Origin of the sequence: Klebsiella sp. C349492 (assembly GCF_042055345.1) — a bacterium.
GTDB lineage: Bacteria > Pseudomonadota > Gammaproteobacteria > Enterobacterales > Enterobacteriaceae > Klebsiella > Klebsiella scottii.
This window is the reverse complement of sequence record NZ_JANQCE010000003.1, coordinates 172840-288182: the sequence shown is the minus strand read 5'-3', so window position 1 is coordinate 288182 and position 115343 is coordinate 172840. Positions and strand designations below refer to the sequence as shown.

99 protein-coding genes, 1 tRNA gene, 1 pseudogene and 1 riboswitch (1 of these 102 running past the window's edge) are annotated in these 115343 nt (G+C 58.5%); of the genes and pseudogenes, 54 read left to right on the top strand and 47 right to left on the bottom strand.

The window, feature by feature from the left end:
* The first annotated feature begins 671 nt into the window (after positions 1–671).
* The 6 genes from NWP14_RS13950 (at position 672) to mgtE (ending at position 8012) form a co-directional block, all read left to right on the top strand.
* On the top strand, positions 672–1766 hold the full coding sequence (locus NWP14_RS13950) for a porin OmpC (RefSeq protein ID WP_095100639.1): 1095 nt from the start codon (positions 672–674) through the stop codon (positions 1764–1766).
* A gap of 103 nt (positions 1767–1869) precedes the next feature.
* Positions 1870–2922: an FAD:protein FMN transferase ApbE gene (apbE, locus tag NWP14_RS13945; RefSeq protein WP_095100641.1), complete on the top strand. Its 1053-nt coding sequence runs from the start codon at positions 1870–1872 to the stop codon at positions 2920–2922.
* Positions 2923–2994: 72 nt separating this feature from the next.
* The gene (gene ada / locus NWP14_RS13940; protein WP_375215524.1) at positions 2995–4056 is read left to right on the top strand and encodes a bifunctional DNA-binding transcriptional regulator/O6-methylguanine-DNA methyltransferase Ada; all 1062 of its coding nucleotides are present in this window, start codon (positions 2995–2997) and stop codon (positions 4054–4056) included.
* Entirely contained in the window at positions 4056–4706 is a 651-nt protein-coding gene (alkB, locus tag NWP14_RS13935; RefSeq protein ID WP_375215523.1) for a DNA oxidative demethylase AlkB, read from the top strand. The genes ada and alkB overlap by 1 nt, the downstream gene beginning before the upstream one ends.
* A 75-nt stretch (positions 4707–4781) precedes the next feature.
* Positions 4782–6425 (top strand): multidrug ABC transporter permease/ATP-binding protein, encoded by a 1644-nt coding sequence (locus tag NWP14_RS13930; RefSeq protein ID WP_375215522.1) that lies wholly within the window; start codon positions 4782–4784, stop codon positions 6423–6425.
* Between the two features lie 150 nt (positions 6426–6575).
* A complete protein-coding gene (gene mgtE, locus NWP14_RS13925; RefSeq protein ID WP_095100649.1) occupies positions 6576–8012 on the top strand; it encodes a magnesium transporter in 1437 nt (478 codons plus the stop codon).
* Here mgtE and NWP14_RS13920 read toward each other — a convergent pair.
* Positions 7975–9222 (bottom strand): SulP family inorganic anion transporter, encoded by a 1248-nt coding sequence (locus tag NWP14_RS13920; protein WP_375215521.1) that lies wholly within the window; start codon positions 9220–9222, stop codon positions 7975–7977. The genes mgtE and NWP14_RS13920 overlap by 38 nt on opposite strands.
* Positions 9223–9496: 274 nt before the next feature.
* Between NWP14_RS13920 and mqo the strand changes: the two genes are divergently transcribed.
* On the top strand, positions 9497–11128 hold the full coding sequence (gene mqo / locus NWP14_RS13915; RefSeq protein ID WP_375215520.1) for a malate dehydrogenase (quinone): 1632 nt from the start codon (positions 9497–9499) through the stop codon (positions 11126–11128).
* Positions 11129–11174: 46 nt separating this feature from the next.
* Here the strand turns inward: mqo and eco are convergent, their stop codons facing one another.
* The 5 genes from eco to NWP14_RS13890 form a co-directional block, all read right to left on the bottom strand.
* Complete coding sequence (gene eco, locus NWP14_RS13910) at positions 11175–11666, bottom strand: serine protease inhibitor ecotin (protein ID WP_095100655.1); 492 nt, start codon at positions 11664–11666, stop codon at positions 11175–11177.
* A 232-nt stretch (positions 11667–11898) separates the two neighbouring features.
* Positions 11899–13008: an AI-2E family transporter gene (locus NWP14_RS13905; protein WP_095100657.1), complete on the bottom strand. Its 1110-nt coding sequence runs from the start codon at positions 13006–13008 to the stop codon at positions 11899–11901.
* 291 nt (positions 13009–13299) lie between these two features.
* Positions 13300–13376, bottom strand: a tRNA-Pro gene (locus tag NWP14_RS13900).
* Positions 13377–13453: 77 nt separating this feature from the next.
* Positions 13454–15214: an LPS biosynthesis-modulating metalloenzyme YejM gene (gene yejM / locus NWP14_RS13895; protein WP_095100659.1), complete on the bottom strand. Its 1761-nt coding sequence runs from the start codon at positions 15212–15214 to the stop codon at positions 13454–13456.
* Positions 15215–15233: 19 nt separating this feature from the next.
* A complete protein-coding gene (locus tag NWP14_RS13890; RefSeq protein ID WP_015583825.1) occupies positions 15234–15461 on the bottom strand; it encodes a YejL family protein in 228 nt (75 codons plus the stop codon).
* Between the two features lie 190 nt (positions 15462–15651).
* Here NWP14_RS13890 and yejK point away from each other — a divergent pair, with 190 nt between their 5' ends.
* A complete protein-coding gene (gene yejK, locus NWP14_RS13885; RefSeq protein ID WP_095100661.1) occupies positions 15652–16659 on the top strand; it encodes a nucleoid-associated protein YejK in 1008 nt (335 codons plus the stop codon).
* Positions 16660–16700: 41 nt separating this feature from the next.
* Here yejK and NWP14_RS13880 read toward each other — a convergent pair whose 3' ends face one another.
* The gene (locus NWP14_RS13880) at positions 16701–17465 is read right to left on the bottom strand and encodes a DeoR/GlpR family DNA-binding transcription regulator (protein WP_375215519.1); all 765 of its coding nucleotides are present in this window, start codon (positions 17463–17465) and stop codon (positions 16701–16703) included.
* An 81-nt stretch (positions 17466–17546) separates the two neighbouring features.
* Here NWP14_RS13880 and NWP14_RS13875 point away from each other — a divergent pair, with 81 nt between their 5' ends.
* Positions 17547–18167 (top strand): NUDIX domain-containing protein, encoded by a 621-nt coding sequence (locus NWP14_RS13875; RefSeq protein WP_095100665.1) that lies wholly within the window; start codon positions 17547–17549, stop codon positions 18165–18167.
* Here NWP14_RS13875 and NWP14_RS13870 read toward each other — a convergent pair.
* A complete protein-coding gene (locus NWP14_RS13870) occupies positions 18164–19477 on the bottom strand; it encodes a serine hydrolase domain-containing protein (RefSeq protein WP_375215518.1) in 1314 nt (437 codons plus the stop codon). The genes NWP14_RS13875 and NWP14_RS13870 overlap by 4 nt on opposite strands.
* A 106-nt stretch (positions 19478–19583) precedes the next feature.
* On the opposite strand from NWP14_RS13870, the gene NWP14_RS13865 reads away from it, so the two are divergent.
* Entirely contained in the window at positions 19584–20474 is an 891-nt protein-coding gene (locus NWP14_RS13865; protein WP_331834722.1) for a LysR family transcriptional regulator, read from the top strand.
* Positions 20475–20531: 57 nt separating this feature from the next.
* Here the strand turns inward: NWP14_RS13865 and rplY are convergent, their stop codons facing one another.
* Positions 20532–20816, bottom strand: a complete 285-nt coding sequence (gene rplY / locus NWP14_RS13860) for a 50S ribosomal protein L25 (protein ID WP_095100671.1) — start codon at positions 20814–20816, stop codon at positions 20532–20534.
* A 137-nt stretch (positions 20817–20953) separates the two neighbouring features.
* Positions 20954–22711 carry a DEAD/DEAH box helicase gene (locus NWP14_RS13855; protein ID WP_331834721.1) on the bottom strand — a complete coding sequence of 586 codons (1758 nt, stop codon included), beginning with the start codon at positions 22709–22711 and terminating at the stop codon, positions 20954–20956.
* 147 nt (positions 22712–22858) lie between these two features.
* Between NWP14_RS13855 and rsuA the strand changes: the two genes are divergently transcribed.
* The 3 genes from rsuA (at position 22859) to NWP14_RS13840 (ending at position 25444) form a co-directional block, all read left to right on the top strand.
* The gene (gene rsuA / locus NWP14_RS13850) at positions 22859–23578 is read left to right on the top strand and encodes a 16S rRNA pseudouridine(516) synthase RsuA (RefSeq protein ID WP_095100675.1); all 720 of its coding nucleotides are present in this window, start codon (positions 22859–22861) and stop codon (positions 23576–23578) included.
* Positions 23575–24771, top strand: a complete 1197-nt coding sequence (locus NWP14_RS13845) for a Bcr/CflA family multidrug efflux MFS transporter (protein WP_095100677.1) — start codon at positions 23575–23577, stop codon at positions 24769–24771. The genes rsuA and NWP14_RS13845 overlap by 4 nt, the downstream gene beginning before the upstream one ends.
* A 328-nt stretch (positions 24772–25099) precedes the next feature.
* Positions 25100–25444 (top strand): YejG family protein, encoded by a 345-nt coding sequence (locus NWP14_RS13840; RefSeq protein WP_095100681.1) that lies wholly within the window; start codon positions 25100–25102, stop codon positions 25442–25444.
* 3 nt (positions 25445–25447) lie between these two features.
* On the opposite strand, the gene yejF is transcribed toward NWP14_RS13840, so the two are convergent.
* The 9 genes from yejF to NWP14_RS13795 all read right to left on the bottom strand — a co-directional run bounded on the left by yejF (position 25448) and on the right by NWP14_RS13795 (position 37102).
* Positions 25448–27037, bottom strand: coding sequence for a microcin C ABC transporter ATP-binding protein YejF (yejF, locus tag NWP14_RS13835; RefSeq protein WP_095100683.1), 1590 nt, complete (start codon positions 27035–27037; stop codon positions 25448–25450).
* Between the two features lies 1 nt (position 27038).
* Positions 27039–28064: a microcin C ABC transporter permease gene (locus NWP14_RS13830; RefSeq protein ID WP_375215517.1), complete on the bottom strand. Its 1026-nt coding sequence runs from the start codon at positions 28062–28064 to the stop codon at positions 27039–27041.
* A complete protein-coding gene (locus NWP14_RS13825) occupies positions 28064–29158 on the bottom strand; it encodes a microcin C ABC transporter permease YejB (protein ID WP_331834718.1) in 1095 nt (364 codons plus the stop codon). The genes NWP14_RS13830 and NWP14_RS13825 overlap by 1 nt, the downstream gene beginning before the upstream one ends.
* A gap of 9 nt (positions 29159–29167) precedes the next feature.
* The gene (locus NWP14_RS13820; protein ID WP_375215516.1) at positions 29168–30973 is read right to left on the bottom strand and encodes an extracellular solute-binding protein; all 1806 of its coding nucleotides are present in this window, start codon (positions 30971–30973) and stop codon (positions 29168–29170) included.
* A gap of 59 nt (positions 30974–31032) precedes the next feature.
* Positions 31033–32604 carry a cyclic di-GMP phosphodiesterase gene (locus NWP14_RS13815; RefSeq protein WP_095100689.1) on the bottom strand — a complete coding sequence of 524 codons (1572 nt, stop codon included), beginning with the start codon at positions 32602–32604 and terminating at the stop codon, positions 31033–31035.
* Between the two features lie 185 nt (positions 32605–32789).
* The gene (gene mepS, locus NWP14_RS13810) at positions 32790–33362 is read right to left on the bottom strand and encodes a bifunctional murein DD-endopeptidase/murein LD-carboxypeptidase (RefSeq protein WP_095100691.1); all 573 of its coding nucleotides are present in this window, start codon (positions 33360–33362) and stop codon (positions 32790–32792) included.
* Between the two features lie 424 nt (positions 33363–33786).
* The gene (locus NWP14_RS13805) at positions 33787–34494 is read right to left on the bottom strand and encodes a phosphatase PAP2 family protein (RefSeq protein WP_346431006.1); all 708 of its coding nucleotides are present in this window, start codon (positions 34492–34494) and stop codon (positions 33787–33789) included.
* A 42-nt stretch (positions 34495–34536) separates the two neighbouring features.
* The gene (locus tag NWP14_RS13800; RefSeq protein ID WP_375215515.1) at positions 34537–35514 is read right to left on the bottom strand and encodes a CobW family GTP-binding protein; all 978 of its coding nucleotides are present in this window, start codon (positions 35512–35514) and stop codon (positions 34537–34539) included.
* 121 nt (positions 35515–35635) lie between these two features.
* Positions 35636–37102: a mannitol dehydrogenase family protein gene (locus NWP14_RS13795; RefSeq protein WP_375215514.1), complete on the bottom strand. Its 1467-nt coding sequence runs from the start codon at positions 37100–37102 to the stop codon at positions 35636–35638.
* Positions 37103–37308: 206 nt separating this feature from the next.
* Here NWP14_RS13795 and uxuA point away from each other — a divergent pair, with 206 nt between their 5' ends.
* Positions 37309–38499 carry a mannonate dehydratase gene (uxuA, locus tag NWP14_RS13790; RefSeq protein WP_095100699.1) on the top strand — a complete coding sequence of 397 codons (1191 nt, stop codon included), beginning with the start codon at positions 37309–37311 and terminating at the stop codon, positions 38497–38499.
* A gap of 89 nt (positions 38500–38588) precedes the next feature.
* Here the strand turns inward: uxuA and yeiP are convergent, their stop codons facing one another.
* Positions 38589–39161, bottom strand: a complete 573-nt coding sequence (gene yeiP, locus NWP14_RS13785; protein WP_041146493.1) for an elongation factor P-like protein YeiP — start codon at positions 39159–39161, stop codon at positions 38589–38591.
* Between the two features lie 148 nt (positions 39162–39309).
* Between yeiP and NWP14_RS13780 the strand changes: the two genes are divergently transcribed.
* Positions 39310–39564, top strand: coding sequence for a YkgJ family cysteine cluster protein (locus NWP14_RS13780; protein WP_375215513.1), 255 nt, complete (start codon positions 39310–39312; stop codon positions 39562–39564).
* Between the two features lie 25 nt (positions 39565–39589).
* Here NWP14_RS13780 and setB read toward each other — a convergent pair whose 3' ends face one another.
* Positions 39590–40771, bottom strand: coding sequence for a sugar efflux transporter SetB (setB, locus tag NWP14_RS13775; RefSeq protein ID WP_375215512.1), 1182 nt, complete (start codon positions 40769–40771; stop codon positions 39590–39592).
* Between the two features lie 332 nt (positions 40772–41103).
* Here setB and fruB point away from each other — a divergent pair, with 332 nt between their 5' ends.
* The 3 genes from fruB to fruA are packed head-to-tail and all read left to right on the top strand — an operon-like array spanning position 41104 to position 44875.
* Complete coding sequence (fruB, locus tag NWP14_RS13770) at positions 41104–42234, top strand: fused PTS fructose transporter subunit IIA/HPr protein (protein WP_095100704.1); 1131 nt, start codon at positions 41104–41106, stop codon at positions 42232–42234.
* Positions 42235–43173 (top strand): 1-phosphofructokinase, encoded by a 939-nt coding sequence (fruK, locus tag NWP14_RS13765; RefSeq protein WP_095100706.1) that lies wholly within the window; start codon positions 42235–42237, stop codon positions 43171–43173.
* A 16-nt stretch (positions 43174–43189) separates the two neighbouring features.
* Positions 43190–44875 carry a PTS fructose transporter subunit IIBC gene (gene fruA / locus NWP14_RS13760; protein ID WP_375215511.1) on the top strand — a complete coding sequence of 562 codons (1686 nt, stop codon included), beginning with the start codon at positions 43190–43192 and terminating at the stop codon, positions 44873–44875.
* Between the two features lie 79 nt (positions 44876–44954).
* Here fruA and nfo read toward each other — a convergent pair whose 3' ends face one another.
* Complete coding sequence (gene nfo, locus NWP14_RS13755; protein WP_095100710.1) at positions 44955–45812, bottom strand: deoxyribonuclease IV; 858 nt, start codon at positions 45810–45812, stop codon at positions 44955–44957.
* A 93-nt stretch (positions 45813–45905) separates the two neighbouring features.
* On the bottom strand, positions 45906–46955 hold the full coding sequence (locus tag NWP14_RS13750) for a YeiH family protein (protein WP_095100712.1): 1050 nt from the start codon (positions 46953–46955) through the stop codon (positions 45906–45908).
* A gap of 179 nt (positions 46956–47134) precedes the next feature.
* On the opposite strand from NWP14_RS13750, the gene yieE reads away from it, so the two are divergent.
* Both yieE and NWP14_RS13740 read left to right on the top strand, forming a co-directional pair.
* Complete coding sequence (yieE, locus tag NWP14_RS13745) at positions 47135–48001, top strand: DNA-binding transcriptional regulator YeiE (protein ID WP_095100714.1); 867 nt, start codon at positions 47135–47137, stop codon at positions 47999–48001.
* A gap of 189 nt (positions 48002–48190) precedes the next feature.
* Positions 48191–49660: an amino acid permease gene (locus NWP14_RS13740; RefSeq protein ID WP_095100716.1), complete on the top strand. Its 1470-nt coding sequence runs from the start codon at positions 48191–48193 to the stop codon at positions 49658–49660.
* Positions 49661–49730: 70 nt separating this feature from the next.
* Here NWP14_RS13740 and NWP14_RS13735 read toward each other — a convergent pair whose 3' ends face one another.
* Positions 49731–51716 (bottom strand): ligand-gated channel protein, encoded by a 1986-nt coding sequence (locus NWP14_RS13735; RefSeq protein ID WP_095100718.1) that lies wholly within the window; start codon positions 51714–51716, stop codon positions 49731–49733.
* A 238-nt stretch (positions 51717–51954) separates the two neighbouring features.
* A complete protein-coding gene (gene fghA, locus NWP14_RS13730) occupies positions 51955–52791 on the bottom strand; it encodes an S-formylglutathione hydrolase (RefSeq protein WP_346431010.1) in 837 nt (278 codons plus the stop codon).
* Between the two features lie 448 nt (positions 52792–53239).
* On the opposite strand from fghA, the gene folE reads away from it, so the two are divergent.
* The 6 genes from folE to mglC all read left to right on the top strand — a co-directional run bounded on the left by folE (position 53240) and on the right by mglC (position 60349).
* The gene (gene folE / locus NWP14_RS13725; protein ID WP_095100722.1) at positions 53240–53908 is read left to right on the top strand and encodes a GTP cyclohydrolase I FolE; all 669 of its coding nucleotides are present in this window, start codon (positions 53240–53242) and stop codon (positions 53906–53908) included.
* Positions 53909–53924: 16 nt separating this feature from the next.
* The gene (gene yeiB / locus NWP14_RS13720; RefSeq protein WP_095100724.1) at positions 53925–55082 is read left to right on the top strand and encodes a DUF418 domain-containing protein YeiB; all 1158 of its coding nucleotides are present in this window, start codon (positions 53925–53927) and stop codon (positions 55080–55082) included.
* 155 nt (positions 55083–55237) lie between these two features.
* Complete coding sequence (gene galS / locus NWP14_RS13715) at positions 55238–56260, top strand: HTH-type transcriptional regulator GalS (RefSeq protein WP_095101343.1); 1023 nt, start codon at positions 55238–55240, stop codon at positions 56258–56260.
* A gap of 294 nt (positions 56261–56554) precedes the next feature.
* Positions 56555–57553: a galactose/glucose ABC transporter substrate-binding protein MglB gene (gene mglB / locus NWP14_RS13710; protein WP_095100726.1), complete on the top strand. Its 999-nt coding sequence runs from the start codon at positions 56555–56557 to the stop codon at positions 57551–57553.
* A 249-nt stretch (positions 57554–57802) separates the two neighbouring features.
* Positions 57803–59323: a galactose/methyl galactoside ABC transporter ATP-binding protein MglA gene (gene mglA / locus NWP14_RS13705; protein WP_095100728.1), complete on the top strand. Its 1521-nt coding sequence runs from the start codon at positions 57803–57805 to the stop codon at positions 59321–59323.
* Between the two features lie 15 nt (positions 59324–59338).
* Positions 59339–60349 carry a galactose/methyl galactoside ABC transporter permease MglC gene (gene mglC, locus NWP14_RS13700; protein WP_095100730.1) on the top strand — a complete coding sequence of 337 codons (1011 nt, stop codon included), beginning with the start codon at positions 59339–59341 and terminating at the stop codon, positions 60347–60349.
* Positions 60350–60615: 266 nt separating this feature from the next.
* On the opposite strand, the gene sanA is transcribed toward mglC, so the two are convergent.
* The 5 genes from sanA to NWP14_RS13675 all read right to left on the bottom strand — a co-directional run bounded on the left by sanA (position 60616) and on the right by NWP14_RS13675 (position 64596).
* Complete coding sequence (gene sanA, locus NWP14_RS13695) at positions 60616–61326, bottom strand: outer membrane permeability protein SanA (protein WP_095100732.1); 711 nt, start codon at positions 61324–61326, stop codon at positions 60616–60618.
* A 127-nt stretch (positions 61327–61453) separates the two neighbouring features.
* Positions 61454–62338, bottom strand: coding sequence for a cytidine deaminase (cdd, locus tag NWP14_RS13690; RefSeq protein ID WP_095100734.1), 885 nt, complete (start codon positions 62336–62338; stop codon positions 61454–61456).
* 128 nt (positions 62339–62466) lie between these two features.
* Positions 62467–63162, bottom strand: a complete 696-nt coding sequence (locus NWP14_RS13685; RefSeq protein WP_095100735.1) for a CidB/LrgB family autolysis modulator — start codon at positions 63160–63162, stop codon at positions 62467–62469.
* Positions 63159–63557, bottom strand: coding sequence for a CidA/LrgA family protein (locus NWP14_RS13680; protein ID WP_095100737.1), 399 nt, complete (start codon positions 63555–63557; stop codon positions 63159–63161). The genes NWP14_RS13685 and NWP14_RS13680 overlap by 4 nt, the downstream gene beginning before the upstream one ends.
* 127 nt (positions 63558–63684) lie before the next feature.
* Entirely contained in the window at positions 63685–64596 is a 912-nt protein-coding gene (locus tag NWP14_RS13675; protein ID WP_095100739.1) for a LysR substrate-binding domain-containing protein, read from the bottom strand.
* A gap of 126 nt (positions 64597–64722) precedes the next feature.
* On the opposite strand from NWP14_RS13675, the gene NWP14_RS13670 reads away from it, so the two are divergent.
* The 10 genes and pseudogenes from NWP14_RS13670 to NWP14_RS13625 all read left to right on the top strand — a co-directional run bounded on the left by NWP14_RS13670 (position 64723) and on the right by NWP14_RS13625 (position 76902).
* Positions 64723–66081, top strand: coding sequence for an MFS transporter (locus NWP14_RS13670; protein WP_375215510.1), 1359 nt, complete (start codon positions 64723–64725; stop codon positions 66079–66081).
* Positions 66082–66092: 11 nt separating this feature from the next.
* Positions 66093–67130, top strand: a complete 1038-nt coding sequence (gtdA, locus tag NWP14_RS13665) for a gentisate 1,2-dioxygenase (RefSeq protein WP_095100743.1) — start codon at positions 66093–66095, stop codon at positions 67128–67130.
* Between the two features lie 16 nt (positions 67131–67146).
* A complete protein-coding gene (locus NWP14_RS13660) occupies positions 67147–67845 on the top strand; it encodes a fumarylacetoacetate hydrolase family protein (protein WP_095100745.1) in 699 nt (232 codons plus the stop codon).
* Positions 67846–67853: 8 nt separating this feature from the next.
* Positions 67854–68498: a maleylacetoacetate isomerase gene (gene maiA, locus NWP14_RS13655; RefSeq protein WP_375215509.1), complete on the top strand. Its 645-nt coding sequence runs from the start codon at positions 67854–67856 to the stop codon at positions 68496–68498.
* A 10-nt stretch (positions 68499–68508) separates the two neighbouring features.
* On the top strand, positions 68509–69702 hold the full coding sequence (locus NWP14_RS13650) for a 3-hydroxybenzoate 6-monooxygenase (protein WP_331834705.1): 1194 nt from the start codon (positions 68509–68511) through the stop codon (positions 69700–69702).
* 120 nt (positions 69703–69822) lie between these two features.
* Positions 69823–70755, top strand: a complete 933-nt coding sequence (dusC, locus tag NWP14_RS13645) for a tRNA dihydrouridine(16) synthase DusC (RefSeq protein WP_095101345.1) — start codon at positions 69823–69825, stop codon at positions 70753–70755.
* Positions 70756–71112: 357 nt separating this feature from the next.
* Complete coding sequence (locus tag NWP14_RS13640; protein ID WP_375215508.1) at positions 71113–72477, top strand: carbohydrate porin; 1365 nt, start codon at positions 71113–71115, stop codon at positions 72475–72477.
* A gap of 177 nt (positions 72478–72654) precedes the next feature.
* Positions 72655–73488, top strand: a complete 834-nt coding sequence (gene bglG / locus NWP14_RS13635; RefSeq protein ID WP_375215507.1) for a transcriptional antiterminator BglG — start codon at positions 72655–72657, stop codon at positions 73486–73488.
* A gap of 32 nt (positions 73489–73520) precedes the next feature.
* Positions 73521–75492 (top strand): annotated as a pseudogene (bglF, locus tag NWP14_RS13630) (PTS beta-glucoside transporter subunit IIABC).
* A 15-nt stretch (positions 75493–75507) separates the two neighbouring features.
* Entirely contained in the window at positions 75508–76902 is a 1395-nt protein-coding gene (locus NWP14_RS13625; protein WP_346431015.1) for a 6-phospho-beta-glucosidase, read from the top strand.
* A gap of 37 nt (positions 76903–76939) precedes the next feature.
* Here the strand turns inward: NWP14_RS13625 and NWP14_RS13620 are convergent, their stop codons facing one another.
* Positions 76940–77674 (bottom strand): class I SAM-dependent methyltransferase, encoded by a 735-nt coding sequence (locus NWP14_RS13620; protein WP_375215506.1) that lies wholly within the window; start codon positions 77672–77674, stop codon positions 76940–76942.
* A gap of 125 nt (positions 77675–77799) precedes the next feature.
* Here NWP14_RS13620 and mdtQ point away from each other — a divergent pair, with 125 nt between their 5' ends.
* Positions 77800–79239 (top strand): multidrug resistance outer membrane protein MdtQ, encoded by a 1440-nt coding sequence (mdtQ, locus tag NWP14_RS13615; protein WP_375215505.1) that lies wholly within the window; start codon positions 77800–77802, stop codon positions 79237–79239.
* Between the two features lie 40 nt (positions 79240–79279).
* Here the strand turns inward: mdtQ and NWP14_RS13610 are convergent, their stop codons facing one another.
* Complete coding sequence (locus NWP14_RS13610) at positions 79280–79849, bottom strand: DedA family protein (protein WP_095100766.1); 570 nt, start codon at positions 79847–79849, stop codon at positions 79280–79282.
* Between the two features lie 239 nt (positions 79850–80088).
* On the opposite strand from NWP14_RS13610, the gene NWP14_RS13605 reads away from it, so the two are divergent.
* Both NWP14_RS13605 and pbpG read left to right on the top strand, forming a co-directional pair.
* Positions 80089–80676 (top strand): Yip1 family protein, encoded by a 588-nt coding sequence (locus NWP14_RS13605; RefSeq protein WP_045855849.1) that lies wholly within the window; start codon positions 80089–80091, stop codon positions 80674–80676.
* A 176-nt stretch (positions 80677–80852) separates the two neighbouring features.
* Positions 80853–81800, top strand: coding sequence for a D-alanyl-D-alanine endopeptidase (gene pbpG, locus NWP14_RS13600; RefSeq protein WP_095100767.1), 948 nt, complete (start codon positions 80853–80855; stop codon positions 81798–81800).
* Between the two features lie 104 nt (positions 81801–81904).
* Here the strand turns inward: pbpG and NWP14_RS13595 are convergent, their stop codons facing one another.
* Together NWP14_RS13595 and dld are read right to left on the bottom strand one after the other, a co-directional pair.
* Positions 81905–82459 (bottom strand): GNAT family N-acetyltransferase, encoded by a 555-nt coding sequence (locus NWP14_RS13595; protein ID WP_041146457.1) that lies wholly within the window; start codon positions 82457–82459, stop codon positions 81905–81907.
* Positions 82460–82612: 153 nt separating this feature from the next.
* Positions 82613–84349 (bottom strand): D-lactate dehydrogenase, encoded by a 1737-nt coding sequence (gene dld / locus NWP14_RS13590; protein ID WP_375215504.1) that lies wholly within the window; start codon positions 84347–84349, stop codon positions 82613–82615.
* Between the two features lie 293 nt (positions 84350–84642).
* On the opposite strand from dld, the gene bglX reads away from it, so the two are divergent.
* From bglX to NWP14_RS13565, 5 genes are all read left to right on the top strand, one after another.
* A complete protein-coding gene (gene bglX / locus NWP14_RS13585) occupies positions 84643–86940 on the top strand; it encodes a beta-glucosidase BglX (protein ID WP_095100773.1) in 2298 nt (765 codons plus the stop codon).
* Positions 86941–87080: 140 nt separating this feature from the next.
* Positions 87081–87998: an ABC transporter substrate-binding protein gene (locus NWP14_RS13580; RefSeq protein WP_375215503.1), complete on the top strand. Its 918-nt coding sequence runs from the start codon at positions 87081–87083 to the stop codon at positions 87996–87998.
* A 6-nt stretch (positions 87999–88004) separates the two neighbouring features.
* Positions 88005–89162: an ABC transporter permease gene (locus tag NWP14_RS13575; RefSeq protein ID WP_375215502.1), complete on the top strand. Its 1158-nt coding sequence runs from the start codon at positions 88005–88007 to the stop codon at positions 89160–89162.
* Positions 89155–90102, top strand: coding sequence for an ABC transporter ATP-binding protein (locus NWP14_RS13570; RefSeq protein ID WP_095100777.1), 948 nt, complete (start codon positions 89155–89157; stop codon positions 90100–90102). Before NWP14_RS13575 ends, NWP14_RS13570 begins: the two co-directional genes overlap by 8 nt.
* Complete coding sequence (locus NWP14_RS13565) at positions 90086–90823, top strand: ABC transporter permease (protein WP_375215501.1); 738 nt, start codon at positions 90086–90088, stop codon at positions 90821–90823. Before NWP14_RS13570 ends, NWP14_RS13565 begins: the two co-directional genes overlap by 17 nt.
* Here the strand turns inward: NWP14_RS13565 and NWP14_RS13560 are convergent.
* Positions 90798–90911 carry a protein YohO gene (locus NWP14_RS13560; protein ID WP_071844955.1) on the bottom strand — a complete coding sequence of 38 codons (114 nt, stop codon included), beginning with the start codon at positions 90909–90911 and terminating at the stop codon, positions 90798–90800. The genes NWP14_RS13565 and NWP14_RS13560 overlap by 26 nt on opposite strands.
* Before the next feature lie 59 nt (positions 90912–90970).
* The gene (locus NWP14_RS13555) at positions 90971–91702 is read right to left on the bottom strand and encodes a MerR family transcriptional regulator (RefSeq protein ID WP_095100781.1); all 732 of its coding nucleotides are present in this window, start codon (positions 91700–91702) and stop codon (positions 90971–90973) included.
* Positions 91703–91915: 213 nt separating this feature from the next.
* Here NWP14_RS13555 and NWP14_RS13550 point away from each other — a divergent pair, with 213 nt between their 5' ends.
* The 3 genes from NWP14_RS13550 to NWP14_RS13540 are packed head-to-tail and all read left to right on the top strand — an operon-like array spanning position 91916 to position 94841.
* Positions 91916–93604 (top strand): sensor histidine kinase, encoded by a 1689-nt coding sequence (locus NWP14_RS13550; RefSeq protein WP_095100783.1) that lies wholly within the window; start codon positions 91916–91918, stop codon positions 93602–93604.
* Positions 93598–94317, top strand: coding sequence for a two-component system response regulator BtsR (gene btsR / locus NWP14_RS13545; protein WP_095100785.1), 720 nt, complete (start codon positions 93598–93600; stop codon positions 94315–94317). The genes NWP14_RS13550 and btsR overlap by 7 nt, the downstream gene beginning before the upstream one ends.
* 53 nt (positions 94318–94370) lie before the next feature.
* Positions 94371–94841 carry a DUF1456 family protein gene (locus NWP14_RS13540; RefSeq protein ID WP_375215500.1) on the top strand — a complete coding sequence of 157 codons (471 nt, stop codon included), beginning with the start codon at positions 94371–94373 and terminating at the stop codon, positions 94839–94841.
* 50 nt (positions 94842–94891) lie between these two features.
* On the opposite strand, the gene NWP14_RS13535 is transcribed toward NWP14_RS13540, so the two are convergent.
* The gene (locus tag NWP14_RS13535) at positions 94892–95353 is read right to left on the bottom strand and encodes a YehR family lipoprotein (protein ID WP_331834696.1); all 462 of its coding nucleotides are present in this window, start codon (positions 95351–95353) and stop codon (positions 94892–94894) included.
* 151 nt (positions 95354–95504) lie between these two features.
* The gene (gene metG / locus NWP14_RS13530; RefSeq protein WP_095100791.1) at positions 95505–97538 is read right to left on the bottom strand and encodes a methionine--tRNA ligase; all 2034 of its coding nucleotides are present in this window, start codon (positions 97536–97538) and stop codon (positions 95505–95507) included.
* Between the two features lie 153 nt (positions 97539–97691).
* On the opposite strand from metG, the gene apbC reads away from it, so the two are divergent.
* On the top strand, positions 97692–98801 hold the full coding sequence (apbC, locus tag NWP14_RS13525) for an iron-sulfur cluster carrier protein ApbC (RefSeq protein WP_095100793.1): 1110 nt from the start codon (positions 97692–97694) through the stop codon (positions 98799–98801).
* Positions 98802–98914: 113 nt separating this feature from the next.
* Here the strand turns inward: apbC and NWP14_RS13520 are convergent, their stop codons facing one another.
* The gene (locus tag NWP14_RS13520; protein ID WP_331834695.1) at positions 98915–99232 is read right to left on the bottom strand and encodes an RcnB family protein; all 318 of its coding nucleotides are present in this window, start codon (positions 99230–99232) and stop codon (positions 98915–98917) included.
* Positions 99233–99408: 176 nt separating this feature from the next.
* Between NWP14_RS13520 and NWP14_RS13515 the strand changes: the two genes are divergently transcribed.
* Positions 99409–100323, top strand: coding sequence for a LysR substrate-binding domain-containing protein (locus tag NWP14_RS13515; protein WP_331834694.1), 915 nt, complete (start codon positions 99409–99411; stop codon positions 100321–100323).
* Here the strand turns inward: NWP14_RS13515 and NWP14_RS13510 are convergent.
* Positions 100320–101663: an NCS2 family permease gene (locus tag NWP14_RS13510; protein WP_375215499.1), complete on the bottom strand. Its 1344-nt coding sequence runs from the start codon at positions 101661–101663 to the stop codon at positions 100320–100322. The two genes, NWP14_RS13515 and NWP14_RS13510, sit on opposite strands and share 4 nt — an antisense overlap.
* Positions 101664–101665: 2 nt before the next feature.
* Positions 101666–103474: an adenine deaminase gene (locus NWP14_RS13505; protein WP_375215498.1), complete on the bottom strand. Its 1809-nt coding sequence runs from the start codon at positions 103472–103474 to the stop codon at positions 101666–101668.
* A 124-nt stretch (positions 103475–103598) separates the two neighbouring features.
* On the opposite strand from NWP14_RS13505, the gene NWP14_RS13500 reads away from it, so the two are divergent.
* Positions 103599–104522 carry a LysR family transcriptional regulator gene (locus tag NWP14_RS13500; protein WP_346431023.1) on the top strand — a complete coding sequence of 308 codons (924 nt, stop codon included), beginning with the start codon at positions 103599–103601 and terminating at the stop codon, positions 104520–104522.
* Between the two features lie 37 nt (positions 104523–104559).
* Here NWP14_RS13500 and NWP14_RS13495 read toward each other — a convergent pair whose 3' ends face one another.
* Entirely contained in the window at positions 104560–104982 is a 423-nt protein-coding gene (locus NWP14_RS13495; RefSeq protein WP_375215497.1) for a universal stress protein, read from the bottom strand.
* A gap of 870 nt (positions 104983–105852) precedes the next feature.
* A riboswitch (TPP riboswitch) is annotated at positions 105853–105949 on the top strand.
* A 34-nt stretch (positions 105950–105983) separates the two neighbouring features.
* On the opposite strand from NWP14_RS13495, the gene thiM reads away from it, so the two are divergent.
* Genes thiM through NWP14_RS13480 form a run of 3 tightly spaced genes read left to right on the top strand, consistent with a single transcriptional unit; the run spans position 105984 to position 108345 of the window.
* Positions 105984–106760, top strand: coding sequence for a hydroxyethylthiazole kinase (thiM, locus tag NWP14_RS13490; protein ID WP_346431026.1), 777 nt, complete (start codon positions 105984–105986; stop codon positions 106758–106760).
* Positions 106757–107557 carry a bifunctional hydroxymethylpyrimidine kinase/phosphomethylpyrimidine kinase gene (thiD, locus tag NWP14_RS13485; RefSeq protein ID WP_375215496.1) on the top strand — a complete coding sequence of 267 codons (801 nt, stop codon included), beginning with the start codon at positions 106757–106759 and terminating at the stop codon, positions 107555–107557. Before thiM ends, thiD begins: the two co-directional genes overlap by 4 nt.
* A 41-nt stretch (positions 107558–107598) precedes the next feature.
* Positions 107599–108345, top strand: coding sequence for a GntR family transcriptional regulator (locus NWP14_RS13480; RefSeq protein WP_375215495.1), 747 nt, complete (start codon positions 107599–107601; stop codon positions 108343–108345).
* Here NWP14_RS13480 and NWP14_RS13475 read toward each other — a convergent pair.
* Genes NWP14_RS13475 through NWP14_RS13465 form a run of 3 tightly spaced genes read right to left on the bottom strand, consistent with a single transcriptional unit; the run spans position 108319 to position 111559 of the window.
* A complete protein-coding gene (locus NWP14_RS13475) occupies positions 108319–109284 on the bottom strand; it encodes a PfkB family carbohydrate kinase (protein WP_375215494.1) in 966 nt (321 codons plus the stop codon). The two genes, NWP14_RS13480 and NWP14_RS13475, sit on opposite strands and share 27 nt — an antisense overlap.
* Positions 109281–110285 carry an ADP-ribosylglycohydrolase family protein gene (locus NWP14_RS13470; RefSeq protein WP_375215493.1) on the bottom strand — a complete coding sequence of 335 codons (1005 nt, stop codon included), beginning with the start codon at positions 110283–110285 and terminating at the stop codon, positions 109281–109283. The genes NWP14_RS13475 and NWP14_RS13470 overlap by 4 nt, the downstream gene beginning before the upstream one ends.
* A complete protein-coding gene (locus NWP14_RS13465) occupies positions 110282–111559 on the bottom strand; it encodes a nucleoside permease (protein WP_375215492.1) in 1278 nt (425 codons plus the stop codon). The genes NWP14_RS13470 and NWP14_RS13465 overlap by 4 nt, the downstream gene beginning before the upstream one ends.
* Before the next feature lie 250 nt (positions 111560–111809).
* Between NWP14_RS13465 and fbaB the strand changes: the two genes are divergently transcribed.
* Positions 111810–112862, top strand: coding sequence for a class I fructose-bisphosphate aldolase (gene fbaB / locus NWP14_RS13460; RefSeq protein WP_095101355.1), 1053 nt, complete (start codon positions 111810–111812; stop codon positions 112860–112862).
* A 432-nt stretch (positions 112863–113294) separates the two neighbouring features.
* Here the strand turns inward: fbaB and NWP14_RS13455 are convergent, their stop codons facing one another.
* Positions 113295–114902: an FGGY-family carbohydrate kinase gene (locus tag NWP14_RS13455; RefSeq protein WP_375215491.1), complete on the bottom strand. Its 1608-nt coding sequence runs from the start codon at positions 114900–114902 to the stop codon at positions 113295–113297.
* Between the two features lie 32 nt (positions 114903–114934).
* A protein-coding gene (locus NWP14_RS13450) for an SDR family oxidoreductase (protein ID WP_241782311.1) crosses the window boundary here: on the bottom strand, positions 114935–115343 show its 3' portion. 341 nt of this gene lie beyond the right edge of the window; the window shows 409 of its 750 coding nt (coding positions 342–750); the start codon falls outside the window, past its right edge; its stop codon occupies positions 114935–114937.

Genomic DNA, 115343 nt, shown 5'->3' with positions numbered 1-115343 from the left:
CAAATCCATACTACAGAATGGCCTTCGGCGCTTTTTAGCTTTGGGATTTATCTCAAAGGAGCGGTAACAATAAAAATGTACAGCAAGATTGATTCTGTACAGTTATTTATCGATCGTCTGCAGGAAATAGCACGAAATAACAAGAAATTACCCGGATAAGCGCTTTCTCATACGCCGAGTGTTTGATTAATAACCATTATTTTTATCGCGGCTAGCACAGGTATAATTAAAGTTATGTAAAGAAGGGTAAAAAAAACCGGATGCGAAACATCCGGTCGAAATAGGGGTAAACAGACATTCAGAACTGAATGACGGTAATAAATAAAGTTAATGATGATAGCGAGAGTTATTCTAGTCGCAGGTGACCATTTTGTTTTGTCATTCAGTGCTATACCTGGACCATCATGTAACTGCTTGATGCTAATTGAAAAAAATTATTTTCTTGATTATTGGTGCTTATTTTTAAGTTTTTCATCGTTGTGAAAAGTTCCCTTGCGTTTACAAATTGAAACATCTTGTGCGCATTTTGAAACACCTTAGAAGTTTTCGTATCATATTCTTGTTGGATTATTCTGCATTTTACAGCACAATGAATATAGCCGACTGATTAGAAGGGTAATCAGTAAGCAGTGGCATAATAAAAGGCATATAACAAACAGAGGGTTAATAACATGAAAGTTAAAGTACTGTCCCTCCTGGTACCGGCTCTGCTGGTAGCAGGCGCAGCAAATGCGGCTGAAATTTATAACAAAGATGGCAACAAATTAGACCTGTACGGTAAAGTCGACGGCCTGCACTATTTCTCTGACGACAAGAGCGCTGACGGCGACCAGACCTACATTCGTCTTGGCGTAAAAGGCGAAACCCAGATCAACGACCAGCTGACCGGTTACGGCCAGTGGGAATACAACGTTCAGGCGAACAACACTGAAAGCTCCAGCGATCAGGCATGGACTCGTCTGGCATTCGCCGGTCTGAAATTCGGCGACGCGGGTTCTTTCGACTACGGTCGTAACTACGGCGTTGTTTACGACGTAACTTCCTGGACCGACGTTCTGCCGGAATTCGGCGGCGACACCTATGGTTCTGACAACTTCCTGCAGTCCCGTGCTAATGGCGTTGCAACCTACCGTAACTCTGACTTCTTCGGCCTGGTTGACGGCCTGAACTTTGCTCTGCAGTATCAGGGTAAAAACGGTAGCGTCAGCGGCGAAGGCCAGACCAACAACGGTCGTGACTGGAACAAACAGAACGGCGACGGTTTCGGCACCTCCGTTACTTATGATATCTGGGACGGCATCAGCGCTGGTTTCGCATACGGTCACTCTAAACGTACCGACGCTCAGAACGCAGTTGGCCTGCTGGGCGACGGCAAATATGCTGAAACCTACACCGGTGGTCTGAAATACGACGCGAACAACATCTACCTGGCTACTCAGTACACCCAGACCTACAACGCAACCCGCGCTGGCTCCCTGGGCTTTGCTAACAAAGCACAGAACTTCGAAGTGGCTGCACAGTACCAGTTCGATTTCGGTCTGCGTCCGTCCGTTGCTTACCTGCAGTCTAAAGGTAAGGATCTGGAAGGCTACGGCGACCAGGATATCCTGAAATATGTTGACGTGGGCGCGACCTACTACTTCAACAAAAACATGTCCACCTATGTTGACTACAAAATCAACCTGCTGGACGAAAACAACTTCACTCGTAACGCCGGTATCTCTACCGACGATATCGTCGCTCTGGGCCTGGTTTACCAGTTCTAAGCACGCTGAAGTCTCGAAAAAGGCGCCTTTTGGCGCCTTTTTTTATGCCTCGTTTAAGCAGGCTGGTGTACTCTTGCAGCCTTAGCAAGAGGAACCCAATTTTATGGATATCACTTTTTTCCGCGCCGCGCTGCTCGGCGCTTGCGTACTCCTTTCCGGCTGTGATTCAGCTACTTCTCCTGCACCGCAAAAGAGCGCCGCTACCGTGCTGGATGGCAAAACGATGGGCACATTCTGGCGGGTCAGCATCATTAACGTTGATGAAGCTAAAGCCCAGGCGCTGCGTCAGAAAATAGAGGCCCAGCTGGACGCGGACGACCGTCTGCTCTCAACCTGGAAAGATGACTCGGCGCTAATGCGCTTTAACCACTCTCCCGGGACTGAACCGTGGCCGGTAAGCGAAGCGATGGCTGATATTGTCACCGGCGCGCTGCGGATCGGCGCTAAAACGCACGGTGCGATGGATATTACCGTCGGACCTTTGGTCAATCTGTGGGGCTTTGGCCCGGATAAGCAGCCGGTAAAAACGCCGGATCCTCAGCAGATCGCGGCGGCAAAAGCGCGGACGGGGCTGCAGCATCTGACGGTGATTAACCGCGCGGATCGCCAGTATTTACAGAAGGATATCGCGGATCTGTTTGTCGATCTTTCTACCGTGGGCGAGGGCTATGCCGCCGATCATCTGGCGCGCCTGATGGAGCAGGAGGGCATTTCTCGCTATCTGGTTTCCGTCGGCGGCGCGCTGGTCAGCCGAGGGATGAACGCCGACGGGCAGCCGTGGCGGGTGGCGATCCAAAAGCCGACCGATCGCGAAAATGCCGTCCAGGCCATCGTCGATATTAACGGCCACGGTATCAGCACCTCCGGCAGCTACCGCAACTATTACGAGCTGGATGGCAAACGGATCTCGCACGTGATCGACCCGCAAACCGGAAGGCCAATCGACCATAAGCTGGTCTCGGTGACGGTGATTGCGCCGACGGCGCTGGAAGCCGACGGTTGGGATACCGGGCTGATGGTGCTCGGTACGGAGAAGGCGCAGGAGGTGGTGAAAGAGCAGGGGCTGGCGGTCTATATGATTGTCAAAGAGGGGGAGGGGTTTAAAACCTGGATGTCGCCGCAGTTCCGCACCTTCCTGGTTGGCGAAAAGAATTAAACAGCAAGATTTCGGGTTTTATTCGGCGGGCGATGAAGCAGACTGGCTATACACTTAAAGCAGGAGCCGATGATGAAACCGATTATTGCTGATACCGATGACCGCCGCTGGCAGGCGGTATGCGATCGTGATGCCCGCGCCGATGGTCAGTTCGTGTTTGCCGTGCTGACCACCGGCGTTTGCTGTCGCCCCTCCTGCCGCTCGCGGCGGGCGCTGCGGGAAAACGTCTGCTTTTACCCCGATGTGGTAAGCGCCATCGCCGACGGGTTTCGCCCCTGCAAGCGCTGCCAGCCGGACAAAAGCGACCCGCAGCGGCAGAAGGCCGAGAAAGTCGCCAGGGCCTGCCGCCTGCTTGAGCAGGAAACGCCGATAACCCTTGAAGCGCTGGCCCATGAGCTGGCGGTCAGCCCGTACCATTTCCACCGTTTATTCAAATCCGTTACCGGAATGACGCCGAAAGCCTGGCAGCAGGCGTGGCGCGCGCGGCGTTTACGGGAGTCGCTGGCGCAAGGGGGAAAAGTTACCTCAGCGGTGCTGGCTGCGGGTTTTCCCGACGGCAGCAGCTATTACCGTCAGGCCGACGCCGTGCTTGGCATGACCGCCAGCCAGTTTCGCCGCGGCGGCGATAATACGGATATCATCTATACGCTCGGCGACTGCGCGATTGGCCGCTGCCTGGTGGCGGAAAGCGAGCGCGGGGTGTGCGCCGTATTGCCCGGAGAGGGCGATGCGCCGCTGGACGAGCTGCGCCGCCTGTTTCCTAACGCCCGGCTTCTGCCCGGCGACGCGCATTTTTCCCGGCGGGTGGCGCAGATTTTTGCCCATATTGACGATAGCCGCCTGGCGGTCGATCTGCCGCTGGATATTCGCGGCACCGCCTTTCAGCAGAGGGTCTGGCAGGCTCTGCGTCAGATCCCGGCGGGCGAAACGCGCAGCTATCGCCAGGTTGCGCAAAGTATCGGCCAGCCGGGCGCCGTCCGGGCGGTGGCGGGAGCCTGCGCCGCCAACCGGCTGGCTATCATCATTCCGTGCCACCGGGTGGTCCGCGAAGGCGGGGCGCTGTCCGGCTATCGCTGGGGAACCGCCCGCAAAGCGCAGCTGCTGGCACGGGAAGCTCAAACCGAGGAGTCGTGATGCTCGATCTCTTTGCCGATACGCCCCCGTGGCAGGAGCCGCTGGCGCCCGGGGCCGTCATTCTGCGGCGCTTCGCCCGCCAGCGCGCCCCGGCTCTGCTGCAGGCGCTCCTGCGCGTTGCCGACGTTTCGCCGTTTCGTCAGATGGTCACGCCCGGCGGCTATACCATGTCGGTGGCGATGACTAACTGCGGACCGCTGGGCTGGACGACCAATATGCACGGCTATCTGTATGCTCCCGGCGATCCGCTAACGGGACGAGACTGGCCGCCGATGCCGACGATATTTTCCCGGCTGGCCGCAGAGGCTGCGCTCGCCTGCGGTTACGCAGGCTTTGTGCCCGACGCCTGTTTAATAAACCGCTATCAGCCCGGGGCGAAGCTCTCGCTGCATCAGGATAAGGATGAGCGCGATCTGCGTGCGCCCATCGTTTCCGTATCGCTGGGGCTGCCGGCGGTGTTTCAGTTTGGCGGCCTGCAGCGTAGCGACCCGCTGCGCAGAGTGCTGCTGGAGCACGGGGACGTGGTGGTCTGGGGCGGCGAGTCGCGGCTGTTTTATCACGGCGTTCAGCCGCTGAAAGAGGGTGACCATCCGGACACCGGCGCCTGTCGGTACAACCTCACCTTTCGGCTGGCAGGCGATAAAGAATAAAAATAAGAATTATTCTTGATGTCATCGGCAAGCAGTTTACACTGCTGGCTGTTTTGCTTGCCCGGATTGCGTGTTATGGAACTTCTTCTTCTCGTTTGGCGCCAGTATCGCTGGCCGTTTATTTCCGTCATTGCCTTGAGCCTGCTCAGCGCGGCGCTGGGAATCGGGCTTATTGCCTTTATCAATCTGCGCCTGATGACCGTTGTCGATACCTCGCTGACGGTGCTGCCGGAATTTCTCGGCCTGCTGCTGCTGCTGATGGCGGTGACGCTGGGATCGCAGCTGGCCCTGACGACCCTTGGGCACCATTTCGTCTTCCGCCTGCGCGGTGAGTTCATTAAACGCATCCTCGACACTCCAATCGAGAAAGTTGAGAAGATCGGCAGCGCCTCGCTGCTTGCTGGCTTAACCAGCGACGTACGCAACATTACCATTGCCTTCGTGCGCCTGCCTGAGCTGGTGCAGGGCATTATCCTGACCTTCGGGTCCGCCGCCTATCTGGCGTGGCTATCGGGAAAAATGATGATGGTGACCGCCCTGTGGATGGCGATAACCATCTGGGGAGGATTTGTGCTGGTGGCGCGCGTCTATAAGCATATGGCGACGCTGCGGGAAACCGAAGATAAGCTGTACCATGACTACCAGACGGTGCTGGAAGGGCGTAAAGAGCTGACGCTCAACCGCGAGCGCGCCGAATACGTGTTTAATCATCTTTATCTGCCGGATGCGCGCGAATACCGGCACCATATTATCCGCGCCGACACCTTCCACCTCAGCGCGGTGAACTGGTCGAACATTATGATGCTCGGCGCCATCGGCCTGGTGTTCTGGATGGCTAACGGCCTGGGCTGGGCGGATACCGCCGTGGCGGCGACCTACTCTCTGACCCTGTTGTTCCTGCGCACGCCGCTGCTTTCGGCCGTTGGCGCGCTGCCGACGCTGCTCAGCGCCCAGGTCGCTTTCAATAAGCTGCACAAATTCTCTCTGGCGCCGTATCGTGCCGAATTCCCGCAGCCGCAGGCGCATCCGCACTGGCAAACGCTGGAGCTGCGCGACGTCAGCTTCCATTATCCGGACAACAGCTTCGCCGTCGGGCCCATTAATATGACCCTGAAACGCGGCGAGCTGGTGTTCCTGATTGGCGGCAACGGCAGCGGCAAGTCGACGCTGGCGATGCTGCTGACCGGGCTGTATCAGCCGGCCTCCGGCGAAATCCTGCTGGACGGCGAGGCGCTGGCGGTAGACAAACCGGAAGACTACCGTAAGCTGTTCTCGGCGGTATTCACCGATGTCTGGCTGTTTGACCAGCTGCTGGGGCCGGAGGGGAAAGAGGCCGATCCCGCGCGGGTGAACCAGTGGATGGATCACCTGAAAATGACGCACAAGCTGCGGCTGGATAACGGCAAGATCCTCGATCTGAAGCTATCGAAGGGGCAGAAAAAGCGCGTGGCGCTGCTGCTGGCCCTGGCTGAAGACCGCGATATCATCCTGCTGGATGAATGGGCGGCGGATCAGGACCCGCACTTCCGCCGCGAGTTTTATCAGGTGCTGCTGCCGCTGATGCAGCAGATGGGTAAAACTATTTTCGCCATCAGCCACGACGATCACTATTTCCAGCATGCCGATCGCCTGCTGGAGATGCGCGCCGGTCAGCTGGCGGAGCTAACGGGCGAAGAGCGCGAGCTGGCGACCCGCGATGCGGTCTCCCGCACCGCCTGAAAACCGCGTCTGCTGACCAAAGGCGGGCGCTATTGCTGATTTTTCCGCCGGACGAACCTGCCGGCGGTTATTATTTCCCCCTCCTCGCGCTATGCTTATGGCTCCTGGCCTGCTGGTCGGCCAACTATTCTCACAAGGATTGCCTGACCGATGTCCGTTTTGCATAAAAAAAGCGCCAGACTGCGCGACGAAGAGCGCGCCCGCCTCATTTGGCTGCTGAGCACCGATAAAGCCGTTACTTCCTCATTATTGGGCAAATTAACGCTGGCCGAACGCTATGACGACGGCACCCTTGCCGACGATCTGGCGGAAGTGGAAGTGCTGGTTTCCCACCTGCCGCCGCCGGACCTCGCGGATGCGCTGGAAGCGCTGCCTTACGACGCGCGTAACGCGCTCTGGCGGCTGGTTGCCGACGATAAACGCGGCGAAGTGCTGCTTGAAGCGTCGGAAAGCGTCTGGGGCGACCTCATCGACAAGATGAGCGATCACGAGCTGCTTTTTGCGCTACAGAATCTGGATATTGATGAGCAGGTCTATCTCCTGCAACACCTGCCGCGCGACCTGACCGGACGCCTGCTGGCGACGCTGCCGGCGGATAAGCGCGCGCGTATTCGCCAGATGATGCGCTACGCCGACAATACCGTCGGCGCGATCATGGAATTCGAGGTTATCACCGTCCGTCCGGAGGCGACGCTCGCCGCGGTGCAGCGCTACCTGCGGCGGTTAGGCAAAATGCCGGAAAACACCGATAAGCTGTTTGTTACCACCCGCAATAAGCTGCTGCTTGGCGAGCTGGAGCTGCAAACCATTCTGCTCAACGATGCGCAGAAGCGGGTAGGGGAAGTTATGGAAGGCGATCCGGTCACCTTTCAGCCGCATGAAGATGCGGAAAAGGTCGCGCGCACCTTCGAACGTGATGACTTACTCAGCGCCGCGGTGATTGATGCCGACGGCAAGCTGATGGGGCGTCTGACCATCGACGAAATCGTGGACGTGGTCTACGAAGAGACCGATAACGACTTACGCCGGATGGGGGGCCTGAGCAACGATGACGACGTCTTCGCCCCGGTAAGCAAAGCGGTGAAAACGCGCTGGGCCTGGCTGGCGGTCAATCTGTGCACCGCGTTTATCGCCTCGCGGGTAATCGACGGCTTTGAGCACACCATTTCGCAGCTGGTGGCGCTGGCTTCGCTGATGCCGATCGTCGCCGGGATCGGCGGTAATACCGGAAATCAAACCATCACCATGATCGTACGGGCGATGGCGCTGCAGCATATTCAGCCGGGAAGCTTCTCGTTCCTGATCCTGCGCGAAATGGGGGTGGCGGTGATTAACGGACTGGTGTGGGGCGGGATTATGGGCGCGGTGACCTGGTGGCTCTATAGCGACCCGCAGCTCGGCGCCGTGATGACGCTGGCGATGATGCTGAACCTGCTGATGGCGGCGATGATGGGGGTGATTATCCCGATGGTGATGGTGAAGCTGGGACGCGACCCGGCGGTCGGCTCCAGCGTGATGATCACCGCCATCACCGATACCGGCGGCTTCTTTATTTTTCTCGGCCTGGCGACGATTTTCCTGATGTAGCCGGCGCTCCGCTGCGCAGCCTGCGTGGGATCAGGGCCATCGCCACCAGGCCTGCCAGCACGCCAATCGCCAGATTGCTGGTACCCACCGTTGCGGCGACGGTTACCAGCATAACCAGCGTTTCCGGCCACGGATTACGCTTTAGCTCGGCCGGGCGAAGGCTGTGCCAGCTGAAGGTTTTTGCCGCCACAATGACCATCACTCCGGCCAGTACCGCCATCGGAATTTTTGCCATTACTTCGCTCAGCACGGTGACCAGCAGCAGCAGCACCGCGCCGGCGGCGAGGGTGGAGACGCGGCTGCGGCCTTTCCCCATTTCAACGTTAACAATGGTCTGACCAATCATCGCGCAGCCGGCGATCCCGCCGTAGAACCCGGCGAGAATATTGGCGATTCCCAGCCCGGCGCTCTCGCGCGCTTTGCTGGACGGCGTCTGGGTCAGGTCATCGACTAATTTAGCGGTCAGCAGCGACTCCATCAGGCCGACAAAGGCAATGCTCAGGGCACAGGGCCAGATAATTTGCAGGGTAGCGAGATTGAGCGGCACCAGCAGGGCGGTGAACCCCGGAAGCCCGCCGCTCATCGAGCCTTCATCGCCCACGGTAGGCAGCAGCTGCCCGGTGGTGACGGTAAACAGGGTTAATACCACAATGGCAATCAGCGGCGCGGGGACCGCTTTAATATAGCGCGGCGCCCAGAGAACAATCAGCAGCGTCAGCACGAACAGGCCGAGGATCAGCGGCTGCTTACTCCAGAAATGGGGGACCTGGGCGAAGAAGATCAAAATCCCCAGCGCGTTGACGAAGCCGGTCATCACCGCCTGCGGAATAAAGCGCATCAGCCGGGCCATTCCGCCCAAACCAAACAAAATTTGAATAATACCGGCCAAAATGACGGCAGGCAGGATGTAGCCAACGCCGTATTGATGAACCATCGGCCCAATCACCAGCGCTACCGATCCGGCGGCGGCGGTAACCATCGCGGGTCTGCCGCCGAGTACCGACATCGCGAGGCACAGCACAACGGAAGCAATCAGGCTGACCTTCGGGTCAACGCCGGCAATTACTGAGAAGGAGAACACCTCTGGAATCAGGGCCAGGGCGGTGATAACGCCAGCCAGAGCCTCTCGGGTGAGCAGCGACGGCGAACGGAGTACGTGGCGAATGGCGCCTGTTGAAGCGGGCGTAGCGTGGTCTGGAGCCTGAGGCATAAGAATTTCGCTGTTAATATAAGCCGGAATGGATAAGCCTGAGCTTGCGTGCGGTCTGTCACAAAACGGAGGATGATAGCGCGGTCTCGCCGCTTATACCAGTACAAAATGTGATTTGTGGTACACATTTATTAAACATTTTTATAACAGATCTCAAAACTCAACTTAAATTTTAAACAATATTTAATTTTTTTATCTTCAGTGTTACTTTGATTCCTGATAATCGTGTCACCTGCGCTAAATAAAAAAGCGAGTAAAGTAAGGCTCAAATTCGATGAAGAAAAAGATGGCCGTACCCAGCTCACCGGCGGTTGGTTCAAGTACACCTCGGACCAACACCCGCCATGAGCAAGAGACGGATGTACTGTTGATTGGCGGCGGCATCATGAGCGCCACGTTGGGAACCTGGCTGCAGGAACTGGAGCCGGATTGGTCTATTACCATGGTCGAGCAGATGTCCAGCGTTGCGGAGGAGAGCTCGAACGGCTGGAATAATGCGGGTACCGGGCATGCGGCGCTGATGGAGCTGAACTATACGCCCCAGACCGCCAGCGGGATCAACATCGACAAAGCGGTCGATATCAACGAATCCTTCCATATCTCTCGTCAATTTTGGGCCCACCAGGTCACGCGCGGCATTCTGAGTAAGCCGAAATCATTTATCAACAGCGTACCGCACATGAGCTTTGTGTGGGGCGAAGATAACGTTAATTTCCTGCGCGCGCGCTACGCCGCTCTGCAGCAGAGCGAACTGTTCCGCGGTATTCGCTATTCCGAAGATCATCAGCAAATTAAAGAGTGGGCTCCGCTGGTGATGGAAGGGCGCGACCCGCAGCAAAAGGTTGCCGCGACCCGCACCGAGGTCGGCACCGACGTCAACTACGGCGAAATTACGCGTCAGCTGATTGCCGGGCTGGAGACCCACGCTAATTTCTCCTTACAGCTTGGCACCGTTGTGCGTCGCTTTAAGCGCAACGCCGACAAGAGCTGGACGGTCACCCTGGCGGATGCCAACAACCGTCGCCAGAAGCGGGTGATCAAGGCCAAATTTATCTTTATTGGCGCCGGCGGCGCGGCGCTGACGCTGCTGCAGGAAACCGGCATTCCTCAGGCTAAAGAGTACGCGGGCTTCCCGGTTGGCGGCCAGTTCCTGGTGTGTGAAAACCCTGAAGTCGTTAACCACCATCTGGCAAAAGTTTACGGTCAGGCCGAGGTGGGGGCGCCGCCGATGTCGGTGCCGCATATCGATACGCGTATTATTGACGGTAAGCGAGTGGTGCTGTTCGGGCCATTTGCCACCTTCTCCACCCGCTTCCTGAAAAACGGCTCTTTGTGGGATCTGCTGGCCTCGACCAACACGTCAAATATTCTGCCTATGCTCAACGTGGGTCTGGATAATTTCGATCTGGTGAAATACCTGATTAGCCAGGTGATGCAGAAAGATAAAGATCGCCACGAGGCGCTGCGCGAATACTATCCGGAAGCGAATAAAGGCGACTGGCGCCTGTGGCAGGCCGGCCAGCGCGTGCAGATCATTAAGCGTAACGGCAAGAAGGGCGTGCTGCGTCTGGGAACGGAAGTGGTCAGCGATGATGACGGTACCGTTGCGGCGCTGCTCGGCGCTTCACCTGGCGCCTCGACCGCCGCGCCGATTATGCTGCAGCTGATGGAAACGGTCTTTAAGGATAAGGTGCATTCAGCCGCCTGGCAGGCGAAGCTAAAAGAGATCGTTCCCTCCTACGGCCTGCGTCTTGACGGCAACTCCGCGGCGATTGAGCAGGCGCTGGCGTGGACCAGCGAGGTTCTGCAGCTGCGCTATGAGCCGGTTTCAGTCGCGGATAAAGCTCCTCAGGCAGAGCTGAAACCGCTGACGGAGAGTAAACCGATAGCGGATATCGCGCTGTAGAAGACAACTCCGGCGGCCAGCGCCGCCGGTTTCTTATTGCCTGCGGTTAGCGCTCGACGGCATTACCGATAGTTTCGTCTGCTTTCCAGATACGGTACTTCACTTCAACGTTATCCGGCGTGTAAACCACTACCGGCAGCCTGCTGTTGTAACGCAGCATGCCGGCATCACCCAGGCCTGCGGTAACAAACTTCTGCACTTTCTTCCCGTCCGGGCAGGCCATCATGGTCGAAACCGGCGAGGTCACTTTATCAAAGACGTAATAATCGTAGCCCCAGCCTTCGAGGGTTTTGCTCTCCAGCTGACCGCCAAGGCGATGGTGGTTACAGTCGACTTCCAGCGTCTGGCCAATCAGCAGCTCAACTTTATAGGCCGATTCGTCCTTCTGCGGCGGCAGCTGGATCACCTGACGCTTCATGCCTTTCTCCGCTTTTGGATAGGGCGCAATCTTTTCCAGAGGCTGTTCGGCGGCCAGTGCGCTGGCGGAGACACAGGCAACGGTCAGCAGGGAAACAGCAAACGTAGCGATTTTGTTCACGATCGATCATCCTTTGTTATCGTTTTTCAACGCTAAAAGACTATCATCTTTCGCCCCATTGGTAAGATTTATTTACCAATGTTTGCATATAAAGCAGCGTGATATGCTGTTTTGTTGTTGTGGAGTATAGGAGTTTGCTGAAAATATGCTTAACTGAAGAGGTATTATCTTGCTGGTTTTTGTCAGCTGCCGCCTGCGGCAGCTGACGTCACGGCGCTAGCGCGCGAGTGGCTTACTCATCGCGGTTTAGCTTGCCTTCCTCAATAAACTCTTCATCAATTTCATCGGTATTGCCGGCGTGTTCGCGGCCTGAGAGCAGATTCCAGCAGGCGATAAACAGCGCGGCGATCAGCGGACCGATCACAAAGCCGTTAATACCGTAAATCTCCATACCCCCCAGGGTGGCTATCAGAATCATGTAGTCCGGCATTTTGGTATCTTTACCCACCAGCAGCGGACGCAGAATATTGTCCACCAGCCCGATAACAATCACGAAGAAGCCGACGACAAACGCCCCTTGCCATAGCTGATCGGTGGCGAAGAGGAAGATGGCTGCGGGAACCCAGACAATGGCTGAACCTACCGCCGGGATCAGCGACAGAAACGCCATGATCGCGCCCCATAAAATGCTGCCATCAATCCCGGCAACGTAGAAGGCTATTCCCCCCAGTATGCCCTGGACCAGGGCGACGGCGACGGTACCTTTCACAGTGGCCCTGGCGACGGCGGCAAATTTGGCAAACAGGTGCTGCTTAACGTAGTTAGACAGCGGCAGGGACTCCAGGATCAGCATCACCAGATACGGGCCATCTTTGAGCAGGAAAAACAGCAGATACAGCATGACGCCAAAGCTAATGGTAAAACCGAACGTCCCTTTGCCAATCAGAAATGCGCTGCCGGCCAGGTACTGGCCGCCTTTTAGCGCCGCGTCTGAGAGCTGTTTCTGAATCTGATCGGCGCTGTCGAGATTATGCTCCGAGAGGAAGCTTCTGACCCACTCCGGGAGATGGGCGAACAGGCTCGCCACCACCGCCGGGAACTGGGTGTCATTATGCTCAAGCCTGGTGTAAACCAGGTTCAGCTCGAGCGCCAGCGAGGAGAAAATAATCGCCAGCGGGGTGAAGACGATCAGGCAGATAATCGCCACGGTCAGCAGCGAGGCCAGGCCATTGCGTTCACCAAGCCTGCTGCGTAGCTTGTTCTTCACCGGATTGAAGATCACGGCCAGAATAGCCGCCCACAGAATGGCTGAGTAATAGGGAGAAAGGACATCAAAAAAGGCAAGGCTGACTATCAGCAGGATCAGGATAAAGAATCCCTTGGTAATTCCATTAACTCTCATTTTTATCTTCCTGGCGTATGACTGATACAGTCGAATATAGAAGCTATTCCTCGATTTACAATCAGCGAGGTCGTAGTTTGTTTACCGAAGTGGCTCAATGAGCGGCACTGCGGGCGGGTTCGCGTCAGTTTTCAGGCAGAAAGAACGGGCGATGGAATATTTTATACGTTCTGATGCGCAGGAATAGCGACGAAGTATGGGGTTATTGTCCGGGTTTCACCCCGTTAACTCCCCGCATGAAAAACAGGCATAAAAAAACCAGCCATAAAAGGCTGGTTTCTCAGAGTGATTTGGTCGGCACGAGAGGATTTGAACCTCCGACCCCCGACACCCCATGACGGTGCGCTACCAGGCTGCGCTACGTGCCGACGCATAGGCGGTAATATTACCCGTTCCCCAGGCGAATGCAAGCGGGGGAGCGACCAATTGATTCATAATTAATCAATCAGTTAGCGATAAAGCGCTTTTCATCCGTCAGGATCTGCAGCAGCAGGCTGAGCTGCGGTTTGCGATTGTCGATCTTCTTACCGTCGCTATTCCAGGTGCTGTAGGTTCCATTGTGGTTCAGCACCACGGTGACTTCCGGCGAGGTGACCGCCAGCGTATCGCCGTTCGCCGCGGTGACCCAGCTGCGGCGACGTGCCGGACTAAACAGGTCCTCGCCCTGCGAATACTCGTTCGCCGGGGTAGAGACGTGCAGCAGACGCTGCATCAGCGTGGTCATCACATCTTTGTTATCGGTCAGCGTCGCGATAGTCTGCGCCGGAACGCCCGGCCAATGAATCACCAGCGGAACCTGCAGCTGGTCTCTCGACCAGTCAAACTTGCCGTGCTGCGGATTAAGCGGCATGCCGTGACCGGCGGTGACGATAACCACCGTATTATCCAGCTTGCCCGCTTCGCGAAGGGCGCTGAGCACCCGGCCGATTTGCGTATCGACCTCGCCCGCCGCGCGGCTATAGCGGCGCACAAAGTTCTGCTGCTGGCCGTCGTCAAGCGAGGTGCCGTTGAGCGAAACCCACGAGAACCAGCGGTTTTCATCCTGAGCGTAGCGATTCAGCCAGCCAATCCACTGGTTTGCCGTCTGCTCATCGCTTTGCGTTTTGGCTACCGGCAGCGAGAAGTCGGACAGCAGCGCCTGGCGATAGAGCGGGCTGCTGAAGCCATCGGAAGAGAACAGGCCCAGCTGATAGCCCTGCTGGTTGAGCGCGGTAATCAACGCTGCCGGAATACGGGCCGACAGCACGCCGTCCATATAGCCCGGTGAAATACCGTAGAACAGGCCAAAAATACCGTTATCGGTGCTGTTACCTGAGCTCATATGCTGGGTAAAGTTGACGCTATCCCTGGCGAAGCCGGCAAGCTCCGGCATGTTCTTCTCGAAGCGCGAGTAGTTCAGATTATCAACGGTAATCAGCAGCACGTTATAGCCGGTGCCGAGGTCGCGATAGCGCAGATCGCTCAGCGGATACTGCACGGAGACCGCTTCCGGCGCGCCTTGTTCCACCAGGCGACGCTGGTAATCCTGCGCGTCCAGCAGGCCGTGTTTCTCAAGGAAGCGGCGGGCGGTCATCGGATAGGAGAGCGGCAGGTTCGCCCGCTGCATGGTAATCGGACGATAGAAATTCGCGTCAGCCCAGATATAAATCAGGTGGCTGCTGATAAAAGAGATAAAGAAAAGCCAGGCGACAGGGCGCGCGTAGTGGCGGCGGCGCGTCAGGCTGCGCAGCTTCTGCCAGCTCCAGGTCGCAAAAAGCATTTCCAGCAGGAAGATAATCGGCACGCTGATAAACATCAGCTGCCAGTCACGCGCCATCTCGTTCTGATCCGGGTTGATAACCAGTTCCCAGACGAAAGGGTTGAGATGCAGGTGGAAGCGGGTGAAAACTTCGCTATCAATCAGCAGTAGCGTCATCCCTGTCGTGGCCAGAATGACCGACAGGAAGCGCATAAGCCGCTGTGATATCACGACAAAGGTCAGCGGAAAGAGAATCAGTACGTAGCTGGTAAAGACCAGAAAACTGAAGTGACCAACGAGGCTGACATACGAAAAAATGCGTCCGCCCAGCGTCGTTGGCCAGTCGGCGACAAAAAGATAGCGGCTACCGAGCGCCATAGCCAACAACATGTTGAACAGGGCGAACCAGTGCCCCCAGCTGACCATCTGGGAGACTTTTTCTCGGTAGGGCTGACGAAGAGTCACCATATAAAGTTGTTGGTTATCCTTAGTGCGCCGGGTCGTCGTTGATTGAGGACTGCAGAGCCTGGGCAAAAGAACGGGCGATCGCCTGACGCTGCGCCGGCGCGACGCTACTATTGATCAGGTTGGTCACCATATTGCCTAGCACCATCAGTGAAAGGTCAACGGGGGCTTTGTGTGTTTCCAGCACGTTGGTCAGCTCGCTGAGCAGCTGTTCGACGTGTTCATCACTATAGCGGGATAATTGCGGCATAAAAGTCAAAATCTGTTTGTTCGTGAAAGGGCAACATATTACCGTAGCAGCAGCTTTTTTTCCGCATTTTTTCGCCACGGCGCAAAAGCGCGCAGGATCGCGAGTCTCGGCTAGCCGAAGAGTCACGCGCCGGTTGCGTCGCCGTCCCGGCGGTGGTTGAATACCGCCCGGTCTAAAAGGAGAGTTTAACATGAGTCTGGATATCGACCAGATTGCCCTGCATCAGTTAATTAAACGTGATGAACAAAACCTTGAGCTGGTGCTGCGCGATTCGCTGCTGGAGCCTAATGCGACGGTCGTGGAGATGATGGCCGAGCTGCATCGTGTCTACAGCGCAAAAAACAAGGCCTATGGCCTGTTTAATGAAGAGAGCGAGCTGGCCCAGGCGCTGCGCCTGCAGCGCAAAGGTGAAGAAGATTTTCTGCCGTTCAGCCGCGCGGCGACCGGTCGTCTGCGCGACGAGCTGGCGAAGTATCCCTTCGCAGAAGGCGGGATCGTTCTGTTTTGCCAGTATCGCTATCTGGCGGTTGAGTATCTGCTGGTGGCGGTGCTCAACAACCTGAGCAGCATGCGGGTCAACGAAGAGCTGGATATCCGCTCCACCCACTATCTGGACATCAATCATGCCGACATCGTGGCGCGCATTGATTTAACCGAGTGGGAGACGAACCCGGAATCGACCCGCTATCTGACCTTCCTGAAAGGCCGGGTAGGGCGCAAAGTCGCCGATTTCTTTATGGATTTCCTCGGTGCCAGCGAAGGGCTGAACGCCAAAGCGCAGAACCGCGGCCTGCTGCAGGCGGTGGATGATTTTGCCGCCGACGCGCAGCTGGATAAGTCCGAGCGGCAGAACGTGCGTCAGCAGGTTTACGCCTACTGCAGCGAGCAGCTGCAGTCCGGAGAAGAGATTGAGCTCGAATCGCTCTCTAAAGAGCTGGCGGGGGTGAGCGAGAAGAGTTTCCAGGAGTTTACCGCTGAACAGGGGTATGAGCTGGAAGAGAGCTTCCCGGCGGATCGCAGCACTCTGCGGCAGTTAACTAAGTTTGCCGGCAGCGGCGGCGGGCTGACGATCAACTTTGATGCCATGCTGCTCGGCGAGCGCGTGTTCTGGGACCCGGCGACGGATACCTTGACCATCAAAGGCACGCCGCCGAATCTGCGCGATCAGCTGCAGCGCCGGACTTCCGGCGGAAGCTGAAACCAATCCCCTCGGCCGCAGGCCGGGGGGATTTCTCTCCCTTACTGCGCGTCGGCGCGGATCGTTTCAATTCCACATTGCGCCAGCCGCGCTTGCAGCATCTCATCCACCGGGCTATCGACAATCAGCGTGCCGGCAAGGCTTAGCTCGCCGATGGCAAAAGCCGATGCCGAATTCAGCTTCTCCCGCGAGGCCATCACGATGGTTTCCGCCGCCCGCGCGGCCAGCGCCCGCTTGATGCCCGCTTCTTCATAATCCCCGGTGGTGAAACCCGCTTGATGGTGTACCCCGGTGACGCCCATAAAGAACAGATCGGCGTTGATCCGCGCAATACCTTCCAGCGCCGCGGCGCCGACGGCGACCAGCGAATGTTTAAACAGGCGCCCGCCGATCAGGATCACCTCAACCAGCGGCCGATCGACCAGCGCGACGGCGATGCCGGGGCTATGGGTCACGATGGTGCAGGCTAAATCGGCGGGCAAAAGCTTCACCATCTCGGTGGTGGTGGTCCCGCCGTCAACGATAATCACCTGGCCTGGTTGAATTAACGCCGCCGCCCGGCGGGCAATCGCCTGCTTGGAATCGATTTGCACGTTTCTGCGGGCCGCGATCGGGGCAACGGCGGCCGAAGCCGGCAGCGCGCCGCCGTGAACCCGCTGCAGCTTCCCTTCCGCCGCCAGCTCGCGTAAATCGCGACGAATGGAGTCCTCCGAGACGCTGAAGCGCTGGCTGAGCTCCCCCGACATGACCTGTTTCTCGGCGCTAAGAATCTGCAAAATGAGCTGCTTTCGTTGGCTGGCGAGCATGCGGTTTCCTTCATGTTTGATCTTGTTTGTGCATGATTGTGCATGTTATGGTGCTTTCTGTCACCTGGTAAGGAGCAAAACATGCACATTGACGCACCATACGTTCGCAATATCCGCGAAACGCTGCTATCCGATAACTGGTATACGCTAAAAAAATATACCTTCGAACTGCTGCGGCGGGACGGGCGCTGGCAGGAGCAGAGCCGCGAAGCCTACGACCGCGGGAACGGTGCCGTTATTCTCCTCTACAACCGCGAGAAAAAAACCGTGGTTCTCATCCGCCAGTTCCGCTTTCCGGTATGGATTAACGGCCATAGCGGATTTTTGATTGAGGCCGCCGCCGGGCTTTTGGATAACGCCTCCCCGGAAGAGCGAATTATCGCCGAAGCGCAGGAAGAGACGGGCTTTCGGGTGACCCGCATCGAGCCCGTTTTTACGGCCTATATGAGCCCCGGTTCGGTCACGGAAAAGCTGTACTTTTTTATTGCCGAATATTCGGCTGACGACCGGCAAAGTAGCGGCGGCGGGCTGGCGGAAGAAGGGGAAGATATCGAAGTGCTGGAGTGGCCGCTGGAGCAGGCGCTGCAGGCAATACGCGACGGCGAGATCGTGGATGCCAAAACCATTATGCTGCTGCAGCACCTGGCGCTCAATTCAGCATCGCTCCTTGCCGCAGAACGGGCAAAGAGCGACACGGTCTAGCGTAGCTGGCGGGCGATAGCGCTGTACATCAGCGCGGCCTCCAGCGGCTGGGCGTTAAACGAAGGCTCCGCCTGCGGCCAGGTTGACCACTGGACGATAACCAGATGCTCAGCGCGATTGACCATAATCACCTGGCCATATATGCCGAGCGCCCACAGGGAATCCTTCAGCCCCTGCTGAGCCGTAGGTTCGACGTTTTTGGCATTGGCCGGAATCGCGTTATTCCACCACTGGAATCCGTAAATTCCGTCCGGGTGCGCCGCGGAGACCGAGTTCTGTGCCTGAGTCCAGTCGGCGGCCATATCGAACCAGCCGTCAGGCACCAGCGATTTGCCGTTGGGCAGGCGTCCGTCGCGGGCAACAAACTCACCGAAACGTCCCCAGTCTTCAAGCGTGGCGTTGAAGCCGTGGGCGCCGACATCATGCTTCCCTTGCTGATAGGCATGCCACACGCCATCGTGGGCCATGCCGCCAGGCTGCCATAGCGTCTGTTCCAGCCAGGCGGCAAGCGACATGCCGGTTGCTCGCTCCACGATATCCCCCAGCAGCCACGCGCCGCCGGAGGAGTAGGACCACTGCTCTCCGGCCGGATGCGCGCGTTTCAGAGAGGCGACGATCTTACGTACGCAGTCGTAGGCTCCCGGATGCGCCTCGCACTGGGTCAGCCGCGCGAAGTGGGACTGCGGATTGGTGTAATCTTCATTCCACTCGACGCCGGAGGTGTGCTGGATAAGCTGCTTCAGGGTGACGCCGTCCCAGGCGCTGCCCTTCAGCTCCGGTTCATAATCGGTAACCAGATCATCCAAAGAGTGGATTTTCCCCTGCTGGATGGCGATACCGACCAGCGTGGAGACCACCGCTTTGCCCACCGAGCGCGACGTCCACAGCGTGGTGTCGGTGTTGCCGGCGCCAAGGTACTTATAGGCAATTTTGCCCTCTTTTAGCACCAGCAGGCCGGTCACATTTTCGCGCTTCAGGTAGTCCTGCAGGTGCCACGTCTGGCCGTTCAGCGTATAGCTGGCGTCGGTCAGGGGCCTGTCTGCCTGCTGTAGCGCAACGGCGGCGCCGTGGTGAAAGACGTCCCCGGCATAGTTACGATAGTCGTTACGAAAACCAACCCCCCGATCGGCTTGATTCCAGCTGAGCATCTCTTTTGCCGCAGGCAGCGTTTTATCAAACGGCGTCGGGCAGGTATCGAGCAGCACGCCGCCGCATGCCCGCTGCGGCTGGGCCTGCGCCAGCGCGACGCCGGGCAGGGCGGTGAGCATCAGCGCCAGCGCCAGCGGTTTGATCGTTTTTATACTTGTCATCAGGAATTCCTTATTAGCCATCACAACCCGATGCGCAGTATATAAATCATCGGGAGCAGGCTAAAATCAGCCGATGGGGGATTTTCCCCCGCAAGGATGGGAAGGTATGAAAACGCTGCAGTACTCTTTTGCGCAAATTGAGGCTTTCGCCACCGTCGCCGAAACGGGCTCTCTTTCGCGCGCGGCAATTCGCCTCGGCAAAGATCGCACGACGCTGCGCGATCTGCTGGATTATCTGGAAGATGCGCTGGGCTACGCGCTATTCCTGCGGCAGGGTCGTAGCCTGGCGCTAACCGCGGAAGGGGAGCAGCTTTTTCGCCAGGCGCACCTGCTGCTGCGCCAGGCGCAGGCCTTTGAATCCTTCGCCCGGACGCTGCCGGGCACGGCCTGGCAGGAGCTGAGGGTGGCGTATGACCCCTTTGTGCCGCGCGGCTTTCTCTGCGCCCTGGCCGATAATCTTGCGCAGCGCCAGCTGCGGATGAGCTGCTGGAGCGCATCGCGTCGCGAGGCTGAACAGGCGCTGGCCGACGGCCATGCCGACCTGGCGATATGCCAGGCCAATAACCGCACCCTTGGCAGCGAGATGGAGTGGCGCGCGCTGGGCACCGTTGAACTGGGATTTTATGCCGCAGAGCGGCTGTTTGCCGGCTATGCGAGGCCGCTGACGCTGCTGAACCTGGCGCTGGTGCCTCAGCTGGTGATGCATCGCCGCTCTGACGATCAGATCGCCCGACGGCTGCAAATCTCCGGCCATACGCAGTACATGAATGAAATCACGCTGCTGCGTCACGCCATGCAGCAGGGGCAGGGGTGGGGATTTTTGGCCGATCATTTCCAGGCGCAGAGCTGGGATGGGGTGAGTAAAATTGAAACCGAGGTCGGCAGTCAGGGGCTGAACGTCACGATGGTGATGCTCTGGCAGCCGGGTATGAACAAGCACCAGGCCCTGAAGACGGTTATCGATTTAGCGCCGGCGCTGTGGGCGCAAAGCACATAACAAAACGCCCCGGACCTTGCGGACCGGGGCGTTTTATACAACAACTGCTATCGGCTATTAAGCGCGAACGAAGTCGATGTGAGACAGTTTTGGCTTGAACGGGTGACGCTGAACAGCCTGAACCTTAACTTTCTCTTCTTTGCCATCGATAACGATGGTCAGAACTTCACCGTAGAACTCAGCTTTACCCTGAATGTTCCACAGTTTGTCCTGGTCCAGCTCAATTGCTACCGGAGTAGCTTCGCCGCCATAAATGATGGCCGGGAATTTATTAGCTGCACGCAGGCGGCGGCTCGCACCCTTACCCTGCTCTTTACGTACTTCTGCGTCGATAGTAAACATTGATGTCTCTCTATATTTAAATCCTGCTACAGGCGACCCAGCAGCAGGCAGATGATCTGCTTTGCGAATGCAAAAGCGGGCGGCATTATAGCCGCCAGAGGTTTTTACGGCAATCAAAACCTCAGCCTTAATGCCGATTAACGCAGTTCGTTGGCCCGGCGGAAGCGTCCCTGGTAGTCGAACATTTTCTCCCGCACCTGCCAGTATTGCCCCTTCATGCGGGCGACGACAAAGTCCGGATGGCGCAGCAGCGCCCGCTGGGCAAGGATATCGGCAGCGGTTATCCAGCGCAGCGGCACGCCGGGCGTGCGGGTGTGCGGACGAATAAACAGCTGTTCAAACGCGGTGCGCTGGGCGGGAGTCTGCAGGCGGAAGCGCTCGCTGACGTCGGCGCCGTCTTCATCGTAATAGGTAATTTTCAGCCACGGGCCTTTGTCGTCGGCGCCGTGCTGCAGATCCATGCCGCTACAGCGCAGCACCAGCGCGTCTTTAAGCTTCAGCGCCGCCTTCAGCATATCATCGGGATCGACGAGGATCGTGTCGCACTCGCGGCAGCGGCGGGCGGCGATATCGTTCTCCGCATTACACTGCGGGCAGTTCTTAAAGCGAAAACGAAAGTCGCACTGCTCGCGATGGCCCTCATCATCTTCAAACCAGCCCTGACAGCGGCGGCCAAAATGTTCGATCAGCGTCCCGTCGGCGGTGGTTTTGCCCCAGAAGGTATTGGCGAAACCGCAGGCCGGACAGAATACCTGCACCGGCACGTTGTCGCTCTTGCCTTTCGGCGTCCCGACTTCAGGCGCGTAGAGATCGTGCGGGTTGCCGGCATAGTCGAGGATCAGGCAGTCGGTTTTCCCCGGCGCCAGGCGCAGGCCGCGGCCGACTATCTGCTGATAGAGGCTGACCGATTCGGTAGGGCGCAGAATGGCGATAAGATCGACATGCGGGGCGTCAAAGCCGGTGGTCAGCACCGCCACGTTGACCAGATAGCGGTACCGCTGGGCTTTAAACGATTCAATAATGCGGTCGCGCTGCGGCCCCGGCGTTTCGCCGGTAATCAGCTCGGCTTCACCTGCGGGCAGCAGGCCGGTGATTTCCCGCGCATGCTCCACCGTAGAGGCGAAAATCATCACCCCTTTTCGCGTTTGGGCAAACTCAACGATCTGGCTGACGATATGCGGCGTAATGCGCTGCTGTTTTTTCAGCTCATGATTGAGGTCGGCTTCGCTGAACAGGCCGTTGCTCTGCGCCTGAAGGCGGCTGAAATCGTACTGCACTACCGGCATATCGAGCCGCTCCGGCGGCGTCAGATAGCCGTTTTTAATCATGTAGCGCAGCGGCAGTTCATAAATGCAGTCGCGAAACAGCGCCTTCTCGTCGCCGCGCACCATGCCATGATAATGGAACTGATAGATCCAGCCCTTCCCGAGGCGAAACGGCGTGGCGGTGAGCCCAAGCAGGCGCAGCTGCGGATTGACCTGCCGCAGGTGGGCGATGATTTGCTGGTACTGACTATCGTCGTCATCGCTGATGCGGTGGCACTCATCGACGATCAGCAGCGAAAACTCCCCCTGGAACTGCTCAAGGTTGCGGGCAACCGACTGTACGCTGCCGAAAACGACCTTACCGTGGCTCTCTTTGCGCTTCAGCCCAGCGGCGAAAATATCGGCTTCCAGCCCAAGGGCAAGATATTTAGCGTGGTTTTGCGCCACCAGCTCCTTGACGTGCGCCAGTACCAGCACGCGGCCGCGGGCCAGGCGCGCCAGCTCGGCAATGACCAGGCTTTTGCCGGCCCCGGTCGGCAGGACGATAGCGGCGGGCTCATGGTGGCGACGAAACCAGGCTAAGGTGGCATCGACCGCCTCTTTTTGGTAGGGGCGTAATGTAAAATTCATGGCTTCACAGGCGTTAATTAACTCGCAAATAGTATGCCATGAATCTTTTCCCTTGAGTGGCGTTAAGAGCCCGTTATACTAGCCAATGAATTTCTTCTTTTTCGGGCGCTTGCCCGCTCCAGCATTATTACAGGCTAAAAAAATCTCATGCGACTTGATAAGTTTATCGCTCAGCAACTTGGCGTCAGCAGGGCTATTGCCGGACGTGAAATCCGCAGCAGCCGCGTTCTTGTGGATGGTGAAATCGTGAAAGACGCTTCGTTCAAGCTCCAGCCGGAGCATGACGTTGAGTATGACGGCAATGCGCTTACCCAGCAGAACGGCCCGCGCTACTTTATGCTTAACAAGCCGCAGGGTTACGTTTGTTCTACCGACGATCCGGATCACCCGACGGTGCTCTATTTTCTTGATGTCCCGGTGGCGCATAAGCTGCATGCCGCAGGTCGTCTGGATATCGATACCACCGGTCTGGTGCTGATGACCGATGACGGGCAGTGGTCGCACCGTATTACCTCTCCGCGCCATCACTGCGAAAAAACCTATCTGGTGACGCTGGAAAACCCGGTGGACGAACACACCGCGGAGCAGTTTGCGCAGGGCGTTCAGCTGCATAATGAAAAAGAGCTGACCCGGCCGGCGGTTCTCGAAGTGGTGACTCCCACGGAAGTTCGGCTGACCATCAGCGAAGGGCGCTACCATCAGGTTAAGCGGATGTTTGCCGCCGTGGGCAACCACGTTGTCGGCCTGCATCGTGAACGAATTGGCGCTATCGCGCTGGACGACTCTCTGGAGCCCGGCGAGTATCGCCCGCTGACGGAAGAAGAGATTGCCAGCGTTGGCGTTCAGCATGCGCGGAGTAAAACGTGACGGCAAAGCAGAATTCTTCCCTGGGGATTGTGTTTATTCTTGGCCTGCTGGCCATGCTCATGCCGCTGTCGATTGATATGTATCTACCGGCTCTGCCGGTGATCTCGGCGCAGTTTAACGTGCCGGACGGCAGCGCGCAGATGACGCTTAGCACCTATATTCTGGGCTTTGCTTTTGGCCAGCTGCTGTACGGCCCGATGGCCGACAGCATCGGGCGTAAGCCGGTGATCCTCGGGGGGACGCTGATTTTTGCCGCCGCCGCGGTGGCCTGCGCGCTGTCGCAGACCATCGAAATGCTGATTACCATGCGCTTCTTTCACGGCCTCGCGGCGGCGGCGGCGAGCGTGGTGATTAACGCCCTGATGCGCGATATTTATCCGAAAGAAGAGTTTTCGCGGATGATGTCGTTCGTGATGCTGGTAACCACCATCGCCCCGCTGGTCGCGCCGATGGTGGGCGGGGCGGTGCTGGTGTGGTTCAGCTGGCACGCCATTTTCTGGATCCTTGCGGTGGCGGCGCTGCTGGCTTCGGCGATGATCGCGTTCTTCATTAGCGAAACCCTGCCGCCGGAGCGGCGGCAGAAGTTTCATGTGCGTACCACGCTCGGCAACTTTGCTACCCTGTTCCGCCACAAGCGCGTGCTGAGCTATATGCTGGCGAGCGGCTTCAGCTTCGCCGGGATGTTCTCATTTCTGAGCGCCGGCCCGTTTGTTTATATCAATATTAACCACGTCTCGCCGCAGCACTTCGGCTACTACTTTGCGCTCAACGTGGCCTTCCTGTTCGTCATGACCATGATAAACAGCCGTTTTGTCCGGCGGATTGGGGCGCTGAATATGTTCCGCGCCGGGCTGTGGATCCAGTTCGCGATGGCCGTGTGGATGGTGGTCTGCGCGCTGTTTGATGTCGGCTTCTGGGCGCTGGTGTTCGGCGTGGCCGCGTTTATCGGCTGCGTGTCGATGGTTTCCTCGAACGCGATGGCCGTCATTCTCGATGAGTTCCCGCATATGGCCGGAACGGCCTCTTCGCTGGCGGGAACCTTCCGCTTCGGGATCGGCGCGATTGTCGGCGCGCTGCTGTCGATGGCGACCTTCACCACCGCCTGGCCGATGCTGATCTCTATCGCTTTCTGCGCCAGCAGCTCCATTCTCTTCTACCTCTACGCCAGCCGGCGGCGAAAAGTCGCGCTTTGAATCTCATTTAAGGGGCTATTTCAGCCCCTTTTTTGATGCATATCAACCGCAGCGGGCTTCATTATTCTGCTATTTGTTTCTTTTATGTAAAATCAATTAGTGTAAAAAGTCGCAATGTTGCGATAAAAAAGTTGTTTTGGATCACAGAAACGGGTACATATAGCCCCGATCGGTTCCTCAGCGAAACTATAAAGTTCTGGATAATAAGCGGTTAACTCTGGCGCACGCCGGTGTAAACGTTTTCCACGCTGATACAGGACTATTTGTCAACAATGTGTTAATATTGATGTAAATTTATTGTGAAGCATTTGCTTCCGGGGAAAACCAGGTGAATACACAACAACTCTCTATCGTACACCGACTGCCGCAAAGCTATCGCTGGCTGGCCGGTTTTGCGGGTTCAAGAGTTGAACCGATTCCGCAAAACGGCGTGCAGAGCGAGAATAGCCTCGTGGCGCTGAAATTACTGAGCCCGGACGGCGAGAAAGCGTGGCCGGTTATGCATAAGCTTAGCCAGGCGCTCAGCGACATCGAAGTCGATTGCTCAATCGTTGAGTGTGAAGGGGAACCGTGCCTGTTTGTCAGCATGCAGGACGAGTTTGCCGCCACCTGTCGTCTGAAAAATTTCGGCGTAGCCATTGCCGAACCCTTCTCCGGTAACAACCCGTTCTGACCGTCAGCCCAGCGCCAGCAGCTGGCGGGTATATTCCTGCTGCGGAGCGGTAAATACGCGCTCGCACTCTCCCTGTTCGACCACCTCTCCTTGCCGCAGAACCATCACCTGATGGCATAGCGTTCGCACGACGCGCAGATCGTGGCTGATAAAAATATAGGCCAGCTGGTGCTTTTGCTGTAAAGCTTTCAGCAAGGCTAAGATTTGCGCCTGTACGGTCTTATCCAGCGAAGAGGTCGGCTCATCCAGGACGATAAGCTGAGGTTTGACGATCAGCGCCCGGGCGATGGCGATACGCTGCCGCTGGCCGCCGGAAAACTCGGCCGGGTAGCGCAGGCGCGTTTGCGCATCCAGCCCCACCTCCTGCATCACCTGAATAACCGCCTGTTCACGCTCGGCGGGGGTGAGCGTCGGCTGGTGGACGCGCAGCCCTTCCTCAATAATCTGTAAAACGTTTAGCCGCGGGTTCAGCGATGAGTTCGGATCCTGAAACACGACCTGCATCCGGCGGCGCAGCGGCAGCATCTGCCGACGGCTGCGGCCCTGCAGCGTTTGACCATCAAAGGCAATGGTCCCCTCGGAGGCAATCAGGCGCAGTAGCGCCAGCCCGGTAGTGCTTTTGCCGGAACCGGACTCTCCCACCAGTCCCAGGGTTTCACCCGCGCGCAGCTGAAAGCTCAGAGCGTTAACCACCCGATTATGGTCAACCACCCGGCGCAGGAGGCCCCGACGAACGGGAAAGGCGACGCTGAGCCCGCTGGCGGCGAGCAGCAGCGGCGCATCGGGCGCCAGCGGTACCGGAAGCCCCGCCGGTTCGCTATCCAGCAGGCGGCGGGTATAGGGATGCCGGGGAGCAGAAAAAAGGGCATGGCAGTCGTTTTGCTCGACGCAGCGCCCGTTTTGCATCACCGCCACGCGGTCGGCGAGCTGGCGGACGATGCTCAGGTTATGGGTGATAAACAGCAGGCCCATATTCAGCTCCTGCTTCAGCTCGCGCAGCAGCAGCAGAATTTGCGCCTGCACCGAGACATCCAGCGCGGTTGTCGGTTCGTCGGCAATCAGCAGCTCCGGGCGGGTGAGCAGGGCCATGGCGATCATCACCCGCTGGCGCTCGCCGCCGGAAAGCTGATGCGGATAGTCCGCCAGCCGGCGAGGGGCCTGGCGAATGCCGACGCGCTCCAGGCAGTCGAGAATCTCTCCCCGGGCGGCTTCTTTGCGCATTCCGCGATGCAGAGAGAGCACTTCATAGAGCTGCTTTTCCAGGGTGTGCAGCGGATTGAGTGAAACCATCGGCTCCTGAAAAATCATGGCAATACGGTTGCCGCGCACCCCGCGCAGGGTACGCTCATCGGCATGCAGCAGCGACTGGCCGTGAAAGCGGATATCGCCGCTGGGGTAGCTTACCGGCGGTGAGGGAAGCAGGCGCAGCACCGACAGCGCGGAAACGCTCTTACCGGAGCCGGATTCGCCCACCAGCGCCAGGGTTTCCCCCGCCGCAATGCGCAGCGACAGTTCGCTGACGACGGTCCGGGTTTCGCCCTGCTGGCGAAAGGCGATGGAGAGATTGTCGATTTCTAACAGAGGCTGCGCCATCTTATACCGCCTTACTGGGGTCGAAGGCGTCGCGAACCGCTTCACCAATGAAAATTAAAAGCGTTAACAGCACCGCGACGGACAAAAAGGCGGCGATCCCCAGCCACGGCGCCTGCAGGTTGTTTTTCCCCTGCAGCAGCAGCTCGCCAAGCGAGGGCGAGCCCAGAGGCAGGCCGAAGCCAAGAAAATCCAGAGAGGTCAGGGTGGTAATCGAGCTGCAGAGAATAAACGGCAGGAAGGTGAGGGTGGCGACCATCGCGTTGGGCAGCATATGCCGCAGGATAATGCTGTGGTCGTTAACCCCCAGCGCCTGCGCCGCGCGGATATAGTCGTAGTTACGGGTGCGCAGAAACTCGGCGCGCACCACGCCCACCAGCGTCATCCAGCCGAACAGGACGGTAATAGCCAGCAGCCACCAGAAGCCGGGCTGCACGACGCTGGAGAGCAGGATTATCAAAAACAGCGTTGGCATTCCCGACCACACTTCAATAAAGCGCTGCCCCCAGAGGTCTATTTTGCCCCCGTAGTAGCCCTGGATGGCGCCCGCCAGCACGCCGAGGACGCTGGAAAAGAGCGTCAGCAGCAGGCCGAACAGGATTGAGATCCGCGTTCCGTACAGGATGCGCGCCAGCACGTCGCCGCCGTTGGCGTCGGTGCCCAGCCAGTTCTGCGGCGACGGCGGAGAGGGGAAGGGGTATTGGGTCGCAAAGTTGATGGTCGTCGCACCGAAGCGCACCGGCGCCCACAGCACCCAGCCGTGGCTGTCGAGCTGTTTCTGGAGCCACGGGTCCTGATAGTCGGCGGCGGTGGCGAAGTCGCCGCCGAAGGTCTTCTCGCTATATTCTTTTAATAGCGGAACGTACAGGCTGCCGCGGTACTGCACCAGCAGCGGACGATCATTGGCAATCAGCTCCGCGCCCAGGCTGCAGACGAAGAGGATTAAAAACAGCCAAAGCGACCAGTAGCCGCGGCGGTTGTCGCGAAAACGCGCCCAGCGGGCCTGATTGACGGGACTCAAAAAAGACATCAGCGGCCCTCAAAATCGATACGCGGGTCGACCAGCGTGTAGCAAATATCGCTGACGATATTAAGCAGCAGACCAATTAGCGTAAAAATATACAATGTGCCAAACATGACCGGATAGTCGCGTGAAACCGTCGCCTCATAGCCCAGCAGCCCCAGGCCGTTGAGGGAGAACATCACCTCAATCAGCAGCGAACCGGTAAAGAACATGCTGATAAACATCGCCGGAAAACCGGCAATAACCAGCAGCATGGCGTTGCGGAACACGTGGCGCCACAAAATTTGTTTTTCACTCACCCCTTTGGCGCGGGCGGTGACTACGTACTGCTTGCGGATCTCATCCAGGAAGCTGTTTTTGGTCAGCATAGTGAGTGCCGCAAAGCCGCCAATCACCGTCGCCAGCACCGGTAGCGTGATGTGCCAGAGGTAGTCGAGGATCTTCTGATACCACGGCAGGCTATCGAAATTGGCGGAGACCAGCCCCCGCAGCGGGAACAGGTCGAAATAGCTGCCTCCGGCGAAAATAACGATCAGCAGAATCGCGAACAGGAATGCCGGGATCGCGTAGCCGATAATGATCAGCGTGCTGCTCCAGATATCAAAATGGCTGCCGTTGCTGACGGCTTTACGGATGCCGAGCGGGATCGACACCAGGTAGATAATCAGCGTGCTCCACAGGCCGAGGCTAATGGAGACCGGCATACTGTTTTTGATCAGTTGCAGCACCGAGGCGCTGCGAAACAGGCTGTCGCCAAAATCAAAGCGCAGGTAGTCGCCGAGCATTTTCAGGTAGCGCTCGTGGAGGGGCTTATCAAAGCCGTAGCGATGGGTTATCTCGGCGATGACCTCCGGGTCGAGGCCGCGCCCGCCGCGATAGTGGCCCTCGCTGACGTTGCTTACGCCGGTGCGCGCGTGGCTGGCGGCCATTCCGCTATCGCCCGCGCCCGGCATCCCGCCGTGATTGCCGAACTCAATGGCGGCAATGGCCTGATCGACCGGGCCGCCGGGGGCAATCTGGACAATAAAAAAGTTGATCGTGATAATCGCCCACAGGGTGGGGATAATCAGCAGCAGTCGGCGGATCAGGTATGCGCCCATCGTCGTTCCTTAGCGTCTGTCCGCGGGCAGTTTTGCCGCTTTGTTAACGTCATACCACCAGCTGTCAAAGCCGGAGGAGTAAACCGGCCGCGTTGGCGGGAACGAGAACTTGTCCCACCAGGCCGTTCTGTCCTGCGCCATATACCACATCGGCAGCATGTAGTAGTTCCAGGTGAGCACCCGATCCAGCGCGCGGCCTAAGGGCAGGAGCTTCTGCTTATTGCCCTGCCAGCGAATAATCTGCGCGATGAGGCGATCCACGACCGGGCTTTGCACTCCCGGCGCGTTGTAGCTGGAGTGAATATAGGCCGAGTCCCAGGAGATCTGCAGGTCGGTGCCGGGCCACGGCGTCGCCCGCCAGACCACGGGCATCATATCGTAATCCCGGCTGCGGCGGCGATTGCTGTACTGGGAATTATCAACCTGGCGAATATCCATGGTGATGCCGAGACGCCGCAGGTTGTGCTGAAAGGGCAGAACCCAGCGATCGTTACCGCCCGCGGGCAGCAGCAGCTCAAAACGCAGCGGCTTCCCGGTTTTCCCGTTCACCCGGCGCTGGTTTTTCAACACCCACCCGGCCCGGTTGAGCAGGTCGTCCGCCTTCAGCAGATTCGCCCGATCGAAACCGCCGCCGTCGGATCTCGGCGGCTGATAGAGCCCGGTGAAGACCTCGGATGGGAGATCGTTTTTCATCGGCGTCAGCAGAGCGAGCTCATCGGCATCGGGCGCCGCGCGGGCCGCGTACTCGGTATTCTGGAAGTAGCTGTTGGCGCGGCTGTAGGCGTTGTAAAACAGCGCCTTGTTCATCCATTCAAAATCGAAGGCGAGGGTGATGGCTTCGCGTACCTGACGATCGGCAAACACCGGGCGCTGAATGTTGAATGCCAGCCACTGGGTATCCTGCGCCGAGGTATTCTGATACTCATCCTTCACGATGTAGCCGCGCGTAAAGTTGCGCCCCACGTAGCGGGTGGCCCAATTTTTGGCCATCGTCTCCTCCCGCCGGTCTACCGCCCCCGCCTTAAAGGCCTCAAAGGCGACGTTATCGTCGAGATAGTAGTCGTAGCGTAGCGTATCGAAGTTCCAGCGCCCGCGGTTGACCGCAAGATTGGCCGCCCAGTAGGTTTTAACGCGCGAGTAAACGATGTACTGACCCATCCGCCAGTCGGTAATGCGATAGGGGCCGCTGGCCAGCGGCGGGGTGGAGAGCGGATCGCTGAGCTTATGGTCGCGCCAGAATTTTTCCGGCATCACCGGCAGGGTGAACAGGCTGAGCATGTTCTCTTTGCCCGCCTGGCCTAACTCAATGCGCACGGTGAGCGGGGCGATGGCCTTGACGCTTGTGCCTTTGTAGTACAGGCGAAACTGCGGGACGCCTTCGGTCATAAATTTCTGGAAGGTAAACGCGACGTCGCTGGCGCGGATCGGCGTGCCGTCATGAAAGCGGGCCTGCGGGTTGATTGTGATCTCTATCCACGAAAAATCCTCGGCGTAGCGCGCCCCGTCGGCGATTAGCGGATAGTAGCTGCCCGCTTCGTCGTCGGAGGTGGTGAATAAGGTATCGTACAGGGCATCGGTGCGCACGCCGGGATTGCCGCGCAGCGCATAGCGGTTGAAGTTGTCGAAGGTGCCAATGGTGGCGAGCGTGATGCTCCCGCCTTTTGGCGCCGCTGGGTTGGCGTAGGCGAAATGGCTAAAGCCGTCAGGGTATTTCGGCTCGCCGATAATCGCGAAGCTGCTGCTCTCTTTCACGGTCTGCGCCTGACCGTTAAGGCTAATAAAAGTAATTAATATCAGACAAATACGCGCAAACATAGCCAGGTTGTTATCCTCTGTCGGCGGGCCCTCAGCGGGCCCGTCCATAGACTAAATTATCAGGAACGCCCGGAGGCGGCGAAGTATTTCGCCGGTTCTTCATGCGCGGCGAGCAGCGTTTCCAGCGGCAGGGGCCGGCTTATCCAGTAGCCCTGCAGATAGTGTACGCCGTGCTTGCGCAGCCACTCTGCCTGTTCAGGCGTTTCAACCCCTTCGGCAACGGTCAGGAGCTGCAGGCGGCGGCTCAGCGTCAGCACGGCATCAAGCACCGGCGAGGTGACGGTTTCGGTACCGATGGCCTGCACGAAGCCGCGATCGATTTTCAAAAAGTCGAAGTTGTAGCGTTCAAGATAGATCAGCGCGCTGTGGCCGGTGCCAAAATCATCAATCGCAATTTCAAAGCCCTGCTCATGCAGCCAGTCAAAGATGGCCAGCGATCGGTGCTTATCGATCATCGCGCGTTCGGTTATCTCCAGCACCACGCTAAAGTGGTTAACCGGCAGGGCGGCGGCGAAGCGCTGTAAATCCGGCTTAAAGCTGTCGGCATGCATGTGGGCCGGGGAGATATTCAGCCCGAGCTTACTCCCCGCCGGCAGGATCTTTTGCAGCGTGGGCGCGTCGCGAGCGATTAGCGCCAGCAGATGATGGGTTAGCGGGACGATCATTTCCTGGGTTTCAGCCAGGTTGATAAAGACATCCGGAGGAATTTCGCCGGCGACCGGATGCCGCCAGCGCATCAGTACCTCAACGCCGCTAATGTGCAGGGTATCGGCTTTAACGACCGGCTGATAGACGATGTAAAACTGGTCGTTCTTTATTCCCACCAGGATCGCTTTTCGCGGATCGGATTTGATCGTCAGCACGTAATAGCCCAGCAGCCCCGCCAGCAGCCCGCATACCACGCCTAACAGCAGCGCGTACTGGGTATTTTCAGCCAGCCAGCTGTTGGCGTAGAGATAAACCTTGAGCGGCAGCCCCTTGATCTGCACTTCGCGAATCGGCTCTGAGAGCGTCGTTTTTGGGTTAACCAGCCCGTTGCTTAAGGTCGAAATGCTGTTGTTGTTGACCACCAGCGCAATGCCGCTGAAGTCATTTTGCCGGGCAGAATAGAGAATATAGGGGGTCAGGTTGGTATTGATTGACACGAAAATACCGTCGTTACCGCCGTGCGGGCTGCGTACCCACATCGCCAGCGCCGAGCTTTTTGGCATCATCGGCGTACCCGGCAGGATGGCCATATCGACAGGTTTACTGATATCGAGCTGGGGAATGAGCTGTGCCAGGGGGCTGTTCATTGGACCTGTTGCCGAAGAGCAAAATGCCTGGCCATTTTTAACCAGCAGAAACGCCCGAACGTTTGGGCTGAAGGCGGCATGCGCGGTCAGGCCCGACGCGATATTCTCACACTTCTGGTCAATCAGCGGCTGCAGCACGGTAATCGTATGATTAAGCTCGTGAAAGTATTCATTCAGGTAACCGTTGACGTTGTTGATGATGAAGTCAAAGCGTTCAGACCGGTTGTGGTAGATAACCATAAATTGAATGCTACCGGCCAGCAGGGCGACGAAAATCCCAATGAGTGTGCTGGTCAGCCAGATTTTACGCCGGGGTGAGAAGTAGCGGGTAAGCATAGGCTATAGTCAGTCCGTGTTTATGAGGCGCGCAAATGGGGTGACAGAAAAACGATTTCACCATCTCCATTAAAAGACATAGCTTATATTGCGGCTTTGCGGGGCAATGAGCAAAAAAAAACACTGCCTCAGCAGTGTTTTTAATTTCCGTTCGTCAGCCAAGGGAAAACTGACGACAGAAGAGGTTAGGAACGGCTCAGCACGCGGCGCGCTTCGTTATAGCGCTTTTTCCAGTACGGCTCGTTCATGCTGGAGATAGTCACACCGCTGCTGGTGGAAGCATGAACAAACTGGCTGTTGCCGATGTAGATACCTACATGGCGGCCAGTGGAACCCGCTCTGAACAGGACTAAATCGCCTGTACGCAGCTGGGAGCGTGAAATCGACTTACCGGAATCCTGCTGCTCGGAAGTTGAGCGCGGCAGTTCCAGACCAAACTGTTCGCGGAAGGTACGCTGCACGAATGCTGAACAATCGATGCCTTTCCGGGTGCTACCGCCAAGGCGGTAACGCACGCCTTTCCAGCTAGCATACTGGTCCATTAAACGGGACTTAACGTCCAGATTGTTGACCATTGTTTCAAATTCATCCTGAGAGGCTTGCAGTGATGACAAATCGCCACTACCCACAGCAAGCGTCTCAGAATGCATATTCTTTGCGGTACTACTGGTCGAACTACAGGCAGAGAGCAAAACTGCCACTGCAACCGCGGGAACGACCCGCAGGATATATCTCAAAATCGGCTGAGATTTGACCATGTTGTTTGTTTTCCCTTGTTGTCCTTAACGACAATGTCGTTATAAAAAATGCCAAACGTGTTAGAGCCTAAATACCTGCCAGCAATGAGACAATTCCTTAAACCTAAATTTGTGCAGTGACGCACAAATTAATTCTGCTGCCGGTTTTACGTTGCTGGAAAGGCAAAACGAGAATGAGATTACCCTATCAACACTGGGATGGCGAGCGGTTTTGCGAGATTTCTTATAAGAATTTTTGCGACAAAAAGTGAATCATCGGGAAAGGACAAAATAGCGGCAGAGATGGGTGAAAAATACGCAATTACCTCATTTGTAAGACGATTAATGTGACAGAAAGATGATTGTGGGGATAAAAATGGCGAAACATAAAAAAAGGGACCGAGAACGATCCCTTATGGATATTTAATAATATGCGACGGGAATGTTAATTTTTGTGCAATCCGCCCGGGAGGGTTCGGTCGAACCAGGCAATCATTTTGTCGCTCAGAGGCGTCAGCAGAACCCAGGGAGCGCCGATCAGCAGCGCGGTTAATGAACCGACGGCAATATCGGTAAACCAGTGGGCGCCAATCATTACCCGCGGGAAGGCAAAAACAACGAAAATGGCGAGAGAAATGGCAAACGCCCGGCGGCCAAAATAGCGCCACATGAAGGTGGCGAAAATCAGCAGCATCATCCCGTGATCGCCCGGGAAGCTATCCTTCGATGCATCTTTAGTCGGGAACGAGACCACGTCACTTACCTTAACAATGCCGCTAAACGAGAGCGACGGGCTGGCGCGTTTAACCGGCATCAGGTGCTGAGCCAGCTGGTTTATCACCACCGCAGACAGCAGCATCACCAGGCCGATAATCACGATTCGGCGGCGGCCGGCGCTTTGTTCTTTCAGCCAGAAGCTCAGCATCACGCCTCCCATTGCCAGCAGAGAGCAGGCGTCAAAAGCGCGGTTGTTGATAATCGCCAGCAGCCAGGTATAGCCGCGGCTGACGCCCACGTTGTGGTTAAAGAAGTGGAAAATGGCGGAATCCAGCGAAAACCACGGGCCGTGGTTAGCGGGGAGATACCATGATAAAAAAAGCGCAATACCTGCGGCGTTAAGCAGCAGGATAAGGGGGATTCGGGTTTTATTCATAACGGTCGCGTGTTGTGTAAAACGGGGGCAAACATAGCCGCCCTAACTTAAACGTAGCCTCAACAGAGTGGCTTGTAGTGCATTCCAGTCCGCTTCGCCGTCGCAGATCAGCTCAATACGGCTGTCCGGCGGCGCAACGTTTTGCGTTTCAATATTAAGGTCCAGCCCCTGACGGTTGATCCGCACCAGGCCTTCGGCAATACGCATCACGCCCTTCACGCGGCCCACCGGGGCCAGGCGCGCCCACTCCAGCAGGCCGATGGTATCAAAGGTGGTATCAGCGTCAAAAATCCAGCCGCAGGCCTGGTAGCCCTGGCCGCTGTTCAGGCTGCGGCGCCAGCGCTGGTGGCTGGGGAGATTCAGCGCCGCCAGGCCTTTTTTCTGTCCGTGGCCGTGCGCATGCTCCGCGCTTTCCGGCAGCGGGCGCAGATTCAGCCGCGGCAGGTCCAGCAGCGCCGGGTCAATGCTCCCCTGGGTGGCGCTGACGCGCAGGCGTTTTCTGGCGTACTCCTGCCACCAGGCGCTGAAGGCGCGCTCGCTTTCCGCGGTCATCCGGTCGGTTTTATTGCTGATAATGACGTCGGCGGCGGCCAGCTGATCGCGGAAGTTTTCGTTGGCTACGACCTTCGGGTTCAGAAGCTGGCGAGGATCGAGGACGCACAGCGTCGCGCGCAGGTCGATCCACGGCTCGTAGACCGCGGCGGTCAGAATATCGAGGATCTGCTTCGGGTGACCGAGCCCGGTTGGCTCAATCAGCAGGCGGTCCGGCTTCCCCTGACGCAGCAGCGTATTCAGCCCGACCTGCATTGGCAGACCGTTGACGCAGCACATGCAGCCGCCGGGAATTTCTTTAAGCAGCGCACCGCTATCGGCCAGCAGAGCGCCATCGATGCCAACTTCGCCAAATTCATTGACCAGTACGGCCCATTTTTCATCTGCAGGCTTATGGGCCAGCAGATGAAGAATCGAGGTCGTTTTACCGCTGCCGAGAAACCCCGTGATCAAGTTTGTTTTGGTCACATTTTCTCCAGGATACAAATGTAATGTTGTAACAGTTGAGACTATCCTGACGAAAAAAAGGGGAAAAGAGAAGGGTTAGGGCGGACAGAAAATATTTCTGTCCGTTAAACAGCAGAAATTGTTAAGAATCCAGCGCGGCGGCGATAGCGTTGCGTGCGCCCAGCGATGACAGCTGGCGCCAGGCTGACGTCACGTTGGCGACAAATTCTGCGCTGTGCGGGAGGTCGCTGCCAAAAATCTCTTCGAGGGAGAGCAGGGCGCTGACCCGCTCTTGCTCATGGCTGCTAGCGACCAGGGCCTGGATTTTCTCCGCCAGCGGGTCGCGGACATCGATCGGCTGACCGGCGTCGTCCACGCCGCTGACGTAGCGCATCCAGCCCGCGACGCCAAGCGCCAGCAGCGGCCAGCGGCTGCCGCGCGCGAGGTGCACCCGAATACCGTCAAGCATGCGCTGCGGGAGCTTCTGGCTGCCGTCCATCGCGATCTGCCAGGTGCGATGCTTTAACGCCGGGTTGCTGAAACGTTCGAGAAGACCGTCGGCATAGCTCGTCAGATCAACGCCTTCAATAGAGAGCGTCGGCGCCTGTTCATCAAGCATCAGCCGGCGCGCGGCGGCGCGCAGCACGTCATCCTGCATACAATCGCTGATATGCGCACTGCCCGCCAGGTAGCCGAGCCACGCGAGGAAAGAGTGGCTGCCGTTGAGCATCCGTAGCTTCATCTGCTCCCACGGCAGCACGTTGTCGGTCATCTGCACGCCGGCGGCTTCCCACGCCGGGCGGCCGGCGACGAAGTTATCTTCGACGACCCACTGAATAAACGGCTCGCAGCTGATGGCGCAGGGATCTTCGACGCCCAGCGCGGCGCTGATTTCCGCCAGCGACTCGTCGGTGGCTGCGGGAACAATGCGGTCAACCATCGTACCCGGGAAGCTGACCTGTTCAGCAATCCACCGCGCCAGCTCCGGACAGCGTTTCTCCGCCATTCCCAGCACGGCGTTTTTCACCACGTGGCCATTGTCAGGAATGTTATCGCAGGAGAGGACGGTAAACGGCGGCAGGCGGCGCTCGCGGCGGCGGGCGAGCGCCTCGACTAAAATCCCCGGCACCGACTGCGGCAGCGTCGGGTTATCCAGATCGTGCACGATCCGCGGCTGCCTGAGATCCAGCAAACCGCTTGCCGGGTCGATGCAGTAGCCTTTTTCAGTGATAGTCAGAGAGACGATGGCGACCTGCGGTTCGCAAAACTTTTCGATTATCGCCGGGAGCGAATCCAGTTTAGCGTTCAGGCACTCGTGCACCGCGCCGACCACGATAGCCCTGTTGCCCTGCGCCCCTTTCTCCAGCACGGTAAACAGGTGATCCTGCTGGCGAAGCTGGCTCATCAGCCGATCGCCGCTGAACAGACTTATTTCGCAGATCCCCCAGTCGCCGCCGCTGGCGTTCAGCACCCGGTCGGTGAGCAGCGCCTGGTGCGCGCGATGAAAGGCGCCAAACCCAAAGTGCACGATACGCGAGCGCAGCTGGCTGCGATCGTAGCGGGGAAGCTGCACGTCTTCCGGTAGCGTAGCTGTAGCAATAGTCGTCATTATTTACACACCTGATTAACCAATAATTAACACGGTCAGTGTAAAGTTATATGACAGCAAATTAAATTGGTGAGCCGTATTTATACGCTTAGTGTGAGCTGGATCAATCAATTCAGCGGGATTATTTGATCCTTTGCGTGAAGCCTGTATGGTAGTCGTCATTGGCGTTCGCATTATTGGTATAACAACTTTAAAGGGGTATAGCGATGGAGCAAACCTGGCGTTGGTATGGACCGAACGATCCGGTATCGCTTGATGATGTACGACAGGCTGGCGCGACGGGCGTAGTTACCGCGTTGCACCATATTCCGAACGGGCAGGTATGGCCCGTTGACGATATTAAGCAGCGTCAGGCGCTGCTGGCGGAAAAAGGGCTGACGTGGTCGGTCGTCGAAAGCATCCCGGTGCATGAAGAGATCAAAACCGATAGCGGGCAGTGTGCGACCTGGATTGCCAACTATCAGCAGAGCATCCGCAATCTTGCGGCCTGCGGGATTGATACCGTTTGCTATAACTTTATGCCGATCCTCGACTGGACGCGTACCGATCTGGAGTATCAGCTAGCGGACGGCTCTAAAGCGCTGCGTTTTGATCAAATCGCTTTTGCGGCCTTTGAGCTGCATATCCTGCAGCGCGCCGGCGCGGAAGCGGATTACACGGAAGAAGAGCAGCGCCAGGCGCAGGCCTATTTTACGGCGATGAGCGCTGCGGAAGTCGAAAAGCTGACCCGCAATATTATTGCCGGCCTGCCGGGAGCCGAAGAGGGCTATACCCTCGATCAGTTCCGCACCCGTCTTGCCGAATATGACCATATCAATAAAGAGCAGCTGCGTGAAAATATGGCCCGCTTCCTGCGCGCCATCGTGCCGGTATGTGAAGAGGTGGGCGTGCGTCTGGCGGTTCACCCGGACGATCCGCCGCGTCCGATCCTTGGCCTGCCGCGTATCGTGTCGACGATCGAAGATATGCAGTGGCTGAAAGAGGTTGTTGATAGCATTAACAACGGTTTTACCATGTGCACCGGCTCCTACGGCGTGCGTGCCGATAATGACCTGGTGAAGATGGTTGAAACCTTCGGCGATCGTATTCACTTCACCCATCTGCGATCGACCTGCCGCGAAGAGAATCCGAAAACCTTCCACGAGGCAGCGCACCTGAGCGGTGACGTTAATATGGTGGCGGTGGTGAATGCGATTCTGAGCGAAGAGCTGCGCCGCAAGCGCGCCGGCGATCTGCGCCCGATCCCGTTCCGCCCGGATCACGGCCATCAGATGCTGGACGATCTGCGTAAGAAAACCAACCCGGGATATTCGGCGATCGGTCGTCTGAAGGGGATGGCGGAAGTTCGCGGCGTAGAGCTGGCGCTGAAGATGACGAAGTATCCGGAACTGCTGTAGGCCACCGTACGTCGGTAAAAAAATGCCCGTCAGTTGCGATACTGACGGGCATTTTCGCATTGGCTACCGGTTATTAACCCGCCGTTCGATTAGTCGGCGCGGCCCATATAGCGGCTTTCTTCGATATGGATACGAATGCGTTCGCCCGAGCTCAGGTACTCAGGAACCTGCACCACGAGGCCGGTGCTCAGGGTTGCCGGTTTGTTGCGAGCGCTGGCGGATGCGCCCTTGATGCCCGGAGCCGTTTCAACAATTTCCAGATCAACGGTCTGCGGCAGCTCCAGCGCCAGCAGCTGGCCATCCCAGGTCAGAACCTGCATGTCCGGCATGCCGCCTTCCGGAATAAACAGCAGCTCTTCTTCAATCTGCTCTTTGGTGAAGATATACGGGGTGTAATCTTCTTTATCCATAAACACGTATTCGTTGCCGTCGACATAGGAGAAGTCAACGTAGCGGCGGGTCAGGGTCACGGTGTCAACAATATCGTCGCCCTTAAAGCGTTCTTCAACCTTCAGACCGGTACGTACGTCAGCGAAACGCATTTTGTACAGCGTTGCTGCGCCACGGGCGCTCGGTGACTGAATATCAATATTTTTCACAATCAGCAGCTTGCCGTTGTAATTCAGCACCATACCTTTTTTAATTTCATTCGCTCTTGGCATTGCGGTAATCCTGTAACGTAAAGGGTCAAAAATATCGCGTAAAACTACTCGCGCCGGGCCTTTCAGGCAAGTGGAATTCACGCGTTTTGCTATCTTCGGATAAAACGTTTAGGCTGAGCCTGAAAAAGCGCCGTTAAGAGAACCATCTATGGAATGTCGTACTGACTGCGGTGCCTGCTGTATCGCCCCCTCCATCTCATCCCCGATACCCGGCATGCCTGACGGCAAACCCGCGAACATGCGGTGCGTACAGCTGTCTGCGGGCAACCTGTGCAATATCTTTGGCTCACCGCTGCGCCCCAAAGTTTGCGGCAGCCTGCAGCCAGAGCGTGAAATGTGCGGCACCCGACGCGATGAGGCAATGGCGTACCTTATTCATCTCGAACGGCTCACCGCCAGCTAGCGGCGCGCCGTTTTATCTCTGCGGCTTAAATGTCCCTGATGCGCCACAGGCACAGCTGGGCGATCGCCCCCATGCCGAGCGCAATCCAGAATACCGCGTGATAGCTCCAGATCTCGGCGACCACGCCGGCCAGCGACCCGGCAATAATCCAGCCGACGCGAATGGTATTGGCGTACAGCGTGGTCGCCGCTCCCGCCTGGCCCGGCATTAAATCCTGAAAATAGAGCATGCCAATTCCCGCCAGGATGCCAATGAAAATAGCGTTCAGCAGCTGTAACGCCAGCAGCAGTCCAGGCGTATGAACCAGCAGCATGCCGACGTAAAACAGCAGCCCGGCGACGCCGGCCGCGCGCATCAGAAAACGCTTGCCGAAGCGGCGGGCGTAATAGCCGGCGATCAGCATCGTAGGTATTTCGAGGCCGGCGGCTGCGCCCATCATTAAACCCGCCAGCTTCTCCGGCAGGTGCAGCTCATTAATGATATAGAGCGGCATATTAATGATATAGAGGCTGTTGATGCCCCACATCAGCGTGCAGATGCTGAACAGCAGCAGCGCGTCGCGGCGATGGGTGCGCGGAGCTTCCAGCTGACCCGCGGCCGCTTTTGGCTCTTTGCGCATGCTGGGCAGAAAGAACCAGACTATCGCACCGCAGAATACGAAGGCGACAGCGGCGCTGAGGTACATCACGGTAAAGCCGAAACCCATCGCCAGCGCGTAGGCCAGCGGCGGGCCGATAACCCACGCCAGCGACACCTGGGCGCGCAGAATCGAGCTGAACATCACCGCCTCGCGGCCGGTTTTATCCGCATGCTCGCGAGCAAGGGCGAACATCTGCGGGTTGGCGGTGGAGCCGAAGCTGCTGAGAAATACCCCGACGAAAAGCAGAACAAAGTAGCTGCGATTCCACGCAAACAGCAGGCAGGCCAGCACGCCCAGCAGGCAGCAGAAGACGATCAGCTGTTTACGATCCCCGCGGCGGTCCGAGCGCCCGGCGAGAAACTGGCTCACCAGAATGCCGATTACCGCGCTGCCGGTAAAAAAGAAGCCGACCATCGCCGGGCGCACGTGCACTTCATTGGTCAAAAACAGGCTCAAGGTTGGCGTTTGCAACGCGCCGGCAATCCCGGTCAGAAAGGCGACAATCAGGAAGGCGGAAGAGGTTAAATCGAACCCGCGTCGGGGAAGGGCGGCGCTACTGTTTTGCATGTGCGGTTATCTGTGGTTTCAGGAGTCGCGGAGTTTACGCCGCCAGTCAGAAAATGAACAGTAGTATGGCACTAATAAATCAAAAAGGCGTTTCAAAATATTGCGTTCAGCAAAATGCTGAAGCTGAGGCCGGTCTTGCGATACGGCTTCAGCAAAAATGTGCGTTATCTCTAACTTCTGTTATCAGGCTGACAACTTATCTTGCGCGGTGATTAATAAAGGTACAGACTCATTGAAACGTTTCAGCGTCATCAGGAATTTCTTCAGCTGCAGGATGACGCATTTTTTCGCTAAACAGCTGAAACGATTCAACTCAGCAGGAGAGGAGATCCATGTTCCAGTTATCTGTGCAGGATATTCATCCCGGTCAGCAGGCCGGTAATAAAGAAGAGGCGATTCGTCAGGTTGCTTCTGCGCTGGTAAGCGCAGGCAACGTGGCGGAAGGCTACGTTAACGGGATGCTGGCGCGCGAGCAGCAGACCTCCACTTTCCTTGGTAACGGGATTGCCATTCCGCACGGTACCACCGACACGCGCGATCAGGTGCTGAAAACCGGCGTTCAGGTCTATCAGTTCCCGCAGGGCGTAACCTGGGGGGAAGGGCAGACGGCCTACGTGGCGATTGGTATCGCCGCCAGCTCGGATGAGCATCTCGGATTACTGCGTCAGCTGACGCACGTGCTCAGCGATGATTCGGTCGCGGAGCAGCTCAGGTCCGCCACGACGGCTGAAGAGCTGCGCGCCCTGCTGATGGGTGAAAAGCAGAGTGAAGTGCTGAAGCTGGATAACGACACGCTGAGCCTTGATATCGTGGCCAGCGATCTGCTGACCCTGCAGGCGCTGAACGCCGCGCGGCTGAAAGAAGCCGGCGCCGTTGACGCCGCGTTTGTGAGCCGCACCATTAACGATAAGCCGCTGAACCTGGGTCAGGGCATCTGGCTGAACGACAGTGCTGAAGGCAACCTGCGTAGCGCCGTTGCCGTGAGCCGCGCCGCCAGCGCATTTACCGCTGATGAACAGCCGGTGTCGCTGCTGATTACCGTCGCGATGGCCGACGAACAGCCGACCGCGGTGCTCAGTCGCCTGAGCAACCTGCTGATTGACAAAAAAGCTGACCGCCTGCTGAAGGCCGACGGCGCCACGCTGCTGGCGCTGCTGACCAGCGATGATGCGATTGCCGAAGACGTGCTGAGCGCTGAATTTGTCGTGCGCAATGAGCACGGGCTGCACGCGCGTCCGGGCACCATGCTGGTTAATACCATCAAACAATTCTCCAGCGACATTACCGTCACCAACCTCGACGGTTCCGGCAAGCCGGCAAACGGTCGCAGCCTGATGAAGGTCGTGGCGCTGGGAGTGAAGAAAGGTCACCGTCTGCGTTTTACCGCGCAGGGTGAAGATGCGCAACAAGCGCTGGATGCGATTGGCGAAGCTATCGCCGCAGGCCTTGGGGAGGGCGCATAAATGAGCAGACGTGTAGCAACGATTACTTTAAACCCGGCATACGATCTGGTGGGTTTCACGCCGGAAATTGAGCGCGGCGAAGTCAACCTCGTCCGCACCACCGGCCTGCATGCAGCCGGAAAAGGTATCAACGTTGCGAAGGTACTGAAAGATCTCGGTATCGACGTCACCGTCGGCGGCTTCCTCGGCAAAGATAATCAGGATGGCTTTCAGCAGCTGTTTAGCGAGCTGGGGATTGCCAACCGCTTCCAGGTTGTGCAGGGCCGTACCCGTATCAACGTCAAGCTGACGGAAAAAGACGGTGAAGTCACCGACTTTAACTTCTCCGGCTTTGAGGTGACTCAGGGTGACTGGGAGCGCTTCGTCAATGATTCCCTGAGCTGGCTGGGTCAGTTCGACATGGTTTGCGTCAGCGGCAGCCTGCCGTCAGGCGTCAGCCCTGAGGCCTTCACCGAATGGATGATCCGCCTGCGCAGCCAGTGTCCGTGCATTATTTTCGACAGCAGCCGCGAAGCGCTGGTTGCCGGCCTGAAGGCCGCGCCGTGGTTAGTTAAACCAAACCGCCGCGAGCTGGAGATTTGGGCCGGCCGCAAGCTGCCTGAAATGAAAGACGTTATTGACGCCGCCCACGCGCTGCGCGAGCAGGGGATTGCCCACGTGGTTATCTCGCTGGGTGAAGAGGGCGCGCTGTGGGTTAACGCCTCCGGCGAATGGATCGCCAAGCCGCCTTCAGTCGAAGTGGTCAGCACCGTCGGCGCCGGCGATTCTATGGTCGGCGGCCTGATTTACGGCCTGCTGATGCGTGAATCCAGCGAGCATACTTTGCGCCTGGCCACGGCCGTTGCAGCCCTGGCGGTTAGCCAGAGCAATGTTGGTATTACCGATCGTACCCAGTTGGCCGCAATGATGGCGCGCGTCGACTTACAACCGTTTAATTAACAGCAGGAGAGGCATAATGAAAACGCTGCTGATTATTGATGCCGGACTCGGACAGGCTCGCGCCTATATGGCGAAAACCCTGCTGAGCACCGCGGCGCAAAAAGCGCAACTCGAACTGATTGATAACCCGAACGATGCGGAGCTGGCTATCGTCCTCGGCTCAACGCTGCCTGCTGACAGCGCGCTGAACGGTAAAAAGGTGTATCTCGGCGATATTAACCGCGCCGTTGCCCACCCGGAGCTGTTCCTCGGCGAGGCGAAAAGCCATGCTACCCCTTACAGCGCGCCGGCTGCGGCACCCGCTGCGGCCAGCGGCCCAAAACGCATCGTCGCAATTACCGCCTGCCCAACCGGCGTGGCGCATACCTTTATGGCCGCAGAGGCTATCGAAACCGAAGCGAAAAAACGCGGCTGGTGGGTGAAGGTTGAAACGCGCGGCTCCGTCGGCGCGGGCAATGCGATTACGCCAGAAGAGGTGGCGCAGGCCGATCTGGTTATCGTTGCGGCGGATATTGAAGTTGACCTGGCGAAGTTTGCCGGTAAGCCGATGTATCGCACCACTACCGGCCTGGCGCTGAAGAAAACCGCCCAGGAGTTTGAAAAGGCGCAGCTGGAAGCCAAACCGTATCAGCCTTCCGGGCCGAGCGGACAGCAGGCGGATAGCGCGAAGAAAGAGGGCGGCGGCGCCTATCGTCACCTGCTGACCGGCGTCTCCTACATGCTGCCGATGGTGGTGGCGGGCGGCCTGTGTATCGCGCTCTCCTTCGCCTTTGGGATTAAGGCATTTGAAGTGAAGGATACGCTGGCGGCGGCGCTGATGCAGATCGGCGGCGGTTCAGCCTTTGCGCTGATGGTTCCGGTGCTGGCGGGCTTCATTGCCTTCTCCATCGCCGACCGTCCGGGCCTGACGCCGGGTCTTATCGGCGGTATGCTGGCGGTGAGCGGCGGTTCCGGCTTCATTGGCGGGATCATTGCGGGCTTCCTTGCCGGTTACGTGGCTAAACTGATCAGCACGAAGCTGAAGCTGCCGCCGAGCATGGAAGCGTTGAAACCGATTCTGATCATTCCACTGGTTTCCAGCCTGATTGTCGGTCTGGCCATGATCTACCTGATCGGTAAGCCGGTTGCCGGTATTCTGGCGGGTCTGACCCACTGGCTGCAAACTATGGGGACGGCCAATGCGGTCCTGCTGGGCGCGATCCTCGGGGCAATGATGTGTACCGATATGGGCGGTCCGGTGAACAAAGCGGCGTACGCCTTTGGCGTCGGGCTGCTGAGTACTCAGACCTACGCGCCGATGGCGGCGATTATGGCCGCAGGCATGGTACCGCCGCTGGCGATGGGTATCGCGACGCTGGTGGCGCGTAATAAGTTTGACAAAGGCCAGCGTGAAGGCGGTAAAGCGGCCCTGGTGCTCGGACTGTGCTTTATCTCTGAAGGGGCCATTCCGTTCGCCGCTCGTGACCCGATGCGCGTGCTGCCATGCTGTATCGTCGGCGGGGCGGTAACCGGCGCAATCTCCATGGCGATTGGCGCCAAACTGATGGCGCCGCACGGCGGTCTGTTTGTTCTGCTGATCCCAGGCGCCATTACGCCGGTGCTCGGCTACCTGCTGGCGATTATCGCCGGGACGCTGGTTGCCGGTCTCTCCTACGCGGTGCTGAAACGTCCGGAAGCGCAGACGGTAGAAAAAGCTGCCTGAGTAAAACTTTGATAAGCAAAAGGGCCGATGATTCGGCCCTTTCTTTTTTTTAGCTGTTGGGATTAGCCCGGCATCGACTTCAGGCCGACGCTTCCGCCGTCTGCTGCGCCCGCAGCCAGGCAATCTCTTCCGCCCAGATATCGGGATTAACGGTCTCCAGAATTAGCGGAATACCGTCGAAGCGGCTGTCCTGCATGATCCAGCGGAAAGCGTCATGGCCGATATTACCTTCCCCCAGGCTATGGTGGCGGTCGACGCGGCTGCCGAAGGCGCTTTTCGCATCGTTCAGGTGCATCCCGCGCAGGTATTTGAAGCCGACGATCCGCTCGAAATCGGCGAAGGTTTTCTCACACTCTTCGGCGCTACGCAGATCGTACCCGGCGGCAAAGGCGTGACAGGTGTCAATACACACGCCGACGCGGGATTTGTCCTCCACGCCGTCGATAATGGCGGCCAGATGCTCAAACTTAAATCCAAGATTGCTGCCCTGGCCGGCGGTGTTTTCGATAACCGCGGTCACGCCTTCGGTTTTTTCCAGCGCGATATTGATCGAGCGGGAAATGCGCGCCAGGCACTCCTCTTCCGGTATCTGCTGCAGATGGCTGCCGGGATGGAAGTTCAGCAGCGTCAGCCCTAGCTGCTGGCAGCGGGTCAGCTCATCAATAAACGCTTCGCGGGATTTTTCCAGCGCCTCTTCGACCGGGTGGCCGAGGTTGATCAGATAGCTATCGTGCGGCAGGATTTGCCCGGGACCGAAATGGTATTTTTCGCAGGCGGCTTTGAATTCAGCAATAGTTTCGTCGCTCAGCGGGGCGGCGCGCCATTGGCGCTGGTTCTTGGTGAAGAGGGCGAACGCGGTCGCACCGATTTCGGCTGCGCGAATGGCGGCATTGGCCACTCCGCCGGAGGCGCTGACGTGCGCTCCAATATATTTCATAAAAAACTCCAGTTAAGCCGCTGCGGGGTGGGTAATGATAGCGGCTTAACTGAAGAGTTACATCAACGAATGCTGTCGTCTGTCTGCTTCCGGTCAGGCCATCAGGCCGTGAACCGCCAGGTTAATCGCGCCGCCGCCGACAATCAGCCAGACGAACAGCATCAATGCCATCAGCAGCGGTTTGGCGCCGGCTTTTTTCAGCGCGCTGACGTGGGTGGTCAGCCCGAGGGCGGCCATCGCCATTGCCAGCATTACGGTATCGAGGGTCACCAGCATGTCGACCGCTGCTTTTGGCAGCAGGTGGAAGGAGTTAAATACCGCCACCAGGATGAACATAATGGCAAACCACGGGATAGTGATTTTACTTTGCTCGTCGCTGCCGGCCGGGGCCAGCTGCTTAACGCGGGCGGCGAGGAACAGCAGGAACGGTGCCAGCATCATCACGCGCAGCATTTTGGCAATGACCGCCGCGTTCTCTGCGTCCGGGCTAACGGCGTGTCCCGCAGCGACCACCTGCGCCACCTCATGCATGGTCGAGCCCATATAAATGCCGTAGGTTTCCGGCGTAAACCAGTGCGCCAGCAGCGGATACATCGCCGGATAGAGGAAGATAGCCAGCGTACCGAAAATTACCACCGTGGCGACGGCGACGGTCACCTTACTGGCCTCCGCCTTGACTACCGGTTCCGTTGCCAGAATCGCCGCTGCGCCGCAGATGCTGCTGCCGGCGCCAATCAGCCAGCTGGTATGCTTATCCAGACCGAAGATTTTCTGCCCGAGGATACAGGCGATAAAAAAGGTGCTGGCCAGCGTCAGAACGTCAATGGCAATGCCGCTCACGCCAACATCGGCAATCTGCGCGAACGTCAGGCGAAAGCCGTATAAAATAATACCGAGACGCAGCAGGTGCTGTTTGGCAAAGATCACGCCGCCGTCGCAGGGTTGCCATATTTTCGGGTAGAGCGTATTGCCGACGACCATGCCGAACAGGATGGCCAGCGTCAGCGCGCTGAAGCCGGCGCCGGCGATAGCGGGAAAGCTGCCAGCCCAGAGCGCAGCGCCGGTCACAACGGCGGTAAGCGCCAGTCCTGGGGCGAAATGCCACAGCGGGCGATGTTTTGTCGGTAAAGTGAGTGCTGTCATAACCTTCTCCTTTGTCTGCGTAAAGATTACGACTCGCTGGTTTAAATATAAAATTGATTATATATTTATAATTAATCGTAATAAGTGGTAAACGAGCCTGTTCGCGGTTCCGCGCGGCGTTACGCGCCGGCCGTCGGGATTGCGAAGGGCGATGTCGGATAGACGAGCAAGGAAGGGTTATGCATATCACGCTACGGCAGCTGGAAGTTTTTGCTGAAGTTCTCAAGAGCGGTTCAACCACCCAGGCGTCGCAAATGCTGGCGCTTTCGCAGTCAGCGGTCAGTGCGGCCTTGACCGATCTGGAAGGTCAGCTGGGAGTGCAGCTTTTCGATCGCGTCGGCAAGCGGCTGGTGGTGAATGAACACGGCAGGCTGCTCTACCCGCGCGCGCTGGCGCTGCTTGAACGCGCTATTGAAATCGAGCAGCTGTTTCGCGGCGACAACGGCGCGATCCGCGTGTACGCCAGCAGCACTATCGGGAACTATATTTTACCGGAAATCATTGCCCGCTATCGCCGCGATTTCCCCGACCTGCCGCTGGAGCTGAGCGTCGGCAATAGCCAGGACGTGATTAACGCCGTGGCCGATCTGCGGGTGGATATCGGGCTGATTGAGGGGCCGTGCCACGCGGCGGATATCATCGCCGAACCGTGGCTGGCGGATGAGCTGGTGGTGTTTGCCGCTCCCGGCTCGCCGCTGCTGGAGGGCGAGGTGACGCTGCAGCGGCTGGCGGAGGCGCCGTGGATCCTGCGCGAACACGGCTCGGGCACCCGGGAAATCGTCGACTATTTATTGCTATCGCACCTGCCGGCGTTTCAGCTGGGGATGGAGCTAGGCAACTCCGAGGCTATCAAGCATGCCGTACGTCATGGCCTTGGAATTAGCTGCCTTTCGCGGCGGGTTATCGCCGAACAGCTGGAGGTGGGATCGCTGGTTGAGCTGAGCGTGCCGTTACCGCCTTTAACCCGCACCCTGTGGCGGATTCATCATCGCCAGAAGCATATTTCCAAAGCATTACAGCGTTTTCTGCGTTACTGCGAGGTGTAAAAACGCGGGGGCCGGGGCGTTCGGATGAAGAGAGGTGGGGGATTATTGCTGGCAATTCCGCGATTTAGTGCTTTACTAATAATCCATGTTCGATCATGAACCTCTCTTATAACTTTGTATTTGTACCGGATGGATCGCCGATCGTCTGCTACAATCTCGCCTCGTTTTTTTGATGGATAGCATTTTCACATGGTTTCGGATACTAAAACCACAGAAGCGCCCGGCCTACGCCGTGAACTGAAGGCGCGTCACTTGACCATGATCGCTATTGGCGGTTCCATCGGTACAGGTCTTTTCGTTGCATCCGGTGCAACTATTTCCCAGGCAGGCCCCGGCGGCGCGCTGCTTTCTTATATTCTGATCGGTCTGATGGTCTATTTCCTGATGACCAGCCTTGGCGAGCTAGCGGCATACATGCCGGTATCCGGCTCCTTTGCCACCTACGGTCAGAACTATGTCGAAGAGGGCTTCGGCTTCGCGCTGGGCTGGAACTACTGGTATAACTGGGCGGTGACCATCGCCGTTGACCTTGTTGCCTCGCAGCTGGTCATGACCTACTGGTTCCCCGATGCTCCAGGCTGGATCTGGAGCGCGCTGTTCCTCGGCATTATGTTCCTGCTGAACTGGATCTCGGTAAAAGGCTTCGGTGAAGCAGAGTACTGGTTCTCGCTGATCAAGGTCGCCACCGTCATCATCTTTATCGTTGTTGGCGTGATGATGATCGTCGGCATCTTTGAGGGCGCGCAGCCGGCGGGCTGGAGCAACTGGGGTATCGACGATGCGCCGTTTGCCGGCGGCTTCGCGGCGATGATTGGCGTGGCGATGATCGTCGGCTTCTCGTTCCAGGGCACCGAGCTTATCGGTATCGCCGCGGGTGAATCAGAAAACCCGGAGAAGAACATTCCGCGCGCCGTGCGCCAGGTGTTCTGGCGTATTCTGCTGTTCTACGTGTTCGCGATTTTAATCATCAGCCTGATTATCCCTTATACCGATCCGAGCCTGCTGCGTAACGACGTGAAGGATATTTCCGTCAGTCCGTTTACCCTGGTGTTCCAGCATGCGGGCCTGCTGTCTGCGGCCGCGATCATGAATGCGGTGATCCTGACGGCGGTGCTGTCGGCGGGCAACTCCGGAATGTACGCCTCCACGCGTATGCTCTACACCCTGGCCTGCGATGGCAAAGCGCCGCGTATCTTCGCTAAGCTGTCGCGCGGCGGCGTGCCGCGTAACGCGCTGTACGCCACCACGGTCGTGGCGGCGCTGTGCTTCCTGAGCTCAATGTTTGGCAACCAGACCGTTTACCTGTGGCTGCTGAATACCTCAGGGATGACCGGCTTTATTGCCTGGCTGGGGATCGCTATCAGCCACTATCGTTTCCGTCGCGGCTACGTGCTGCAGGGCAACGATGTGAACGATCTGCCGTATCGTTCCGGGTTCTTCCCGCTTGGGCCGATCTTCGCCTTCGTCCTGTGCCTGATTATCACCCTCGGCCAGAACTACGAAGCGTTCCTTAAAGACACCATTGACTGGGGTGGCGTGGCGGCGACCTATATCGGTATTCCGCTGTTCCTGGTTATCTGGTTTGGCTATAAGCTTGCCAAAGGCACCCGGTTTGTCCGCTATAGCGAAATGAAGTTCCCGCAGCGTTTCAAGCAATAACGTTATTGCCTGATAAAAAAACCCCGGGTTTCCGGGGTTTTTTCGTTATCAGATCGTCAGAATCAGATCATCAGAAGCTATAGGTCAGGCCCACGGTATAACGTCGGCCATCAAGTACCGTATCGTAGGTATCGTAAGCAATCTGCTTATCGAGAACGTTATACACCCCGGCGGAAACCAGCAGGTTTTTGTTGGCGTTGTAGCGCAAACCGAGATCGACCTGCGTATAGGACGGTGTGCCCTGAGCCATAGAGGTACGGCTCAGATACTCTGAGGTTTTCCCGCGGAAGTTCAAACGGCTCCAGAAACCGACGTCAGGCGTGGCCTGCCAGTCCAGGGTGGTGTTGAACATGTTTTTCGGCATTTTATTTAAAGGCTTGCCGGAGAACTGACCGCTTTTCTGTTCTGACTTGGTATAGGTATAGTTCGCCGTCCAGTTCAGATCGCGAGTGATTTTCCAGCCGAAGGTCGATTCCACGCCGCGCATGTTGGCTTTATCGACGTTGACGCGGTCGCTGACGAAGTCATAGCTGGTATTGCCGATGGTGCAGGCCGGGTCAGACTTGCTGTTACAACGACGTACTTCGGTGATTTTGTTTTTGAAGTCGGTGTTGAACAACGTAAGGCCCGCGTTGAGGTTGTCGTTGTTATCCCACAGTAAAGCAATCTCTTCGCTCAGGCTCTTTTCCGGCTTGAGGTCCGGATTACCCACGATAATGCCGTCAAGACGACCGCCTCCAGTGACCTGGCCCCAGTTAGCGGAAGACTGGCGGAGATCCGGCGCGCGGTAGCCTGCTGAAACTCCACCTTTCAGCGTCCACTGTTCGGCAAGGTGCCATACGCCGTAGCCGCGTGGCGTCCAGTTGGTGCCGTAGTTTTCATCTTTATCCATGCGCAGGCCGCCGGTTAGCGTAAAGCTTTCGGTCATCGCCCATTCATCTTCAGCAAACAGCGCCCAGCTCCAGCGCGTCAGCTTACTCAGGCCATCGGCCGCCTCCAGCTGATTGCCTTTATCGCTGAGCTTCTCATAGCGATACTGTCCGCCCAGCGTCAGGGTGTGATCGCCAAGGAAAACCTGGTTCTGGTTATTAAGGGTCGTATTGTACGACTTCATTTTACGCCCGGGGTTGTTGGTCTCTTCCTGCTGGACGTAGCTGGTGGTGTTGAAGTGCTCGTAATAACCGCTGTGGGTCAGCGAGTAGGTGGTGTGTTCGTAGCGGGAATCGCTTTTGCTGTTTGGCGTACAGACATTACCGCGGCAGCTCTCCTCAGCCGTTGACATCCCCGGCGTACTGTTACGGTCCTGCAGTTCGCGCGCGTAGTCGAGATCGAAATCGTTTTTGTCGTCAGGCGTAAAGTTCAGCGTGACGCCGCCGTTGCGCATTTTCTGCTCGTTGAAGCCGTTTTCGATTTTATCTTCCGCGCGGCGGGAGAGCAGGCCCGTGACTTTCGCCCCCAGTAGCCCGTCAATCAACGGGCCAGAAGCGTAGACGTTTGTCTGGAACAGGTCACCAGAATCATTGTTTTCCTGGAAAGTAGCGTCGCCGTGCAGCGAGCCTGTCCAGGCTTTGGTGTTCGAGATTTTTTTGGTAATGATGTTAATCACCCCGCCCATAGCATCGGAGCCATAGAGGGAGGACATCGGTCCGCGGATGACTTCGATCCGTTCAATAGACTCGAGAGGCGGCAGCCAGCCCTGTTCGATCCCTGAGTTATCGCTGTTTGGGCGGGTGCTGCGGGTGCTGACGCGTTTACCATTAACCAGGAAAAGGGTGTATTGGGAAGACATGCCACGAATGCTGATATCGCTGCTGCTTCCGCCGCCCGTGACGACTACGCCGGGTACGTCTTTTAGCGCATCGGTAACGTCGCGGTAGGCCTTATCTTCAATCTGCTGTTTGGAGATAACGGAGATAGAGGCTGGTGCATTCTGGATTTTCTGTTCAAAACCGGTAGCCGTTACGACCATGGTGTCTGAATCGGCTGCATGAACAAGCGGTGAGATGGTGGCTGCGCATATCGCGGCGGCAAGTAGCTTAACGCGAGGTATAGTCATTTTTACATTCCATTTCAAATGAATAAATCTCCATCGGGATAACCCTGAGAACCGTATTTATTTGTCTTGTAAGAACTCTGAATGATGGAGAGAAGAAGGAGAGATTGTACAAAAAAATGTTATTTTGTAAACATTAATGATAATTGAAATCATTTGTATTTACTTTGAATTGAATTAAATAAGCATGAATTCAGAAGGTTAGGGGTGTGTAAATATGGAGGGCCTTAGCCCTCCTGTTTCATTTGATAAGATATTGGGCGTGAAAACGCAGATGGTCTTCGATAAATGAAGCAATAAAGTAGTAGCTATGATCGTAACCGGGCTGAATTCTCAGGGTTAGCGGCCACTCTTTTTGTCGCGCAACTTCTGCCAGCACCGCAGGCTGCAGCTGCTGGGCGAGGAACGTGTCGTTGTCGCCCTGATCGATAAGCGTTGGTATCGCGTCGCTGGCGTGGCTTGCCTGCATTAACGCGCAGCTATCCCACGCCTGCCAGCTTGATTCGTCGGCACCCAAATAGGCGGTAAACGCTTTTTGTCCCCACGGCACCCGGGCAGGGTTGACGATCGGTGCAAAGGCCGACACGCTGACGAAACGGCCCGGGTTCTTCAGTGCTATAATAAGCGCACCGTGACCCCCCATTGAGTGCCCGCTGATAGCGCAGCGATCGCTGACGTTAAACTGCGCGCCAATCAGCTGCGGCAGCTCGTCGCGAAGATAATCGTACATGCGAAAATGCGCGGACCACGGTGCCTCGGTCGCGTTGAGATAAAAACCCGCGCCTTTGCCCAGATCGTAGGCGCTGTCATCGGCGACGCTATCGCCGCGCGGGCTGGTATCCGGCATCACCAGTACCAGGCCTAGCTCCGCAGCAATACGCTGAGCGCCGGCTTTGGTGGTGAAGTTCTCATCGTTGCAGGTCAGGCCGGAAAGCCAGTACACAACCGGCGGCGGCGCGGTATCGCGCTGCGGGGGTAAAAAGATGCTGAACGTCATCGAACAGTTCAGCGTAGTGGAGTCATGCCGCCAGCGTTGCTGCCGACCGTCATAACAGCGATGCTCTTCAAGCAATTCCATGCCGGGCTCCTCAGAAAAGGGGATACGCGTGAGTCTGCAGACCTTACTTTACGGATATATCGTGGTAACGGCTGCTGAGTGATTCTGCGTACAGGGACGTAATTTTTCATAATACAGATATTTCATTCACTCGTGAGCAACTTTCACTTTCTCCTTTAGGGAACATATTGCATCATTAATGCAACTTTTAGCCAACATGCTCCGGCGGCTGTGCTATTGAGAATGACGCGAAGTCGTTCTTTTATTCGGGAAGTGGCAACTGGCGGGCGTTAGACGATTGACAGGCGCGATGTGGGAGACGTGGGACCAGACGCGCACTATCAATAGGTCACGCAAATTTCAATAATTATCGTTTCGGCTACTAGATTATGTGCGCTACCTCACGCACAATGCATGCAAACTTTGCCCTCAGAAGAGCAAAGAGCGCCACACCTGCAGGAGAACATAAATGTCATCACTGAGCAAAGAAGCCATACTCGTTCATGAAGCGCTGGTCGCTCGTGGGCTGGAGACGCCGTTGCGTCCGCCAGTGCAAGAAATAGATAATGAAACTCGCAAGCGTCTGATTGCCGGACACATGACTGAGATTATGCAGCTGCTGAATCTTGATCTTAGTGATGACAGTCTGATGGAAACTCCGCATCGCATCGCTAAAATGTATGTCGATGAGATCTTTTCCGGACTGGACTACGCCAGGTTCCCCAAAATCACCGTCATCGAGAACAAGATGCAGGTTGATGAAATGGTCACCGTGCGCGATATCACCCTGACCAGCACCTGCGAACACCACTTTGTGACGATTGACGGTAAAGCCACGGTTGCCTATATCCCGAAAGATTCGGTCATTGGCCTGTCGAAAATCAACCGCATCGTGCAGTTCTTCTCCCAGCGCCCGCAGGTGCAGGAGCGACTGACGCAGCAGATTTTAACCGCGCTGCAAACCCTGCTGGGTACCAGCAACGTCGCGGTATCGATTGATGCGGTGCATTACTGCGTCAAGGCTCGCGGCATTCGCGATGCAACCAGCGCCACCACAACCACCTCGTTGGGCGGTCTGTTTAAATCCAGCCAGAATACCCGCCAGGAGTTCCTGCGCGCCGTACGTCACAACGGCTAAAATCGGAGCAGGGTACATGGAACGAAACGTCACGCTGGACTTTGTTCGTGGCGTCGCCATTCTGGGTATTCTGCTACTGAATATTAACGCCTTCGGCCTGCCGAAGGCGGCATATCTTAACCCGGCATGGTCCGGGAGCATCTCTTTTAGCGACGCCTGGACCTGGGCGATCCTCGACCTGCTGGCGCAGGTGAAATTCCTGACCCTGTTTGCTCTGCTGTTTGGCGCCGGGCTTCAGATGCTGCTGCCTCGCGGCAAGCGCTGGATCCAGTCGCGTCTGACGCTGCTGGCGCTGCTGGGGTTTATCCACGGACTGTTTTTCTGGGATGGCGATATCCTGCTGGCCTACGCGCTCGTGGGGCTGGTGGCCTGGAGAATGATCCGCGATGCGCATCACCTCAAATCCCTGTTTAACACCGGCGTGATGCTGTACGTCATCGGCGTGGCGGTCTTAGTGCTGCTTGGCGTCATTTCGGGCAATGCGCCGAATCGCTCGTGGGTGCCCGATGCGGCAAATTTACAGTACGAACAGTACTGGAAGATGAGCGGCGGCTTCGAGGCGATAAGCAATCGCGCGGATATGCTGTCGGGTAACCTGCTGGCGCTCGGCGCGCAGTACGGCTGGCAGCTGGCGGGAATGATGCTGATGGGCGCTGCCCTGATGCGCAGCGGCTGGCTAAAAGGGCAGTTCAGCCTCAGCCATTATCGGCGCACCGGCGGCCTGCTGATCGTCGCCGGAATGGCGGTCAATATCCCGGCGATTTTCGCCCAGTGGTATCTCGACTGGGATCCCCGCTGGTGCGCATTCCTGCTGCAGGCTCCGCGCGAGCTCGGCGCGCCGCTGCAAACCATCGGCTACGCTTCTTTAGCGTGGGGCTTCTGGCCCCAGCTGTGTAAGCTGCGGCTGGTGACCGCGATTGCCTGCGTCGGGCGCATGGCGCTGACCAACTACCTGCTACAAACCCTCATCTGCACCACGCTCTTTTATCACCTTGGCCTGTTTATGAAGTTCGACCGCCTGCAGCTGCTGGCCTTCGTCGTACCGGTTTGGGCGGTAAACCTCATCTTCTCGCTCTTCTGGCTACGTCATTTCCGCCAGGGCCCGGTTGAATGGCTGTGGCGTCAATTAACCCTGCGCGCCTCGGGGACATCATTAAAGAACACATCCAGATAACGATCCCGATCACAATCATTAACAAAATGAATGTAAGCGTTTTCAGGCATGTGACCTCACTCACGTAGCGTGCCGCGCGTCGCTGCCAGAATAGCCACCTTGCTGAACACAGGAGGTGGGTGTGACGTATTGCAATTCTCTACAGGTCGGTGAGCATGATCACCATTCGTGATGTCGCCCGTCAGGCGGGAGTTTCCGTCGCGACGGTCTCGCGCGTGCTGAATAATAGCGCGCTGGTGAGTCCGGATACGCGCGAAAGCGTAATGAAAGCGGTAACGCAGCTGGGCTACCGGCCTAACGCCAACGCGCAGGCGCTGGCGACCCAGGTCAGCGATACCATCGGCGTTGTGGTGATGGACGTATCGGATGCCTTTTTCGGCGCGCTGGTGAAAGCGGTGGATACCGTGGCCCAGCAGCATCAGAAATACGTGCTGATCGGCAATAGCTACCACGAGGCGGAAAAAGAGCGTAACGCCATCGAAGTGCTGATCCGCCAGCGCTGCTCGGCGCTGATCGTGCACTCCAAGGCGCTGAGCGATGAGGAGCTCGGCGATTTCATGCAGCATATTCCGGGGATGGCGCTGATCAACCGCATTGTGCCCGGCTACGAGCACCGCTGCGTCGGTCTGGACAACGTCAGCGGGGCGCTGATGGCCACGCGGATGCTGCTGAACCACGGGCACCAGCGGATCGGCTATCTCTCCTCAAACCACGGCATTGAGGATGACTCTCTGCGCCGGGAAGGGTGGTTCAAGGCGTTACAGGAGCAAAGCATTATTGCCCCCGATAGCTGGGTAGGTTCCGGCTCGCCGGATATGCAGGGCGGCGAGGCGGCGATGGTTGAACTGCTGGGGCGTAATTTAGGCCTCACCGCCGTTTTTGCCTACAACGACAGCATGGCGGCCGGTGCGCTGACCACGCTGAAAGATAACGGCATTGTTGTGCCGCAGCATCTGTCGCTGATTGGCTTCGATGATATCCCTATTTCTCGCTACACCGACCCACAGCTGACGACGGTGCGCTATCCTATTATGTCGATGGCGAAACTGGCCACCGAGCTGGCGCTGCTGGGGGCTGCAGGGAAACTCGACCATGACGCTCGCCACTGTTTTATGCCGACTCTGGTGCGTCGCCATTCGGTGACCCAGCGGCAAATTGTGGGTCCGATCACTAACTGAAAAGGGCGGTGATGTAACCGCTTTCAATCTGTGAGTAAATTCACAGTATATTAACATTCAACTGATTATGATGGCCGCGTTTACCAGTCCTGACCATTTTGTCACGGTGATTAATCACTTTTACAACAGGCACAAGGCGCTAAACTGCGAGTAAAGCCGTACCTTTGGAGCGTTACCCTACACGGAAGACAGAATTTACAGTCGTGAACCTTGTTGTGCGGTAACGTTAATGTAACAACTTTCCGCCAGCCGTTTTCACACCAATGACCCTGCATAAAAAAAACCGGAGATTCCATGAATAAGAAGGTGTTAACCCTGTCTGCAGTTATGGCGAGTATGTTATTTGGCGCCGCGGCACACGCAGCTGATACCCGCATCGGCGTAACCATTTACAAATATGACGACAACTTTATGTCGGTGGTGCGTAAGGCAATTGAGAAAGACGGCAAATCAGCGCCGGACGTTCAGCTGCTGATGAATGACTCGCAAAACGACCAGTCCAAACAGAACGATCAGATTGACGTCCTGCTGGCAAAAGGCGTGAAAGCGCTGGCGATTAACCTGGTGGACCCGGCTGCTGCAGGCACCGTTATCGATAAAGCGCGCGGACAGAACGTCCCGGTCGTGTTCTTTAACAAAGAGCCTTCCCGTAAAGCGCTGGATAGCTATGACAAGGCGTATTATGTCGGTACCGACTCTAAAGAGTCCGGTATTATCCAGGGCGATCTGATCGCTAAACACTGGAAAGCCAACGCCGGCTGGGATCTGAACAAAGACGGCCAGATTCAGTATGTGCTGCTGAAAGGCGAGCCGGGCCATCCGGATGCTGAAGCGCGTACCACCTACGTCATTAAAGAGCTGAATGACAAAGGTCTGAAAACTCAGCAGCTGCAGCTGGATACCGCGATGTGGGACACCGCTCAGGCGAAAGACAAAATGGACGCCTGGCTCTCTGGCCCTAACGCTAACAAAATTGAAGTGGTTATCGCCAACAACGATGCGATGGCAATGGGTGCGGTAGAAGCGCTGAAAGCGCACAACAAGAGCAGCATTCCGGTCTTCGGCGTTGATGCCTTACCAGAAGCGCTGGCGCTGGTTAAATCCGGTGCAATGGCCGGTACCGTGCTGAACGATGCCAATAACCAGGCAAAAGCCACGTTCGATCTGGCGAAAAACCTGGCGGACGGCAAAGAGCCGGCTGCAGGCACCAGCTGGAAGATTGAAAATAAAATCGTTCGCGTTCCTTACGTTGGCGTAGATAAAGACAATCTGAGCCAGTTTGTTGGCAAGTAATATTTAATACTCGGTTTTCGAGCTGCGGGTGAATACCATTTCGCAGCTCGAAATTCATCGGGTAGATGTACGGGCGTATCAGCTATAAATAAAATCACTCGGGATGCGTTGAGATCAACGTCGCCGGTAAAATGGCCGCCTGAAGGATCGCCAGCCGCTACGCCCGATTATTCCTGATACAGAACCAGACTCTTATTTTGACGCTAATTCGTCAGCTGAGAGTGTGCATGAACGCAGCCAGGTATAACTATGGTCAGTAATAATAGCGAACGGTCGGGCGAATTTTTGTTGGAAATGAGCAACATCAACAAATCATTTCCTGGCGTCAAGGCACTCGATAATGTCAACCTGAAAGTCCGTCCTCACTCTATTCATGCATTAATGGGCGAGAACGGCGCGGGAAAATCAACATTATTAAAATGTCTTTTTGGGATCTATCAAAAAGATTCCGGCAGCATTCTTTTTCAGGGAAAAGAGATCGATTTCCATTCGGCTAAAGAAGCGTTGGAAAACGGCATCTCAATGGTTCACCAGGAATTAAACTTAGTATTACAACGTTCGGTGATGGACAACATGTGGCTGGGGCGTTATCCCACCAAAGGCGTGTTTGTCGATCAGGACAAAATGTATCGCGATACCAAAGCGATATTTGATGAACTGGATATTGATATTGACCCGCGCGCGCGTGTGGGGACGCTATCGGTATCGCAAATGCAGATGATTGAAATTGCGAAGGCATTTTCCTATGACGCCAAAATCGTCATCATGGACGAGCCGACGTCATCGCTGACCGAAAAAGAGGTCAACCATCTGTTTAAGATTATCCGCAAGCTGAAAGAACGCGGCTGCGGCATTGTCTATATCTCCCACAAAATGGAAGAGATTTTCCAGCTGTGCGATGAGATAACCATCCTGCGCGACGGTCAGTGGATTGCCACCCAGCCGCTGGAAGGACTGGACATGGATAAGATCATCGCCATGATGGTCGGCCGCTCCCTGAACCAGCGCTTCCCGAGCCGTGAAAATACGCCGGGCGAGGTGATTCTTGAGGTGCGCAACCTGACGTCGCTGCGTCAGCCGTCGATCCGCGATATCTCCTTCGACCTGCATAAGGGCGAAATTCTCGGCATTGCCGGGCTGGTGGGGGCCAAGCGTACCGATATCGTTGAGACCTTATTCGGCATTCGCGAAAAGGCCAGCGGGACGATTAAGCTGCACGGTAAGAAAATTAATAACCATAGCGCCAATGAAGCCATTAACCACGGCTTTGCGCTGGTTACCGAAGAGCGTCGCTCTACCGGGATTTACGCTTATCTGGATATCGGTTTTAACTCCCTGATCTCCAATATTAAGAAATATAAAAATAGGGTCGGATTGCTGGATAACTCACGCATGAAAAGCGATACCCAATGGGTTATTGACTCCATGCGCGTGAAGACCCCAGGACAGCATACGCAAATTGGTTCGCTGTCCGGCGGCAACCAGCAGAAGGTTATTATCGGCCGCTGGCTGTTAACCCAGCCGGAGATTTTGATGCTTGATGAACCGACCCGCGGGATTGACGTCGGCGCTAAGTTTGAAATCTATCAGCTGATTGCCGAGCTGGCAAAAAGAGAGAAAGGGATCATTATTATTTCCTCCGAGATGCCGGAGCTGCTGGGTATTACTGACCGTATTCTGGTAATGAGCAACGGTCTCGTTGCCGGAATTGTTGAGACAAAAACCACTACGCAAAACGAAATTTTACGTCTTGCGTCGTTGCATCTTTAAGATCAGGGGCTTGCGATGAGCGCATTAAATAAAAAGAGTTTTCTCACTTACCTGAAGGATGGTGGGATTTACGTTGTTCTTTTGGTCCTGCTGGCCATTATTATTTTCCAGGATCCAACCTTCTTAAGTTTACTGAACTTAAGTAACATTCTGACCCAGTCCTCGGTGCGTATTATTATCGCGCTGGGCGTAGCGGGGCTCATCGTGACTCAGGGGACCGACCTGTCAGCCGGACGTCAGGTTGGGCTGGCGGCGGTTATCGCCGCAACGATGCTGCAGGCGGTGGACAACGCCAACAAGGTCTTCCCGGATATGGCAACCATGCCAATCCCGCTGGTGATCCTGCTGGTGTGCGCGATTGGCGCGGTGATTGGCCTGATTAACGGGATTATCATCGCGTACCTCAACGTGACGCCATTTATCACCACCTTGGGTACCATGATTATCGTTTATGGGATCAACTCCCTGTACTACGATTTTGTTGGCGCCTCGCCGGTTTCCGGGTTTGACAGCCACTTCTCGCATTTCGCTCAAGGGTTTATTGCGCTGGGGACGTTCCGCCTGTCGTATATTACCTTCTACGCGCTGATTGCCGTCTTCTTCGTCTGGATCCTGTGGAATAAAACCCGCTTTGGCAAAAACATCTTTGCTATCGGCGGCAACCCGGAAGCGGCGAAGGTTTCAGGGGTTAACGTTGCCCTTAACCTGCTGATGATTTATGCCCTGTCCGGCGTGTTTTACGCCTTCGGCGGGCTGCTGGAGGCCGGACGAATTGGCTCTGCGACCAACAACCTCGGCTTTATGTACGAGCTGGATGCGATTGCGGCCTGCGTCGTCGGCGGCGTCTCCTTCAGCGGCGGCGTGGGTACCGTGCTCGGCGTGGTAACCGGCGTTATCATCTTTACGGTGATTAACTACGGGCTGACCTACATCGGCGTTAACCCGTACTGGCAGTATATTATCAAAGGCGCAATTATTATCTTCGCCGTCGCGCTGGATTCACTGAAATACGCGCGTAAAAAGTAACGAGCTCTCTTTATCAGGCCCGCGCAGTGCGCGGGCTTTTTTTTGGCTGCGGCTGCGGTGAGCCCGTTTTTAAACCCCTGCAGGAGTGAAGGAATAAAGTCCAACCATAGGCGCCGGCCCAGCCGCTCTCCTGCCGCAATATGTGGCGGAAGATCGCGCCGGTTTTATCTTGTCCGGAAAGATAATCACTTCTTGATGAATCGGCTTTGGCTAAGTGACGCCGATGATAAGAGCGCTGAACCGGCCGATCCAGCGCTGCGCCAGCTCTATTTGTTCTGCAATTCCAGCAGCTGCTCCGGCGTCACCGCCGGATAGGACTGCGTCCCCTGGGGAACTTCCTGCTGCGACGGAATGGGGATCAGCGGGCCTAAAAAACGCGGCTCGCGTTTGAAAACGTAGAGGTCTGCGAGGGCGCCGAAGCGCGCGCCGAACTCACGCAGCCGCACGTTCCACATATCTTTTGGCGACGGGACCGCATAGCACTGCGCCTGAATCCCCATATGCAGGGCGATAAACAGCGCGCGCTCGCAGTGGAAGCGCTGGGTGATGATAATAAAATCGTTGGTGTCAAAAACCTTGCGGGTCCGCACGATAGAGTCGAGCGTACGGAAGCCGGCATAGTCCAGGACGATATCCGCCGGATCGACGCCTGCTTTAATCAGGTCCCGGCGCATCGTCATCGGCTCATTATAGCTCTGCAGCGCGTTATCACCGCTGAGCAGCAGGTAGTTCACCTTGCCGCTGTTGTAGGCGTTGAGCGCTCCCTGGATACGGTAGCGATAGTATTGGTTGATGACCCCGGTGCGGTAGTACTTGGCGGTGCCGAGAACCACCCCGACCTGGCGATAGGGCAGATCCTGCAGTTCATCGTAGATATAGGGCGCGGTTTTCCAGCTCATCCAACGGTCAAGACCCAGCACGGTCAACAGCAGCAGGCCGAACAGGACTAACAGGCTGTATAACACGCGCTTTAACATTAACCTGGGCTCAACGGTAGACAATGGAGTGTTCAGGCTACTTTACCCGCCGGGCAAGAGCAAGAAACCATCGTTTGATTGCGGGGATTTTCAACAATACGGGCCTGAGGCCCGCATAATGTGTGATTTAACCGAGCAGGACGCGGTCAATACTGTGACAGCCAAGCGCTTTCAGCGTGGCCGCGGTGGCATCCCACTGGATCAGCGGCGCATCGGCCTTTTCGGCAAGAATGGCCCGCTGGATATCGGCATAATCATAGCCGTTCAGGCTAAGCAGGTTGAGCGCTCCCTGCAGCGGCGGCAGCGTCGGGTTAAAGGCGGCGTTTTCGGCATAGCTGCCGGAGAAGAGGGTGCCGTCTTTCAGCTCCAGCGCTACGCCGGACGGTGACTGGCTGTAGGGCATATGGCAACGGTTTGCCGCCTGAATCGCCGCCTGCGCCAGCGCGTCGCCGCTCAGCGGGAAGCCGTGATCCTGTTCATCCATCAGCAGCGTTTTGATCTCCAGATCTTGCGGACCAAACGCGTCCGGCAGATAGTGCTGCAGCGAATGCGCCTCGCGCCCCGGCAGGTGGATCCGCAGCACCTGGCTACTGTTGAGCTCGTTCATAAACTGGCGACAGTGGCCGCAGGGCGTGTAGTTGACGGTGATTGCCAGCAGGGATTTTTCGCCGCGTAGCCACGCATGGCTGATGGCGCTCTGTTCCGCGTGGACGGTTTGCTGCATGGTCGCGCCGAGGAATTCCATATTGCCGCCGAAATACCAGCGCCCGCTGACGCCGCGGGCGATAGCGCCAACGTTAAAATGCGAGAGGTCGGCGCGCGCGCAGGCTGCGGCCAGCGGCAGCAGGGCAAAGGCCAGCGCGTCTTCGTCAAGGCCAGTTGCGCGTTGCAGCGCGGCGACCTGGTCTGCATCGAGCATGGCCGGGAAATGCGGGTCGGTCAGCATCGGGGCGATAGCCGTCTGCAGGTCTGCCGTCAGTTGAGGGAGAGCAGCTTGAAAACGTGGGTGCATGGCGTTGCCTCATAACAATGTAATGGGAATCTAGTGTACGGGCGGTGATGGCCTGTATATGTGATTAATATCTCATTGTTTGTGCAACTCTATTATGTTGCATTGATAAATGTGATTTAAATCGCAATTTATCCCGCCAGGGCTAAAATCACCGGGAACAAAAACGGCGCGACCAGGGAGGTAATAATTCCGCACAGCACCAGCGCCAGCGAGCTGAAGGCCCCCTCCTGATAATCCATCTCCGCGCAGCGCGCGGTGCCCAGCGCGTGCGAGGCGGTGCCCATCGACAGGCCGCGTGAGGCCTTGGTGTGGATGCGCATCAGGTTGAGCAGCGTATGCCCGAAAACCGCGCCGAGGATGCCGACGAAAATAACGCATACCGCGCTGATCGCCGGAATACCGCCAATGCTGCCGCTGACCGCCATCGCAATCGGCGTCGTTACCGATTTCGGCATAATCGACGCGGCGATTTGCGGCGTCGCGCCCATTAGCAGCGCAACCGTCGTCCCGGTCACCATCGCCACCACGCTGCCGATAAAGCAGATGGTAATAATCGATTTCCAGCGCGCGCGAATCTGGTGAAGCTGCTCGTATAAAGGAAAGGCCAGCGCCACGACCGCAGGCTGCAGCAGATCGTTGAGGATCTTACTGCCCTGAAAATAGCGGTCGTAAGAGATACCGCTCACCAGCAGAAAGGGGATGATGACCACCATCGCCACCAGCAGCGGGTTGAGCAGCGGAAATTTAAAGCGCGCTGCCAGCCTGCGGGCGAGGAAAAAGACAATCAGCGTCAGCGGCAGTGACCACCAGATCTCATGCATCATTTTTTACTTCCTTCTTGGCCGACCACTTTGCGTTCGCCGTGCACCAGGTGGGAGCTCCAGCTGACAACCAGAAAAACGACCAGCGTGCTGATGGTGCAGGAGACGGCGACCGGACCGAGCTGAGCGCGGAGCAAATCCCAGTACTGCATCACGCCCACGCCAATGGGCACAAACAGCAGCGCCATATAGCGGATCAGCACGTTACAGCCGGGGTTAACCCACTTCGGCGGCATAATCTGCAGCGCCAGCAGTACGAACAAAATCAGCATCCCGATAATGCTGCCGGGGATGGTGATAGGCAGCAGGGAGGAGATAAAAATCCCGGCGTATAAACAGGCGTAGATCAGGACAAATGCCCGCAGGTACTGCCAGATAATAATCAGTGATTGACTCATGGTAATAACCCTTGATGAACCGCATTCATCATACAATTAAACCCAAAAATGTGCTACCGATCACAACATGAATTATACGCATAGCTGGAATAGAGCAATGGAACCCTGCGCGCGGGCAGCGTCACGGCTACGACTCCTGCGATAAATAATCAAGAAACCGGCTGAGGGCAAGCGATGGCGTTTCACTTTTTCGCCAGAATACCCCGACGCTACCTTTTTGTTCGATGCGCGGCAAATTAAGAATCGCCAGCTGCTGCTGTTCGGCAAAGCGCTGCGCCAGGCGTAAGGAAAGAATAGAGATCATATCGCTGCTTTGCAGCAGATTGCTGGTGACGTTCATCGACGCCGACTCGATGGTATTTTCCGGCAGCATAACGCCGTTATCGACCAGGGCGTTGTCAATGCTCAGGCGGATCGGCGTGCCGGTTGGCCAGACTATCCAGCGCCAGTGGGCGAGGTCGGCCCAGCCGAGGCTCGGCATCTGCGCCAGCGGGTGATCGGGGCGGGCGACGAAGCACACCGGCTCGGTGTACAGCACCCGATAGTTAAGCGGCAGCTCCAGCGCCCGTCCGCCCACCCGTCCCACCACGACGTCCACCACCCCGGAGAGCAGATCGTGAAGCAGGGGAGTCATCACCTTTTCCTCAATGTTCAGATGCAGGCTCGGCATCTCCTTGAGCAGCGAGAGAATGGCCAGCGCAACGCAGTCGGTGGCCACCGGCGAACAGCCGATCATCAGGCTGCCCACCAGCCCGCCCTGTTTAAAGCGCTCGATCTCATACTGCGAGCGGGACATGTCGTTGATCAGGCGCTGGGCGTGCTGCAGCAGCAGCTTGCCGCCTTCGGAAGGGCGTAGGCCTTTGCTATGGCGTTCGAACAGCAGCATGCCGACCTCTTCTTCAAACTGAGTCAGCCATTTCGAGAGCGCGGGCTGGGTAATATTCATCATTTTGGCCACCTGCGTCAGGTTGCCCTGCTCGCCGAGCGCCACCAGCATTTGCAGATGATGCAGCTTCAGTTTTTGCGCCCAGTTTGCCATTAGCTATAACCTCCAGGTTATGTCTGTGCCCGAGATACCATTGTACATTTCATCGCCTTGGTTACAAAATCGCAACATAAAAGAAATAAATACAACATCTCCTCCTCCCTACACTGAGGCATAACGATGACTCAACGACGTGAATTGCAAACGCTGCTGGACGCCGCTCCGATAGGTGCCCGGCAGTGGCGCGTGATTATCTGCTGTTTTCTGGTGGTCATGCTCGACGGTTTTGATACCGCCGCCATTGGTTTTATCGCCCCCGATATTCGCGCCCACTGGCAGCTCAGCGCCAGCGAGCTCGCGCCGCTGTTTGGCGCCGGTCTGCTGGGCTTAACCGCCGGCGCTCTGCTGTGCGGTCCGCTTTCCGACCGCTTCGGGCGCAAGCGGGTCATTGAGTTCTGCGTCGCGCTATTTGGCCTGTTTAGCCTGCTTTCGGCCTTTTCCCCCGACCTTGAGACGCTGGTTGTTCTGCGCTTCCTCACCGGCCTCGGCCTCGGCGGGGCGATGCCGAACACCATTACCATGACCTCGGAGTATCTGCCCTCCCGGCGGCGCGGCGCGCTGGTGACCCTGATGTTTTGCGGCTTTACCCTCGGTTCGGCATTAGGCGGCGTGGTCAGCGCCCAGCTGGTGGCGCAGATTGGCTGGCACGGCATCCTGGCGCTAGGCGGCGTTCTGCCTCTGCTGCTGGCCGCGGCGCTGCTGGCGGTGCTTCCGGAATCCCCGCGCTGGCAGATTCGCCGCCGGCTGCCGCAGCCGGTGATTGCGAAGGCCGTCGGCGCCATTACCGGCGAGCGCTATGAGCACACCCATTTCTGGCTGGATGAACCGGCCACCGGCGCCAAAGGCAGCATCGGCCAGCTGTTCGTTGGCCGCCAGCTGCCCATTACCCTGATGCTGTGGGTGGTGTTCTTTATGAGCCTGCTGATTATCTACCTGCTTTCCAGCTGGATGCCGACGCTGCTCAACCATCGCGGCATCGACCTGCAGCATGCCTCATGGGTCACCGCCGCTTTCCAGATTGGCGGCACCTTCGGCGCGCTGCTGCTCGGCGTGCTGATGGATCGCTTCAATCCGTATCGGGTGCTGGCGCTGAGCTACTGCCTGGGCGCGGCCTGTATCGTGATGATCGGCCTTAGCGAGAATGGCCTGTGGCTGATGGCGCTGGCCATTTTCGGCACCGGGATTGGCGTCAGCGGTTCACAGGTTGGGCTCAACGCGCTGACCGCCACGCTCTATCCGACCCAGAGCCGCGCCACCGGCGTCAGCTGGTCAAACGCCGTTGGCCGCTGCGGAGCCATCGTCGGCTCCCTCTCCGGCGGCATGATGATGGCCATGAACTTCTCATTCGACACCCTGTTTTTCGTCATCGCCGTTCCGGCCGCGATTAGCGCAGGGATGCTGATTTTGCTGACGCTGGTCGTCCGCACCCCCGTTACCGTACCCGACGCGCTGCCCTCCGCGGGCATTGCGAATAAATAAGGAGAACAACCATGTCTCAGCACGCTGCGGAAGCTTCCGCCGGTCGCCAGCAGTTTTACGAGCATATTTCGGGCCAGAACCTGACGCCTTTGTGGGAGTCGCTGCATCATCTGGTGCCGAAAACGCCGAACGCCAACTGCGCGCCGGCCTACTGGAATTATCAGGAAATTCGCCCGCTGCTGCTGGAAAGCGGCCGGCTGATTGGCGCTAAAGAAGCGGTGCGTCGGGTGCTGGTGCTGGAGAACCCGGCCCTGCGCGGCCACTCCTCAATCACCTCCTCGCTGTATGCGGGTTTGCAGCTGATCATGCCCGGCGAGGTGGCGCCGAGCCATCGACATAATCAGTCGGCGCTGCGTTTCGTCGTGGAAGGCGAAGGGGCCTTTACCGCCGTTGACGGCGAGCGGACGGCGATGCGCCCCGGCGACTTTATTCTCACCCCGCAGTGGCGCTGGCACGATCACGGCAATCCGGGAGATGAGCCGGTTATCTGGCTCGATGGCCTCGATTTGCCGCTGGTGAACTATCTGGGCTGCGGGTTTGCCGAAGATTACCCTGAGGATCAGCAGCCGGTCACCCGCAAAGAGGGCGACTATCTGCCGCGCTACGCCGCCAATATGCTGCCGCTGCGCCACCAGGTAGGCAACTCCTCGCCGATCTTTAACTATCGCTATGACCGCAGCCGCGATGCGCTGCATGAATTGACAAAAATGGGCGCTGCCGACGAGTGGGACGGCTACAAAATGCGCTACGTCAACCCGGTCACCGGCGGCTACCCGATGCCGTCAATGGGCGCTTTCCTGCAGCTGCTGCCCAAAGGCTTTAGCTCGCGGACCGCGAAAACCACCGACAGCACTATCTACCACGTCGTCGAGGGGAGCGGGCGGGTCACCGTCGGCGGGCAAACCTTCAGCTTCCAGGCGAAAGATATCTTCGTGGTGCCGACCTGGCACGGCGTCTCTTTCAGCGCAACGCAGGAGACGGTGTTATTCAGCTTCTCGGATCGCCCGGTTCAGGAAACCCTCGGCCTGTTCCGCGAAGCGCGCGACTAATCATAAGGACTCGATCATGACTCAATACGTTTTTGCCCCCCAGGCCCCGGTCACCGTTCCCGTTGTCGGCAGCGATGAGCTGTTCCCCGTGCGCCGCGTCTACTGCGTGGGGCGTAACTATGCCGCTCACGCGCGTGAAATGGGCTTCGACCCGGACCGTGAGCCGCCGTTTTTCTTCTGCAAACCGGCCGATGCGGTGGTTGCGGTGGCCGCAGGCGAAACCCTCGATTTAGCGTATCCGCCGCAAACGGATAACTACCACTACGAAATCGAGCTGGTGGTGGCGATCGGCAAGCGCGGCAGCGATATTCCGCTGGAGCAGGCCCATGAATATATCTGGGGCTACGCGACCGGCCTGGATATGACCCGCCGCGACCGCCAGATGGAAATGCGCCAGATGGGGCGTCCGTGGGAAATCGGCAAGGCGTTCGATCTTTCCGCGCCGGTGGCGCCGCTGCACAAAGCGGATAGCGTGGCGGTCAATCAGGCGGAGATTTGGCTGCAGGTGAACGGTGAAGACCACCAGCGTAGCGACATTCGCCATCTGATCTGGTCGGTTAACGAAACCATCAGCTACCTGTCAGGCTTTTTCGAACTGCAGCCCGGCGACCTGATCTTCACCGGCACCCCGGAAGGCGTTGGCGCGGTGGTCAAAGGGGATGTGATTAGCGGCGGCGTGGATGGACTGACGCCCATTGCCGTCCGCGTGGTATGAGGTGAGTGATGAAGCTGTACAGTTTTTTCAATAGCTCCGCTTCATACCGGGTGCGTATCGCCCTGGCTCTGAAGGGGATCGACTACCAGAGCGTGGGCGTCAATATTCGTATCGGCCAGCAAAACGCCCTCGAATACCGGCGGCTGAATCCGGTGGGGCTGGTGCCTACGCTGATGACCGACGAGGGCGAATCCCTGGGCCAGTCGCTGGCGATCGCCGACTGGCTCGACCGGCGCTATCCGCAGGCGCCGCTGTTGCCCCTGCAGGACCCCGCGCGGATGCGGGTGCTGGAGATCGTCTACGCTATCGCCTGCGATATTCATCCGATTAATAACATGCGCGTTTTGCGCTACCTTAGCGATGAGCTGAAGGTGAGCGAAGAGGACAAACAGCGCTGGTATGCGCACTGGGTCCAGCAGGGGCTCAGCGCGGTGGAGCAGCTGCTGCGGCACTCCCGGTCCGGCGTCTTTTGCGTAGGCGAGACGCCGACGCTGGCCGACTGCTGCCTGGTGCCGCAGTGGGCCAACGCCCAGCGCATGGGCTGCGATCTGAGCCACTATCCGCGCTGCCAGGCGGTCTATGACGCCTGTACCCGGCTTCCGGCGTTTATCGCCGCCGCGCCGGAAAATCAACAAGACAAAATTCCGGCCTAGGGGGCTGAGTATGGCGAAAGTAACGCGAGCAATCATTGTCGGTGGCGGAATTGGCGGCGCGGCGACCGCGCTCTCGCTGGCGCGCCAGGGCATCAAGGTGATGCTGCTGGAGAAGGCCCATGAAATCGGCGAAATTGGCGCCGGCATCCAGCTTGGCCCCAACGCCTTTTCTGCGCTGGATAGCCTGGGCGTGGGCGAAATAGCCCGCCAGCGCGCCGTCTTCACCGATCACATCACCATGATGGATGCGGTGAATGGCGAAGAGGTGGTGCAGATTAAAACCGGGCAGGCTTTCCGCGATCATTTTGGCGGCCCCTACGCGGTTATCCATCGGGCAGATATTCATGCCACCGTCTGGGAAGCGGCGTTAACCCATCCCGACGTGGAGTACCGCACCTCAACGCAGGTGGTCGATATCCGCCAGAGCGCCGACGAGGTGACGGTATTTGACGATCGCGGCAACGGCTGGAGTGCGGATATCCTGATTGGCTGCGACGGCGTGAAGTCGGTGGTCCGCCAGAGCCTGCTGGATGATGCGCCGCGGGTCACCGGCCACGTGGTTTACCGGGCGGTGGTTGAAGCGGCGGATATGCCGGATGATTTGCGGATCAACGCGCCGGTGCTGTGGGCCGGGCCGCACTGCCATCTGGTGCACTACCCGCTGCGCGGCGGCAAACAGTACAACCTGGTGGTGACGTTCCACAGCCGCCAGGAGGAGGAGTGGGGCGTACGCGACGGCAGCAAAGAGGAGGTGCTCTCCTATTTTCAGGGGATCCATCCGCGCCCGAGGCAGATGCTGGACAAACCCACGTCGTGGCGCCGCTGGTCCACCGCCGATCGCGAGCCGGTCGATAAATGGGGCAATGAACGTATCACCCTGGTAGGCGACGCGGCCCATCCGGTGGCGCAGTATATGGCCCAGGGCGCCTGCATGGCGCTGGAGGATGCGGTCACGCTTGGCAAGGCGCTGGCGCACTGCGACGGCGATGCCGCCCGCGCGTTTGCGCTGTATGAGTCGGTTCGAATTCCGCGCACCGCGCGCATCGTCTGGTCAACCCGCGAAATGGGGCGGATCTACCATGCCGCAGGCGTCGAGCGCCAGGTACGCAACCTGCTGTGGAAGGGCAAAACCCAGGCTGAGTTCTATCGCGGCATCGAGTGGCTGTACGGCTGGAAGGAGGATAACTGCCTGCAGCCGCGCTAGCGCAGGCCGCGGGCCGTAGCCTGCGCAACGAGGGGCGGGAAAACCCGCACGGGGCCCTTTCAACCGGCACGTAGAGGCGCTAACATAGCGCCTCTTTTTTTCCGGGCAATGAATAACAATATGCGGGTATTACTGGCGCCGATGGAAGGCGTGCTCGATTCGCTGGTGCGCGAGCTGCTGACCGAAGTCAACGATTACGATCTTTGCATCACCGAGTTTTTGCGCGTGGTGGACCAGCTGCTGCCGGCAAAATCGTTTTACAGGCTCTGCCCGGAGCTGCATCACCACAGCCGGACGCCTTCCGGAACCCGCGTGCGCGTGCAGCTGCTCGGGCAATATCCGCAGTGGCTGGCGGAGAACGCCGCCCGGGCGGTGGAGCTCGGCTCGTGGGGCGTTGACCTGAACTGCGGCTGCCCGTCAAAGCTGGTTAACGGCAGCGGCGGCGGCGCGACGCTGCTGAAGGACCCGGAGCTGATTTATCGCGGCGCGAAGGCCATGCGTGAAGCGGTGCCTGACCACCTGCCGGTGACGGTAAAAGTGCGCCTCGGCTGGGACAGCTCCGGGCGGCGGTTTGAAATTGCCGATGCCGTACAGCAGGCGGGCGCCAGCGAGCTGGTGGTTCACGGGCGAACCAAAGAAGAGGGCTATAAGGCGGAGAGCATCAACTGGCAGGCGATCGGCGAAATCCGCCGCCGCCTGACGATCCCGGTGGTGGCCAACGGCGAAATCTGGGACTGGCAAAGCGCGCAGGAGTGCCTGGCGGCCACCGGCTGCGACTCGGTGATGATTGGCCGGGGAGCGCTTAACGTGCCGAATTTGAGCCGGGTGATAAAATACAACGAACCGCGGATGCCGTGGCCGCAGGTCGTGCTGCTGCTCCAGAAATATACCCGTCTGGAAAAGCAGGGCGATACCGGCCTGTATCACGTGGCGCGTATCAAGCAGTGGCTCAGCTATTTACGTAAAGAATATACTGAAGCGCTGGAGGTATTTAATGAGATTCGCACCCTAAAAACCTCTGCTGAGATTGCCGCCGCTATTGCCCGTTATTAATCTCAGGATTGTTAATTCGCTCACAAATTATTACTCAGGAAGTTTCTGCTGATGGGAATTTCATAAAGAGAGTGATAGTGTGCAGTTCTAATATTCAGGGTTGCTACTGATTACAGGCAAAACCTAAGCACTTCCGCCATCCGTGGTGGGGAGTGCTTAGGTTTTTTTTTGCCTTCAATTTATGGGGAGTTTAATTATTAAATAAAACAATGAGTTGTAAATAAAGGTGCGATGCGGCTAAGCGGTTTAATGACCGACAACGCCCCTTTCTCCAAAAATAAAAAAATAAAATAAAAACGGGCAAAGTTATTGCCTGCGGACAGCTATTACTCCTACTCAGTCAGGTTGGATATATCTATGAATGACCAAAAAATAAATCGCCTGCTATCTTTACTGGCATTTTCACTATTGACGCCGGCGGCGTTGGCTGCCGAAACGCCGCCGTGGAACGGTACCGTATTAGGTTTTGAAAGCCCGCAAAAAGGCCTGCTCGGTGATATGTTTGGGATTCGCCCGATACTTGAGGATCGTGGGTTTAATTATAACCTCGGTTATCTCAATGAAATGGGCTATAACGCCGGCGGCGGCTACAACCATGATAAGCATATGGCCTATATCGACCAGGTTGCGCTGACCTTTAACCAGGATCTTGAGCGCTGGACCGGGATCCCGGACGCACGCATCGAAGGTAATATCGTGAACCGCAACCACAACGATAATCTGACCACCAAACGGCTGCAGGATCCGCGGGTTAACTTTAACGATCTCTCCCAGGAGAGCTGGGGCGGGCAGTCCATTACCCGCCTCGGCTGGCTAACCTTTGCCCGCAGCTTTGACGACCGGCGCCTGACCTGGCGAATCGGCATGATGAACAAAGTGCAAACGTTCGATCAGATCATTCCCTGCGACTTCCAGCTGCTCTCGCAGTGCGGCGGTAAATCCGCCAACTCGCTGACGTGGAATAACTGGAACGTGCATACCTGGGGGACCACCTTCGAATATAAGCTGATGCCGACGCTCACCCTGAAAGGGGGAGTGATGGAGCAGAACCCGCAGGCAGCTTCCCGCAGCCATGCGTGGAGCTGGTCTACGAAGGGCAGTAAAGGCGTGCTGCTGCCGCTGGAGATTGAGGCTCGTCCGACGATTAACGGTCTGTCGGGCGCGTATAACCTCGGCGTGCTGTTCACCAACGCGCCGCAGAGCGATTTATATTACGGGAAATCCGGCGGCCCCGGCGCGACGGACCCCGAAGGCTACGCGCAGCATAACCGGACCTGGTTCCTGTATGGCGGCATGAACCAACAGGTAACCCGGCACGCCGACGATCCTGACCGCGGGATGAGCCTGTCGCTGAGCGGCAGCTATAGCGACCAGCGCAGCAACTACATCCATACCGCCGTGGCCGCCTCGATGCGCTATCGCGGCCTGTTTGACGCCCGACCGGCGGACTGGATCGGCTTTGGCCTGACCTGGATGGATATGAGCGATAGCTACGCGCGCAATCAGCGCTATATGAACCAAATCAGCGGCGCCACGGACTACTATGATGCCAGCTATCAGCCGGTTGCCGGACATTCGCTGAACGCCGAACTCTATTACCGCTTCCGCCCGCTTTCCTGGCTTGAGCTGCAGCCCGGCCTGCAGTACTGGCACCGTCCCGGCGGCGTCGCCGAGACCCAGGATGCGTGGGTGGTGGAGTGGAAAACGGTGGTGACCTTCTAAAAAACGCCGCGGCGATACGCTATTAGTCGCGATCTGTATCACGTTTTTCCGCCTGGGCAGTTGAGACAAAGAAAGAAGTTGCTACAGTGCGGGAGTTGGATTGCTACTGCTTAGGCAGGCAAAACCTGATTTCCTGGCATCTGTCGGGAGTCAGGTTTTTTTGTTTCCGGGGTTCATATGCAAATCGCCAAAGTTCTTAATAACAATGTGGTGGTTATTCTCGACGAGCAGCAGCGCGAGCAGGTGGTGATGGGGCGAGGGCTCGCCTTTCAGAAACGCGTCGGTGACTCGCTGGATGAAAGTAAAATTGAAAAGGTCTTCGCGCTGCAGAGCGATGAGCTGGTCGGCCGTTTAGGAGAGTTGCTCAGTCAGATACCGCTGGAAGTGATGACCACCTGCGACCGAATTATTGAGCTGGCGCGCGGGCGGCTGGGCAAACTGCAGGAGAGCCTGTATATCACCCTGACCGATCACTGCCACTTCGCCATTGAACGGCAGAAAAACGGCGTGACCATCCGCAACGTCCTGCTGTGGGAAATTAAGCGGCTGTATCCGAAAGAGTTTGAGCTGGGGCAGGAGGCGCGGGCGATTATTGCCCGGCGGCTCGGCGTCGAGTTGGCCGAAGACGAGGCCGGGTTTATAGCCCTGCATCTGGTCACCGCCCAGCTCAACAGCGAAATGCCGGAAGTGATGCACGTCACCCGGGTGATGCAGGAAATTCTGCAACTGGTGAAGTATCAGCTGCAGCTGAATTATGACGAAGAGTCGTTAAGCTACCAGCGCTTTGTCACTCATCTGAAGTTTTTTGCCCAGCGGATGCTGACCCGCACGGTGGTGGAAGATGATGACGTGACGCTGCACAGCGCGGTGAAGGACAACTACGCCAAGGCGTGGAAGTGTGCGGAAACCGTGGCCCGACATCTGCAGAAAAGCTATCAGCGGCAGCTGACGACGGAAGAGATTATGTTTCTTGCCATTCATATTGAACGGGTAAGAAAAGAGGGGCGTTAGCCCCCAGCGACCAAAAATTGGATTGTTACTGCATAACGCAGGCAAAACCTGAGCGCGACGCCATCCGGCGTTGTTCTCGGGTTTTTTTTATTTTAACACTCAGTCACGGGCTGCCTGCGGGCAGCTGAAGTCAAGGAAAACAGCATGGAATATAAAGCACTCGCGCAGGATATTCTTAGCCGGGTTGGTGGCAAAGCGAATATAGTGAGTCTGGTTCACTGCGCTACACGGCTGCGCTTTAAGCTTAAAGAGAATAAAAAAGCGGACGCGGAAGGGCTGAAGATGAATCCGGGCGTCATTATGGTGGTCGAAAGCGGCGGTCAGTTTCAGGTGGTGATCGGCAATCATGTCCACGACGTCTGGCAGGCGGTTCGCAGCGAAGCCGGGCTGACCGACGATAGCGAGCCGGTGGCGGAAACAGGGGAAAAAACCTCGATTCTCGGCCAGGTTATTGATGTGGTGTCCGGCATCTTCACTCCGTTTATCGGCGTCCTGGCGGCGTCGGGGATCCTCAAGGGGATGCTGGCGCTGGCGGTCGTGTGCGGCTGGCTGACTCCGCAGCAGGCAACGTATCAGATCTGGTTTGCCGCCAGCGACGCGCTGTTCTTCTTCTTCCCGCTCTTTTTAGGCTATACCGCCGGTAAAAAATTTGGCGGCAATCCGTTTATCACTATGGTTATCGGCGGGGCGTTAACCCACCCGCTCATGATTCAGGCTTTTGACGCCAGCCAGGCGTCGGGGGCCGGCGCGGCGCATTTCCTCGGCATACCGGTGACCTTTATCAACTACAGCTCGTCGGTTATTCCGATAATTCTCGCCTCGTGGGCCAGCTGCTGGCTGGAGCGACGCAGTAACGCGGTGCTGCCGTCATCGATGAAAAACTTCTTCACCCCGGCCATTTGCCTGGCGGTGGTGGTGCCGCTCACCTTCCTGGCTATCGGCCCGGTTGCCACCTGGCTGAGCCAGCTGCTGGCCCACGGTTACCAGATTATCTACGCGGTTGCGCCGTGGCTGGCAGGAGCCGCAATGGGCGCGCTGTGGCAGGTGTGCGTGATCTTTGGTCTGCACTGGGGGCTGATCCCGCTGATGATCAACAACCTGACGGTGCTAGGTCAGGATTCGATGATGCCGATGCTGCTGCCGGCGGTGATGGGGCAGGTGGGGGCTGCGTTGGGGATTTTCCTGCGCACCCGCGATGCGCGGCAAAAAGTATTGGCCGGGTCGGCTATCTCCGCGGGGATTTTTGGCATCACCGAACCGGCGATCTATGGCCTGAACCTGCCGCTGCGCCGCCCGTTTATCTTCGGCTGCGTGGCCGGGGCGATCGGCGGGGCGATTGTCGGTTTCAGCGACAGCCACGTTTACTCCTTCGGCTTTGCCAACATTTTCACCCTTGCGCAGATGATCCCGCCGCAGGGCATTGACGCCACCCTGTGGGGCGGCGCGATCGGTATGGTTGCCGCGCTGGTTATCTCCTGCGCGCTGACCTTTGTCGCCGGGCTGCCGAAGAGTCGCGAGGAGCAGGCCGCTGTCGTCACCGCTCCGGCAGGCGAAAACGATATTCTGGCGCCGATGTCCGGCAGCGTTCTGGCGCTGGATCAGGTTCCCGACGGCACCTTCGCCAGCGGCCTGCTGGGGCAGGGGGTGGCGATTATTCCCGCCACCGGCAAGGTCATCGCCCCGTTCTCTGGCGAAGTGGCCTCTTTATTTCAGACCAAACACGCGATTGGCTTACTCAGCGACGGCGGAATTGAACTGCTGATCCATGTCGGTATCGACACCGTTAAGCTTAACGGCGCGCCCTTTACCGCCCACGTGAAAGAAGGGGATAAGGTGAAGGCCGGCGACCTGCTGCTTGAGTTCGATCGCCAGGCGATTCTGGATGCCGGCTATGACCTGGCTACCCCGATAATTATCAGTAACAGCGACGGCTATCGCAGCGTTGATATTGTATCTGGCAGCGTGGTTGACGCGGGCCAGCCGCTGCTGTCCGTCAGCCATTAATCACAGGAGAGAGAGATGAAGACATTCCCAAAAACGTTTTTATGGGGCGGCGCGACTGCGGCAAACCAGGTGGAAGGGGCGTATCTGGAAGAGGGGAAAGGGTTATCCACGTCAGATGTCCAGCCGCACGGCGTATTCGGCGACGTGGTTGAGCGCGCTGCCGGCGACAGCGGCATCAAAGATATCGCCATCGATTTCTACCACCGCTACCCGGAAGATATCAGCCTGTTCGCGGAGATGGGCTTTAACTGCCTGCGGGTGTCGATTGCCTGGACGCGTATTTTCCCCAACGGCGATGATAGCGAAGCGAACGAAGCCGGACTGGCCTTCTATGACCGGTTGTTTGATGAGCTGGCGCAGCACAACATCACTCCGCTGGTGACGCTGTCGCATTACGAAATGCCGTGGGCGCTGGTGAAAAACTACGGCGGCTGGGGCGGCCGCGAGGTTATCGGCTTCTTTGAGCGCTATGCGCGCACGGTGTTTTCCCGCTATCAGCATAAGGTCAAGCTGTGGCTAACCTTTAACGAAATCAACATGTCCCTGCATGCGCCGATGACCGGGGTCGGCCTGCCGGAAGGCAGCAGCAAAGCGGCGGTCTACCAGGCGATACATCATCAGCTGGTAGCAAGCGCGCTGGCGGTTAAGGCCTGCCACGAGATAGTCGAAGACGGGAAGATCGGCAATATGCTGCTCGGCGGCCTGATGTATCCGCTCAGCTGCCGTCCTGAAGATATCTTTGAAACCCTGCAGCAGAACCGCAGCTGGCAGTTCTTCGGCGACGTGCAGTGCCGTGGCGCCTATCCGGGCTATATGCTGCGCTATTTCCGCGAGCAGGATATCAGCCTTGAGATAACCGACGCCGACCGCGCGGCGCTGAAAGAGACCGTCGATTTTATCTCCTTTAGCTACTATATGACCGGCTGCGTGACCGCCGATGAAGAGCTGAATAAAAAGGCGCGCGGCAACATTCTCAGCATGGTGCCCAACCCGCACCTGGCGAGCTCGGAGTGGGGCTGGCAAATCGACCCGCTGGGCCTGCGTACGCTGCTTAACGTCCTGTGGGATCGCTATCAAAAGCCGCTGTTTATCGTTGAAAATGGCCTCGGCGCGAAAGATAAGGTTGAAGCCGACGGCAGCATTAATGATGACTACCGGATCGCCTACCTGAACGATCATCTCCTGCAGGTGCGGGAGGCTATCGACGACGGCGTCGAGCTGATGGGCTACACCAGCTGGGGGCCAATCGACCTGGTGAGCGCCTCGAAGGCCGAACTCTCCAAACGCTACGGTTTTATTTACGTCGATCGTGACGACCAGGGAAAGGGGACGCTGGCGCGCAGCAGGAAGAAGAGCTTTTACTGGTACAAAGAGGTCATTGCCAGCAACGGCGGTAGTTTGAAAGAGTAAGCCGCTCGCGGCCCGCACGCGCCGGGCCGCCTGCCGGTTACGCCGGTTTACGCGCGCGCAGTAAAAAGATCATCGGCCGTTCTTTTTCTTCATCGAGGCCCGGCTGGGCGGCAATTTGCTCCGCCGTCGGCCCCCACTCGTCGAGATGCTCAATCACGAAGCCGGCGGCAATCAGCAGGTTTATCCAGCTGGCGAGCTTGCGGTGCTGTTTTTTTACCCCATCGGCAAACCAGTTGCTGATGCGCTCACCCTCCTGCTGATAGTGGCTGACCGGCCAGCTTTTTTGCCCATCGGCATCTTCCTGCCAGCCCTGACGCAGCGGCGCGGTATAGACCGGATGTTCGGCGGAAAACACCAGCGTGCCGCCGGCGGTTAACGCCTGATAAACGGTGGCGAACAGCGGGGCCACCTGGGGAAGATAGTGCAGGGCCAGCGAGCTATAGACCAGTTCGCAGCTGTTGGCGGGCAGCGTCAGCGTTTGCAGATCGGTGCAGCGGTAGTCAATATCCTGACCCACGCTCATTTCGCGCGCGCGGTCGAGCATGCGGTTGGATAAATCCAGTCCGCTCACCTGCGCCGCCCCGCGATCGCGAGCCCAGCGGCAGAACCAGCCGTAGCCACAGCCGAGATCGACGACCCGCAGGCCGGATAAAGGCGGCAGCATCTGCTGAATGGCGGCCCACTCGGGCGCGCCGTCAAGGCCCTTTACCGAACGGTCGAGGGTCGCGTATCCGGCGAAAAAGCGCGGATCGTCGTAAATATTCTGGCTCATGTTCACTCCGTGAATTCATTTATCTAATTTTAACCATCTGATTTGGCTGGCCACACGCTTTACTTAACGGCGCGAGGGCGATTAACTTATTATAACCGACCCTATTAAGTCATCTGACCTATCTCATGAACCTGAATCCGAGCAAACGCGTCCTCGCCGGGCTGCCCCTGGTCATTGCGCTGGCTGGCTGCGCGCCGTCACACGATACCGGCGCCCCGCAGCTGCAGCAGACTCCTGCATCCCATGTGGCTACGGAGCTGCCTGCCAGCGTGAAAAACGGCTGGCCGCAGGAGAACTGGTGGCAGGATTACCGCGATCCGCAGCTGAACGGCCTGATTCAGCGAGCCTTAGCCAACGCGCCGGATATGCAAATAGCCGATCGGCGCATCAGGCTGGCGGAAGCCCAGGCGCGTATGTCGCAGGCCAACCTTGGCCCGGAGATGGATTTTTCCGCCAACGTTGAGCGGCAGAAAATGTCCTCAGAGGGGCTGATGGGCCCTTTTGCTACCGATACCGATGGCAATACCGGGCCGTGGTACACCAACGGCACCTTCGGCCTGACGGCGGGCTGGGACCTGGATCTGTGGGGTAAAAATCGCGCGCTGGTAAAGGCCCGCATCGGCGAAGTGAAGGCTCAGATGGCCGAGCAGGCGCAAACCCGGGAGCTGCTGGCCAGCAGCGTGGCGCGGCTCTACTGGCAGTGGCAGACCGAGGCGGCGGTGAAGGAGGTGCTGCGGCAGCTGAAGGATGAGCAGAACAATATCGTCAGCGTCGATCGGTCGCTGTACCAGCGCGGGATCACCAACTCGGTCGAAGGGGCGCAGAACGATATCAACGTCAGTAAAACCGATCAGCATCTGGCCGATGTGGCCGGCAGCATGAAGGAGATTGAGGCGCGTCTGATGGCCTTGACCAACGGCCAGAGCCAGGGGCTGAACCTCCGCCCGGCCCCTTTGCCCGCCGTCAGCACGCAAATGCCGGGCGAGCTGGGCTACGAGCTGCTGGCGCGCCGCCCGGACCTGCAGGAGGCGCACTGGTATATCGAAGCCTCTTTAAGCGAGGTGGATGCGGCGAAAGCGGCATTCTATCCGGATATTAACCTGATGGGCTTCCTGCAGCAGGATGCCCTGCACTTAAGCGATCTGTTCCGCCATTCGGCGCAGCAGATGGGGCTCTCAGCGGGCCTGACGCTGCCGATCTTTGATAGCGGTCGCCTGAACGCCAGCCTGGATATCGTCAGCGAGCAGAACAAGCTGTCGGTGGCAAAGTACAATAAAGCGGTCGTTGACGCGGTGAACCAGGTGGCGAAGGCGGCAAGCCAGGTTGAGACCCTGATGGAGAAAAACCAGCAGCAGCAGCAGGTCGAAAAAGACGCCCGGCGGATGGTGGATCTGGCGCAGGAGCGGATGAATGCCGGGCTTCTGCCGGGTTCGAAAGTGAGCATGGCGAAGCTGCCGGCGCTCGAAGAGCGGATTTCCGCGCTTCGCCTGCACGGCCAGTGGCTCGACGCCAGCATTCAGCTGACCTCCGCGCTGGGCGGCGGCTATCGCCAGGCCGCGAAGTAATCCTCTTTTCCCCGGCGACGACGCTGGCCGAGGTGGCCGCTTACTCTTTCCTTTGCGCCTCGCGGCGCTTTAGCCACCAGTGCGCGGCGATCGCCAGCACAACCGCGAGAATCAGCCAGATCGCATGCTTGAGATGGCCGTCAAGATGATGCAGCCACGGGCCAATGGCTTCTCCCCCCAGATAGCCGAGCGTGGTAAATAGCAGCGCCCAGACAATCGCTCCCAGGATATTGAGCGGCAGAAAGACCTTCGGCGGCAGGCGGCTGGCGCCGATCAGCAGCGGCCCGATGATGCGAAAACCGTACATAAAGCGCGTCCCGATGACGAACAGATAGGGGCGGCGCTGGATCATGCGCTGCGCCTTACGGATCCGCGCCTGCTGGCGGGAAAAGCGTCGCAGCAGCCGGCCGCCAAAGCGCCTGCCCAGCAGATACAGTAGCTGATCGCCGATCATCCCGCCAAGCGCTACGGAGATGACCACTAGCGGAAACTTCAATAAGCCCTGATGCGCCGCCACTCCGCCAAGGAGGGTGATAGTTTCGCCTTCCGCTATGCTGCCGATGACCAGCGCAGCGTAACCATAATGGGAAATCAGGTTATTGATATCCATACAAAAAATTCTCCCTCCGCGCGGCATCCTTCAGCTAACGCTGGCGCGTGGCCTGTGCCAGACCCGGCCGCCAGTCTTAACCATCCTGAATGACGCGACGTATTTATCCTAAAGCCTAAGCATACACCCTGGCGCTTAAAATAAGGTTAAGTGCCTTTTTATCGCTGTACATAAAATAATCTCTCAGGGTGAATTATACTTGTATCACTGCTGTACGAGGCCGTGACAAGGGGGACGCTATGAACCATGTCTGGGGACTTTTCTCTCATCCGAATCAAGAGATGAGCGTTATCAAGAGCGAAAACGAAACGATTTCGCATCACTACACGCACCACGTGCTGATCATGGCGGCGGTTCCGGTTATCTGCGCGTTTATTGGTACCACGCAGCTGGGCTGGAACTTCGGCGATGGCACCGTGATAAAACCGTCGTTGTTCACCGGGCTGGCCTTAGCGGTGCTGTTTTATGCCGTGATGCTGGCCGGGGTGGCGGTGATGGGGCGGGTTATCTGGTGGATGGCGAGAAGCTATCCGCAGCGACCTTCGCTAAAACGCTGCATGGTGTTTGCCGGCTATGTCGCTACGCCGCTGTTTCTAAGCGGGATCGTGGCGCTCTATCCGCTGGTGTGGCTATGCGCGTTTGTCGGCACGGTGGCGCTGTTCTACACCGGCTATCTGCTCTATCTCGGGATCCCAACCTTCCTGAGTATTAATCGTGAAGAGGGGCTAAGCTTTGCCAGCTCCACCCTCGCAATCGGGGTGCTGGTGCTGGAAGTGCTGCTGGCGATAACCGTTATCCTCTGGGGATATGGTTACCGGCTTTTCTAACAACATACATTGCCAGCATAAATGGATTTTTATGCTGGCAATGCAGCATTTGCTCACTATTCTTATTAGCCAGGCGCTGCTGTGGCGCGGTATGATGGCTTTTGCCAGCGTCGTTTTTGATTCAGCGGCGCAGCGTACGTGTATAACGTGCAAAAATACTTTTCAGAATGTTCACCATGCCGAAATTTCGAGTTTCTTTGCTCAGCCTGACTTTGCTACTGGCTGTTCCTTTTGCGCCCCAGGCGATAGCAAAAACCCCCGCGACCGTTCACGCCATGCAGCCGGATATCGCTTCCGGTAGCGCGATGATTGTCGATCTTGCGAGTAAAAAAATTGTCTACCAGAGCCAGCCGGATCTGGTTCGCCCGATGGCCTCCATCACCAAAGTGATGACCGCCATGGTGGTACTTGATGCCCATCTGCCGCTGGACGAGATGCTGAGCGTGGACATCAGCCACACCCCCGAAATGAAGGGCATCTATTCACGCGTGCGCCTGAACAGCCAAATCAGCCGCCGTAACATGCTGCTGCTGGCGCTGATGTCTTCGGAAAACCGCGCCGCCGCGAGCCTCGCTCACCATTACCCCGGCGGCTATGACGCCTTTATTCGCGCGATGAACGCCAAGGCGCAGGCGCTGGGCATGACCCATACCCGCTACGTCGAGCCGACCGGCCTGTCGATCCATAACGTCTCGACCGCGCGCGATCTGACTAAGCTGCTGATTGCGACCGAGCAGTATCCGCTGATTGGTCAGCTGAGCACCACCAAAGAGGATATGGCCACTTTCGCCCAGCCGGCCTACACGCTGCCGTTCCGCAACACCAACCATCTGGTGTATCGCGATAACTGGAATATTCAGCTGACCAAAACCGGCTTTACCAACGCTGCGGGCCACTGCCTGATCATGCGCACGGTGATTAATCAGCGCCCGGTGGCGCTGGTGGTGATGGACGCCTTTGGCAAATATACGCACTTTGCCGACGCCAGCCGTCTGCGGACGTGGATTGAAACCGGGAAGGTGATGCCGGTGCCGGCTTCTGCTCTGAGCTATAAAAAGCAGCGCGAAGCGCAGATGGCGGATGCGATGCTGAAAGGCGGCGCGCAGACCGCGCAGAACGACTAATCGGCCCCCAAACTCGGCCATAATAAGCGGCCAGTTCGGGGAATTTCCCGGACTGGCGCTTTTGCGCGCTCTGCGCAAGCGCCGCTCCCGGTTTTCGCCAGAAGCTACTCCGGGATCGTCAGGTCGCCGTCGCCAAGCCGACGCTGCATAATTAACGTATCCCGCCAGTCGCCCATCTTGTAGCCCACGCTGCGCAGCTGGCCTGCCACGCTAAAGCCAAATTTTTTGTGGATCGCCAGCGAGCCGGCGTTATTGTGCCCGTCGCCGATAATAGCCAGCATTTGCCGCCACGGACCCTGTTCGCACTTCGCGATCAACTGTGACAGCAGGGCGCTGCCGATACCGCGCCCGCCCATGCCCGACTCGACGTAAATCGACTCTTCGAGGGTGTAGCGATAGGCGGGGCGAGGGCGGTAAAAGGTGGCGTAGCAGTAGCCGACAATGCTCCCACGCCACAGCGCCACCAGCCACGGCAGCCCGTTGTCGCGTACGGTTTTAATCCGCTTGCGCATTTCGTCGACGGTGGGGGGAATATCCTCAAAGGAGGCGCGCCCGTTCAGCACGTGCCAGACGTACAGCGCGGCGATGGCGTGAGCATCATCGGGCAGGGCTTCGCGGATTTCTAATTCAGCGCTGTGTAACATATCCGCTTCGGACATGGTGGGGCTCCTTAAGCCAGGTTTACCGGAGACGCGTTTTCTTCGGCATGCAGCGTAATACATAACCCCGGTAGATGAATAGCCCTTCGGCCCACCCGCCCGCTGGCGACGGATAAGCCGAATGGGTTCGGCGGTTGGCCTCTGCTGCTGCGCCTACGAGGCGCTGCCGTCGCTCTCCTGGCGCTCGCCCCAGTATTTTTGCTTGCTGGTTTTGCCGATCCCCGGGTTCATGCTGTTGGTCGGATCGTTCTGGCGGTAGAACTGCTTTAAGCTCTCCGGCGCTTCGTAAAGATGCCCGACGTTGTGCTCGGCGGGATACTGCGCGCCGCGCGCTTTTAGCAGCGCCAGCATTTTCTCCTTCAGCTCGTGGGCATCCACGCCTTTCTTAACGATGTAATCCTGGTGGAAGACGTGGCACATAAAGTGACCGTAGTAGAGCTTATAGACCAGCTGGTCGTCGATGTCGGCCGGCAGATGCTCAAACCACTCGGTGTCGTTGCGGCGCAGCGCGATATCCAGCGCCAGAATATCCTCCACCTCGTCTGCGTGAACGGCCTGGTAGCGAATGGCGGCCCCCGCCGCGGCGAAGCGATGCAGGAACGCCTTACTGCCTTCTTCCGCCGTACAGACAAAGAAATCGCCCTCGGCCTGTTTAAAGTACTCCGTCAGCCACGCCTGGGCTTCCTCGACGCCGTCGCCCGCCATCTTCAGCAGCAGGTGATGCTCATATTTATCGCGCCAGGTTTTCATTCGCTCCGGCAGGTGCGCCGGGAAAACGTGACCGATCTTTTGCATAAAGCGGTCGGTGAAGTGCGGTTTAAACAGCGATACCTTCTCCAGAAGCGCATCGGTGCGGCCCTTCATGGTGAAGAAGAACGGCATTTTGTCGGTGCCGAGCTTGTCGATCATCAGGAAGGTGTCTTTGCCGTAGCGCTCGGCGATATCGTAGATATCGCGGTGCATATATTCCCCCGCCACCGGCAGATTTTTAAATTCAGCAAGAATATGACGACGGATTTCGGTCAGCACTTCAGGCCTGTTGCTGCCGATGTAAAACACCTGCTGGCGCTTTTCCGCCGGGAAGGTGTCCAGACGGGCGGCAAAGACCGCCAGCTTGCCGGCGCAGCCCGAAGACTCAAACAGGCGATCGGGGTCGGCGTTGTAGCGCGCCGGCGTGTCGGCGGTGACGTCGCGTACGCGGGTGACGTAATCATGATCGTGGGCGTGGCGGCCGTCGTGAAGGACGTCTTCATCTTTAATTCGATCGTCGTCGAGGCTGCTGAGGATCTGCTCCGGGGTGCTGCCGAGGTCGATGCCAAGATGGTTAACGAGGCGCAGCTTGCCCTGCTCATCAATCTGCGCAAACAGCGACATCTCGGTATAGGCCGGGCCGCGCTGGACCAGCGAGCCGCCGGAGTTATTGCAGATGCCGCCGATAACCGATGCGCCGATGCAGGAGGAGCCAATCACCGAGTGCGGCTCGCGGCCAAACGGCTTCAGCGCTTTCTCCAGCGAATAGAGCGTGGTGCCCGGGAATGCCAGCACCTGCTCGCCTTTACCCAGCAGATGCAGCTTGTCCAGGCGCAGGGTGCTGATAATCACGATGTCGCGATCGTAATCGTTGCCGTTCGGGGTGGAGCCTTCGGTGAGGCCGGTATTCGCAGCCTGCATTAAAATAATTTTATCGGCTTCCACGCAGGCGCTCAGCACCCGCCAGAGTTCCAGCAGCGTTCCGGGAAAAACCACGGCCAGCGCATCGCCGTGGCCGGAACGAAACCCTTTGCGATAGCGCTGGGTTTTTGCCGGGTCGGTTAACAGGTGCGAGGAGCCAACCAGTCTCGCCAGCTCGGTCAGAAAAGCGTTGTTATGTGGTGTTGCTGCAGATGACATGATCCACTCCTTGTGGTGGGACAAAAAACTCTGCACTAAGAATAGCGCTTTGTATGACAATTTGGTGCATGAATGTTTCGAAAAATCAGAGCAGAAGCCGAGCTTTCTACAGGCGTCTCGCCTATGTTTATGGCAAACTGCGGTTTTTATTATACTTGTCGTCTTACAAGCTGCGCGCGCCGCCAGCCTCGCCCTGTGCGGGCCGGCGCCGGGACGATGAGTCCCCCGGCTCGAAATTGATAGAGTATAGGTTTCGCCAAAATCCTCGCTACTGGAAGAAAAGAGAGATAACCATGAAATGGCTCTGTACTGTAGGCCTCGCCGTTAGCCTGGCGCTGCAACCCGCGCTGGCGGATGAACTGTTCGGCAACCATCCTTTGACTCCGCAGGCGCGGGATGCCTTCGTCAGCGAACTGCTGAAAAAAATGACGGTAGACGAAAAGATCGGCCAGCTGCGGCTGATCAGCGTCGGCCCGGATAACCCGAAAGAGGCGATCCGCGAGATGATCAAAGAGAGCCAGGTCGGGGCGATCTTCAACACCGTGACCCGCTCGGATATCCGCGTGATGCAGGACCAGGTGATGCAGCTCAGCCGGCTGAAAATTCCGCTATTCTTTGCCTACGACGTGCTTCACGGCCAGCGCACCGTCTTCCCGATAAGCCTCGGCCTGGCCTCCTCCTTTAACCTCGACGCGGTGAATACCGTCGGGCGCATTTCGGCCTATGAGGCCGCCGACGATGGCCTCAACATGACCTGGGCGCCGATGGTGGACGTCTCCCGCGATCCGCGCTGGGGACGCGCCTCGGAAGGCTTTGGCGAAGATACCTATTTAACCACCATGATGGGCAAAGCGATGGTTGAGTCGATGCAGGGCAAAAGCCCGGCGGACCGCTACTCGGTGATGACCAGCGTGAAGCACTTCGCCGCCTACGGCGCGGTGGAGGGCGGTAAAGAGTACAACACCGTCGATATGAGCCCGCAGCGCCTGTTCAACGACTATATGCCGCCGTACAAAGCAGGGCTGGATGCCGGCAGCGGCGCGGTAATGGTGGCGCTTAACTCGCTCAACGGTACGCCGGCCACCTCCGATGCGTGGCTGCTAAAAGAGGTGCTGCGCGACGACTGGGGCTTTAAGGGCATTACCGTTTCCGACCACGGCGCGATTAAAGAGCTGATCAAACACGGCGTTGCTTCCGACCCGGAAGACGCGGTGCGCGTGGCGCTGAAGTCCGGCATCAATATGAGCATGAGCGACGAGTACTACAGCAAATACCTGCCGGATCTGGTGAAGTCCGGCAAGGTCACCATGGCGGAGCTGGATGACGCGACGCGCCACGTGCTTAACGTCAAATACGATATGGGGCTGTTTAACGATCCGTACAGCCACCTGGGACCGAAGGAGTCAGACCCGCAGGACACCAACGCCGAAAGCCGCCTGCATCGTAAAGAGGCCCGGGAAGTGGCGCGCGAAAGCCTGGTACTGCTGAAAAACCGTCTTGAGACGCTGCCGCTGAAAAAATCGGGCACCGTTGCGGTTATCGGGCCGCTGGCTGACAGCAAGCGGGACATGATGGGCAGCTGGTCGGCGGCAGGCGTTGCCGATCAGTCGGTTACCGTGCTCACCGGGATTAAAACGGCGCTCGGCGATCGCGGTAAGGTGGTATACGCCCGCGGCGCCAACGTGACTGACGATAAAGGCATCGTTGATTTCCTCAACCTGTATGAGAAAGCGGTGCAGATCGATCCGCGCTCGCCGCAGGCGATGATCGACGAGGCGGTCGCCGCCGCGAAGCAGTCTGACGTGGTCGTCGCGGTTGTCGGCGAAGCGCAGGGGATGGCGCACGAAGCCTCCAGCCGCACCGATATCACGCTGCCCCAGAGCCAGCGCGATTTAATCAGCGCCCTCAAAGCCACCGGTAAACCGCTGGTGCTGGTGCTGATGAACGGCCGCCCGCTGGCGCTGGTCAAAGAGGATCAGCAGGCTGACGCGATTCTGGAGACCTGGTTCGCCGGCACCGAAGGCGGCAACGCCATCGCCGACGTTCTGTTCGGCGACGCGAATCCGTCCGGCAAGCTGCCGATGTCGTTCCCGCGCTCGGTAGGGCAGATCCCGGTCTACTACAGCCACCTCAATACCGGTCGTCCCTACAACGCCGACAAGCCGAATAAGTACACCTCGCGCTACTTTGATGAGGCCAACGGTCCGCTGTACCCGTTTGGCTACGGCCTGAGCTACACCACCTTTAGCGTATCTGACGTCAAAATGTCGGCTCCGACCATGCGGGCGGACGGCAGCGTGACGGCCAGCGTGCAGGTAACCAATACCGGTAAGCGCGAAGGGGCGACGGTGATCCAGCTGTACCTGCAGGACGTTACCGCCTCGATGAGCCGCCCGGTGAAAATGCTGCGCGGCTTCAAGCGCGTGACCCTCAAGCCGGGCGAGACCCAGACCGTCAGCTTCCCGATTGAGGTCGACGCGCTGAAGTTCTGGAACCAGAAAATGAAATACGCCGCCGAGCCGGGTAAATTCAACGTCTTTATCGGCGTAGATTCTGCCCGCGTGAAGCAGGGTGAGTTTGAATTGCTGTAGTTCAGGCGGGCGCGACGCGCTGACGTTGACTCTCTATCAGGCCGGGTAACCGGCCTTTTCTTTTCCTCTCACTGCGCATTTGGGCTACTCTTTTCTCTTAAGCTTCTGTAAATGGAGCGCAAATTAAAGAGGGAAGCGGGATGATGATTGCAAGCAAATGGTCGGGCGCCCTCGCGCTGGCGGCCCTGGTGAGCCTGCCGCTGCAGGCGGCGGAGCCGGTCAAAGTTGGCTCAAAAATTGATACCGAAGGGGCGCTGCTGGGCAATATTATTTTGCAGGTTCTGGAAAGCCACGGCGTGAAGACGGTGAATAAAATTCAGCTCGGCACCACGCCGGTGGTACGCGGCGCCATTACCGCGGGTGAATTAGATATTTACCCCGAGTATACCGGCAACGGGGCCTTCTTCTTTAAGCAGGAGAACGACCCGGCGTGGAAAAACGCGCAGCAGGGTTATGAGAAGGTCAAAACCCTGGACGGCGAGAAGAATAAGCTGATCTGGCTAACGCCTGCGCCGGCCAACAATACCTGGACCATCGCCGTGCGTCAGGATCTGGCGCAAAAAAACCACCTCACTTCGCTGGCCGATTTGAGCAGCTATCTGCAGAAGGGCGGTGAATTCAAGCTGGCGGCTTCCGCCGAGTTTATCGAACGCCCGGATGCGCTCCCGGCCTTTGAAAAGGCCTACGATTTCAAGCTTAATCAAAACCAGCTGCTGTCGCTGGCGGGCGGCGACACGGCGGTGACCATCAAGGCGGCGGCGCAGCAGACCTCCGGCGTCAACGCGGCGATGGCCTATGGTACCGACGGGCCGGTGGCCGCGCTCGGGCTGCAAACGCTGAGCGACCCGAAAGGCGTGCAGCCGATCTATGCCCCGGCGCCGGTGGTGCGCGAAGCGGTGCTGAAGGCCTATCCGCAGATGGCGCAGTGGCTGCAGCCGGTATTCGCCAGCCTTGACGAAAAAACGCTGCAGCAGCTCAACGCCAGCATTGCGGTGGAAGGGCTGGATGCGAAGAAAGTTGCCGCAGACTATCTGCAGCAAAAAGGGCTGTTGAAGTAGGTTTTGGTGGCTATTCGTTGCTATAACCGCGTTTCGCTGCTGCTGGCGCTTTTACTGCTGATGATGGTGGCTCTGCCGTTTGTGAACTATGCGCCGAACCGGCTACTCTCCGGAGAGGCGCGCTGGCTGTGGCAGAGCTGGCCGTGGCTGGCCGCCGCGCAGCTGGGCATGGCGATGGCCGTACTGCTGCTTTGCGCGCTGCCCGGGCGCTCACCGCTGCTGTTAACCTTCCTGATAGCCGATGCGCTGCTGCCGCTGCTGTGGTTCGGGGCCGGGCAGGCGGCGCTACAGCTGGCGCAAAGCGGGTCGTCGCTGGCGCGCACTTCGCCGGGCAGCGGGCTGTGGCTTTCGCTGGCGCTGTGCCTGCTGCTGGCCAGCGATGCGATACGGCGCCTGACCGCCCGGGCGCTGTGGCGCTGGCTGCTCAATGCGCAAATCTGGCTAATTCCCTGCATCCTGCTGGCGACGGGGATGCTTGACTCGCTATCGCTGCTAAAAGAGTACGCCAATCGCCAGGATATCTTTGACGATGCCCTGCGCCAGCATGTGCTCCTGCTGCTCGGTACGCTGCTGCCCGCTCTGCTTATCGGAGTCCCGGTGGGCGTGTGGCTCTGGCGGCAGCCGCGGTGGCAGGAGTCGGTGTTTACCTGTCTCAACGTCATTCAAACGATCCCTTCGGTGGCGCTATTTGGCCTGCTGATCGCGCCGCTTGCCGGCCTGACGCGCCGCTTTCCCGCGCTGGCTGAGGCCGGTATCTCCGGCACCGGAACGGCGCCCGCGCTGATTGCGCTGGTGCTCTACGCTCTGCTGCCGCTGGTGCGCGGGGTGGTCACCGGCCTGCAGCAGGTGCCGCGCGAAGCGTTGGAAAGCGCGGCGGGGATGGGCATGAGCGGCGGCCAGCGCTTCTGGCACGTACAGCTGCCGCTGGCGCTGCCGATACTGCTGCGCAGCCTGCGGGTGGTAAGCGTACAAACCGTCGGCATGGCGGTGGTGGCCGCGCTGATCGGCGCCGGGGGATTCGGCGCTCTGGTGTTCCAGGGCCTGCTCAGCAGCGCCCTGGATCTGGTGCTGCTTGGGGTGATCCCGACGATTGCGCTGGCGGTGGTGGTGGATGCGCTTTTTGCGCTGTGGGGCGCGTTGCTAAAAGGAGAGGCGGGTGATTGAATTTGACGGCGTAAACAAATCTTTTGCCGGGCAGCCGGCGGTGAAAAACCTCAATCTGCACCTGCGCGAGGGGGCGTTCTCGGTGCTGATCGGCACCTCCGGTTCGGGCAAGTCGACGACGCTGAAGATGATCAACCGGCTGGTTGAGCACGACAGCGGCACTATCCGCTTCGCCGGCCAGGATATCCGCGAGCAGCCGGTGCTGGCGCTGCGTCGGCGGATGGGCTACGCCATCCAGTCGATCGGCCTGTTTCCCCACTGGACGGTGGCGCAGAATATCGCCACCGTCCCGCAGCTGCAGAAGTGGCCGCGGCGGAAAGTGGCGGAGCGGGTTGATGAACTGATGGCGCTGCTGGGGCTGGAGGCCACGCTGCGGGCGCGCTATCCGCATCAGCTTTCCGGCGGCCAGCAGCAGCGGGTCGGCGTGGCGCGGGCGCTGGCGGCAAATCCTGAGGTTCTGCTGATGGACGAGCCCTTTGGCGCGCTCGATCCGGTGACCCGCGAGGCGCTCCAGCAGGAGATGATCCGTATTCACCGGCTGCTGGGGCGCACGATTGTGCTGGTCACCCACGATATTGACGAAGCGCTGCGGCTGGCGGATCACCTGGTGCTGATGGACGGCGGCGAAGTCGTGCAGCAGGGGGAACCGCTGCAGATGCTGCTGCAGCCGAAGAATGACTTTGTCGAGACCTTTTTTGGCCGCAGCGAGCTTGGCGTTCGCCTGCTGTCGCTGCGCGGCGTCGCCGACTATCTGCGCCGCGATGAACGTCTCGCCGGAGATACCCTGAACGTGGCGATGACGCTGCGCGAGGCGCTGTCGCTGTTTGTGGCCCACCGTCGCGAGGTGCTGCCGGTGGTGGATGAACGGGGGGCCGCGTGCGGGACGCTGCATTTTGCCGATCTGCTGCGCGAGGAGGTACGGCATGAAGGTTCTGCGTGATCCGCTGCTGTGGCTGCTGGCGCTGTTTATCGCCTTTCTGCTGGCGCTACCCTACAGCGCGCCGCTGTTTAGCGCTCTGTTTCCGGAACTGCCGCGCCCGGTCTATCAGCAGCAGAGCTTTCTTTCGCTGACCCTCGCCCACTGCTGGCTGGTGGCGCTCTCCAGCCTCGCGGCAACCCTTATCGGCGTTGGGGCGGGGATTGCGGTAACGCGCCCCGCGGGCCGCGAATTTCGCCCGCTGGTGGAGACCATTGCCGCAATGGGGCAGACCTTTCCGCCGGTGGCGGTTCTGGCGATTGCCGTTCCGGTTCTGGGGTTTGGCTGGGAACCGGCGCTGATTGCGCTGGCGCTGTACGGCATACTGCCGGTGCTGCAGGGCACGCTGGCGGGCCTGAGCGCGGTGCCCTCGGGGGTTCTTGAGGTTGCGCTGGGAATGGGAATGACCCGCTGGCAGAGGCTGGTAAAAGTCGAGCTGCCGCTGGCGGCGCCGGTGATGCTGGCCGGTATTCGTACTTCGACGATCGTCAATATAGGGACGGCGACGATTGCCTCAACGGTCGGGGCCAATACCCTCGGCACGCCGATTGTTATCGGCCTGAGCGGGTTTAATACCGCCTATGTGCTGCAAGGGGCGCTGCTGGTGGCGCTGGCGGCGATCGTGGTCGATCGTGGGTTTGAGCGGCTGAATCAGCGAATCAGCCGACACCGCCGCGAACGATAAAGGAGTAACCGGCAAGCATAACGCCGCTGATCCCGCCGATAGCCATAAATAAGAACAGGGTAATAACCGCAATTTTTGCTGGCTTCATAATAGGCTCCTGATGTTAACGGGGCGATTATACGGTGAAGCGCAGGTGTTAATGAAACATTAATTGCTATTTAGCCAGATCGCGCGCCCTTGCTGCTGCCACTCCAGCAGCTGTTCCTGCTCGGCGGGAGCGGGCGTTTCGCCGCACCACACCAGCAGGGTGCTCTCGGGGAACAGCTCCGGGCGAATCTGCGTCAGCGAGTGGGCGACGACGTCGACCCGCCAGCCCTGTTCGCTGGCCACCCAGCCCTCCAGCCACAGCCGGGCGATATCGCCGGTGTTCCAGCCCACGACCAGCGCGTGGCTGCCGGGGTGCTTCCAGGCGCTGGCCAGGCTTTGCGCAATGTGGCTGATGAGGACCCCGTCGAGAATGCCGCGCAGCGCGATAAGCGTCGGCTGGGGGCTAAGCAGGCGATGGCGTAAAGGAACAAACAGGTGGTTGACCAGGGTGTGCGCCGGATAGCTGTGGCTGCGCTCTTTAATCCACGACCGCAGACGACGGTAGCTGCCGTCGTGCAGCAGCGTCAGCACGATCTCCTGCTGTTCGCGCCAGCCGCCTTCCTCCTGCGGGTCGCTGTCGGCGAGCAGCGTTTTGACCTTTCCTACCTGAACGCCGGAGTCAATCCAGCGCTTAATTTCGCGGATGCGGTCAATCTCCTGCTCGTTGAACAGGCGGTGGCCGCCGTCGGTACGCTGAGGTTTGAGCAGACCGTAGCGCCGTTGCCAGGCGCGAAGCGTTACCGGGTTAACGTCACAAAGCTGCGCCACTTCACCAATCGTATAAAGCGTCATCTCTTCCCCTCCCGCAGAATTCTCCTCCCTATAACTGTAGAAGCTGTTTGGGGAAGGGGAAATATTTGCTTATTTTTTGTTCTTTTCGCCGAGGGCAAGGCGCTAAGAAGTGTGATCGCGGCCATGAATGTTCATTTTCTTGTAGCGCTTCAAAGAAAGATTTGCCGGGGCGGTGTATGTTACGCGCTTTCAGGTGATGTGTGGTCTGCGGGTATGTACGAGTTCGATCTGGTGTTGCTGCTGCTCCAGCAGATGTGCGTCTTTTTAGTTATCGCGTGGCTGATGAGCAAGACGCGGCTGTTCATTCCCCTGATGCAGGTCACAGTCCGTCTGCCGCACAAGCTGCTGTGCTACGTTACCTTCTCAATTTTCTGCATTATGGGGACCTACTTCGGTCTGCATATTGAAGACTCTATCGCCAATACCCGGGCCATCGGCGCGGTAATGGGCGGCCTGCTCGGCGGGCCGGTGGTCGGTGGCCTCGTGGGGCTGACCGGCGGGCTGCATCGCTACTCCCTTGGCGGAATGACCGCGCTAAGCTGCATGGTTTCGACCATTGTCGAAGGGCTGCTTGGCGGGCTGGTGCACAGCATCCTCGTGAAGCGCGGGCGGCCGGATAAGGTCTTTAGCCCGCTGACCGCCGGAGCGATCACCTTCTTTGCCGAACTGGTGCAGATGATGATTATCCTGCTGATCGCGCGCCCGTTTCAGGACGCCCTCCATCTGGTTCAGAGCATTGCCGCGCCGATGATGGTCACTAACACCGTTGGCGCCGCGCTGTTTATGCGTATCCTGCTCGATAAGCGGGCGATGTTTGAAAAATACACCTCGGCGTTTTCCGCTACCGCGCTGAAGGTCGCGGCCTCGACGGAGGGGATCCTGCGCCAGGGGTTTAACGAAGAGAACAGCATGCGGGTGGCGCAGGTGCTTATCCAGGAGCTGGATATCGGCGCGGTGGCGATTACCGATCGCGACCGGCTGCTGGCCTTCACCGGCATCGGCGACGATCATCATCTTCCCGGCAAGCCTATCTCCTCCCTCTACACCCAAAAGGCGATCGAAAGCGGCGAAGTGGTATACGCCGACGGCAACGAGGTTCCCTACCGCTGCTCCATCCACCCGCACTGCAAGCTCGGCTCAACGCTGGTGATCCCGCTGCGCGGCGAGAACCAGCGGGTGATTGGCACCATTAAACTGTATGAGGCGAAGAACCGTCTGTTCAGCTCAATCAACCGTACGCTGGGCGAGGGGATTGCCCAGCTGCTGTCGGCGCAAATTCTTGCCGGGCAGTATGAACGACAGAAGGCGCTGTTAACCCAGTCGGAAATTAAGCTGCTGCATGCCCAGGTTAACCCACACTTTCTGTTCAACGCCCTGAATACCCTCAAGGCGGTGATTCGCCGCGACAGCGATCAGGCCGGCCAGCTGGTGCAGTATCTGTCGACCTTCTTTCGCAAAAACCTGAAGCGGCCGTCGGAAATTGTCACCCTGGCGGATGAGATTGAGCATGTGAATGCCTATCTGCAGATTGAAAAAGCGCGTTTTCAGGCCAATCTACAGATTCAGATGCTGGTGCCCGACGCGCTGGCGCATCACCAGCTACCGGCGTTTACGCTGCAGCCGATTGTTGAAAACGCCATTAAGCACGGCACCTCGCAGCATCTTGGCGTGGGCGAGATTATCATTCGCGCCAGCCAGGACGCGCGTTGGCTGCAGCTGGATATCGAAGATAACGCCGGGCTGTATCAGGCCAATCCGGACGCCAGCGGACTCGGCATGAGCCTGGTGGACCGGCGGCTGCGGGCGCGATTTGGCGCTGAGTGTGGAATTACCGTGACCTGTGAAGCCGAGCGCTTTACCCGCGTTACGCTGCGACTGCCCGTGGAGGAGAGCGCGTGTTAAAAGTATTAATCGTTGATGATGAGCCGCTGGCGCGTGAAAACCTGCGTATTTTGCTGGAAGCGCAGAGCGATATTGAGGTCGTGGGGGAGTGCGGTAACGCCGTTGAGGCGATTGGCGCGGTGCACAAGCTGCGCCCGGACGTGCTGTTCCTCGATATCCAGATGCCGCGCATCAGCGGGCTGGAGATGGTCGGCATGCTCGACCCCGAGCACCGGCCCTATATCGTGTTCCTTACCGCCTTCGACGAATATGCGGTTAAGGCGTTCGAAGAGCACGCGTTTGACTATCTGCTCAAGCCGATTGAGGCCGCCAGGCTGGATAAAACGCTGGCTCGCCTGCGCCAGGAGCGCAGCCTGCAGGACATTTCGCTACTCGACGGCGCTCAGCAGGCGCTGAAATATATCCCCTGCAGCGGCCATAGCCGGATCTGGCTGCTGCAGATGGAGGACGTGGCGTTTGTCAGCAGCCGGATGAGCGGTATTTACGTCACCGACAGCGAAGGGAAGGAGGGCTTCACCGAGCTGACCCTGCGCACCCTCGAGAGCCGAACGCCGCTGCTGCGCTGCCACCGTCAGTATCTGGTCAATATGGCCCACCTGAAGGAGATTCGTCTGGAGGAGAACGGCCAGGCCGAGCTGCTGATGCGCGCCGGGCATACGGTGCCGGTTAGCCGCCGCTACTTAAAAAGCCTGAAAGAGGCGATTGGTCTGTAAAACGGCAGAATCGTGGTAGACTTAGCGCCAGTATTTTTCATCATGAAGGCATTATGATCAGCAACGATATCCTACGTAGCCTGCGCTACACCTTGAAAACCAATAATAATGGCCTGGTGCGTATTTTTGCGCTCGGCGATTCCGTCGTCAGCGCAGAGCAGCTGGTACCGTGGCTGAAAAAAGAGGACGAGGACGGCTTCCAGCGCTGTCCGGATATCGTCCTGTCGATCTTCCTGAATGGTCTGATTTACGACAAACGCGGTAAAGATGAGTCCGCGCCGCCGCTGGCGGTTGAGCGTCGGGTGAATAACAATGTCGTGCTGAAAAAGCTGCGCGTTGCCTTCTCTCTGAAGACCGACGATATTCTCGCCATTTTGACCCAGCAGCAGTTCCGCGTCTCAATGCCGGAAATTACCGCCATGATGCGCGCGCCGGAGCATAAAAACTTCCGCGAGTGCGGCGACCAGTTCCTGCGCTATTTCCTGCGCGGTCTGACCGAGCGCGTGCACGCCGCCAAACCCTGAGTTTCTGCATCAGGCGGCCCGGCTGGCGCAGCGCTTAGCCGGGCTACGGCCTACTTCACTTCCTGAAAACCCTGCTCTTCGAGTAGTTTTGTCGACACGGACATCGAAACAAACTGCCGCGAGCAGTCGGTGAACATCGATCCCGGTAGCTTGCACAGTTCGCTGATTTTCGCCTCGTTAAAATCGACGCTCAGGTGTTCCTGCGCATAGCTGTCTTTATAGTCGATGGTTTGCTCCACCCCCTTTATGCTGCGATAAACGCTGCTCATCGGTTCAATAATGGCCCGCGCCTGCTCTTCATTGCTGGCGCCGATGGTTTTATAGGGGATGATGTTGTTGGCGTCCTGACGCAGGACTTTGTCGCCCTCATAATAATAGGTAAAGCTGAGTTCGACGCCTTCGGCCGCGCGGTTAAAGGTTTTGCTCTGCTCTTTTTTATTGTCGCAGGCGGTCAGCGCCGTGGTCAGCAGAGCGACGACGGCAAGCGCGGTGAGCTTGTGTGTATATTTCATCCCGGTTCCCTGTGTTGATATTAATACCGTTCCGTTGTCAGAATAGCGTATTGATTATTGTTCTTATTAGCAGGGCGTGCAAATTAAAGAGCCTGCCGGGAGAGGCTTCAGGCAAAAAAAAACGCTGCCGGGGCAGCGTTTTACGCGGAGATTATTTGACCTGTTGACCAGGCTGGGCGCCGCTGTCCGGGCTGAGCAGGAAGATATCTTTCCCGCCAGGGCCCGCCGCCATCACCATCCCTTCGGAGATGCCGAAGCGCATCTTGCGCGGCGCGAGGTTAGCGACCATCACCGTCAGACGACCAATCAGCGCCTGCGGATCGGGGTAGGCGCTGCGGATGCCGGAGAAGACGTTGCGCTTCTCGCCGCCGATATCCAGCGTCAGGCGCAGCAGCTTGTCGGAACCGTCGACGAATTCGGCGTTTTCGATCAGCGCAATGCGCATATCCACTTTGGCAAAATCATCAAAGCTGATGGTTTCCTGCAGCGGATCGTCCGCCAGCGGGCCGGTGGCCGGAGCCGAGAGCGCCTTCACCTCTTCCTTCGATGCCTCTACCAGCGCCTCAACCTGCTTCATTTCGATGCGGTTATACAGCGCTTTGAAGGTGTTGACCTTATGCGCCAGCAGCGGCTGCTGGATCGCATCCCAGCTCAGCTCGCTGTTGAGGAACGCTTCGGCGCGGGCGGTCAGCTGCGGCAGGACCGGCTTGAGCCAGGTCATCAGTACGCGGAACAGGTTGATGCCCATGGAGCAGATAGCCTGCAGATCGGCATCGCGGCCTTCCTGTTTGGCGACTACCCACGGGGCCTGCTCGTCAACATAGCGGTTAGCCACGTCGGCCAGCGCCATGATTTCACGGATGGCTTTACCGAACTCGCGGCTGTCCCACGCTTCGCCAATGCTTGCTGCCGCATCGGTGAAGGTTTTGTACAGCGCCGGATCGGCCAGCTCAGCGGCCAGCACGCCGTCGAAGCGTTTGGCGATAAAGCCGGCGTTGCGCGACGCGAGGTTAACCAGCTTGTTGACGATGTCGGCGTTGACGCGCTGAATGAAGTCTTCGAGGTTGAGGTCGATATCGTCGATGCGCGAAGAGAGCTTGGCGGCGTAGTAGTAGCGCAGGCTGTCGGCGTCAAAGTGGTTCAGCCAGGTGCTGGCTTTAATGAAGGTGCCGCGCGATTTAGACATCTTCGCGCCGTTGACCGTCACGTAGCCGTGAACGAACAGGTTGGTCGGCTTGCGGAAGCCGCTGCCTTCCAGCATCGCCGGCCAGAACAGGCTGTGGAAGTAGACGATATCTTTGCCGATAAAGTGATACAGCTCGGCGGCGGAATCTTTCTTCCAGTAGGCGTCAAAGCTTTCGCTATCGCCGCGTTTGTCGCACAGGTTTTTGAATGAACCCATGTAGCCGATCGGCGCGTCCAGCCAGACGTAGAAGTATTTGCCCGGCGCGTTGGGAATTTCGAAACCGAAGTACGGCGCATCGCGGGAGATGTCCCACTGCTGCAGACCAGACTCGAACCACTCCTGCATCTTATTCGCCACCTGTTCCTGCAGCGCGCCGCTGCGGGTCCACGCCTGCAGCATTTCGCTAAACGACGGCAGGTCGAAGAAGAAGTGCTCGGATTCACGCATCACCGGCGTCGCGCCGGAAACCACCGATTTCGGCTCGATCAGCTCGGTCGGGCTGTAGGTCGCGCCGCACACTTCGCAGTTATCGCCGTACTGATCCGGTGATTTACATTTCGGGCAGGTCCCCTTCACGAAACGGTCAGGGAGGAACATCCCTTTTTCCGGATCGTAGAGCTGAGAGATGGTGCGGTTTTTAATAAAACCGTTCTCTTTCAGGCGCGAGTAGATAAGCTCCGACAGCTCGCGGTTTTCGTCGCTGTGCGTGGAGTGGTAGTTATCGTAGCTAATGTCGAAGCCGGCAAAATCGGCCTGGTGCTCCTGACTCATCTCGCCAATCATCTGCTCCGGAGAGACGCCAAGCTGCTGGGCTTTCAGCATGATCGGCGTGCCGTGGGCGTCGTCGGCGCAGATGAAGTTGACCTCGTGGCCGCGCATTCGCTGGTAACGGACCCAGACATCAGCCTGGATGTGCTCCAGCATGTGGCCGAGGTGGATTGAGCCGTTGGCGTACGGCAGCGCGCACGTTACCAGAATTTTCTTCGCGACTTGAGTCATAGTGAGCATTACATCTTCTGTTGTAAAAAGGGCTTTTGATATTACCAAAAGGGCACTGGGTGCGCCATAAATGGCTGACCATATATGGATAATCCCCAGCTGTGATAAACTCAATCATTACTGAAAGCATCTCATAACAACAAAGGAGTCGGGATGAATTCGCAATCCCAGGCCAAATCCCCCGAACGTCTACGCGCGATGGTCGCCGGAACGCTGGCTAATTTTCAGCACCCCACTTTGAAGCACAATCTCACCGCGCTGAAGGCGCTGCACCACGTCGCCTGGCTGGACGACACCGTGCATATCGAGATTCAGATGCCGTTCGTCTGGCACAGCGCTTTTGAAGCCCTGAAAGAGCAGTGCAGCGCCGATCTGCTGCGCATTACCGGCGCCCAGGCTATCGACTGGAAGCTGACGCACAGCATCGCCACCCTGAAGCGGGTGAAAAACCAGCCGGGCGTCAACGGCGTGAAGAATATTATTGCCGTGAGCTCCGGTAAGGGCGGGGTCGGGAAATCGTCTACGGCGGTTAACCTCGCGCTGGCGCTGGCGGCGGAAGGGGCCAAGGTCGGGATTCTCGACGCCGATATTTACGGCCCGTCGATTCCTACCATGCTGGGCGCGGAAGATCAGCGTCCCACCTCGCCGGACGGCACCCATATGGCGCCGATTATGAAATTCGGCCTCGCCACCAACTCGATCGGCTATCTGGTGACTGACGACAACGCTATGGTGTGGCGCGGCCCGATGGCCAGCAAGGCGCTGATGCAGATGCTGCAGGAGACGCTGTGGCCGGATCTCGACTACCTGGTGCTGGACATGCCGCCAGGCACCGGCGATATTCAGCTGACGCTGGCGCAGAACATCCCGGTGACCGGCGCGGTTGTGGTCACCACGCCGCAGGACATCGCGCTGATCGATGCCAAAAAGGGCATTGTGATGTTCGAAAAAGTGGAGGTGCCGGTGCTGGGTATCGTGGAGAACATGAGCATGCATATTTGCAGCAACTGCGGTCACCATGAGCCTATCTTTGGCACCGGCGGCGCGCAGAAGCTGGCGGAGCAATATCATACCCAGCTGCTGGCCCAGCTGCCGCTGCACATTCATCTGCGTGAGGACCTGGATAACGGTACCCCGACGGTGATCGCCCGCCCGGAAAGCGAGTTTACCGATATCTATCGCCAGCTGGCAGGGCGCGTGGCGGCCCAGCTCTACTGGCAAGGTGAGGTTATTCCCAGCGAGATCGCCTTCCGCGCGGTTTAACCGCCGCGCGTAAAACAACGCCCGGGACTTCGCTGCGCCATGCGGGAGCAGCAGAAGGACCGGGCGTTTTTCGTTGCGGCTAGCGGCCGCTGCGCGCTGCGTGAGCCTTGCAATCAGTGCTGGTAGAAAATCTCGCCGTCGTAAATTTTGACAATTTTACCTTCAGGCTCGGTGACCAGCACATAGCTGCCGCCCATGTAGGTCCAGTGGGTGTTGGCGTCTGGCGCAGGCAGGTGGCGCTGCTGCCACTGCTTAATGGTGTACTCCGGGGTCATATACAGCGCCGGTACGGTATCGCCTACGCGAAACTGCTGGAAGTCGGAGGTGACGCCGTCCAGCTCATATTTCTGCAGATCGGCGGCGGAAACCGACCCAACGACGCCGGCGCTCGCCAGCAGTACGCCCAGAAGCAGCATTTTTGTTTTACGCATAAATTCCTCATTATTATCCTGGACACAAAATCGCAGCCTCGTATCATTCCGAAGCATGACGGCGATGGCAAGTACTGGTTGATTAAAAATGTAAGCAAACGATGGTGCCGGTTACGCGATTCAGCGAACTGCGCCAGTTTTAGGAAAAGTCCGGCGATTCGGAGGTGGGAGTTAATATGTTCAGGCTGGAAGATCTGACGTTATTTGTCCGCGCGGCGGCGCTCGGCAGCTTCAGCGACGCGGCGCGGGAGGTCGGGCAGCAGCCGGCGCAGGTGAGCGCGGCGATTAAGCGTCTGGAGACCACGCTGAATATCCGTCTTTTTGCCCGCTCAACCCGCAGCCTGCGCCTGACCCCCGAAGGGGAGACCTGGCTGCCCTATGCGACGCAGATGCTCGACACCCTGCACGCCGGGCTGCAAAAAATCCAGCTGCCGGATGATGAAATCCGCGGCACGCTGCAAATTGCGGTGCCCTCCGACCTTGGGCGCAATCTGCTGCTGACGGTGTTTCGCGCCTTTCGCCAGCGCTACCCGGAGCTCAGGCTGCGCATCCTGTTCTCCGATCATCGCACCGACGTGTTTAAAGATCCGGTCGACGTGGCGTTTCGCTATGGCGATAACGACGACGCCTCGTTTATCTCGCTGCCGGTGGCGGCGGAAAACCGCCGGGTGCTGGTGGCCTCCCCGGCGTGGATCGCCGAACACGGCGAACCGCAGACCCTGGAGGAGCTGGCGCAGCGTAACGCTCTGCTGTACGTGCTGCGCGGCAGGCAGTTCGATCGCTGGTCATTAAGCCTGGCGGGGGAGGTTCAGCACGTGCAGGTTTCTGGCGTTATCGTCAGCGACGATGCGGAAGTGATTCGCCGTCTGGCGATTGCCGGGGAGGGGTTTGCCTACAAATCCTGGCTCGACGTCAGCGACGATATTCGCGCCGGGCGGCTGAAGGTTCTCCTGCCGCAGTATCAGGGCGACCGGGTGCCGCTGAATATGATTTGCCCGCACCGCAAGCAGCTCTCTGCCGCGGTGCGTTTGCTGTATGAAGAGGTGAAGGCCCGCTGCGAGGCGCTGCAGAACCAGCGCCCGGCGCCTTAGTGCCTCACCAGCGTCGCGAAGTAGTAGACCAGCGGGATCGCGAGGACCCACAGTCCTAACGGGATCTCGCGCCACTTTCCGGCAACGGCCTTAATCACGATATAGAACAGCAGCCCGCCGGCGATGCCGGTACCAAAGCTGTTGGCAATAAGGGTGATCATCACCATCATTAACACCGGCAGCCCGTCGGTAAAGTTGGCTAAATCGACCTTGCGCAGACCGCTGAACATATTCAGACCAATCAGGATCAGCGCTGGCGCGGTGGCCTCTTTAGGGATCATCAGCGCAATCGGGGTAAACAGCAGCATCAGCAGGAACATCACCGCCGCCGCCAGCGCCGTCAGCCCGGTTTTGCCGCCCGCTTCGGCCGCCGCGGAGGACTCAATCAGCGCGGTGGCTGCCGGAATACCGACCCACGGCCCGATGGCTGCGGCGATGGAGTCGACCATAAACGGCCGGTTGATGTGCACCATATTGCCCTCCTCATCCAGCAGGCCCGCCTCGCCGCCTACCGCCAGAGTTGTCCCCATGGTTGAGAAGAACTCAGAGGCGAAAAAGATAAACAGAAACGGCAGAAAGGCGATATTCAGCGCGCCGAGCATATCGACGTGACCGAGCACCGGCGTCAGCGAGTGCGGCATGGCGATAAAGCTGGTCGGCAGCCGGGTGACGCCGGCCGGGATCCCCACGAGGGTGGCAACGAGGATGGCCCACAGAATCGCGCCCGGAATGCGCCGCGCCTGCAGCGCAATGGCGAGAAACAGGCCGCACAGCGCCACCAGCGCGCCGGGGGCCAGGAAATCGCCGAGCATCAGGGCGTTGGTTTTCGCATTCGCCAGCACCAGGCCGGCGTTGCGAAAGCCGAGAACCGCCACGAACAGCCCGATGGAGGCCGTTAGCCCCAGCTTGATCGACTGCGGCACCGAGCGGGTCACTACCTCGCGCAGGCCGAATTTGGTCAACAGGAAAAACAGAATTCCGGACCAGCAGGCGATGCCGAGGCCGATTTGCCAGCCGATACCTTCGCTACCGGCCAGGGTGACGCCCACCAGCACCGATCCGCCGATGCCGGGGCCGACGATAAACGGCAGGTTAGCGTAGAACGCCATCAGCAGCGTTCCGGCGACGAAGACCAGAATCGTTCCGGTGGTAACCGCGCCTTTATCCATCCCGCCTACCGCCAGCAGGCCGGGAATAACCACCAGCAGATAGGCGGCGGCGAGAAAGCCGGTGACCCCCGCCAGGCACTCGGTACGCAGCGTACTGCCGCGTGAGTAGAGGGAAAATCGCCGTTCCAGCCAGCTGCCCCGGGTTGATGCAGGAAGTGTGTTGTCAGCCATTATCAGGCTCCGTGGTGATTATTGTTGTTGGTATGCTCCGGGGTTTCCCGGCAGGCTATCAGCGGGTCGACGATCCGGCGGGTGGTGCCGTCGGTCAAACCCAAATCGGTCAAATGCGGCCCGGCGTTACAGGCGAGGCAGGTTCCTTCGATGGCCTTAAACACCCTGTACGGCGGCTCCCAGTCGGCAATCTCGGCGCTCAGATCGCGCAGCTCGCGGAACTGGCGCGCAAGCTCCGCCGCCGGCAGGTCGGAAAGCATCCCGGCAATCGGCATGGCGACATGGGCCAGAATTTCTCCCCGCTGCGCCAGCGCCATGCCGCCGCCGGAGGCGATCAGCCGGTTGGCGGCCCGCGCCATCTCTTCGGCGTCTCGCCCGAGCACCACGAGGTTGTGCGAGTCGTGGGAGTAGCTGGTGGCAATCGCCCCGCGCAGCTCGCCCCAGCCCTCAAGCAGGGCAATCTGCGGCATCGCCTGATGGCGCCCGTGGCGGTGCTTGACCCAAATCAGGCTGAAGCCGTCGGGCAGCTGGACGCTGCCGTCGCGGATCTGCACCTCAACTTCCCCCCACTGCGTAAAACGCGCGCCGCGAATATGCCGCAGGCGGGCGACGCCGTGGCGAATACCGCCGACCTTGAGGATAAAGTCGTCGGCGCTCAGCGGCGCAAGCTGCAGGGTATCGCGCGGCGGCGTGACGTCGGTGGCCGCAGGAATGGGATGGCGCAGCTGTCCGTCCCGGGCAATCAGCTTCCCGGCGACATAGACCTCGCGCGCCTGCAGCTTATCCAGAGCGGGGAACACCACCAGGTCCGCGCGACGACCGGCGGCAATCAGGCCTAAATCATTGCGCTGCAGACGGATCGCCGCGTTCAGCGTGGCGAAACGCAGGGCATCGGTGGCCGGCAGGCCGTGCCCAATCAGCAGGTTGAGCAGGGCGATAATGCCGCCTTTTTCCAGCAGCATATCCGGCGGCACATCGTCGGTGCAGACGGTGATTTGCGAGGAGAGATGCGGCAGGGTTTTCAGCGCCTTGACGATATCCTCCAGCAGATAGGGGTGCGAGCCGCGAATCTGCAGCGTCAGGCCGGCGCGCAGCTTTTCCAGCGCATCCTCCGCCGAGGTGAGCTCATGATCGGAGGTGACGCCGGCGGCCAGATAGGCCTGCAGGTCCGCGCCGTTCAGCCCGCGGGCGTGGCCTTCAATCAGCTTGCCGCTGTTGAGACCCGCCTGGACTATCTCCTGCATCCGCTCGCTGGCGTGCAGCACGCCGTGCATATCCATCACTTCCGCCACGCCGCGCACTTCCGGCCACGCCAGCATGGTGGTCATCTCTTCTCCGGCAAAATCCGCGCCGGACATCTCCAGCCCCGGCGTGGACGGGACGCTGGAGGGGGCGGCGACCATCACCTCCAGCGGCAGATTGCGGCTGGCGGCAACGGCGTAGCGCACGCCCTCCACGCCGAGAACGTTGGCCAGCTCGTGCGGATCCCAAAATACCGCCGTCGTTCCCTGGGCGAGGACGATTTCCGCGTAGCGCTCGGGAGGCAGATGGGAGCTTTCGAGGTGGACGTGGGTATCCATCAGCCCCGGAGAGAGGTATGCGCCCTGCAGGTCGCGGGATTCTGCGGCATCGCTGCGGCTACCGCGCGGGTGGACGCTGGCAATCATCTCTCCGACGATGCCGACGTCGGCGGCGCGGATTTCCCCGGTGACCATATCAACGATCTCTCCCCCGGTGAGTAAGAGATCGAACGGCAATTCGCCCCGGGCGGCCTGCACGGCGCGGCGGCGGTTTTCAGCACTGCTGGACATAACAACTCCGGCACAAGGATAATGGCGATACTCTAGGGGCACAGCAAACGTTTGCCCAGATGAATAAATTTATCGCCCGATAAGCTCGGGTTATTCTGCCTGCTCACTCTCAGCGATGGATAACATGACCGAACCGTGGCAGCGGCTGCCCGCGCTTTCTCTCAAGCAGCTACAGTATTTTGTTACCCTGGCGCAGCTGCGTCATTTTACCGATACCGCCAACCGGCTGGCCATCAGCCAACCGGCGCTGAGCAGCGCGCTGCGGCAGGTGGAGGCGGTGCTCGGCGGCAAGCTGGTGAACCGCACCGCCTCTTCGGTCACGCTGACCGAACTGGGCGCGGCGATCCTGCCCCACGCGCAGCGCGTGCTGAGCGTGGCCCAGCTGGCGTTTGATGATATGCGGCAGATTGTCGAAGCCGGCGGCGACGGTACGGTGCGCATTGGGCTGATGCCGTCGGTCAGCTCGCTGCTTTTTCCCCTGCTGCCGCAGACCCTGGCCGAGACCTTTCCGCGCCTGCGGGTCGAGTTTCACGATCGGGCCAACGACGCGCTGGTGCGCGAACTGCTGAGCGGGCAGATTGATTTCGCCGTGGGCGCCATCGACAGCTCGTTGCCCGCAGAGCTGCAGGTTTATCCGCTGCGCGAGGACCCGTTTGTGGCGGTGCTGCACGGCGACGATCCGCTCGCCAGCCAGCCGCATCTGCCGTGGAAGCTGCTGGCCGGTCGCGATATAGCGGTGTTCTCGAAAGGCAATATCCAGCGGCTGGTGGGGGCGCTGGCGGAGAGCCATCGCCTGACGCTGAATACGCGTTATCAGGTGGACTATATCGAAACGCTGTATGGCCTGGTGCGGTCGCGCCTGGCGATAGCCATTCTGCCCGAGCTCTATACCACCCATTTATGCGATCCGCAGCTGAAGATAGCCCAGCTGCAGCAGCCCGCGCTGAGCCGCACCGTGGCGCTAATGCGCGGGCCGCAGCCGCTACCGCCGCTGATTGAGTCCAGCTTCGCGTTGCTGCTGAGTTCGCTGCGGGAAGTGAATCCGTAATCAGCCGCCACTCTTTCGGGGAGGCCGCAGCGGTGGGTCAGGGCAGGTGCTTAATCAGCACGTCCACGCTGAGGTGATTGATGTACTCGAGGGAGTGGGAAGCCATCACCCCCAGCAGGCGGTTGCGGTGGCCGGCAATAATCAAATCGATATTGCGCTGGCGCACGCACTCCTCGACGTCGGCAAAGCGGCGGGCGGTGACCAGCGCCAGCGTCTGCACCGGCAGGGCGACGGTGGTAGCCAGTTCGTTGAGCAGGGCTTTGGCCTGGATCACCTCCTGCGAGACGTCATCATCCATCAGGCTGTCGGAAACGTAGTTCAGCGCCCGATAGTCGGTGCTGATGTGGGCGATGGTTATCTTCATGGCGTTCTCTTCGGCCATTTTAGCCGCGTGCTGAAGCAGCGGAACCCCGTCAATGCTGCTGTTAATCAGCACCAGCGCATGGTGATAAACGGACATAGCCCACCTCGGTTGGTTATCTGCGCAAAACATTATTCCCACTGCTAATCTTGTGCCCGGGTAGCGGCGAAAGCAAATCGATATGTGCGTAAAAAGGGCAGGGAAATCAGGGCGGAAAGCGCATGTTCCGGGGGCTGGAAAACGGTAAAGCATCCCCCACGAGCGGCGGCGGGGTTAGTCCACTGGCAACCAGCCGTTGATGCAGTGGATTTTAGACGGTACAAACGACGACGCGATTATTAATGTCGGCCTGATTGTCGTCGTTCCAGCCTGCTTGATCGTATTAAAAATTACGGATTCGATAGCGCTATTCGGCATTATCTTAATGAAAAAAGAACGAATAAGATCAACTAAACCGGGCGGTTTCCCGTCCGGTTTTTTTATGCCTGTGTTTTAGATTCAGCCCGGACCATGACCTCCACCAAATCCACCGCCACCGCCACCACCAGGCCCTTGCATCGGACCTCCGCCACCGCCTCCGCCACCTGGTCCCCACCAGGGCATGATACATCCGGATAAACTGGAGACACTTGCTACTACAAGCACGAAAAGGATTATTTTTTTCATCTTCAACTCCTGAACTGGAGTAGACAGATTATCATTCCGTTATGAATTTCTATTCAGCGTTTTCCTAAATCCCGAGTTGTCAATGACAATCTTCACATTTTCTACATCTTGTAGCTCATTATCTCGACATATCGCGATAGCGCCACCGGGGATGCCGCGTGTTTTGGTTTGCTCTTGTGGTCCCCAACATGGGTCACTGGCGGGACGTATGCTGTTTTTAGAAAGGTTGTGTCTTTGACTTCCCGATGGCATTATCCTGATCAGAGATTAACGGAATGTTAATCGCAAGTTTTTGATTTTGAATTAAATGACTCGGGGTGCCCTTCTTTGTGAAGGCTGAGAAAAACCCGTACCACCTGATCTGGATAATGCCAGCGTAGGGAAGTCAGAGACCGCAAGGTCGTTGCTTCTTCATCGCCTGGCTGGAGCAAACGATGCAAGCTGAGCAACTGAACCCCGCGCATATCGCGCATCTGCGACATCTTTTTCGCCGCCATTCCCCTCTTATTCACTGCATGACCAACGACGTGGTGCAGACTTTCACCGCCAACGTCCTGCTGGCGATTGGCGCTTCCCCCGCGATGGTGATTGACCCGCAGGAGGCAGGCCAGTTTGCCGCCATTGCCGATGCGCTGTTAATTAACGTCGGAACCTTAACCGTCGACCGCGCCGACGCCATGCGGGCGGCTGTCCGCAGCGCGCAGCAGGCCGGCAAGCCGTGGGCGCTGGACCCTGTTGCGGTCGGCGCGCTCACTCTGCGCAGCGAATTCTGTCGCGATCTGTTAACCCTGCAGCCGGCCGCCATTCGCGGCAATGCCTCGGAGATTATGGCCCTGGCGGGGATGAGCGGCGGCGGGCGCGGGGTCGATACCACCGATACCGCGGCGGCGGCGCTGCCGGCCGCTCAGGCGCTGGCGCGTCAGCTGAATACGGTGGTTGCGGTGACCGGTGAGGTGGATTACGTCACCGACGGCCAGCGCACGCGCGCCGTAAGCGGCGGGGATCGCCTGATGACCCGCGTTGTTGGCACCGGCTGCGCCCTGTCTGCGGTTGTTGCCGCCAGTACGGCGCTTCCCGGCGACCGGCTGGAAAACGTCGCGGCGGCCTGCGGCCTGATGAAGCTGGCGGGCGGGCTGGCGGCCCGTCAGGGCGGCCCGGGCAGCTTTACCCCGGCGTTCCTTGATGCGCTGTACGAGGAGGACCATCAATGAAGCGGATTAACGCCTTAACGATTGCCGGCACCGACCCCAGCGGCGGCGCGGGGATTCAGGCCGATCTTAAAACCTTTTCCGCCCTCGGCGCCTACGGCTGCTCGGTGATCACCGCGCTGGTGGCGCAAAACACCCGGGGCGTGCAGTCGGTGTACCGCATCGAGCCTGATTTTGTTGCCGCCCAGCTGGACTCGGTGTTCAGCGACGTCCGTATCGATACCACCAAAATTGGCATGCTGGCGGAAACGGATATTGTCGAAGCCGTGGCCGAGCGGCTGGCGCGCTACCGGATCGCCAACGTGGTGCTGGATACGGTGATGCTGGCGAAAAGCGGCGATCCGCTGCTGTCAGCCTCGGCGGTGGCGACGCTACGCACCCGACTATTGCCGCAGGTCTCGCTGATAACGCCAAACCTGCCGGAGGCCGCGGCGCTGCTGGATGCTCCCCACGCGCGGAATGAAAAAGAGATGCTTGAGCAGGGCCGGGCGCTGCTGGCGCTGGGCTGCGGCGCGGTGCTGCTGAAGGGCGGTCATCTGGACGATGCCGAAAGTCCGGACTGGCTCTTTAGCGCCGAAGGCGAGCAGCGCTTCGCCGCCCCGCGGATCAGGACCAAAAATACCCACGGCACCGGCTGTACGCTCTCCGCCGCGCTGGCCGCGCTGCGTCCGCGCTACCACGATTGGGGACAAACGGTTGCCGAGGCCAAAGGTTGGCTCTCAGCGGCGCTGGCGCAGGCGGATTCGCTGGAAGTGGGGCAGGGGATTGGTCCGGTGCACCATTTCCACGCCTGGTGGTAAGCCTGATATACTGACGCCAGATTTCAGTCAGGAAAAGACAAATGGAACAGGCGCATACCCGGTTGATTCACCAGCTCGTTGAACGCATGGCCGCGACGGATAACGCGCCGCTGTATATCAGGTTTGCTGACACTATCAAGGACGCCGTGCGCAGCGGCTGGCTGGAGAACGGTAATATCCTTCCCGGCGAGCGCGACTTGAGTCAGCTTACCGGCGTATCGCGTATCACCGTGCGCAAGGCGCTGCGGACGCTGGAAGATGAAGGCGTGGTTACGCGCGCCCAGGGCTACGGCACCCGGGTCAACAATATTTTCGAGTATTCGCTGAAAGAGGCGCGCGGCTTTACCCAGCAGGTTGTGCTGCGGGGTAAAAAGCCCGACACCCTGTGGGTCAATAAGCGGATCGTCAAATGCCCGGAGGAGGTCGCGCAGCAGCTGGCGATTGCCGCAGGCAGCGACGTGTTTATGCTCAAGCGCATCCGCTACGTGGATGAAGCGGCGGTATCGCTTGAGGAGTCGTGGGTTCCCGCGGATCTTATCCACGACGTCGATGCGATCAGCGTCTCGCTGTACGACTACTTCCGCAGCCGGCAGATCCTTCCCCAGCGCACCCGCTCCCGGGTCAGCGCCAGGATGCCGGACGCCGAGTTTCAGTCGCATATTCAGATGGATAGCGCGATCCCGGTGCTGGTGATTAAGCAGGTTGCCCTCGATCAGCACCAGCACCCTATCGAATACAGCATTAGCTACTGCCGCAGCGATCTATACGTCTTTGTGTGCGAGGAGTAGGGTTTCGCGATCCGGGGCGCAATCGCCGCCCCGATGACCCACCACCCACGCCGCCACGGCATTCCCCAGCGTCACCGCTTCTTCCAGGCTCCAGCCGGCGGCTAATCCGGCCAGGGTGCCCCCGGCGTGGCTGTCCCCGGCGCCGATGGTATCGACGACCGTCGCCGGGAAGGCTCGGGCCTGTCCGCTCGCCTGCGGGCTGAAAAACCACGCGCCTTCTTTATCCAGGCGGACGATCAGCGGGGCGCGGTACTTTTTCAGCCACCCGGCGCCGAACTCGCTCACCTCAGCGGAGAAGCCGTTAGCCTCGGCGGCAATCAGCGCCTCCTGACGGTTAACGGAAACCAGCGGCTTCAGCGCCATCAGGCGCGCCATTAGCGCCTCGGGGATATCGGCGATTCGCGGACCAAAATCGATAAACGGCGTGACGTCACTCTGCTTCTCCAGCCACTCCACCAGCCGCTCGCCGCTGGGGGAGGCCAACTGGTAGCCGGAAAGATACACCAGGCCGTTGAGCCCGACATTGAGCGGTATGAGCCAGTCGTCGCACCAGCGGTTTTCGACGCCGCTGAAGGACATAAACGTGCGCTCTCCGTCCGGCTCCACCAGCGCCAGGCACCAGCCGTTGTCGCCGCTGGCGTGGGTTATCACGCTGGTTATCCCCTCCTGCGCCAGGCGATTGCGGATAATTTCCGCCCACACGCCTTCGCCGATGGGCAGCGCGTTTTGCGCCGCGATGCCCAGCCTTTTTAGCGCCACCGCAATATTCAGGGCGCAGCCGCCGACGTTCACGCTCTGCTGCTGCAGTTCGATATCGCAGCCGCGCCACGGCAGGGCGTAAGCGTCGGCAATCACGTCGATCACCGCGGCCCCGATAACCGTCACCGGCCTGACGGCGGTGAGGGTCGCGAGCTTATCGCTCAGCTGACGGCTATTCATTGCGCCTCCCGCTGCCGGCGGTAGCGGCCGAGGGCGTCGGCGTAGCGCGTGAAGTCCAGCTTATTGACCTCGTCCAGACGCGCTTTGAGCCGGCTATCGATGGCCGATATGCCGTTTATCGCCCCGCAAATGGCGGTGGCCATAGCACCGATGGTGTCGGTATCGCCGCCAAGGTTCGCGCAAAGTACGGCGCAGCGGTTAGGGTCGGCTGCGGCCAGCTCAACCATCGCCACGGCGCAGGGCACGGATTCGATGGTGCTGGTTCCGGCCCCCACCAGCTGATAAAGCTGCTCGCAGGCGGACTCGACTCCGCCCGCGTTGCGTACGGTGCGTAATGCCAGCTCAATGCGCAGGGCCAGCGAGGCGCTAAAGGTCGTGGTGCGCTGCTGCTGGGCATGATGGGCGATGGCCGGAAGCGCATCGGCGATGGCGGACCAGCTTGCGCCGTCGACGGCGCGCGAGATGGCCCAGGCGATGACCGCGGCGCCGGCGATGGCTAAATCAGATTTATGCGTCGGGCTGGAGGCGGCGGCAACCTCGTCAATAAAGGCGTCGAGGTCGCCGGTCGGCAGCAGGCATCCCAGCGGCGAGGCGCGCATGGCCGCGCCGTTGGTCACCCCGTTATTCTCCAGATCGCTCACCGGCGTGCCGCTGCGAATGGCCTTTAAGGCGATTTTTGACGTTGGCCCGAGGACGTTCTTATTAAAGGCGTCAAACTCCTCCGCCCAGCGGAGGATGTGGCGGCCGATGGTATCAGGAACAATCCGGCCGTCGCATTCGATGATGGCATCGGCGAGGCACAGGGCCATCGAGGTGTCGTCGGTGAACTCGGCCTCGGCAAAGTAACAGGCGGCATTATTTTCCGCCGGTCCGGGCAGGAAACGGTCGATCCAGCCAAAGTGGGCCTTAACCCGCGATCTTGGCCAGAGCTCCGACGGCATGCCCATCGCATCCCCTAACGCCTGCCCGTAAAGGGCACCGAGAATACGTTCTGCTTTCATTTGACTTCCTCTTGTGTAAGCGCAGCATTTTGCGCATCGATGTCAATGGTGGTGATGTCTTTATCCGACTCGCGGAAGAACACCATGAACAGAACGGCGATAACGGCAATCATTATGGCGCCGAACGTCCACATTCCCGCCCAGTTAAAGGTATGACCGTTAACCGGCGATGAGTAGGCAAACATTTTCTCCATCATCACCCCGCCGAGGCGGTAGCCCAGCAGGCTGCCGAACCCCTGGCAGCAGAGGGTGATTAGCCCCTGCGCGGCGTTGCGCATCGCCACCGGCGCCTTTTTATCGACGTAGATATAGGCGGTGACGTAATAGAAGTCGTAGCTGACGCCGTGCAGCAGAATACCGAGGAACATCAGCATATAGGTGAAATAGTTATCTGCCGCGCCGTAGACGAAAAAGCCGTAGCGAATGGCGGCGGTAATAAGACCAAGCAACAGAACCTTTTTAATACCAAAGCGCTTAGTGAAGAACGGCAGCGCCAGCATAAAGAAGATTTCAGAGAACTGGCCGAGGGTCATCCAGCCGGTGGCGTTTTTCATCCCCGATTCGCTGAGATAGCCGTTGGCAAAGATGTAATAGAAGGCCAGCGGCATGGCGAAGAGGAACGAGCAGAAGAAAAAGACGAGGAAGTTCCTGTCGCGCAGCATGATCAGCGCGTCCAGTCCCAGCATCACCTTGAGGCTCAGTTTGCCGGTACTCTTCGGCGGCGTATCCGGCAGGCACAGCGCAAAAATCCCCAGCACCAGCGAGCTGCCTGCGGCGATCAGCAGCGGTACGTTGGTGGGCGAGATGTCGCCCAGGCCGAGCATTCCCGGTAAGAAACCGCACACCAGCCCGGAGCCGATCCAGCCGATGGTCCCCATCACCCGAATGCGCGGGAAATCGCGTTCGACGTCGGCGACGTTGGAAAAGGCGATGCTGTTGGTTAGGGCGATAGTCGGCATGTAGGTGAGGGAGTAGGCCAGCAGCAGCGGGAAGAAGCCGCTGAAGGTGGTCTGCTGAGCAGCGAAGTACATCAGTATCGCCCCGGCAAACATCAGAATCGCCAGCACTTTTTGCGCAGAGAAAAAGCGATCCGTCAGCGAGCCAACCAGCACCGGAGAGAGAATGGCGGCAATGGCGGTACAGGCATAGGACCAGCCAATTTCGCCGGCGCTGAAGCCGCTTTTACTCAGCCACAGCCACAGAGGAACAAACCACGCTCCCCAGATAAACCACTCAACGAACATCATGAACGACAGCTTTGCTGTAGTTTTCATTTGGAGATCCTTCATGACAGGTAAGGTACGCATTTAGAGTACCACTTGATAATACCTTTTAAATACCATTGAGCTGATTGTTTGAGCAAGATAACACTTTTTCGTATCTGAATCGTGCCAGCAGAAGTTGCTGAAAAAATGCGATCCCGGCTGGAAAATATGCTAAGTCGGTACCAGGCTTAACCTGCCCAAAAAAGTTGGGTCAGGAACATTGACGCCGGCCGCGGCCGGCCTTACGGGAGTTATTGCTATGACTGATATTACGCAATTGCTTGGCAAAGATGCCGACAGCTTGTTACAGCACCGTTGTATGACTATTCCAGCCGATCAGCTCTATTTACCGGGATCGGATTACGTCGACCGGGTGATGGTTGATAACAATCGTCCGCCGGCGGTGCTGCGTAATATGCAAACCCTGTACAACACGGGGCGCCTGGCCGGCACCGGCTACCTGTCGATCCTGCCGGTTGACCAGGGCGTGGAGCACTCGGCGGGCGCCTCTTTTGCCGCCAACCCGCTGTACTTCGATCCGAAAAATATCGTCGAGCTGGCGATTGAGGCCGGCTGTAACTGCGTGGCGTCGACCTACGGCGTGCTGGCCTCGGTATCGCGCCGCTACGCGCACCGCATTCCGTTCCTCGTGAAGCTAAATCACAACGAAACCCTGAGCTACCCGAACACCTTCGACCAGACGCTGTACGCCAGCGTTGAGCAGGCCTTTAATATGGGCGCGGTGGCGGTGGGGGCGACTATCTATTTCGGTTCAGAAGAGTCGCGCCGCCAGATCGAAGAGATCTCTGCGGCGTTCGAGCGCGCGCACGAGCTGGGGCTGGTCACCGTGCTGTGGGCCTATCTGCGCAATCCGGCATTTAAGAAAGATGGCGTCGACTATCACGTCTCCGCCGACCTGACCGGCCAGGCTAACCACCTGGCGGCGACCATTGGCGCGGATATTGTGAAGCAGAAAATGGCGGAAAATAACGGCGGCTATAAGGCGGTTAACTTCGGTTATACCGACGACCGCGTCTACAGCAAGCTGACCACCGAGAACCCGATCGATCTGGTTCGCTACCAGCTGGCGAACTGCTATATGGGGCGGGCGGGGCTGATTAACTCCGGCGGCGCGGCGGGAGGCGAGACCGACCTGACGGATGCCGTGCGTACGGCGGTAATCAACAAGCGCGCCGGCGGCATGGGGCTGATCCTCGGACGTAAAGCCTTCAAAAAATCGATGGCCGACGGCGTGAAGCTGATCAACGCCGTGCAGGATGTCTATCTCGACGGCAAGGTAACGATAGCTTAGGTATGCCAGTTTGTGTCTCGGAACATGATTTATCGAATGTTCTGAAGCCGGCTGAAACTGCTGGTGTTGTCGGCCTCAAAATCGCTGAGACGCTGCCGACAGGCCGGGGCAGCCCGCATGGATGCGGGCTGAGGGCCGTGATTTACAGGGACGTTACCTCGGCCCGACCCGACAGCCTGACGGCATCGGTCGAAGGGACCGCGCAGCGGCGATTTTGGCTGGCCGGAGCCCGGGGGTACAGGGGGCGGCGGCGATGGGCCGCCCCCTGTGCGCTCCCTGCGCGACGGGGAACATAGGGCAGGGAAACCGCCGGGGAGCGCAACATCCTGCGGAGCAAGAAAATATCCTCCGCCGCGGCGACCACCAAACCTCATGCGGCGGCGATGGGCCGCAACATCCTGCGGAGCAAGAAAATATCCTCCGCGGTGGCCGCTACTCCCTTATCAGCCTGGCCGCCTGCTGCAGAGCCAGATAAGCCTCATAGCGACGCTGGTGAACCGCCTGATGCTGCGTCGCGCTGAAATAGGTCTTATCCACCCGGGTAAACCGCTTCATCGCCTCCGGCAGCGACGCGCAAACCCCGCCGGCGACGGCGCCCAGAATCGCTGAACCTAACAGCACCGGCTCGCTGCACTCGGTGCTCATCACCGGAATGCCGCAGGTATCGGCCAGCAGCTGGCGAACCAGCGGATGCTGCCCCGCGCCGCCGCTAATCACGATATTCTCGCTGCGCACGCCGCAGACCTCCTGGGCATCAAGAATCTGCCTCAGGCCGTAGCCAATGCCGCACAGTCCGGCCACGTACAGCGCCAGCAGATGATCGACATCCTCCTCCATCCCCAGCCCGGCAACGATCGCCCTGGCGTTAGGGTCCGCCAGCGGCGCGCGATTGCCTAAGAATTCAGGCACCACGTGCAGGCCGGCGGCGAGGCGTACCGCCTCGGAGGGGCTCTCCAGGCGGGCCAGCACCCGGTCCGCGAGATAGACCGGCAGCGGCAACCCGGCCTCCTGCGCCAGCTGACGGGCTTCATGCGCCGCCGGATGGAAGCTCAGCAGCCGGTCGATAGCGGCGCCGGCCGCGCTCTGACCGCCTTCATTCAGCCAGAAGCCCGGCACCATCGCCGAGTAGTAAGGGCCCCAGACGCCGGGCACGAAGATGGCCTCCTGCGAGGTGGTCATGGTGCAGGAGGAGGTGCCGAACACGTAGGCCATATTGCTGAGTGCGCCGTCGAGAACCCCAACGGTGCCGATGCCGCCGGCGTGGGCGTCAATCATGCCAACCGCCACCGGCGTTCCGACCGGCAGGCCCATCTGCTGTGCGGCGACGGCGGTAAGGCCGCTGCCGCAGGGCGTTCCCGGATCGACAATGCGCTGGCCGATGCGCGCAAACCCCTCGTCCGCCAGCTCGGCAAGCCCAATCTGGCGGAAGTAGTCGGCATCCCAGCGCTGCTCGTGGGCCAGATAGGTCCATTTACAGGTGACGGTACAGACCGAGCGGGCCTCGTCGCCGGTGGCGCGCCAGGTCAGGTAGTCCGCGAGATCAAAAAAGTGTCGCGCCTGCTGATAAACCTGCGGGCGGTTCTCCTTTAGCCACAGTATTTTTGGCGTTTCCATCTCCGGCGAGATAATGCCGCCGACGTACTGCAGCACCGGGTGACGGGTAGCGTTAATTTTTTCCGCCTGCCCGGTCGCGCGGTGATCCATCCAGACGATGATGTCGCGGTTTGGGTCCTCTGAAGGACCCACCGCCAGCGGCGCGTCGTTTTCACCGACCACCACCAGCGAACAGGTGGCGTCGAAGCCAATGCCCGCCACCGAGTCCGGAGCGGCGCCGGAGCGGGCGATCGCGGTTTTAATGCAGCCGCACACCGCCTGCCAAATCTCGCTGCTGGATTGTTCAACCATGCTTCCCGGGCTGCGAAAGAGGGTAATCTCCCGCGTCGCGTGGGCGAGCAGTTCACCATTGAGGTTGAAAATGCCCGCCCGCACGCTGCCCGAGCCGACATCGACGCCAATAATGGTTGGTGTATCGCAGTTCATAGAGCCATCCTTTAGCCAGCCTGATTAAAGAGTTAGAGATCCACGCTGTTAGGCAGGATAACGAGGTCGCGTACGGTGACGTTTTTCGAGCGGGTCACCATAAACAGCACGGATTCAGCCACTTCAATCGGCTGCATCAGGCTGCCGTTGGCCAGCGCTTCCTCCATTTTTTCTTTCGGCCAGTCGTCAAGCAGGGCGGTAACTACCGGGCCAGGCAGGACCGCGCCGACGCGCACGCCGTGCTGCGACACCTGGCGACGGGTGGTGTGCACGAACGCCTGAACCGCAAATTTTGAGGCGGTGTAGATAGGTTCCCAGATAACCGGAACCACCCCGGCGATGGAGCTGGTAAAGATGATATCGCCGGACTTTTGCGCGATCAGGTGCGGCAGAACGCTGCGCACGCAGCGGAAGGCGGCGTTGGTGTTAAGGTGGAGCACG

Bases quoted from the DNA above. Each gene is read 5' to 3' on its own strand.
- mglA (WP_095100728.1), top strand. From the start codon at position 57,803: ATGGTCAGTAATAATAGCGAACGGTCGGGCGAATTTTTGTTGGAAATG.
- NWP14_RS13660 (WP_095100745.1), top strand. From the start codon at position 67,147: ATGACTCAATACGTTTTTGCCCCCCAGGCCCCGGTCACCGTTCCCGTT.
- rplY (WP_095100671.1), bottom strand. From the start codon at position 20,816: ATGTTTACTATCGACGCAGAAGTACGTAAAGAGCAGGGTAAGGGTGCG.
- apbE (WP_095100641.1), top strand. From the start codon at position 1,870: ATGGATATCACTTTTTTCCGCGCCGCGCTGCTCGGCGCTTGCGTACTC.
- fruB (WP_095100704.1), top strand. From the start codon at position 41,104: ATGTTCCAGTTATCTGTGCAGGATATTCATCCCGGTCAGCAGGCCGGT.
- NWP14_RS13865 (WP_331834722.1), top strand. From the start codon at position 19,584: ATGAAAACGCTGCAGTACTCTTTTGCGCAAATTGAGGCTTTCGCCACC.
- NWP14_RS13795 (WP_375215514.1), bottom strand. From the start codon at position 37,102: ATGACGACTATTGCTACAGCTACGCTACCGGAAGACGTGCAGCTTCCC.
- thiD (WP_375215496.1), top strand. From the start codon at position 106,757: ATGAAGCGGATTAACGCCTTAACGATTGCCGGCACCGACCCCAGCGGC.
- alkB (WP_375215523.1), top strand. From the start codon at position 4,056: ATGCTCGATCTCTTTGCCGATACGCCCCCGTGGCAGGAGCCGCTGGCG.
- bglG (WP_375215507.1), top strand. From the start codon at position 72,655: ATGCAAATCGCCAAAGTTCTTAATAACAATGTGGTGGTTATTCTCGAC.
- NWP14_RS13675 (WP_095100739.1), bottom strand. From the start codon at position 64,596: ATGGCAAACTGGGCGCAAAAACTGAAGCTGCATCATCTGCAAATGCTG.
- NWP14_RS13650 (WP_331834705.1), top strand. From the start codon at position 68,509: ATGGCGAAAGTAACGCGAGCAATCATTGTCGGTGGCGGAATTGGCGGC.
- NWP14_RS13880 (WP_375215519.1), bottom strand. From the start codon at position 17,465: ATGCTCGCCAGCCAACGAAAGCAGCTCATTTTGCAGATTCTTAGCGCC.
- dld (WP_375215504.1), bottom strand. From the start codon at position 84,349: ATGTCATCTGCAGCAACACCACATAACAACGCTTTTCTGACCGAGCTG.
- NWP14_RS13455 (WP_375215491.1), bottom strand. From the start codon at position 114,902: ATGAACTGCGATACACCAACCATTATTGGCGTCGATGTCGGCTCGGGC.
- NWP14_RS13495 (WP_375215497.1), bottom strand. From the start codon at position 104,982: ATGTCCGTTTATCACCATGCGCTGGTGCTGATTAACAGCAGCATTGAC.
- NWP14_RS13620 (WP_375215506.1), bottom strand. From the start codon at position 77,674: ATGAGCCAGAATATTTACGACGATCCGCGCTTTTTCGCCGGATACGCG.
- NWP14_RS13610 (WP_095100766.1), bottom strand. From the start codon at position 79,849: ATGGATATCAATAACCTGATTTCCCATTATGGTTACGCTGCGCTGGTC.
- NWP14_RS13740 (WP_095100716.1), top strand. From the start codon at position 48,191: ATGGTTTCGGATACTAAAACCACAGAAGCGCCCGGCCTACGCCGTGAA.
- NWP14_RS13500 (WP_346431023.1), top strand. From the start codon at position 103,599: ATGACCGAACCGTGGCAGCGGCTGCCCGCGCTTTCTCTCAAGCAGCTA.
- rsuA (WP_095100675.1), top strand. From the start codon at position 22,859: ATGCGACTTGATAAGTTTATCGCTCAGCAACTTGGCGTCAGCAGGGCT.
- NWP14_RS13820 (WP_375215516.1), bottom strand. From the start codon at position 30,973: ATGTTTGCGCGTATTTGTCTGATATTAATTACTTTTATTAGCCTTAAC.
- NWP14_RS13950 (WP_095100639.1), top strand. From the start codon at position 672: ATGAAAGTTAAAGTACTGTCCCTCCTGGTACCGGCTCTGCTGGTAGCA.
- NWP14_RS13550 (WP_095100783.1), top strand. From the start codon at position 91,916: ATGTACGAGTTCGATCTGGTGTTGCTGCTGCTCCAGCAGATGTGCGTC.
- NWP14_RS13535 (WP_331834696.1), bottom strand. From the start codon at position 95,353: ATGAAATATACACACAAGCTCACCGCGCTTGCCGTCGTCGCTCTGCTG.
- NWP14_RS13465 (WP_375215492.1), bottom strand. From the start codon at position 111,559: ATGAAAACTACAGCAAAGCTGTCGTTCATGATGTTCGTTGAGTGGTTT.
- mqo (WP_375215520.1), top strand. From the start codon at position 9,497: ATGAAGAAAAAGATGGCCGTACCCAGCTCACCGGCGGTTGGTTCAAGT.
- folE (WP_095100722.1), top strand. From the start codon at position 53,240: ATGTCATCACTGAGCAAAGAAGCCATACTCGTTCATGAAGCGCTGGTC.
- bglX (WP_095100773.1), top strand. From the start codon at position 84,643: ATGAAATGGCTCTGTACTGTAGGCCTCGCCGTTAGCCTGGCGCTGCAA.
- NWP14_RS13640 (WP_375215508.1), top strand. From the start codon at position 71,113: ATGAATGACCAAAAAATAAATCGCCTGCTATCTTTACTGGCATTTTCA.
- NWP14_RS13805 (WP_346431006.1), bottom strand. From the start codon at position 34,494: ATGAATAAAACCCGAATCCCCCTTATCCTGCTGCTTAACGCCGCAGGT.
- mglB (WP_095100726.1), top strand. From the start codon at position 56,555: ATGAATAAGAAGGTGTTAACCCTGTCTGCAGTTATGGCGAGTATGTTA.
- fbaB (WP_095101355.1), top strand. From the start codon at position 111,810: ATGACTGATATTACGCAATTGCTTGGCAAAGATGCCGACAGCTTGTTA.
- nfo (WP_095100710.1), bottom strand. From the start codon at position 45,812: ATGAAATATATTGGAGCGCACGTCAGCGCCTCCGGCGGAGTGGCCAAT.
- NWP14_RS13520 (WP_331834695.1), bottom strand. From the start codon at position 99,232: ATGCGTAAAACAAAAATGCTGCTTCTGGGCGTACTGCTGGCGAGCGCC.
- fruK (WP_095100706.1), top strand. From the start codon at position 42,235: ATGAGCAGACGTGTAGCAACGATTACTTTAAACCCGGCATACGATCTG.
- NWP14_RS13515 (WP_331834694.1), top strand. From the start codon at position 99,409: ATGTTCAGGCTGGAAGATCTGACGTTATTTGTCCGCGCGGCGGCGCTC.
- NWP14_RS13540 (WP_375215500.1), top strand. From the start codon at position 94,371: ATGATCAGCAACGATATCCTACGTAGCCTGCGCTACACCTTGAAAACC.
- NWP14_RS13825 (WP_331834718.1), bottom strand. From the start codon at position 29,158: ATGGGCGCATACCTGATCCGCCGACTGCTGCTGATTATCCCCACCCTG.
- mglC (WP_095100730.1), top strand. From the start codon at position 59,339: ATGAGCGCATTAAATAAAAAGAGTTTTCTCACTTACCTGAAGGATGGT.
- setB (WP_375215512.1), bottom strand. From the start codon at position 40,771: ATGCAAAACAGTAGCGCCGCCCTTCCCCGACGCGGGTTCGATTTAACC.
- sanA (WP_095100732.1), bottom strand. From the start codon at position 61,326: ATGTTAAAGCGCGTGTTATACAGCCTGTTAGTCCTGTTCGGCCTGCTG.
- NWP14_RS13555 (WP_095100781.1), bottom strand. From the start codon at position 91,702: ATGACGCTTTATACGATTGGTGAAGTGGCGCAGCTTTGTGACGTTAAC.
- NWP14_RS13565 (WP_375215501.1), top strand. From the start codon at position 90,086: ATGAAGGTTCTGCGTGATCCGCTGCTGTGGCTGCTGGCGCTGTTTATC.
- NWP14_RS13605 (WP_045855849.1), top strand. From the start codon at position 80,089: ATGAACCATGTCTGGGGACTTTTCTCTCATCCGAATCAAGAGATGAGC.
- NWP14_RS13625 (WP_346431015.1), top strand. From the start codon at position 75,508: ATGAAGACATTCCCAAAAACGTTTTTATGGGGCGGCGCGACTGCGGCA.
- yejK (WP_095100661.1), top strand. From the start codon at position 15,652: ATGAGTCTGGATATCGACCAGATTGCCCTGCATCAGTTAATTAAACGT.
- NWP14_RS13580 (WP_375215503.1), top strand. From the start codon at position 87,081: ATGATGATTGCAAGCAAATGGTCGGGCGCCCTCGCGCTGGCGGCCCTG.
- pbpG (WP_095100767.1), top strand. From the start codon at position 80,853: ATGCCGAAATTTCGAGTTTCTTTGCTCAGCCTGACTTTGCTACTGGCT.
- NWP14_RS13905 (WP_095100657.1), bottom strand. From the start codon at position 13,008: ATGAGAGTTAATGGAATTACCAAGGGATTCTTTATCCTGATCCTGCTG.
- NWP14_RS13505 (WP_375215498.1), bottom strand. From the start codon at position 103,474: ATGTCCAGCAGTGCTGAAAACCGCCGCCGCGCCGTGCAGGCCGCCCGG.
- NWP14_RS13870 (WP_375215518.1), bottom strand. From the start codon at position 19,477: ATGACAAGTATAAAAACGATCAAACCGCTGGCGCTGGCGCTGATGCTC.
- NWP14_RS13875 (WP_095100665.1), top strand. From the start codon at position 17,547: ATGCACATTGACGCACCATACGTTCGCAATATCCGCGAAACGCTGCTA.
- yejF (WP_095100683.1), bottom strand. From the start codon at position 27,037: ATGGCGCAGCCTCTGTTAGAAATCGACAATCTCTCCATCGCCTTTCGC.
- gtdA (WP_095100743.1), top strand. From the start codon at position 66,093: ATGTCTCAGCACGCTGCGGAAGCTTCCGCCGGTCGCCAGCAGTTTTAC.
- NWP14_RS13475 (WP_375215494.1), bottom strand. From the start codon at position 109,284: ATGAATAGCCGTCAGCTGAGCGATAAGCTCGCGACCCTCACCGCCGTC.
- mgtE (WP_095100649.1), top strand. From the start codon at position 6,576: ATGTCCGTTTTGCATAAAAAAAGCGCCAGACTGCGCGACGAAGAGCGC.
- NWP14_RS13750 (WP_095100712.1), bottom strand. From the start codon at position 46,955: ATGACAGCACTCACTTTACCGACAAAACATCGCCCGCTGTGGCATTTC.
- NWP14_RS13735 (WP_095100718.1), bottom strand. From the start codon at position 51,716: ATGACTATACCTCGCGTTAAGCTACTTGCCGCCGCGATATGCGCAGCC.
- maiA (WP_375215509.1), top strand. From the start codon at position 67,854: ATGAAGCTGTACAGTTTTTTCAATAGCTCCGCTTCATACCGGGTGCGT.
- NWP14_RS13560 (WP_071844955.1), bottom strand. From the start codon at position 90,911: ATGAAGCCAGCAAAAATTGCGGTTATTACCCTGTTCTTATTTATGGCT.
- NWP14_RS13780 (WP_375215513.1), top strand. From the start codon at position 39,310: ATGGAATGTCGTACTGACTGCGGTGCCTGCTGTATCGCCCCCTCCATC.
- mepS (WP_095100691.1), bottom strand. From the start codon at position 33,362: ATGGTCAAATCTCAGCCGATTTTGAGATATATCCTGCGGGTCGTTCCC.
- NWP14_RS13815 (WP_095100689.1), bottom strand. From the start codon at position 32,604: ATGCTTACCCGCTACTTCTCACCCCGGCGTAAAATCTGGCTGACCAGC.
- ada (WP_375215524.1), top strand. From the start codon at position 2,995: ATGAAACCGATTATTGCTGATACCGATGACCGCCGCTGGCAGGCGGTA.
- NWP14_RS13685 (WP_095100735.1), bottom strand. From the start codon at position 63,162: ATGATGCATGAGATCTGGTGGTCACTGCCGCTGACGCTGATTGTCTTT.
- fghA (WP_346431010.1), bottom strand. From the start codon at position 52,791: ATGGAATTGCTTGAAGAGCATCGCTGTTATGACGGTCGGCAGCAACGC.
- dusC (WP_095101345.1), top strand. From the start codon at position 69,823: ATGCGGGTATTACTGGCGCCGATGGAAGGCGTGCTCGATTCGCTGGTG.
- yeiP (WP_041146493.1), bottom strand. From the start codon at position 39,161: ATGCCAAGAGCGAATGAAATTAAAAAAGGTATGGTGCTGAATTACAAC.
- NWP14_RS13855 (WP_331834721.1), bottom strand. From the start codon at position 22,711: ATGAATTTTACATTACGCCCCTACCAAAAAGAGGCGGTCGATGCCACC.
- metG (WP_095100791.1), bottom strand. From the start codon at position 97,538: ATGACTCAAGTCGCGAAGAAAATTCTGGTAACGTGCGCGCTGCCGTAC.
- NWP14_RS13510 (WP_375215499.1), bottom strand. From the start codon at position 101,663: ATGGCTGACAACACACTTCCTGCATCAACCCGGGGCAGCTGGCTGGAA.
- NWP14_RS13680 (WP_095100737.1), bottom strand. From the start codon at position 63,557: ATGAGTCAATCACTGATTATTATCTGGCAGTACCTGCGGGCATTTGTC.
- NWP14_RS13595 (WP_041146457.1), bottom strand. From the start codon at position 82,459: ATGTCCGAAGCGGATATGTTACACAGCGCTGAATTAGAAATCCGCGAA.
- NWP14_RS13930 (WP_375215522.1), top strand. From the start codon at position 4,782: ATGGAACTTCTTCTTCTCGTTTGGCGCCAGTATCGCTGGCCGTTTATT.
- yeiB (WP_095100724.1), top strand. From the start codon at position 53,925: ATGGAACGAAACGTCACGCTGGACTTTGTTCGTGGCGTCGCCATTCTG.
- NWP14_RS13670 (WP_375215510.1), top strand. From the start codon at position 64,723: ATGACTCAACGACGTGAATTGCAAACGCTGCTGGACGCCGCTCCGATA.
- mdtQ (WP_375215505.1), top strand. From the start codon at position 77,800: ATGAACCTGAATCCGAGCAAACGCGTCCTCGCCGGGCTGCCCCTGGTC.
- yejM (WP_095100659.1), bottom strand. From the start codon at position 15,214: ATGGTGACTCTTCGTCAGCCCTACCGAGAAAAAGTCTCCCAGATGGTC.
- NWP14_RS13830 (WP_375215517.1), bottom strand. From the start codon at position 28,064: ATGTCTTTTTTGAGTCCCGTCAATCAGGCCCGCTGGGCGCGTTTTCGC.
- fruA (WP_375215511.1), top strand. From the start codon at position 43,190: ATGAAAACGCTGCTGATTATTGATGCCGGACTCGGACAGGCTCGCGCC.
- yieE (WP_095100714.1), top strand. From the start codon at position 47,135: ATGCATATCACGCTACGGCAGCTGGAAGTTTTTGCTGAAGTTCTCAAG.
- uxuA (WP_095100699.1), top strand. From the start codon at position 37,309: ATGGAGCAAACCTGGCGTTGGTATGGACCGAACGATCCGGTATCGCTT.
- NWP14_RS13480 (WP_375215495.1), top strand. From the start codon at position 107,599: ATGGAACAGGCGCATACCCGGTTGATTCACCAGCTCGTTGAACGCATG.
- NWP14_RS13470 (WP_375215493.1), bottom strand. From the start codon at position 110,285: ATGAAAGCAGAACGTATTCTCGGTGCCCTTTACGGGCAGGCGTTAGGG.
- apbC (WP_095100793.1), top strand. From the start codon at position 97,692: ATGAATTCGCAATCCCAGGCCAAATCCCCCGAACGTCTACGCGCGATG.
- NWP14_RS13890 (WP_015583825.1), bottom strand. From the start codon at position 15,461: ATGCCGCAATTATCCCGCTATAGTGATGAACACGTCGAACAGCTGCTC.
- cdd (WP_095100734.1), bottom strand. From the start codon at position 62,338: ATGCACCCACGTTTTCAAGCTGCTCTCCCTCAACTGACGGCAGACCTG.
- thiM (WP_346431026.1), top strand. From the start codon at position 105,984: ATGCAAGCTGAGCAACTGAACCCCGCGCATATCGCGCATCTGCGACAT.
- NWP14_RS13920 (WP_375215521.1), bottom strand. From the start codon at position 9,222: ATGCCTCAGGCTCCAGACCACGCTACGCCCGCTTCAACAGGCGCCATT.
- galS (WP_095101343.1), top strand. From the start codon at position 55,238: ATGATCACCATTCGTGATGTCGCCCGTCAGGCGGGAGTTTCCGTCGCG.